Here is a 113,171-nt window from a genome sequence, read left to right on the forward strand (position 1 = left end):
GGTGTCGGCCGCCGCCATCGACGTGGTCTCGTCCTTCGTCTCGTCCGCCCCGCCCACGCCGCCCACGGACGCGGCGGCGATGCCCGCGACGCTCATGACGCAGGCGGAGGGCACGGCGACGGTGAGGAGCGCGGAGCGCTTCGCGGGAGTGCGACGGCGTCCCCGGCCGCCCCCGCGCGTCGCGGAGCGGGTCACGGGGCGCGCGGCGGCGGACCCGGCGCCGGCCGTCAGGCCGACGACGTCGGGGATCTGCTCGGCGGCCTCCGCGTGGAGATCCCCGTCGTGGTCGTCGGTGTGCACGGCTCCGGCGTCGTGGACGGCCGTCTGCGCGAGGTCGTCGGCATAGGCCGCGGGCACGTCGTAGGCGTCGGGCTCCGGGGCGTACGGGTCGTCCTGCCCGCCCTGCGCCGTCGCGGTCTCGTCGTGCGAGCCGGGCATGTCGTAGGAGACGGCGGTGTCGTGCGACCCGGTGAGGTCGTGCGCGGCGAACTCGCCCGTCTCGTAGGAGTCGTAGGGGGACGCCTGGTGTTCGTACGCGGCATACGACGTCTGTTCGGGAGCGTACGCGGTGCTCCCGGGCGTGGCGCCGGTGTTCCAGGCGGTGGCGTCGTACGTGCCGGTCTCGGGTGCCGTGTAGCTCTCGTACCCCGCGGTCTCGAAGGCGGGGGCGCTGTACGTCCCGGTCGTGTAGGCCGTGTTCTCGAAGGTCGTGGTGGCGAAGGCGCCGGTGTCTCCCGCGGCCCACTGGTCCGCCGCGCCGGTGTGGTCCCAACCGGCCGTGTCCCACGGGCCCGTCGCGTCGTCGGTGCCGTACTGGGCCGGGACCGACGCTTCGGGCGTCCAGGCCCCCGTGGTGTCGTAACCCTGCTGCGCCTGCGGATGGGCCTGCGCCTGCGGATGGGCCTGCGCCTGCGGATGGGCCTGGAGGCCGTAGGCGTCGTACGTGGCCTGCTGGTGTGCCCCGGTGTCCCAGGCGCCGGATTCGGTGGCGCCGTAGCCGTCGTAGGTGGGGTAACCGCCGCCGTACGTCTCGTGGCCGGCGTCGTGGGGGCCGGTCAGGTTCCCGAAGAGCGGGTCGGTGTCGAAGCTGCCGGTGTGGGTGTCGTAATCGACGTACCCGGCGTGGGGGTGCTGGTCGTTCACCAACTTCTCTCTCGCCTCGGCAGCAGGACCTGTTCCGGGGGCCGGTGAGGGGACCCCGGGGTGAGCAGTGGCCGCGACTGTACCCGGCGGTACGCGAGGACGACAATCTTCGGCGGTCTCCGGCCGCACAGGAAACGGGCAATCGGCCGCCTTTCGGCGGACCGGCGACGCATGTTTGGCCCTATGTTCGAAACTCGTTCTATTCGATGGGGGAGTTAGGACCCTTTCGTCGCACCCGGTCAGGCGGCGGAGGCCGTTGTGGGGGTGCTGATGACCGTTCCGTCGGACTCCAGCGCCTGGCGGATCGCGGACGCGACCGCCGGATGCACGGGCAGCGCCAGATGGCCGATGCCTGTGACGCGCACGTTCACGGCGTCCAGGTCCGGGTGGTCCACACAGGCCGTCTCCACCGGGAGGATCACCCTGTCGAGCTCGCTCCAGAAGCTGACGAACCGTGTGCGGCAGCCGGGAGCGGGGTGGCGCAGCTCCTCGATCAGATCCGATCCGCTGCGCATCTGCCGGACGATGGGGTGGGCGCCGGCCAGCGGTGCGACGGCGGTGCCGCCGTGCGGCGTGCCGAGAGTGACGAGGGTGCGCACCCGCCGGTCGCCGCCCAGCCGCTGCACGTAGTACCGCGCTATCAGACCGCCGAGACTGTGGCCGACGATGTCGACCTCGTGCTGCCCGGTGCGGGCGCAGATCTCCTCAACATGGCGGTCGAGGAGTTCGGCGGCCGTACGGATGTCGCAGGTCAGTGGCGAGTAGTTGAGTGATTCCAGATGGTGCCAGCCGTGCCGGGCCAGGGAGCGGCGGAGCAGCACGAACACCGAGCGGTTGTCGATGAAGCCGTGCAGCAGGACCACCGGAGGACGCTCACCGATCGTCGACGGGAGGGGCGTCGTACCCGCCGAACGGGTGATCCGGTCGGATGCGGGGCCGGGGCGATCCCGATCCGGTGCCTCGGGGCGCGGATCCGGAGCGGCGGCAAGGGCCTCCTGGTCCGTGTCCCCGTCCCGCATGGTCTGCGGGGGCGCCTCGATGCCGGGGCCGTCGTCGGAGCTGTCGGCGCCGTCGTCGGAACCCGGGGAGCCGGAGGGGGTGGGGGAGGGGGAGGGCGCGTGGCCGGCGCCCGCACGAGCGCGCGCCGGGGGCGTCCTGCGCTCCGGAGTGAGCCCCGAGGGGTAGATGAGCACATGACCGGCCAGGATCACCAGCTCCAGCGCCGTTGCTCTGACCAGGGCGGAGGAGAGCCAGGCAGGGCGCGGGCACAGCCTGGGTGACAGTTGGGGTAGGAAGGACAGGACCTTCATCGGCCGACCTCCTGCACTGGCATGCGGGGGAGGCGGCTCCGTGCCCCGCACGCCCTCACGGGGACCGCGGCCGAGTGACCCGGCGGCCGTGTGACGGGCCGGAGCCGGGGGCCGCACCACCGTGCCGTGCGGCTGACGGCGCGGTGGTGCGGCGACCTCGAAGCGGCTCCCCCGGCGCCGTGCCCCGCGCGGCCCGTGAGCCACTCGATGCGCGGAACGGCGCCTGGCGAACATGTCCCATGTGTGATTTCCCCCTCCCGGTCCACCGCGAAACGACGCCGTGCGGGATGCTGTGGATAACGTTCGTTCACATCCCCGGCCCTTCAGGCACGGGAGACGCATGTGGAGGCAGTGATGGGTGTGACCGGTCCGATCCGTGTGGTGGTTGCCAAGCCGGGCCTCGACGGCCATGACCGAGGCGCCAAGGTGATCGCGCGTGCCCTGCGGGACGCGGGCATGGAGGTCATCTACACGGGGCTCCACCAGACCCCCGAGCAGATCGTGGACACGGCGATCCAGGAGGACGCCGACGCCATCGGGCTCTCGATCCTCTCGGGTGCGCACAACACGCTCTTCGCCAAGGTCATCGAGCTGCTGAGGGAACGCGACGCCGAGGACATCAAGGTGTTCGGCGGCGGAATCATCCCCGAGGCGGACATCGCGCCGCTGAAGGAGCAGGGCGTCGCGGAGATCTTCACGCCCGGTGCGACGACGACCTCGATCGTCGACTGGGTGAACGCCCACGTCCGCCAGCCCGCGGAGGCCTGACCTCGGAGGGCGGCCCCGCGGGGGCGTGACCGGCGCGGCCGGGCCATGAGGGGCGGCGGCGCTTCGCGGGGACGGGGACGGGGGCGGGGTCATTCGCGGGGGCGGGGGCAGGTCTGCGGACGGCGTGCCGTGCGGACGGGGGCAGGTCTGCGGACGGTGTGTCGTGCGGACGGGAGAAGGTCGTGCGGACGGTGCGTCGTGGGATGGGGCGGCCCACGGGACCGGACCGCGGTGACCATGGCCGGATCGTGGTGACCGTGGCCGGCTCGTGCGAGGGAGTTCCGTGGTGTGCTGCGACTCCTGGAGCCTCCTGGGCGTGCCCGGTTCCGCTCCGGGCGTTCCGTTGGGCCCGGCCGGAGAGTTCAGTCCGCGCCCGGGGCGAGCTCGGCGTCCATGGCCGCGCGCAGGCGCAGCGTGGACACCAGGCGCTGGAACGCCTCCGACCAGTAGCCGCCCGCGCCCGGTGAAGCGCCCTCCGGTTCGGCCGGGGTCGTGGTGAGCACGTCGAGCCGGCCCGCCTCGGCAGGGTTCAGACAGCGCTCGGCGAGGCCCATCACCCCGCTGAAGCTCCACGGATAACTCCCCGCGTCCCGGGCGATGTCGAGCGCGTCGACCACCGAGCGGCCGAGCGGCCCCTCCCAGGGAACCGGGCAGACACCGAGCAGCTGGAACGCCTCGGACAGGCCGTGCGCGGCTATGAAGTCCGCCACCCAGAGGGAGCGTTCGGCCGGGGGAAGGGTGGAGAGCAGCGTCGAGCGCTGGGCCAGCGAGGCCGTCCCCGGGCCGTTCGCCGGAGGCGTCGAAGGGGTGCCGAGCAGTGCTCGTGCCCACTCCGGGTCCCGCTGCCTGACGGCCGCCCGGCACCAGGCCGCGTGCAGGTCCCCGCCCCAGCCGTCCGCGACTGGGAGCGCCACGAGCTCGCGCGCTCCACGGCCGCCGAACCTCTCGCACCAGACGCCCAACGGCGTCGCCTCCACCAACTGTCCCAGCCACCACGAGCGTTCGCCGTGCCCCGAGGGTGGCACCGCCACGACGCCGTCGCGTTCCATCCCCGTGTCGCACTCGTGGGGTGCCTCCACGGCTATCGCCAGCGCGTCCCCCGTGCGGTCGGGGTTCACACACGTCGTGGCACGGGCGGCCATCCGCCCGGCGAGCGCCGAACCGGGAAGTCCCGACAGCAGCTCGGCGGCCGTCGCGCGTACGTTGCGGCTGCGGTCCGTCAGGGCCGCCTCCAGGAACGCCTCGTCGGCATCCGACAGGCCGGCCCGCAAGGAGTCGACGAACATCAGCCGGTCCTCCGCCCGTTCCGTGGACCAGGTCCCCGCGAGCAGGGACCGGGCCGCACCGGGATCCCGCTCCCTGAGCGCCCCCAGCAGTGCCACCCGCTCCGCGAAGAGCCCGTCCGCCCAGAGGCGGCGCACCGCCTCCGGATCGGTGGTGTCCGGCCGGTGCGCACCCCGGGCCGTGGCGCGCAGGGCGAACCTCCACTCCGGGTTCAGGCCGGCCAGCCAGAGCCCGCGCGGTCCCGCGAACGCCAGGACGTGGGTGCGCAGATCGGTGCGCGCCCGTGCCGCGTCGAGCAGAGCGGGCAGCAGTTCCGCCGGTGCCCGGTAGCCGTGCGCCTCTGCCGAGGCCAGCCACTGGGGTATCAGCTCGGTGAGGTCGGGAGCCGTACCCCGCCGTCCACCGCCCGGCGGCGCCGACCGGTCCGCGAGCAGCTGGGCGAGACGGCGTCGGGCGGCGGCGGGCAGAGGCGGCCGGGGGTCGGCGGGTGCGGGAGCCGGCGGCGCGGCTCCAATGGCCGGACGGAGCGCGGCCCGCCGCCGCACGGTGTGCAGGGCCGCGAGGTCCAGCAGGGCGGCCGGTCCGGCGGGATCTCCGCTCTCCGCCGTCAGCGGCCGACGGTCGGTGCCGAGGAGCGCCGAGGTGACGAGGTCCTCCCAGGAAGCGTCCATCGGCGCTCGGGCCGTCGTCTGCGTGGTGGACATCGAGGTCTCCTCCAGTCCGGTTTCTCCGGGATCGCGGATGGTGGGCGTGCGGGGCGCCGTACGGGTACCGGGCGGCCCGGGGATCAGAGGAGTGCCACGGGCTCCCTCGCGCCGAGGCCGTCCGAGGTGCCCGGGGGCCAGGCCGCGAGCGGCTCGAAGCCCCGGTGTCCGCATGCTCCGAAGACCGTCAGTGGCAGGCCGCCGGAGAGGGCCACGAGTTTCCACAGGCCCGGCCGTGACAGTGCCGGGCCGGCGACCGGCAGTGCGGTCGAGTCCGCGCCGACCAGCCGCCAGCCCTCCGCGGCCGGGGCGGGAACGACCTCGCCCAGCACGGCGGGCCAGGCGTCCAGCCAGGGATCGTCCCGCAGCGCCCGCCCGTACGCGGCGAGTGCGTCGGCCGTCGTGCCGCCCGGGGGAGGGGACGGATCGGCGTACGGCTCCCCGAACCGTCGCCCGAGCTCGCCTCTCAGCCGGCCGCCGCCGGGGTAGGGCGTGACCTCCGCGTCGATCACGCTGCCCACCGGCAGCGCCAGGTCCGGGGTGCGTCCCGCGGCGCCGTAGGACAGCAGCAGTGCCGTGCGACCGGAGGCCCTGCCGTGCAGCCAGACGCGGCGGGTGACGATCCGGGCGTCCGGCACGTCGTACTGCGCGAGTACCAGCCAGTGGTCACGGACGGCCGGTCCCTCGGCGGAGGCCGTCAGCCCCACCCTCGTACGCACGGTCGCGGCCAGGGGCGCGGGCAGTCGGCCGAGGCCGAGCCAGGCGGTGTCCAGCAGGTGCAGCAGGGCGCACTCCTCCAGCATCCGCGCGGGCCAGCCGGCTCCCGACGCGGGCACCTCGCCCAACTCCCTCACCCGGTGCGCCAGTCCGGGGGCCTGGGCGTCGACCATGCGGGCTGCCGTCTCCTCCCACAGCGGGTTTCCGGGATCCTGCGCCGCCGCGAGTCCGCCGCGCAGCAGATCAGTGAGGCGCTGCTCCAGATCCTGGGCCCCGCCCGTGATGCGCCCGGCCCTGCGGTCGGCACGCCGCCGCGCGGCGCGCGCCCGGTCACCTGCTCCGTCGTCGACCTTCGCTCCCGGGCCCGCCGCGGCACCGGGGGCCCCGTCCGCCGCGATCCCCCCGCGGACACCCGTCAGCCACTCGGCGACCCACGCCGGCGGCTCCGCGCTCCGCCGCAGCACGGGCCGGTCCCCGGCATGGAGCGCGAGCAGCTCCAGCGCGTGCGGGCAGGGCGGCTGCGACGACGCACAACCGCAGGTGTACGCACCCTCGTCGAGGTCGGCCGCGGTGCGGTGCGGTGGGCCCTCGCCCGTCGCGCGCAGCCCCCACACGACCCCGGTGCCGACGGTGCCCGCGCCGGACCACAGGCGCTCCGAGCCCGCGACGCGCACCGCATCGCGCGACGCCTCGTCAGAAGCCGTAGCAGGCACCTCGTCCACGGTCCGGCGTGCACCGTGCCCCGCGGTGCGCGCTGGTTCCTCCCCCTGTGAAAGCAGCATGGCACCGACGGTAGGACGCCCCACTGACAATGGGCTCCGACCTGCGGTTCTCCCGCGGTGCGCAGCCGCTCGGGCGCGTCGGGGACCGGTCCGCGAGCTCACCGGTCCGCGATTCACCGGTTCCCGAACCCACCGGTCCGCGATTCACCGGTCGGAGCCGACGGGACACCGGCCACGACGACCGGTTCCGCCGCGGCGAACTCCCGGCGGCCGACGGGCCGGACCGAGTGCCGGTTCCGTTTCGGCCGACGGGCCGTACCGGTGGTGCGTGCCGCGCCGGCCGACTGACCGGGCCGATTGTCAGTGCCGTGGTGCACGGTGGAAACCGCATCGGTCCGACCGATCCGGAGGGGGAGCCATGACCGTGTCCGCGCAGTCCGGGACAGCCGCAGACCGAGTAGCCGGCCACGTACTGAGACCGCACGCCGAGCACGACTTCGCCGACGAGCTGAAGGCGCTCGCGGCGGCCGACGACCGCCCGAGGCCCGCCCGTTGGAAGCTCTCGCCCTGGGCCGTCTCGACCTATCTGCTGGGCGGAACGCTCCCCGGGGGCGTACTGATCACCCCGAAGTACGTGGGTCCGCGCCGTCTCGTCGAGGTCGCCGTGACCACGCTCGCCACCGACCGCGCCCTGCTGCTCCTCGGCGTGCCGGGCACCGCCAAGACCTGGGTCTCCGAGCATCTCGCGGCCGCCGTCAGCGGGGACTCGACCCTCCTCGTCCAGGGCACCGCCGGGACCCCCGAGGAGGCCGTCCGCTACGGGTGGAACTACGCACAGCTGCTCGCCGCCGGGCCGAGCCGCGAGGCCATGGTGCCGAGCCCGGTCATGCGGGCCATGGCCGAGGGCATGACCGCCAGGATCGAGGAGCTCACCCGCATACCGTCCGACGTGCAGGACGCGCTCATCACCATCCTGTCGGAGAAGACGCTCCCGGTGCCCGAGCTCGGACAGGAGGTCCAGGCCGTCCAGGGGTTCAACCTGATCGCCACGGCCAACGACCGCGACCGCGGGGTCAACGAGCTGTCCGGGGCGCTGCGCCGCCGGTTCAACACCGTCGTCCTGCCGCTGCCCGCGACCGCCGAGGCCGAGGTGGACATCGTGTCCCGGCGGGTGGCCCGGATCGGACGCTCCCTCGGACTTCCCGCCGCCCCGGACGGCATGGCCGAGATCCGGCGCGTCGTCACGGTCTTCCGTGAACTGCGCGACGGCATCACCACGGACGGCCGCACCAGGCTCAAATCCCCGTCCGGCACGCTGTCCACCGCCGAGGCCATCTCCGTCGTGACCGGCGGCCTCGCGCTGGCGGCCCACTTCGGCGACGGCGTGCTGCGCCCCCACGACGTGGCGGCAGGGATCCTCGGCGCCGTCGTCCGCGACCCCGCCGCCGACGGAGTGATCTGGCAGGAGTACGTGGAGACCGTGGTCCGGGAGCGGGACGGCTGGAAGGACTTCTACCGCGCCTGCCGGGAGGCCTCGGCATGACGCCCCGGGCGCCGGTTCCCGCCGCGCCCCGGGGGCCGCTGCTCCTGGGCGTGCGCCACCACGGCCCGGGCTCCGCCCGCGCGGTCCTCGCCGCCCTGGAGGAGGCCCGCCCGAGGGCGGTGCTCGTCGAGGGTCCCCCGGAGGGCGACGCGCTGCTGCCGCTCGCCGCCGACGACGGAATGCGCCCGCCCGTCGCGCTGCTCGCGCACGCCGTCGACGACCCGGGGCGTGCCGCGTTCTGGCCGCTGGCCGACTTCTCGCCCGAGTGGGTGGCGATCCGCTGGGCCCTGGCGCAGGGCGTCCCGGTGCGCTTCATGGACCTGCCGGCGGCCAACTCCCTGGCCATGAGCGGCCGTCCGGAGGACGGAGCCGACGCGCAGGGCGACGTGGACGGGGAGGGCCGGGGGATCGACCCCCTCGGGATCCTGGCCGCGACCGCGGGTCACGACGACCCCGAACGCTGGTGGGAGGACGTCGTCGAACACCGCGGGCAGGCCGGCCCGCAGGCCGACGCCCGCGCCCCGTTCGCCGCGCTCGCCGAGGCGATGACGGCGCTGCGCGAGGCGTACGGCGACGGGGGACATCCCCAGGACGCGGTCCGGGAGGCGTACATGCGCCTCCGGCTGCGGGCCGCCCGCAAGGAGTTCGGGGACGACATCGCCGTGGTGTGCGGCGCCTGGCACGTCCCCGCGCTCGCCGCGAGGACGACGGTCGCGGCCGACCGGTCACTCCTCAAGGGGATGGAGAAGGTCAGGACCGAGCTGACCTGGGTGCCGTGGACCCACCGCAGACTCGCCCGGCGCAGCGGATACGGCGCGGGCATCGAGTCCCCCGGCTGGTACGCGCACCTCTTCGGTTCCCCCGACCGGTCCGTCGAACGCTGGATGACGAAGGTGGCCGGACTCCTGCGCGAAGAGGACCGGCCGGTGTCGCCGGCCCATGTCATCGAGGCGGTGCGGCTCGCGGAGACCTTGGCCGCCCTGCGGGAGCGGCCCGCCGTGGGTCTCGCCGAAGCCACCGACGCGGTGCGGGCCGTCATGTGCGAGGGCTCCGACGTGCCGCTCGCCCTGGTGCGGGACAGGCTGGTCGTCGGCGAGGCCCTCGGCGAGGTGCCGGACGGCGCCCCCGCCGTCCCGCTCCAGCGGGACCTGGCCGGACAGCAGCGCTCGCTCCGCCTCCGGCCGGAGGCGGAGCCCCGCGACCTCGAACTCGACCTGCGCAAGGACAACGACGCGGCGCGCAGCCGGCTGCTGCACAGACTCCACCTCCTGGGAGTGGCCTGGGGCGAGCCCGTCGCCGGCCGGGGGAGTACGGGCACGTTCCGGGAGACCTGGCGGCTGCGCTGGGAGCCCGAGCTCTTCGTACGGGTCGCCGAGGCCGGGGTGTGGGGCACCACCGTGCTCGCCGCCGCGACGGCGAGGGCCGAGTCGGACGCCGTGTCCGCGCCCTCGCTCGCGGCGGTCACCGCGCTCGCCGAGCGGTGCCTGCGGGCCGGACTGCCCGCGGCGCTCTCCGTCGTGATGCGGGCGCTCGCCGACCGGGCCGCCCTCGACGCCGACGTCGGCCACCTCGCCGACGCCCTGCCCGCCCTGGCCCGTTCCCTGCGGTACGGAGACGTCCGGTCCACAGGCACCGCGGCTCTCGCGGCGGTTGCCGCCGGAATCGCCGAGCGCGTCTGCGTGGGCCTGCCGCCCACCTGCACCGGCCTCGCTCCGGAGGGCGCGGCGCAGGCGCAGGAGAGGCTGGACGCCGTGCACGGCGCGATCGGACTGCTCACCGACGCCTCCCGGACGGACGGGCTGAAGGACCGGTGGACGGTGACCCTGCGGAGGCTCTCGTCGAGGGACGCGGTCACCGGACGGGTCCGCGGCCGCGCCACCCGCTTGCTCCTGGACGAAGGACGGGCCACCGAGGAGGGGACGGCACGGCTGATGAGCCTGGCGCTGTCGCCCGGCACACCGCCTGCCGACGCGGCGGCGTGGATCGAGGGCTTCGCCGGGGGAGCCTCCGGCGGGGGCATGCTGCTCGTCCACGACGAACGGCTGCTCTCCCTGGTCGACGCCTGGCTGACGGGCATACCGGCGGAGACGTTCGTCGACGTACTCCCTCTGCTGCGACGCACGTTCGCGGCCTACGAGCCCGCCGTGCGGCGGTCGTTGGGCGAACTCGTCCGGCGCGGGCCGGACCGCGGCGGCGCGGGCGGGGAGAGCAGGGCGTTCACACCGGGCTTCGGCCACCCGCCCGACGGGGAACGGGCGGACGCCGTGGCGCCGGTGGTGCGACTGCTCCTCGGCCTGGACACCCCGGAGGGGCGGGTGGCGGCGGGATGACGGGGCACCGCGCTCACCCGGGACCGGCGGAGCACGTACGGGAACAGGAAGCGGAGCACGTACGGGAACAGGAGCCGGCCATGGCAGCCGCATCCCAGGAGCACGAGAGGCTTCGGCGCTGGCGCCTGGTGCTCGGCGCGGACGGCGCCGAGGGCACCGGACACCCGCTCACGGGCCGCGACGCGGCGATGGACGGCGCGCTGACCTCGCTCTACGGCGGTGGGCGGCCCGGCGGACGTGGCGGATCCGAGCGTTCCGCGGGCCTCGGGGCGTCGGCCCCGTCAGCGGCCCGGTGGCTCGGTGACATCCGGACGTACTTCCCGGTCCCCGTCGTGCAGGTCATGCAGCGTGACGCGATCGACCGGCTCGGGCTGTCCGCCCTGCTGCTGGAACCGGAGATGCTGGAGGCGGTCGAACCCGACGTCCACCTCGTCGGCACCCTCCTCTCCCTCGGCAAGGCCATGCCCGAGACGACCAGGGAGACCGCCCGGGCGGTCGTCCGCAAGGTCACCGAGGACCTGGAGCGTCGCCTCGCCGCCAGGACGAGGGCCGTGCTCACCGGCGCGCTGGACCGCTCGGCGCGGACCCGCCGGCCGCGGCGGCCGGACATCGACTGGGACCGCACGATCCGGGCCAACCTCAAGAACTACGTGCCGCTTCCCGGGCGGGGAGGGGCCGGCACGGTGATCCCCGAGCGCCTCATCGGATTCGGGCGCTCCGGCCGGTCGGTGGAGAAGGAGGTCATCCTCTGCGTCGACCAGTCGGGTTCGATGGCGTCCTCCGTCGTCCACGCGTCCGTCTTCGGCGCGGTCCTCGCCTCCATGCGCAGCCTGGCGACGAGGCTCGTCGTGTTCGACACGTCCGTCGTCGACCTCACCGACCAGCTCGACGACCCCGTCGACGTCCTGTTCGGGACGCGGCTCGGCGGCGGCACGGACATCAACCGCGCGCTGGCGTACTGCCAGTCGAGGATCACCCGTCCCGCGGACACCGTCGTCGTCCTGATCAGCGATCTCCACGAAGGGGGGATCAAGGACGAGATGGTCCGGCGTGCCGCCGCGATGAAGGCGTCGGGGGTGCAGTTCGTGGCCCTCCTCGCGCTCTCCGACGACGGCGCGCCCTCCTACGACCACGAGCACGCCGCGGCGATGGGCGCCCTGGGCGTTCCCGCCTTCGCCTGCACCCCCGACCTCTTTCCCGAGGTCATGGCCGCGGCGATCGCGAGGAGGCCGCTGCCGGTACCCGACGGCGGCGTGTGAGGCGGCCCGGTGCGGTCCGTCGCAGGTGTCCCGGCTCCGCCGGGCGCCGGGGCGCCGCGGGCGCGTCCGACCGGCGCTGCACCGCGCCGCGCTCCCTCGCGCGGGCCGGCCCGGAGGCCCCGCCGGACGAGGCGTTTTGTCCCCGGGACCCCGGTCACCAGCGCGATCTGTGACCGTTATCACCGCTCAGGTGTGATCTGCAATTTAGGGTCCGACGTGGCGCGGGGATAACCTGCCGGATGGACATGCCGCGTACCCGGTGACCGTGTGCGCCTCCCTTGTGACTGCGCAGTCACGTTGCCCTCGCGGCACGCCCACGCAGATAACGAACCGCGAGACCACTAAAAGGGACGGACGCGCGTGGACCTGTTCGAGTACCAGGCGAGGGACCTCTTCGCCAAGCACGGTGTACCGGTGCTGGCCGGTGAAGTGATCGACACGCCTGAGGCAGCCCGCGAGGCGACCGAGCGGCTGGGCGGCAAGTCCGTCGTCAAGGCGCAGGTGAAGGTCGGTGGCCGAGGTAAGGCCGGCGGCGTGAAGCTGGCCGCGAACCCGGACGAGGCGGTCGCTCGCGCGACCGACATCCTCGGCATGGACATCAAGGGCCACACGGTCCACAAGGTGATGATCGCCGAGCTGTCCCCGGAGATCGAGGCGGAGTACTACGTCTCGTACCTCCTCGACCGCACCAACCGCACCTTCCTCGCCATGGCGTCGGTGCAGGGCGGCATGGACATCGAGGAGGTCGCGGAGAAGACCCCCGAGGCCCTCGCGAAGGTCCCGGTCAACGCCGTCGACGGCGTCGACATCGAGAAGGCCCGCGAGATCGTGGCCCAGGCGAAGTTCCCGGCCGACGTGGCCGAGGGTGTCGCCGAGGCCATGGTGACCCTGTGGGACACCTTCGTCGCCGAGGACGCGCTCCTCGTCGAGGTCAACCCGCTGGTCAAGACGAAGGACGGCCGCATCCTGGCCCTGGACGGAAAGGTGTCTCTCGACGAGAACGCCGACTTCCGCCAGCCCGGCCACGAGGCGCTGGAGGACAAGGCCGCGGCCAACCCCCTCGAGGCCGCCGCCAAGGCCAAGAACCTCAACTACGTCAAGCTCGAGGGCGAGGTCGGCATCATCGGTAACGGTGCCGGTCTGGTCATGTCGACCCTGGACGTCGTCGCGTACGCCGGTGAGAACCACGGCAACGTGAAGCCCGCCAACTTCCTCGACATCGGTGGCGGCGCCTCCGCCGAGGTCATGGCGAACGGTCTCGAGATCATCCTCGGCGACCCGGACGTCAAGTCCGTCTTCGTCAACGTCTTCGGCGGCATCACCGCCTGCGACGAGGTCGCCAACGGCATCGTCCAGGCCCTGGAGCTGCTCAAGTCCAAGGGCGAGGACGTCACCAAGCCGCTCGTCGTGCGCCTCGACGGCAACAACGCGGAGCTGGGTCGCAAGATCCTCTCCGACGCCAACCACCCGCTGGTTCAGCGCGTGGACACCATGGACGGCGCGGCCGACAAGGCCGCCGAGCTCGCCGCGGCTGCGAAGTAAGGGACGAGGGACTCCAACACCATGGCTATCTTCCTCACCAAGGACAGCAAGGTCATCGTCCAGGGGATGACCGGCGCCACGGGCATGAAGCACACCAAGCTCATGCTGGCCGACGGCACCAACATCGTCGGTGGCGTGAACCCGCGCAAGGCGGGCACGACCGTCGACTTCGACGGCACCGAGGTACCCGTCTTCGGGTCCGTCGCCGAGGCGATGGAGAAGACCGGCGCCGACGTGTCGGTCCTCTTCGTGCCGCCGGCCTTCGCGAAGGCCGCGGTCGTCGAGGCGATCGACGCCGAGATCCCGCTCGCCGTCGTGATCACCGAGGGCATCGCCGTCCACGACTCGGCCGCCTTCTGGGCGTACGCCGGTTCGAAGGGCAACAAGACCCGGATCATCGGCCCGAACTGCCCCGGCCTGATCACCCCCGGCCAGTCCAACGCCGGCATCATCCCGGGCGACATCACCAAGCCCGGCCGCATCGGTCTCGTGTCCAAGTCCGGCACGCTGACCTACCAGATGATGTACGAGCTGCGTGACATCGGCTTCTCGTCCGCCGTCGGCATCGGTGGCGACCCGGTCATCGGCACCACGCACATCGACGCCCTCGCGGCGTTCGAGGCGGACCCCGACACCGACCTCATCGTGATGATCGGCGAGATCGGCGGCGACGCCGAGGAGCGTGCCGCCGACTACATCGCATCGAGCGTCACGAAGCCGGTCGTCGGCTACGTCGCGGGCTTCACCGCCCCGGAGGGCAAGACCATGGGCCACGCCGGCGCCATCGTCTCCGGCTCCTCCGGCACCGCCGCGGCCAAGAAGGAGGCCCTCGAGGCCGCCGGCGTCAAGGTCGGCAAGACGCCGACCGAGACCGCCAAGCTGGCTCGCGAGATCCTCGGCGGCTGACCGCCCGAGGCGGCGCCACCGTTTCACCGCGGAAACGGCGCGGGCCCGCACCCTGTCCTCCGACAGGGTGCGGGCCCGCGCCGTTCGTGTGTCCGGGGAACTCCCGCCGTCGGCGTGCCCTCCCGGCGTACGGTCAGGGGAGCAGCGGAACCAGACGTTCCGGCCCGTGCACGAGCTTCTCCCGCAGTGTCTTCTGCAGTTTCAGGTCCTGGGGTGTCAGCCGCTCCGGACCGCCTCTCGGAGGGACGCCGCCCACGCGCTGGGGAGGCGACAGCGGCTGCTCGTACTGCGTGGGGGCCGTGTGCAGCGTGAAGCCCGTCGCCCCGATGAGCACGACGCCGAAACAGATCGCCGCCCGCGTCCAGAGTTCCGCGACGCGCTCGCTGCCCCTGCGCACCGACGGGGCGCCGGGCGGCTGTGGCACGTCCTCGGCCAGCGCGAGAGCGCCGAGCCGCTCCTGGAACAGCGCCGTCCGCCCGCCGGGACCCGTGGGTGCGGCCAGTTCGGGGAGCGACACGGTGAGGGCGGCCCTGGCGTTCAGCAGACGGTTGGCCGCGGCGGGCGTGCTGGCCTCGGTCTCGGCCGCGGTCTCCGGAAGTCCCAGCCCGACACCGTCGTGGAGCAGCAGCGTCCGGCGGTACGAGGGCGGCAGTGCGAGCAGCGCGCCCAGCAGCGCCTTCCTCCCGGGCTCGTCGGGCAGTGCGTCGGGGCGGCGGTGGACGCGCCGCATGCGGTGCCAGGGCGACATCGCGTACTCGTACGCCGCCGCCCGCGCCCAGCCGGCGGGGTCACGGTCCCTGGCCACCTCGGGCCAGCGCTGCCAGGCGATCCGGAACGCGTGCTCGACGGCCTCCCGGGACAGCAGGCGGCGGCCCGTCAGGAGGTACATCTGGCGGGTCAGTCCGGGCGCCGCGAGCTCGTACAGGCTGTCGAAAGCGGCCTCGGGCGTGCGGACCGGCAGCACCGGTGCGGAGGAGCCGGCGTCGCCGTCGGGCGCCGGGGCGGCAGGGCCGGGGTGCCGGGGCGCCGGAGCGGCCCGCACCGAGGACGCGGGCAGGCCGCTTACGGCGGCCGGAGGTCCGGTGGCATCGGCTCCGGGGCCGTTCTCTCTTAGCGCGCGGTCCGGTGACGACGACTCAGGCGCCGCCGCGTCGGGCACCAGATCCGTGGCGGGATCGGCCGGGGCGCCCACGATGGCGCCGGTACCGGGCTCTGTCGGGGACATCGTGCTGCTCCCGGTGGCTTCGACGGCGGAGGGATGCGGCGTGGTGCGGGGGGTGCCGGAGCCGATCAGCCTGGCGTACGCCGTGCGGCGGCGGCCCCGAGGCGTGCTGCGCCCCGTCTCCCAGGCCCGGACGGTGGCGGGCGTGACGCCCATGGCCGCCGCGACCTGCTCCTCACTCAGTGACCTGGCCACGCGCAGCCGCCGGCGCTCCTTGGGGGAGGGCAACGGGGCCGCGCCGGAAGGGTCCGTGACGCTCCGTGTCATGCGCTGCCTCCGTCCCCGATGACACTGCACTGGGTGAAAAAGTACATAAGCGTATATTGAGCGACACAGCGGCTATTCGCCCGTTACACGGAATAAGCGCGTGTCGTTGGCAGCATGGCGGCGTGACCCAAGTGACCGAACGCAGCCCGATGTTGCCTGCCGAGCGGACCAGGTCCGCCGCGCTCGCGTCCGCATGCGCGCGCGGGGCCATCGCCGCAGGGCTCGGACTCGGCTCGCTGGCCGTCCTGGTCATGGCGCTGTGGATCAGCTCGCCGTACCCCGACAGCGGGCCGGACGGCGCCTTCCACGTCGCCACCGGCCTCTGGCTGCTCGCCCACGGCGCCGAACTCGTCAGGACCGACACGCTCGGCGGGCACCCCGCACCCGTGGGCACGGTGCCCCTGCTGCTCGTCGTGCTGCCCGGGTGGCTCGTGCACCGGGCGGCCCGGGACTCCGCGGAGACCGACGGGAAGGTCACGGACAGGCACTCGGCGGTCGGGGCATTCTTCGCGGTGAGCGCCGGCTACCTGCTGGTCGTCCTCGCGGCGGCGGCCTACGGACGGGGTGGAGGGCTGCCCGTCGACCGTGCCACGCTCGCGTTCCCCGTCGTGCCGGTGGTGGCGTGCTCCGCCGCCGCGGGGGTCTGGGCGGCACGGGGACGCCCCGTGACCTCCCTCCTCGTCTGGGCGCCGCTCCGGCTCCAGGAAGCCGCCGCCCGCACCGTCTTCCGGGCGGGCGCCGCAGCGGCACTGCGCTCGGCGGCCGCCGGGACGACGACGCTGCTCGCGGGCGGGGCGCTGCTGGTCGGCGCGGCCCTGGTGTGGAACGCGGGGGCCGCCCGGGCGTCGTTGCTGGGGCTGTCCGGCGACTGGGCCGGCAGGTCCGCCCTGCTCCTGCTGGCCCTCGCGCTCCTGCCGAACGCCGCGATGTGGGGCGCCGCGTACGGCATGGGACCGGGCTTCGCCCTCGGTACGGCGTCCACGGTCACTCCGCTGGCCTTCGCCGGACACCCCGCCCTGCCGGACTTCCCGCTGCTCGCGGCGATGCCGGTGCACGGCCCGGGGACGGCGGTGAACTGGGCGTCGGCCGCGGTCCCGGCCCTGGCCGCCCTGGCCGTCGCCCGCCGCGTCGCGCGCAGTGCGGCCCCCTCACCCGCGGGCGACGACGAGGAGCAGTGGGGCCAGGGGCGGACCGCCCTGGTCGCCGGGCTGGCCGCCGTGGGCTGCGGAGCGGGCGCGGCTGCTCTGGCCGCCGCGTCGGGCGGGCCCCTGGGTACCGGGGCCCTGGCCGAGTTCGGCCCGGTGTGGTGGCTGGTGGGCCCGGCCGCACTCGTGTGGACGGCCGTCATCGGCGTCCCCGGGGCGCTGCTGCTCAGGGCCTGGCGGCTGCGGGAGAACCGGTGGGGATGGCGGCGTGACGGCTCGGGCCGGGCGAAGGCAGCCGCCGAGTCGGCCACGCCGGAACAGAAGCCGGCGGAAGACGACCCGCAAGGACAGCAGCCGCTGGGGAAGGGGGCCGTGGAGGCCGGTGCGGCGAAGGCGGACGAGGACACGTACGACTTCCTGTCCGCCGCTTCCTGGCACGAGGACGGGGCGAGGAAGGCGCGCTGGGCCGCGCTCCGGAAGCGCTCCGGCGGGCTGATGGCGGACTTCCCGGCCGTCCCCGGCCCCGGAGCTGACGGTGCGAAGCCCACGCCCGGCGCGCCCGGGGAGCGTACGGCGGGGCCGGACGCGGCGCCGACCGGTCATGCGGTGCCCGCACACCCGGCGGGGGCGGAGGCGGATGCCGCCCCGGGTGCGGCATCGGGGAATGCACCCGTATCCGCACCCGCACCCGTATCCGCACCCGCACCCGTATCCGCACCCGCACCCGTGTCCGCACCCGGACCCGTGTCCGCACCCGTGGCGGTGCCCGCGGACGGTCTCCCCGTCGACGTCACCGTCGACGACGGCGCGCCGGACCCCTCCGCCGGGTCCACCGCCGAAGCCGGTGCCCCGTCCGCCCCCGCGCAGGCCCCGGCATCTGCGGAGCCGTCCGAGGAGCCGTCCGCGAAGACGCACGCGGAGCCGTCCGAGGAGCCGTCCGTCGCCGAGCCGGGGAAGCCGAGCGGCCCGGGTCCGGACGCCGATCGGCATCCGGACCCGGGCCGGGAGAACGCTCCGTAGCTCCGTGGTGGTTCTCGGAACGCGCGCTGCTACTTCTTGACGCCGAAGAAGGGCTCCAGCGGCTCGGGCAGCTTGTCGTTGCACGCCACGGCGCCCGACTTGGTGAGGGCGTCGTTCACGCAGGTGTAGTAGTCGCGGTAGACCAGCTGGACCGTGTAGCCGGTGGCGACGATCGCCAGTGCCAGCAGGGCTGTGACCAGGCCGCTCACGGCCGCCGTCGTCTGCTGGCGTCCGGTGCTCTGCGGGGCGGCCGGTGCGGCGGACGGTGCCGGCTGTGCCGTCGGCCGCTCCTGGCCCGCGCCGGTCACCGCGGCGGTCCGGGCGTCCGTCGCCGGGTGCTTGCGCGGGCCTCCGCGCAGGGCGCTGACCGACCAGTAGACGGCAAGCGCCCCGAGCAGCAGCGCGATCTCGGGCAGGTCGAAGAGAGCGAAGAAGAACGCCCACATGCCGCCGAGCACCGCATAGCGCGCTCGCCGCTGGACGGGGTCGGTCGGGTCCCAGCGCAGTCCGCCGGGGTTGCCCTCGGGCCCGCCGCCCTGGCCGCCCTGGGGGTTGCCGGGGCGGCCACCGAAGTTGCCGCTCTCCCGGCCGGGCTGGCGGTCGCTCCACTGGCTTCCCCAGACGGGGCGGTCGTCGGGCCTGTCCCCGCCGTTGCCGTCGGACCCGTCGTCACCGTGGTTCTGCGGACGCGGGTGGCGGGGCTGCCAGGGCTGGTCGGGCCTGTCCTCGGGCGGTGCGGCGAACGGATTGTCGTCCGAGGATCCGGACGGCGAACCCGCGCCCGTCCGCGAGCCCGGAGCGGAACCGGAGCCCGAACCCGCGGAGCCGGAGCCCGTCGAAGAACCAGAGCCCGTCGAAGACCCCGAGCCCGAGGAGCCGGAGCCCGTCGAAGACCCCGAGCCCGAAGAAGACCCCGAGCCCGTCGAAGAACCAGAGCCCGACGAGGAGTCCGGCGAAGAGGACTGGCGTTCCCGCATCAGCATGGAGACGGCCCGCTCGGGCAGCGGGTGGCCAAGGGCGGTGCGGAGGCGGTCCGGCATGTGGTGAACGTCTTCCCCATCTCGTCATTTCCGCCCGGGGGCGGTTCCCTGCCCCCTGACGCTACCTCCCGGGCACGCCCCCGTCCCGTGGGGGCCGCCGGGAGTGCCGGTATCGTTGCTGACGGTCGGACCGTTCGTAGAGTTCCCCGTATCGCGGGGCGAGCTTCTTTCGTACGACCATACAAACGCTCTCCCGCACATCGCGTATCCGCTCCACCACGCGAGAAAGGGCCCTGCTGTGGCCTCCCCGCCCCCCTCCGCCGCTCCGGCCCGTCTGGTCGTGCTCGTCTCCGGCTCAGGCACGAACCTGCAAGCGCTCCTCGACGCGATCGGTGACGATCCCGAGGCCTACGGCGCCCGGGTCGTCGCGGTCGGTGCGGACCGCCATGGCACCCTCGGTGCCGAGCGCGCCGAGCGCGCGGGGCTCCCCACCTTCGTCTGCAGGGTCGGTGACCACGCGAGCCGCGAGGAGTGGGACGCCGCGCTCACCGCGGCCGTGGCCGAGCACCGTCCGGACCTCGTGGTCTCCGCCGGGTTCATGAAGATCGTCGGCAAGGCGTTCCTCGCAGAGTTCGGCGGCCGCGTCGTCAACACCCACCCCGCCCTGCTCCCCAGCTTTCCCGGTGCCCACGGTGTGCGCGACGCGCTCGCGTACGGCGTGAAGGTCACCGGGTGCACCGTCCACTTCGTCGACGACGGCGTCGACACCGGTCCGATCATCGCGCAGGGCGTGGTCGAGGTGACCGAAGAGGAAACCGTGGAGGGCGAAGCGGCCCTCCACGAACGCATCAAGGAAGTCGAGCGCAAGCTGCTCGTCGAGGCCGTAGGGCGGCTCGCCCGCGACGGCTATCGCATTGAGGGACGAAAGGTTCATCTCGGTCATGTCGGTGAATAAGCCCATCCGCCGCGCCCTGGTCAGTGTCTACGACAAGACGGGGCTCGAAGACCTCGCCCGCGGTCTGCACGAGGCCGGTGTCGAGCTGGTCTCCACCGGCTCCACCGCCGGGAAGATCGCCGCGGCCGGAGTGCCCGTCACGAAGGTCGAGGAGCTCACCGGCTTCCCCGAGTGCCTCGACGGCCGCGTCAAGACGCTCCACCCCCGGGTGCACGCCGGCATCCTCGCCGACCTGCGTCTGGACGCCCACCGCGAGCAGCTCGCCGAGCTGGGCGTGGAGCCGTTCGACCTGGTGGTCGTGAACCTCTACCCGTTCAAGGCGACCGTCGCCTCCGGCGCCTCCGACGACGAGTGCGTCGAGCAGATCGACATCGGCGGCCCGTCGATGGTCCGCGCCGCCGCCAAGAACCACCCCTCCGTGGCCGTCGTCACCAGCCCGGAGCGCTACGCCGACGTCCTCGCGGCCGTCAAGGCGGGCGGGTTCGACCTGACGGCCCGCAAGCGGCTCGCCGCCGAGGCATTCCAGCACACCGCCGCGTACGACGTGGCCGTGGCGTCCTGGTTCGCCGACGGCTACGCCGCCGCCGACGACTCCGGCTTCCCGGACTTCTCCGGTGCCACCTACGCGCGCAAGAACGTCCTGCGCTACGGCGAGAACCCGCACCAGCCGGCGGCGCTCTACACCTCCGGCGAGGGCGGTCTCGCCGAGGCCGAGCAGCTGCACGGCAAGGAGATGTCCTACAACAACTACACGGACACCGACGCCGCGCGCCGTGCCGCGTACGACCACGCCGAGCCCTGCGTCGCGATCATCAAGCACGCCAACCCGTGCGGCATCGCGATCGCGGACGACGTCGCCGAGGCGCACCGCAACGCGCACGCCTGCGACCCGCTGTCCGCGTTCGGCGGCGTGATCGCCGTCAACCGCCCGGTGACCGTCGAGATGGCCGAGCAGGTCGCGGAGATCTTCACCGAGGTCATCGTCGCTCCGGCGTACGAGGACGGCGCGGTCGAGGTCCTGGCCCGCAAGAAGAACATCCGTGTGCTCCGCTGCCCCGACGCCCCGGCCTCCGAGGTCGAGGTCAAGCCGATCGACGGCGGCGCGCTGCTCCAGGTCACCGACCGGCTCCAGGCCGAGGGCGACGACCCGGCCAACTGGACCCTCGCCACCGGTGAGGCCCTCCCGGCCGAGGAGCTCAGGGAACTCGCCTTCGCCTGGAAGGCCTGCCGCGCGGTCAAGTCGAACGCGATCCTGCTCGCCAAGGACGGCGCCTCCGTCGGTGTCGGCATGGGTCAGGTCAACCGCGTCGACTCCGCCAAGCTCGCGGTCGAGCGGGCCGGCGAGGAGCGGGCACGTGGTGCGTACGCCGCGTCCGACGCCTTCTTCCCCTTCCCCGACGGCCTGGAGATCCTGACCGCCGCGGGCATCAAGGCCGTGGCGCAGCCGGGCGGCTCGGTCCGCGACGAGCTCGTCGTCGAGGCCGCGAAGAAGGCCGGTGTGACCATGTACTTCACGGGCACCCGCCACTTCTTCCACTGACGCCCCCGCGGTGACACCGCCGCACGGAGCAACGCACCGGACCGCCCCGCGGGCCCGGTGACGACGCCGCAGGCCGCACCCTCCCCGGGTGCGGCCTGCGGCGCGTCCCGGCCTACGGATTCCGGTCGCCCCTCTGTTCTAATGAATGGCTCGTCGGGCCGCGGCGGGCGGGACCGGTCCGGCCGGCAGTGACCACTGGGCAATTCCGTTGCGGGGGCACCGTGCTTGACCTGAAGAAGAGCGGGACCGGCGCGCCGGAGAAGGCGCCCGGGGAGGAAGCCGGCGCGGTCGCCGTCCCGCTCCACCCGGCACCGCTGCGCCCGTACCTGATCGCCGCCGTCCTGCTGGGCGCGGTCTACTTCCTGTACGCGTACATCCGGTTCACCCACTTCCAGTCGCCGTCCTGGGACCTCGGCATCTTCGAGCAGGAGGTGCGCGCGTACGCCGGGTTCGACGCCCCGGTCGTCGACATCAAGGGCCCCGGCTACCTGATACTCGGCGACCACTTCAGCCCCGTGGTCGCGCTCCTGGTGCCGCTCTACTGGATATGGCCGTCGGCGGCCGCCCTGCTGTTCGCCCAGGCCGCCCTGTTCGCCTTCTCCGCCGTCGTCGTCGGGCGTACCGTCCAGCAGATCCTGGGCGGCCGCACCGGTCTCTGCGCCACCGCCGCCTACGGGCTGTCCTGGGGCCTCCAGGAAGCGGTGAAGGCCGACTTCCACGAGATAGCCCTCGCGGTCCCGCTGATCGCACTCGTCTGCCGTGCCCTGCTCATGGGGCGCTGGCGCGCGGCGGTCCTCTGGGCGCTGCCGCTGGTCCTCGTCAAGGAGGACCTCGGGGTCACCGTCGCGGTCGTCGGCGGCCTCCTCGCCCTCTACGGGCGCAGGCTCCAGGGCTTCCTGCTGGCGGCCTTCGGCGTGTTCTCGTTCGCGCTGACCGTGCTCGTGCTCATACCGGCGGCCAGCAGCGCGGGGACGTACGACTACTGGAAGAAGATCGAGGAGAACGGCGGGCAGGAGGTGTCCCTGCTCGACTCCGTGCTCGGCGTCCTCGACTCCTCGGTCAAGCTGGAGATGCTCGTCTTCCTGGTCGGCATCACCGCCTTCATGGCGCTGCGCTCCCCGCTCGTCCTCCTCGTGCTGCCGACCCTCGGCTGGCGCCTGCTCTCACAGGACTCCAACCACTGGGGCATGGTCTGGCACTACAGCGCGATCCTGATGCCGGTCGTGTTCCTCGCCATGGCGGACGGCATCCGGCGCAGCCGGGACTCGAAGCGGCCCTGGCTCGTCTCGTACGCGAACGTCGCCGTGCCCGTCGCCGCCGCGATCGCCGTCGCGCTGACCCAGCACCTCCCGTTCCGCGAGCTGCTCCGCCCCGAGACGTACCGGGCGGACGCCCGCACCCACGCGGCCGAGGAGGCGCTGCGCGCCATTCCCGTCGGCGCGCGGGTGGAGACCGACATCACGCTGATGGCGCACCTGACCGCCGACCGCACGGTCTACTGGATCGGCGGAGCACCCGGCACCGCGCCCGACGTCGTCGCGATCAACCTGGACTTCGGCTGGTCGCAGCCGATCGAGGACCCGGTGAAGTACGCGCAGCAGCTCCACCCGGAGGCGCGGTACCGCATCACGCGGGAGGCCGGGCCGTTCGTGGTGATGGCGCGGACGACCAAGGCGCCCTGAAATGGCCGAAGGCCGCAAGACCCGGAGTGCGGGTGTCACGGCCTTCGTGCGCGCAGCGGAGTGCGTGAGGTCAGTACTGGGGCTGGCGTCCGCGGTTGAACCAGGCACCGCCGTCGGCCTTCGCCACGAAGACGATGATCAGGATGGCGAGCACCGTGTGCGCGAGACCGATCACGAGGAAGGGGTAGAGGCCGAGGATCGCCGTGATCACGCCGAAGACGATGGTCGTGATCCGCAGTCCGTTGCCGCCCTTGCCGAACTTGGCGGCGAGGACGACGGCGAAGACGCCCCACAGCACGGCGAAGACCACGAAGCCCCACAGCGCGCCGCCCGAGTAGTCGGCCAGCTGCTGGAACTGGACGTCGTCCTTGAGGGTCGCGTCGTTCTTGGCCGCGTTCACTGCGGCGGCGGCGATCGCAAAGATGATCGCGCCGATGACCTGGAGACCGGCTATGACGTAGAGCATCACGCGCGCGGACTTGACGCTGCCGGGCATCTCGGTCGGTGCGCCCGGGAAGCCGTACCCGCCCGGAACCGGCGGCGCCTGCGGGTAGCCGTAGCCCTGCTGCGGGACACCCTGCGGGGTCTGCTGCGGGTAGCCGTAGCCCTGCTGGCCGCCTTGCTGCTGCTGGCCGTAGGGGTTGTTCGGGTCGCCGAAACTCATGGCGGGTTTCCTCCGTTGCGGAAAGGTGGGGACGACCACGGCCGGGCGGAGGAACGCTGCGCAATCCGAACGGTGGTCCCCCCGACACTGTCCGCGGTGATGCGCCCCTCATCGTCGCCCTGACCATCGCTTTGTGTCCAGCCGATCGCCCGATGTGTTGTGCAAGTGCAACCTCGCGTCCACCTGACAGCCCGGATTGGTACGCGGGCGGGGTCATCCGGGAGGATGGGTGCCATGACTGCCCAGATTCTCGATGGCAAGGCCACCGCAGCTGCGATCAAGTCCGATCTGACCGTCCGCGTGGCGGCCCTCAAGGCGCAGGGCATCACACCCGGCCTGGGAACCCTGCTCGTCGGAGACGACCCGGGCAGCCGGTGGTACGTGAACGGCAAGCACCGCGACTGTGCCGAGGTCGGCATGGGATCCATCCAGCGCGAACTCCCCGACACGGCCACGCAGGAGGAGATCGAGGCCGTCGTACGGGAGCTCAACGACAATCCCGAGTGCACCGGTTACATCGTGCAGCTTCCCCTCCCCAAGGGCATCGACACCAACCGCATCCTCGAACTGATGGATCCGGCCAAGGACGCCGACGGGCTGCACCCCATGAGCCTGGGCAAGCTCGTCCTGAACGAGACCGGCCCGCTGCCCTGCACCCCGCAGGGCGTCGTCACGCTGCTGCGCCGCCACGGTGTGGAGATCGACGGCGCGCACGTGGTCGTCGTCGGGCGTGGCGTCACCATCGGCCGTCCGCTGCCGCTGCTGCTCACGCGCAAGTCCGAGAACGCGACCGTCACCCAGTGCCACACCGGCACCCGTGACCTCTCGGCGCACCTCAAGCAGGCCGACATCATCGTCGCCGCCGCCGGTGTGCCCCACCTGATCAAGCCCGAGGACGTCAAGCCCGGCGCGGCCGTGCTCGACGTCGGCGTGAGCCGCGACGAGAACGGCAAGATCGTCGGGGACGTCCACCCCGGTGTGGCCGAGGTCGCGGCCTGGGTCGCCCCGAACCCCGGCGGTGTGGGCCCCATGACCCGCGCCCAGTTGCTCGTCAACGTGGTCGAGGCGGCCGAACGCGCCGCCGCCGAGGCCTCCGCCGAATCCGCCGGCTGACCCGGGCCGGAGGAACTCCATGGGTGCTGGTACGAGTCCTGGTACGAGTCCGGTGGGTGGCACGCACACCGGCGGCCCGGCCGAGGAGGCAGTGATGTCCGAGCAGGGCGGGCCGGCCGGGGGCGCCGGGAAGGCGCGCGAGGCGGAAGCCGCGCCCGGTCAGGCCGCTGCGGCCGGCGTGCGGGCGCGGGCCGGTGAGGCCGCCGAGGGCGGGTCTGCCGCCGGCCCCGGCGCGCCGGAGCGTCCGGATGCCGAAGAGGTGTCCACGCGGGAAGGTCGCACCGGCGGGAGCGCGGCCGCGGACCGGACCGCCGACGGGGACACGAGCGCCGACGTCGATACGCCGGTCACTGCGGACGCGCCGTCAGGCGCGGACGCCTCGGCCGCTGTGCCCGCGCCCGGCGTGACGGACGGGTCCGAGGGAGTGGACGGGGCCGAGGGCACGGATGCGGCTGGCGACACCGACGGGACCGTCGTGGAGGGCGGGAGCAGTGGTTCGACGTGGGCGCCCCCGCGGCGCTTCTCGCTGACCCGGGACACCGCCCGTCCCGAGGGGGGCGGCAGGGCCGCGCCGGGAGACGCACCGGCCCCCGCCCGCCAGTGGCCCCTGCTGACCGTGCTCTGCACCGCCGGGGTCGGGCTCCTGATCGTGGGGACCGACCCGTTCGACGAGGCCTTCCGGTACGGCTCGATGCTGGTGGGTCTCGCGCTGCTCGCCGGCGCCGTGCTCCGCTGGGTGGTGCCGTCGGTCGGCATGCTGGCCGTGAGGTCCCGCTTCACCGACCTCGTCACGTACGGGCTGCTGGGCATCCTCATCGTGCTGATCGCGCTGATGGCGCAGCCCAGGCCCTGGCTGAGCGTCCCGTTCCTGCAGGACGTGGTCCACTTCACGATCCGCTAGCGGAGTCGTGCGCGCGGGGAGGACCTGCGCGGTGTCCGTCCCCACCCCCGAGAAGGGACGGACACCGGACCGGGTCCGCCGGCGCAAGACGCCCCGGAACGAGGCGACTTGACCGGCCTTGCCCTGTCCTGATCCAAGCGTCATGGACATGAGGTGCTGGTTCAAGGGACGCCCGGTCCCTGTGGCACGGAAGTGACCATTCCGCCACCCCGTGACGGTCACGCAACGGCAGCGGGCCGGTTCGACGAGTACTACGGCGCACAACGGATCCCGCGCTCATACCGAATGCCCCGGTGCGCCTCTTCACCCGCAACCGACAGCCCGGAGCCGGGCATCCTTCTCGATAGCCCGAGACGCGGTACCGGCCGTTCCGGCCTGCCCGCGACCGGCGCCGGCGGCACGGGCGCGCCGGGCGCGTCCGGGAAACCGACTGGGGGAAGCAATGCCGCGTTGGAAGCCGCTGCCGGAAGAACTCGATCCACAGGTACGGGAGTTCACCGGACAGCTGCGCAGACTCGTCGACCGCGGCGGGCTGAGCATCGCCGCGGTCGCCGACCGCACGGGCTACAGCAGGACGTCCTGGGAGCGCTATCTGAATGGCCGGCTGCTCGCCCCGCGCGGGGCGGTCGTCGCGCTCGCCGAGGTGACCGGCACCCAGCAGAACCATCTGACGACCATGTGGGAGCTGGCCGAGCGCGCCTGGAGCCGTTCCGAGATGCGCCACGACATGACGATGGAAGCCATCAGGATCTCCCAGGCGCGGGCGGCGCTCGGCGAGGCCGGTGTTGCCGCCGGCTCGACGGGAAGCGCACGCCGCGCGGCGCCCGGCGCCGGTGTGCCCACCGCCGCCGGGCCGGGAGGGCAGACCCGCGCCGTGCGGTGGCCGGTGTCCGTGCCCGTCCAGCGAGGCACCCTCCCGCGCATTCCGCGGCAACCGGGGGCGGGCGACGCCGCCGGTGCGCCGGCCCCCTCCGCGGGCGGACCGTACGCGGACGACGGCCCGCGGGACGCGGGCCCGTCCACCGGTGACCGGTCGGACGCGGTACCGGCCGACGCCGTCCCGGCGGCCGCGGCTGCGCCGGGCGCCGCCTCCTCGGCCGGGGTGCCGCCGGCCGCCGTCGCCTCGGGCACGGCCCCGTCGGCGGCGGCCCCGTCGGGCGGGGGGAAGGGGCGAGGTGGACGCCGCAGGCCGGCCGCGCTCGTCGCGGGGGCGGTCGGCGCGCTCCTGCTGACAGCAGCCGCCGTGCTGTTCATCGGCCGGGGCGGCGACCCGGGAGGGGAGAGCGGCGGCGACGGCGGCGTCGCCGCGGGACCGTCGACCGGCCCGGCCACCACCCGGGCGCGGCTGCCCGCGGGGGTGCAGTGCAGCGGCGCCGCGTGCACCGGTCAGGACCCCGAAGTGATGGGCTGTGGAGGCCGGTTCGCCGACACGGTCGCGAGGGCCAGGGTCGGCGCGGGTCTCGTCGAGGTCCGTTACAGCGAGACGTGCGGAGCGGCGTGGGCCCGCCTCACCCGGGCCGCCGCGGGCGACACCGTGACGATCACCGCCGGGCCCGCGAAGGAGACGGAGGCCGTCGACTCCGACGCCGCCGCTGACGCGTACACCCCGATGGTCGCCGTACGGAAGCCCTCCGAGGCCAAGGCCTGCGTGACGCCGGCGTCCGGGACGACCGGGTGCACCGCCCCGGAGTAGGCGGCTGCGGTACGTAACCGGCTGTGTGCGGTGCCACAGGGGGGCGGGCGGCCGGTGCGGCGCGGGTCGGATAGCCTGATCGCCGGATATCTCTTCACATCAAGATTCAGAGATGTCCCGCACCAGGGGCAGGGACCCCCACCGCCAGCTGTCTAACGGAGATCGCCATGACCCGCACTCCCGTGAATGTCACCGTCACCGGCGCGGCCGGCCAGATCGGCTACGCGCTGCTCTTCCGCATCGCCTCCGGCCACCTGCTCGGCCCGGACGTGCCGGTCAACCTGCGACTCCTCGAGATCCCCCAGGGTCTCAAGGCGGCCGAGGGCACTGCCATGGAGCTCGACGACTGCGCCTTCCCGCTCCTGCGCGGCATCGAGATCACGGACGACGCCAACGTCGGCTTCGCCGGCGCCAACGTCGCCCTCCTCGTCGGCGCCCGCCCGCGCACGAAGGGCATGGAGCGCGGCGACCTGCTGTCCGCCAACGGCGGCATCTTCAAGCCGCAGGGCAAGGCCATCAACGACAACGCCGCGGACGACATCAAGGTCCTCGTCGTCGGCAACCCGGCCAACACCAACGCGCTCATCGCGCAGGCCGCCGCCCCGGACGTACCGGCCGAGCGCTTCACCGCGATGACCCGCCTCGACCACAACCGCGCGATCTCGCAGCTGGCCGCCAAGACCGGTGCCGCCGTCTCCGACATCAAGCGGCTGACGATCTGGGGCAACCACTCGGCGACCCAGTACCCGGACATCTTCCACGCGGAGATCGCCGGCAAGAACGCCGCCGAGGTCGTCAACGACGAGGTCTGGCTGGCCGACACCTTCATCCCGACCGTCGCCAAGCGCGGCGCCGCGATCATCGAGGCCCGCGGCGCGTCCTCGGCCGCCTCGGCGGCCAACGCCGCGATCGACCACGTGCACACGTGGATCAACGGCACCGCCGAGGGCGACTGGACCTCGATGGGCATCCCGTCGGACGGCTCCTACGGCGTCCCCGAGGGCATCATCTCCTCCTTCCCGGTGACCACCAAGGACGGGAAGTACGAGATCGTCCAGGGCCTGGACATCAACGAGTTCTCCCGTGCGCGCATCGACGCGTCCGTGCAGGAGCTCACCGAGGAGCGCGACGCGGTCCGCGAGCTCGGCCTGATCTGACGGTCTCCCGGCCACCGGCCGGACCCGGGCACGGTACGGGGGCGCCCCCGGCAGCGACTGCTGCCGGGGGCGCCTTCGCGCGTACCCCTGGCGGCCCTGGAAGGCCGCACCCCCTCGAAGGCCAGGCCCGTCAGCGGCCGTTGAGCCGGTCGGCCGGGCCGCGCACGGCCGCCGCGGCCCGGCGCTGGAGCGGGGGCCCGAACGTGACGCGTGCCGCGCCCAGTTCGCCGGGCGGTCGGCCGTGATGCAGTGCGCGGAAGGCGGCGGCGGACTCGGTCATCGGTACTCCCGGGCGACGGACGAGGGGAGAGGGGCCAGGGACGGGTCAGGTGCGATGAGCCCCGGTGCGACGGGCGCGGTGCGCGGGGGAAGCGCGCGGCGGTGCGGCGGTAGCGGGCGCGCGGCCGACCGATGTGCGGCCGGCCGATGCGCGGCCGGCGGAGACGCGGGCGGGTGAGGGGCCGCACGCATGGGAGACGGCCGGGAGCGGGGCGAGGGCCCCGCCGCCGGCCGGTCGGCTCAGTGACTGCCGGGGGTGTAGTGCCCGGGCGTCAGCCGGCAGGTCACGCCGAAGCGGTTCCAGGCGTTGATCACCGTGATGGCCGCGATCAGCTGCGCCAGCTCGGCCTCCTCGAACTGCTTGGCCGCCTTCGCGTACACCTCGTCCGGGACGAACCCGTCGGTCAGGACCGTCACCGCCTCCGTCAGCTCGATCGCCGCCAGCTCCTTCTCCGTGTAGAAGTGCAGCGACTCCTGCCAGGCGCTGAGCTGGACGACACGCTCGACCGATTCGCCCGCCGCGAGGGCGTCCTTGGTGTGCATGTCCAGGCAGAACGCGCAGTGGTTGAGCTGCGAGGCGCGGATCTTGACCAGCTCGAGCAGCTTCGGCTCCAGTCCCTTACGGGAGGCGGCGTCCAGCCGGACCATGGCCTTGTAGACATCGGGGGCGAGCTGGGCCCACTGCAGGCGGGCGGGGTGCTCGGGGGCGTACTCGGAGGTCGCGAGGTGCTCTGCGTTCGTCGTCATGGATACGACGCTACGCGGCCGGTGGCGCAGCGGTATGGTCCATTTCCATGACGGAATCCTGGGCCGCTTTCGGTGCCGACCTGCACATCGAACCGCTCGGCGGGGGCCTGCGCAGTGGGCTGACGAACGCGCTGCGGGAGGCCGTCCGCACCGGCCGGCTGGCGCCCGGCACCCGGTTGCCCTCCTCGCGGACGCTCGCCCGCGACCTGGGCATCGCCCGCAACACCGTCGCCGACGCCTACGCCGACCTGGTCGCGGAGGGCTGGCTCACCGCGCGGCAGGGCTCGGGGACGAGCGTGGCGCAGCGGGCCGACGCGGCCGGGCCGAGAACGCCCCGCACCCCCTCCCGGCAGATGCGGCGGCGGCCCGTCCACAATCTGATGCCGGGATCACCGGACGTCTCGACCTTCCCCCGCGCCGAATGGCTCAAGGCGTCGAAGAGGGCCCTCGCGGCCGCACCCGACCAGGCGTTCGGGTACGACGATCCACAGGGCCGCGTCGAGCTGAGAACGGTCCTGGCGGACTATCTGGCGCGGGCACGCGGGGTGTACGCGGACCCCGGACGGATCGTCATCTGCTCCGGATTCGTCCACGGACTCGCCTTGATGGGGAAAGTGCTCAGGCAGCGCGGCGCGAGACAGGCGGCCGTCGAGTCGAGCGGGCTCGACATCCACCGGAACCTGCTGACCGCGGCCGGTCTGGCCACCCCGTGCCTTCCGGTGGACGAGCTGGGGGCCAGGACCGGTGACCTGCGCGGCATGCGCCGTGTGGGGGCGGCCCTGCTGACCCCGGCCCACCAGTTCCCCACGGGCGTCCCCCTCCATCCCGACCGGCGGGCGGCGGCGGTCGACTGGGCACGCTCCTCGGGCGGCCTGATCCTGGAGGACGACTACGACGGCGAGTTCCGCTACGACCGCCTGCCGGTGGGCGCCCTCCAGGGGCTCGACCCGGAACGGGTCGTCTACATGGGCACGGCCAGCAAGTCCCTCGCCCCGGCCCTGAGGCTGGCCTGGATGGTGCTGCCGGAGGGGCTCGTCCGGGAGGTGTGCGACGCCAAGGGCGGCCCCGAGTGGATGACCGGGTCGCTGGACCAGCTGACTCTCGCGGAGTTCATCGCGTCCGGTGCGTACGACCGGCATGTGCGGGCCATGCGTCTGCGCTACAGGCGCCGGCGGGACCAGCTCGTCGAGACGCTGGCCGAGCGGGCCCCGGACTTCCGGGTGAGCGGCATCGCGGCCGGGCTGCACGCCGTGCTCGAACTCCCCCCGGGAGCCGAGCACACGGTGGTCCAGGCGGCCACCTGGCAGGGGCTGGCGCTGGAGCGGCTCTCCCGCTTCGGGCACCCGGATGCGGAAGCGCGGCGCGACGGCCTCGTCATCGGCTACGGCACCCCGTCGGACAGCGGCTGGTCGGGGGCGCTGGACGCGCTCTGCCGTGTACTGCCCTAGGAAGCGCCCGTGCCGCCCCGGAGGGGGCGAAGGCACGCGCGCACCCGAGAAACGGGTGGAGCCGACGGGCCGGTTTCAGCCGCGCGGGTCGGCCATCTAATCTGACTGGCAGTTCTCGGGCGAGCCGGCGAACCTGCGAACCTGCGTAGCGATACGGGGTTCTGGCAGCGTGTCCCGGCTCGCGCCGCACGAGCGCCGGCGCGAACGGCGGCCGGCGGGAGAACGCGGGCTCGCGGATACGACGGGGGAGTGGAGACCATGGACAAGCGCACACTCAGGTCCAGCACGGTGGTGCTCGGAGGCATGGGGGTCCTCGCGGCCACGCTGACGGCCTGCAGTTCCGAACCGGACGAGCGGTGCGTCGACCGGGTGACCCAGGAGATCCTGCCGAGCTACGAATGCAAGGACAGCGACGGCCACGGCTCGTACTACTACGGCGGCAGTAGCCACAACAACCGTGTCTCGGGCGGCAGTTTCAACCGGTCGGCCGTCGAACGCGACGGATTCGGCTCCTCCCACTCCAGCGGCGGCTGACCCGGATGGAACGCCGCACCATCGAGCCGCGTCCCGGCTGGCAGCAGACCGTCGAGGAGCAGGGGCTGATCTACCCCCTCACGCGCTATCCGGACGGCTCGCTGCGCCCCTACTGGGACGAGAGCGCCTACTACGTCTTCTCCTTGCCCGAGGTCGAGGCGCTGGAGGAGGTCGTCGAGGAACTCCACGCCATGTGTCTGGCAGCCGCCGCGCACATCGTCGAGCACGACCGCTTCGGCGCTCTCGGCATCACCGATGCCCGCCTGGCCGGCCTGATAGCCGAGTCCTGGCGGCGCCGCGCCGAACTCCCGTCCATCTACGGCCGTTTCGACCTCCGGTACGACGGGACCGGCCCGGCGAAGATGCTGGAGTACAACGCCGACACCCCCACGTCCCTGGTCGAGGCCGCCAGCCCCCAGTGGTTCTGGATGGAGGACCGCTTCCCGGGCGCCGACCAGTGGAACTCCCTCCATGAACGCCTCGTCGAGGCGTGGAGGAAGCAGGCCCCGCTGCTGCCCCCGGGCCCCCTGCACTTCGCCCACTCCGACGGCGACGAACTGGGCGAGGACCTGATGACCGTCGCCTATCTTCGGGAGACCGCGGCCCAGGCCGGCATCGACACCCAGGCCCTGTCCGTCGAGCGGATCGGCTGGGACCGGCTGTCGGGCCGCTTCGTCGACGAACGGCTCCGCTTCATCCGCAGCTGCTTCAAGCTCTACCCCTGGGAGTGGCTGGCGACGGACCGCTTCGGGCCGCACGTGCTGGACACCCTCGACAACGGTGGTGGCACCGGACGCACCTGCTGGATCGAACCCGCCTGGAAGATGCTCCTCTCCAACAAGGCGCTCCTGGCCATCCTCTGGGAGCTGTACCCCGGTCATCCGAACCTGCTCCCCGCCTACCTCGACGGCCCGCGCGAACTGGCCGGTGCCGACGGTGCGGGATACGTCGCCAAGCCGTTGCTGGGCCGTGAGGGCGCCGGGGTCACGGTCCACGAGCCCGGCAGCGCCCCGGTGCGGCGGGACGAGCCCTGCTGCTACCAGGAACTGGCACCGCTGCCCGACTTCGCCGGCAACCGCGTGGTGCTCGGCGCATGGGTGGTGGGCGACGAGGCCGCGGGGCTCGGCATACGGGAGTCGGCGGGGCTGATCACCGACGAGTACGCCCGGTTCCTGCCCCACGTCATCCTCTGAGCCGGCCGCCCTCCGATCGAAACGTCGTCCGAGCCGCGGCCGCCCTCCGATCGGTACGTGACCCGCGCCGGCCGCCGTCCGAGAGGCGGAGCGACTGAGCGGCTGAGCGTCGCATCCTCCGGGTCGGCGGTCCTCCCGGGCCGGCCGTCCTCCGGAGCCGGCGGTCGCCCGCCGGCACGGGCACCGCCTCAGCCCGCCAGGACCGCGCGCAGCTGGTCCAGCCCCCAGTCCAGGTCCTCCTTACTGATGACCAGCGGCGGGGCGATGCGGATGGTCGATCCGTGGGTGTCCTTGACCAGAACGCCTCGGTCCATCAGCTTCTCGGAGATCTCCCGCCCCGTGCCGAGGGCGGGGGAGATGTCGACACCGGCCCAGAGGCCTCGGCCGCGCACGGCCTCGACGGCCCCGCCACCGGTCAGGAGCCCCAGCTCGCGATGGAGGTGGTCACCCAGCTCCGCCGCGCGCTGCTGGAACTCGCCGGTGCGCAACATCGCCACCACCTCCAGGGCCACCGCGCACGCCAGTGGGTTCCCCCCGAACGTCGAACCGTGCTCCCCGGGCTTGAACACCCCCAGGATCGCGGCGGACGAGACCACGGCCGACACGGGAACGACACCACCGCCCAGCGCCTTGCCCAGCACGTACATGTCGGGCACCACCCCCTCGTGCTCGCACGCGAAGGTCCTGCCCGTACGGCCGAGGCCCGACTGGATCTCGTCCGCGATGAACAGCACATTCCGCTCACGGGTCATCTCGCGCACGCCCGCCAGATAACCCGGTGGCGGGACCAGCACCCCCGCCTCGCCCTGGATCGGCTCCATCAGGACGGCCACGGTGTTGTCGGTCATGGCCTCGGACAGTGCGGTCAGATCCCCGTACGGCACGACCTCGAATCCCGGCGTGTACGGCCCGAAGTCCGCCCGCGCCTCATGATCGGTGGAGAAGCTGACGATGGTCGTCGTCCGGCCGTGGAAGTTGTCGGCGGCAACGATGATCTTCGCCGTCCCTTCCAGGAGCCCCTTGACGCGGTAGCCCCACTTGCGGGCCGTCTTCACCGCCGTCTCCACGGCCTCCGCGCCGGTGTTCATGGGCAGGACCATCTCCATCCCGCAGAGTTCGGCGAGCTGGGTGCAGAAGTCGGCGAAACGGTCGTGGTGGAAGGCCCGGGACGTCAGCGTCACGCGTTCGAGCTGGGCCTTGGCGGCATCGATCAAGCGGCGGTTGCCGTGACCGAAGTTGAGCGCCGAATAGCCGGCCAGCATGTCGAGGTAGCGGCGCCCCTCCACGTCGGTCATCCACGCGCCGTCCGCCGAGGCGACGACGACGGGCAACGGGTGGTAGTTGTGCGCGCTGTGCGCCTCGGCGGAGGCGATGGCGTTGTCCGTGGTCGACACGGGATCTCCGTTCGTCGTGCGGAGTGGGCGGGGGTGGTGCCCACTTTGTATCGTCGGTCGGATCGGAGGCGGGGAAACATTCGCTCTGCGGCGCGCCTCACGAGCGGTGCCGCGGTGACCATGGGGCCCGACACGGTCAGCCCGGGGAGCGAGCCCCGGCACGCGGGCTCCCTCGCGACGGCAGGATTGCGGCGACGGCCGCCGCCACCCTGCCCGCACGGCGGCAGATCCGGACGAGGGAGCGACCACCGGACCGGTCCCTGGGACGACGGCCGCTGTCCAGCAGACCGCGTGGACACGGACCCGAGGTCCGAGGGCCCGCAGCCCGCCCCCCGGGGCCCGAAACCTGGGGACCCACCTGCCGTCACGCCGGGGCTCGCCCTGCTCAACCGTCCGTCAGTTCCGGCGGTGCCCGGCGCTCCGAGGACCCGACCGCCGCGACCGCATCGCGACCCGGATGAGCGAAGTGCGCCTGCCGGACCGGCTCCGGCACGGGCCGGCCGGCCCGCGCAGGCACGGACGGGACGGCCCGGTCGGCCCCGCAGCCCGGTGCCTCGGCCGCCCGCCGGCTCTGCGGTTCGCCCGGAGAGCCCGGCGCATACCGCACCTGGACCCCGCCGGCACCGAACCATTCGGCGATGGCCGCCCGGACCGGCGGGGTGAGCGCGAGCACGACGAGCAGGCCGGCGAGCGCCGCCGCGACCATCCGCCCACGCTGCCGCAACCAGGCCCAGGCGCGCTCTTTGCGCCCCACGGCCCCGCCCACGGGCACGGGGACCGCCTCCGCGACGATCCGGGCAAGGACCCGCTCGGCCATGGTCGATCCGTCGGTATCCGGTACGTCGAGTCCGTCGCGCAGGGCCATCAGATCGGCCCGCAGCCGCTCCCTGCACCGGCCTTCGTCCGTCCCGGCCGCATTTGCCCTGCCCCTGCCCCCGCCCCTGCCGGCGCCCGGGTCCGGCGCGGGCGCTGCGCAGCCGTCCTTGTCCGAGCGGAACCGGGGCGGCGCCGAACGGTGGTCACCCCACCCGGCAGCATGACCTCCTTGCCGTCCTCCCCTCCGTCCTCCCCGCCACCCGTCGTCCGCCCCGGGCAGCTCCGCGTCACCCTCGTCCCTCGCCCTTTCCACGGCTAACTCCCACCCTCTTCCTCATCCGGGCCCAGCTGACCGCCGAGCCGCCGCTCCAGCTTCTTCAGCGCGCGGTTCAGGCGGGACTTCACCGTCCCCCGCGGCCAGCCGAGTGCCTGTGCCGTCTCCGCCTCGTCCATCTCCAGCAGATAGCGGTACGTGACCACCTGGCGCTGCACCTCGCTCAGCTCGTCCAGTGCTTCCGCAAGGAGCGCCTTCCGCTCCTCGGCCAGTGCGGCCACCGCCGGATCCGCCGACTCGGGTATCACCGGATCCGCACCCCGGCAGCGGGCTTCCTTCCCGGCCACCGCCCGCGCCCTGCCCGCCGAGCGCAGCGTGTTTCTCGTCTCATTCATCACGATGCGCAGGAGCCACGGGCGGAAGGACGCCTCGTCCCGGAACCGGCCCAGGGCCTGGTAGGCCTTGAAGAAGGCGGACTGCACCACGTCCTCGGCATCCGCACCGGCTCCGAAGGCCACCGCGGCGCGCAGCGCGACACCGGTGTGCGCCCGCACCAGCTGCGCGTACGCCTCCGCGTCCCCGGCGCGCACGCGCGCGATCACCGCGGACTCGCCGCCGGCGACGACCGCCGGCACCGCCGCGGCACGCCCGACAGCGCCACCGCCGCACCTGTCGACGGCGGCGCGGTCCCCCTCCAAGCCGGGCCCTGCGGCCCCTCCCCGCGTCCTCACATCTTTCCTACACCGGCTGCCGGAGATCGGTTCCACACCTGAGACAATGAAGACATGGCCTCTGATCGACCCCGCGTGCTTTCCGGAATCCAGCCCACCGCAGGCTCGTTCCACCTCGGCAACTACCTCGGTGCGGTCCGCCAGTGGGTGGCTCTGCAGGAGTCCCACGACGCCTTCTACATGGTGGTGGACCTGCACGCGATCACCGTCCCGCAGGACCCCAGCGAACTCCGCGCGAACACCCGGCTCGCCGCCGCCCAGTTGCTCGCGGCGGGGCTCGACCCCGAGCGCTGCACGCTGTTCGTCCAGAGCCACGTGCCCGAACACGCCCAGCTCGGCTGGATCATGAACTGCCTCACCGGTTTCGGCGAGGCGTCCCGCATGACGCAGTTCAAGGACAAGTCCGCCAAGCAGGGGGCGGACCGGGCGACCGTGGGCCTTTTCACCTACCCGGTGCTCCAGGTCGCGGACATCCTGCTCTACCAGGCGAACCAGGTCCCGGTGGGCGAGGACCAGCGTCAGCACATCGAGCTCACGCGCGACCTGGCGGAGCGTTTCAACGGCCGCTACGGCGAGACGTTCACCATCCCGGCCCCGTACATCCTCAAGGAGACGGCGAAGATCTTCGACCTGCAGGACCCCGCGGTCAAGATGAGCAAGTCCGCCTCGACGCCCAAGGGCCTGATCAATCTCCTGGACGACCCGAAGGTCACGGCCAAGAAGGTGAAGAGCGCGGTGACCGACACGGACACCGTGATCCGCTTCGACGCCGAGAAGAAGCCGGGCGTCAGCAACCTCCTCGGCATCTACTCCACCCTCACCGGCACCACGATCGCCGACCTGGAGCAGAAGTACGAGGGCAAGGGCTACGGCGCGCTCAAGACCGACCTCGCCGACGTCATGGTGGAGTTCGTCACCCCGTTCCGGACCCGGACCCAGGAATATCTGGACGACCCGGAGACGCTGGACTCGCTCCTGGCCAAGGGAGCGGAGAAGGCGCGGGCCGTCGCCGCCGAGACGCTCGCCCGGACCTACGACCGGATGGGTCTTCTGCCCGCGAAGCACTGAGTCCAACGACCCTGGCGAGATCGCGGCCGGAGGGGTCACACTGACGTCGGCACGACCGACGTACGACCGAGGCTCGACCGAGAACAGACGATCGACGATTGAGGAGAACGACGTGGGGACCGTAACGCTTGGCGTTTCGATCGCGGTCCCGGAGCCACACGGCAGCCTGCTCCAGGAGCGGCGCGCGAGCTTCGGGGACCCTGCCGCGTACGGCATTCCCACCCACGTCACCCTTCTCCCCCCGACCGAGGCAGAGGCGGCCGACCTCCCGGCGATCGAGACCCATCTCTCACAGATCGCCACGGCCGGCCGCCCCTTCCCGATGCGGCTGTCGGGCACGGGTACCTTCCGGCCGCTCTCACCGGTCGTCTTCGTGCAGGTCGTCGAGGGCGCCTCGGCCTGCTCCTGGCTCCAGAAGCGGGTCCGGGAGGCATCCGGACCGCTCGTACGGGAACTGCAGTTCCCCTATCACCCGCACGTGACCGTGGCGCACGGCATCGCGGAGGAGGCGATGGACCGCGCGTACGAGGAACTGTCCTCGTACGAGGCGGCCTGGACCTGCGGTTCCTTCGCGCTGTACGAGCAGGGCAGCGACGGCGTGTGGCGCAAGATCAACGAGTTCCCGTTCGGGGCGGGCGGCAGCGCGCCGGCCGTACCCGCCCAGGGCGGCAGCGCGGTCGACCAGCCGTCGCTGCGTCCCTGATCCGTTCCGGCCGGTACGGACGGCTCCGCAACGCTCCGCACCGATAACCCGTGCGGTCGCGCCACGCCGGGCCGGAGCCCCGCCCGGAGTGGCGCGGACCCGCGAGGCCGTCTAGCGGACGGGCAGCCGCCGGAACAGGGGCCGTGGGACGTGCCGCAGGGCCGACATGACGACCCGCAGCGCGCCGGGCACCCACACCGTCTCCGAACGCCGGCCCAGGCCCGTCACGATCGCGTCCGCGACCGCCCCGGGGGTGGTGGCGAGCGGAGCCTCCTCGCGCCCCGCCGTCATGCGTGATCGCACGAATCCCGGGCGTACGACCATCACGTGCACCCCGGTCCCGTGGAGCGCGTCGCCGAGGCCCTGGGCGAAGGCGTCCAGGCCCGCCTTGCTGGAGCCGTAGATGAAGTCCGCGCGGCGCGCGCGTTCGCCGGCCACCGAGGACAGCACCACCAGCGAGCCGTGCCCCTGCGCCTGGAGTGCGCCCGCGCACACCAGGCCGGCGGAAACCGCCCCCGTGTAGTTGGTCTGTGCCACCCGGACCGCGGAGAGCGGTTCCTCCTCGTCGCGCGCCTGGTCGCCCAGGACGCCGAAGGCCATCAGCACCATGTCGATGTCGCCCTCGGTGAAGAGCTTTCCGAGCACCTCCTCGTGGGAGGCGGAGTCGAGCGCGTCGAAGTCGACGGTGCGGACGTCGGCCCCCAGCCCGCGCAGATCGGCGGCGGCCCGCTCCAGGGCCGGAGAGGGGCGTCCGGCCAGCCGCACGGTCCGGGTGCGGCGGGCGATCAGCCGCCGTGCGGTGGCCAGACCGATCTCCGAGGTGCCGCCGAGTACGAGCAGGGACTGCGGGGCACCGAAGGCGTCCTTCAAAGCGAAACTCCTAGCGGGATGACGGGGTGGGGAGAGCGCGCCGGCGGACGGGAGACCCGGACAGGACCCCGCCGGGGCAGCCGGCCCGCCGGACCGCTCAGAGCGCGAGCCGGCGGGACAGGTCGGAGGTGAAGGCGCCGGAGGGGTCCAGCTCCCGGCGCAGGGCCCGGAACTCGGGCAGCCGCGGGTACATCGCCTCGGTCAGTTCCGGCCGCAGCCGCGCGTCCCTGGCCAGGAAGACACGCCCGCCCGCCGCGGCGACCTCGTCGTCCAGATCGTCGAGCAGCCGGCCGAGGCCCGGGAGGCCGGCGGGCAGCCCGAAGGAGAGCGTCCAGCCGGGGGCGGGGAAGGAGAGCCAGCCGGGACCGGCGTCGCCGAGGCGTTCGAGCGTGCCGTGGAAGGCCGGGCATCGGCGCCGGACGAGCCGTCGGACGATGCGGTGCAGGGTCTCCTCGTGGCCGTGCCCCAAGGCGAACTGGTACTGGACGAAGCCGCCCGCGCCGCGGAGGCGGCGCCAGTCCGGCAGGGCGTCCAGGGGGTGGAGGAAGGCGGAGACGCTGCGCAGGTCCCCGGTCCGCGACGGGAGGGTGCCGCGGTGGCGCAGCCCGTTCAGGAGGGTGTCGGCGGTCCGGCCGAGAAGTCCCTCCGGGACCAGGGCGTGCGCCGCGGGGCGCAGCCCGGTGCGGAGATCCAGGGGCGTGCGCCGGGCGCGCGCCGGTAGCGCATCGAGGGGTGCGTGCTCCCCGCGCGTGACGACGGCCCGGCCCGTCGCCCTGCCGCGTGCCAGGAGGTCGATGCGGGCCGTCGCGTACGGGGCCGCGTCGCCCGAGGTCGCCAGCCGGGCCATGGCCTCGTCCAGGTCCGCCGCCCTCACCGTGTCGACCCTCATCAGCGACGTGCCGACGGGTCGCAGGGCCAGCGTGGCGGAGAGGATCACCCCGGTCAGGCCGAGGCCGCCCGCCGTCGCGTCGAACAGATCGGTGCCCGGGAGGACCGTGCGCACCTGACCGTCGGCGGTGAGCAGTTCGAGTGCGCGCACATGCCGGGTGAAGGACCCCGCCGTCCGGTGGTTCCTGCCGTGGACGTCCGAGCCGATGGCTCCGCCGACCGTGATCCGCCGGGTCGCGGGGGTGACCGGGAGGAACCAGCCGAGCGGGAGGGCCGTCTCGATCAGACGGTGCAGGCTCACCCCGGCGTCGCAGACGACCGCGCCCGTCGCCGGGTCGAGCGAGCGGATCCGGTCCAGGGCGGTCATGTCGACGACCGAGCCGCCCGCGTTCTGCGCCGCGTCGCCGTGCGCCCGGCCGAGCCCGCGGGCCACGACCCCCCGGGGGCCTCGGCCCCGGACGGCGACCACGGCTTCTTCGTACGTGTCGGGGCGGAACCGCACAGCGGTCGTCGGGGCCGTGCGGCCCCAGCCGGTCAAGGACACCGTGTCGACGGACATGAACGTGACGGTATCGCCAGAGAAAACCCTTTTGAGGGATTTGTTACAGCACTCACCGAAATGGGTGATTGGCGGCACGGGGAGCCCCCCACGTCGGTTTTCCACGCCCGGAGGGGTACGCGTAGGGCATGGACTGGCTGAAAAGACTCCCCGTCGTCGGGCCGCTCGTCGCACGGCTCATGGAGACGCACGCCTGGCGTTCCTACGAGACGCTGGAACGGGTGCACTGGGCCAGGCTCGCAGCGGCGATCACCTTCCTCAGTTTCCTCGCCCTCTTCCCGCTGATCGCGGTCGGTGCCGCCGTCGGGGCCGCCCTGCTGTCGACCGAGCAGCTGGACAGGATCGAGGACAAGCTCGCCGAACAGGTGCCGGGCATCTCCGACCAGCTCGGCATCGACAACCTCGTGGCCCACGCGGGCACCATCGGCGTGGTCGCCGGTCTGCTGCTGCTCTTCACCGGCATCGGCTGGATCGGTTCGATGCGCGACTGCCTGCGCGCGGTGTGGGAGAAGGACGACGTCGACGAGGGCAATCCGGTCGTCCGCAAGCTCAAGGACGCCGGACTGCTGCTCGGTCTCGGCGGTGCGGCGATCGCGACCCTCGCCGTGTCCACCGTCGCCTCGACCGCCATCGGCTGGACGGCCGACCGGCTGGGCATCCCGGAGAACGGTGCGGGCGGGATTTTGCTCCAGGTGGCCGCCGTGGCGGTGGCGGTCTGCGCCGATTTCCTGCTGCTCCTCTACCTGCTCACCCTGCTGCCGGGCGTCGAACCCCCGCGGCGCCGGCTGATCGTCGCCGGCCTGGTCGGCGCCGTCGGCTTCGAACTCCTCAAGCTCCTGCTGGGCAGCTACATCCGGGACGTGGCGTCGAAGAGCATGTACGGCGCCTTCGGCGTGCCCATTGCACTGCTCCTGTGGATCAACTTCAGCGCCAAACTGCTCCTCGTCTGCGCCGCCTGGACGGCGACGCCGAGCAAGGGCGGTGACGCGCCGGCCCCCGATGAGGTCAGCGACGGGGAAGGCGGCGCACCAGGTCCGGCAGGGGCCAGCGCCGGTTGACCAGGAACACCCCGGCCGCCAGGACCACCAGCAGGCCGCCGACGATCGACAGGGCCGTCCAGACCCCGCTGGACCCCGACGCGGCGGCGGCCGTGGTGGCCGCGTGCTTCTTCTCCGCCTTGCCGGCGCCGGCCGCGGGGGCGGAGTCCTTCGCCGGGCCGGTCACCGCGGACTTCGGGGGGACGAGTTCGCCGACCGGGGTCACCTTGCCGTCCGCGGCGAAGCCCCAGTCGAGCAGGTGGGCGGCTTCCTTGTAGACGGCGTGGCTCTCGTCGGCCGACGGGTTCATGACGGTGACGAGCAGGACCTTGCCGTCGCGCTCGGCGATGCCCGTGAAGGTGTTGCCCGCGTGGGTGGTGTAGCCGTTCTTGACCCCCGCGATGCCCTTGTACGGCTCCACGCCGATGTCACCCGTGATCAGCCGGTTGGTGTTCTGGATCTCGAAGGTCTCGCGCTTCTTGCCCTTCTTCTGCGCGCCCGGGAAGTCCGCCGTCGCCGTCGCGGCGTACTCGCGGAAGTCCGCCTTCTGCATGCCGCTGCGGGCGAACAGCGTCAGGTCGTACGCGCTGGAGACCTGGTTCGGGGAGTCGTAGCCGTCGGGGGAGACGACCCGGGTGTCGAGGGCCTGCAGTTCCTCGGCGTGCCGCTGCATCGCGGCTACCGTGGCGGGCACGCCGCCGTACATCTCGGACAGCACGTGCACCGCGTCGTTGCCCGAACGCAGGAACACGCCGAGCCACAGGTCGTGCACCGTGTAGGCCTGGTCCTCCTTGACGCCGACCAGGCTGCTGCCCTCGCCGACCCCGGCCAGTTCGTCCTCGGTGACCATGTGGGTCAGGGACTTCGGCTGCAGGGCGGGCAGGACCGTGTCGGCGAAGAGCATCTTCAGCGTGGAGGCGGGCGGCAGCCGCCAGTGGGCGTTGTGCGCGGCGAGGACCTCCCCGCTCTCCGCGTCCGCGACGATCCAGGACCGCCCGGTGAGCTTCTTCGGCAGCAGCGGGGCGCCGGGGCCCAGCTGGACCTGGGTGCCCGCCTCGCCCAGCCTCTTGCCGCCCACGGTCGACATGGGACCGGTCGGCTTCGGCTGTTTGTCGTCGGTCTTGTCCTTGTCGGCCGCCCCTGCGGGACCGGCGACACATACGGACAGCAACGCGGCAGAGAGGACCGTCATTACGGTCTTTTTCAGAGCAGGCACGGTCGGAAACGTACATGGCGTTGCTGAGTATCGGGACCCGGATGCCCTGACCCGCCGTGCATTCCGCCGGGACAGCCCACCCCGGGCGACCGGCCCGGAGCGCTGCGGAGATACTGATCGTATGAAGCTCAGCCGCCCCGTCTCCTGGTTCCTGCTCGTGTTCGGGGTGTGGAGCTGGTTCATCTGGATCACCTTTGCAAAGAACCTGTGGAAGGACGGCAGCGGGCTCGCGTTCGACGACGCGGGCGGACCGACGGCCTACTTCTGGGTCCATCTCCTGCTCGCCATCACCTCGTTTCTTCTGGGGACGGCCGTCGGAGTCATCGGGTTCCGTGGTGTCAGGGCTTTGCGTCACGCAGACAGATGACGGGCCGGGCGCCCGACGGCGCCAGGACAGGATTTCGGCGGGGGAGCGTTCGTGGTTGTGGTCTTCGTGCTCGTGGCGGTGGCGGTCCTCGCCCTGCTCGTCCTTGTGCACCGCTACGTCTGGCGGCGGCTGATCGGTGACACGACACGACCGGGCGGCCTCGCGCGCCGCGCGGGCACCGTCGCGGCGTTCGTGCTGCCGCTGCTGTCCGTGGGCGCCCTCGTCTCCGGGCGGACCGGCTTCCCCTTCGTCGTGCAGCAGGTACTCGCCTGGCCGGGCTACCTGTGGCTGGCCGCCCTGCTCTACCTGACGCTGGCCCTGCTGGCCGGAGAGGCCGTGCGCCCCGTCCTGCGCCGTGTACTCGCGCGCCGGGCGGGCGACGCCGCCCCGCCCCCGGGGCCGACGGCGCCGACGGGCCGGACCGTCGAGGCGGTCTCCGGCACGCGACCGGCGGGCGGCTCCCGTACGGACGCCGCCGGCTCCCGTACGGACGCCGCCGACGGGCCCGAACCCCCGGCGGCGACGAAGGCCGAGGCGGCCACCCACGGGGCACCGGCGGAAGCGCCGGCCCTCCACGAGGCCGCCGCCACGACGGACGCCGCACCCGCTCCGGGCACCCCGGACGCAGCGACGGCCGCCGGCCCCTCCCGCCGGCTGTTCGTCGCCCGAGCCGTCGGCGGAGCCGCCGCCCTCGCCGGCCTCGGCACGGTCGGATACGGCACGTACGGGGTCATGCGCGGCCCCCGGGTCAAGCGGGTCACCGTGCCGCTGGCCGGTCTCCCGCGCTCCGCACACGGCTTCAGGATCGCCGTGGTCAGCGACATCCACCTCGGTCCGGTCCTGGGCCGCGCGCACACCCGGCGCATCGTCGACACGATCAACGCCACCAGCCCGGACCTCGTCGCCGTCGTCGGCGATCTCGTCGACGGCTCGGTCGCGGACCTCGGCTCCGCCGCCGAGCCGCTCGCCGGTCTGGATGCCCGCCACGGCAGCTATTTCGTGACCGGCAACCACGAGTACTTCTCGGGTGCCGCGCAGTGGGTCGACCACGTCCGCGAACTCGGCCTGCACCCGCTGGAGAACGCCCGCGTCGAGATCGCCGGCTTCGACCTCGCGGGGGTCAACGACATCGCCGGTGAAAGCGAGGGCCAGGGACCTGACTTCGCCCGCGCCCTCGGTGACCGGGACCGCAGCCGCGCCTCCGTCCTCCTCGCGCACCAGCCCGTCGTCATCGACGACGCCGTCGAGTACGGGGTGGGGCTGCAGCTCTCGGGCCACACCCACGGGGGCCAGCTCTGGCCCGGCAACCTGGTGGCCGAACTCGCGAACCCCACGGTCGCGGGCCTCGAACGCTACGGCGACACGCAGTTGTACGTCTCCCGGGGCGCGGGCGCGTGGGGGCCGCCGGTGCGCGTCGGCGCGCCGTCCGACATCACCGTGGTGGAACTGGCCTCCCGCCAGGCCTGAGCGGCCGGATCCGGGCCCCGGCCAGGCCCGGGAGGACGCCGGGGAATCCCGCACACGGAAAGCACGGAAAGCACACACGTACATCACGATCCAGCGACGACATCGCTGTGTGAAAGCTGTGTGCGGCCCGATTCGACGCCTGTGCAGCGCTTTTGGTGAACGCCTCACGGCCCGCATCCCTCTCCGACTTCCAGATGTGAATATCGTGTGATTGGGTGAGTGCGAACATGCGGCGATGTGCGCGATTCCCGCACATGAGCCGAGGTGGGGCTGGTAAGGGAGTGCACGGCACATGCGGTCGATCCGGATACGGATTCTCGCGATAATCGCGGTACTGGCCATCGTCGGATTCGGCGGCTGGCAACTGCTCCCCTCGGACGAGGTGAACGCGGACGCCATCAAGATCGGCACGTCCGACGAGGTGACCTCGCTCGACCCGGCCGGCGCCTACGACGCCGGTTCCTGGGCGATCTACAGCAACCTGTACCAGTCGCTGCTGACCTTCAAGTCCGGGGCCATCGTGCCGGAGCCGGACGCGGCCGAGACGTGCGGGTTCGTCGGGCAGAAGCTCCAGACCTACCAGTGCACGCTCCGGGACGACCTGACGTTCTCCAGCGGCCGCAAGATCACCGCCGCGGACGTGAAGTACTCCTTCGACCGCATGCTCAAGATCAAGGCGGATGTCGGCCCCTCGGTCCTCTTCCCCAACCTCGCCTCGGTCGTGGCCGAGGGACGCACCGTCACGTTCAACCTCTCGGCGCGCGACGCGACCTTCCCGCAGAAGCTCGCGACGGGCGCCGGGTCGATCGTGGACCCCAGCGCCTACCCGAAGGACAAGCTCCGCATCGGGAGCGAGGTCGACGGCTCGGGGCCGTACATCCTGAAGGCGTACGAGCCCGGGGTGCAGGCCGAGCTGCGGCCCAACCCGTCCTACAAGGGCGCGCTGGCGAAGACCGGCGTGGCGGTCGACATCCGCTACTTCGAGGGGTCCGACCAGCTCCAGGCCGCCTGGCAGGCCGGCGACGTCGACGTGACGCACCGCCAGCTGCCCGCCGACAAGCTGGCGGAGCTCGACCCCGGTGCCACCGAGCAGCGCGTGACCGAGGCGGACAGCGCCGAGATCCGCAACCTGGTCTTCAACGTCCGCGACGACTCGCCGCTCGCGGACAAGCGGGTCCGCCAGGCCCTCGCCTGGCTCATCGACCGGGGCCCGCTGGTCGGCGACGTCTACCACAGCACCGTCGAGCCGCTCTACTCGCTGATCCCGCAGGGGTACATCGGGCACAGCACCCCCTTCTTCGACGCCTACCCGCAGCCCGACGCGAAGCGCGCCAGGGCCCTCATGCAGGAGGCGGGCGCGAAGATCCCGCTGCCGATCGTCTTCGCCCACCGCGACGACGACGCGAACAAGGCGGAGAGCGCGGAGCTGGTCCGCCAGATGGAGAAGGACGGGCTGTTCAAGGTCACCGAGAAGGCCGTGGAGTGGCAGGCCTTCCAGAAGGGGTACGCGGCGGGCGACTACGACGCCTACACCGTCGGCTGGCTCCCCGACTTCCCCGACTCCGACACCTTCAGTCAGCCGCTCGTCGGCCGCGACAGCAGCCTCCACAACGGCTACGTCAGCGAGAAGATGGACCGGCTGATCACGTCCACGCAGCAGTACAGCGACCGCAGCCGCACGTCGGCCGACTTCAAGGAGCTCCAGCAACTGGTCGGCGAGGACGTGCCGCTGATCCCGCTGTGGCAGAAGAAGGACTACGTCGTCGCCACCCCGGACGTGTCGGGCTCCCAGTACCTCTCGGACGGCACCGGGATCTGGCGGCTCTGGGAACTCAGCTGGATCTGACGTCCCGGGGGTTCCCGGCCCCGGGCATGAACTCCACCAGCACGTCGTGGACCTGCCGCACGAGCGGTCGCAGCACCCGGAAGCGGGAGAGTGCGATCGCCCGTGCGGCGAGCGGCGCGGTGCGCTCGACCAGCCGGCGGCTGCGCTCGGTGTTCTCGGTCCGGTCGTAGACCCAGAACAGCACCAGTCCCATCTGCATCAGCCACATGAGCTGGGGCAGCAACTGGTCCAGCTCGGGGTCGCGCTTGACGTCCGACCCGGCCAGGCAGTTCCGGTGGATCGAGATCGCGGCCTCGCGGGCCGCGACGGAATCCTCCGAGAACGGTGAGAGCGGGCTCTCCGGGTCGGCGGCGTTCTTGAAGAACTGGGCCGCGAACCGGTGGTACTGCTGGGCCACGTCCAGCCAGCCCAGGAGTACGCCCCGGATGCGGACGGCGAGATCGGCGTCGCCGTCGAGGACCGGCCGGACGGCCGCCGCGTGCTCGGCGGCGATCCGGTCGTAGAAGCCCTGGACCAGGTGTTCCTTCGAGGAGAAGTAGTAGTAGGCGTTCCCCACGGAGACGCCCGCCTCCTGGGCGATGGCCCGCATCGTGGTCCTGTCGTACCCGCGCTCCTCGAACAGCCGGAGCGCGGTCTCCAGGATCAGCGTGCGGGTCTGCTCGCTCTTGGAGGCACTGGATGCCTTGGGGACCCTGCCGGTCCCTGACGGCTTCGCCGCGTTCGCGTCAGCCACGTTCTCCTCTTCCTTCACCACGGGGCCAAGGCTATCCGGGAGATCCGCCCGCGGGATCCGGCAGCCGGCAGGCCGCCCCGGCGGAGCCGCACGGCTCCGTGGTGACGGACCGGATCGCCGCCGCGGCGTGTACGGTCGCCCTCGCGAAGGGCCGTCCGGCCGCAGTGGTGAGCCAGTGGGCCTTGGGCCGGTGCTCGGCGAGAGCCCAGAGGCAGACGATCCAGGCCGAGGTCCCCCGGTAGACCTGACCCCCGTCACCGACGACGGTGATCTCGTCGAGCGTGGCCGCGTGGTCGAGTCCGGGGAAGCGGCGCCGCGCCTCCGGGGAATCGGCCGGGACGAGGTCGAGGGGGACGAGCTGCCGCTGTCCCTCCAGCCACCGCCGCAGATGGAGGCAGAGGGGGCAGCGGCTGTCGTAGAGGACCGTGATGCGGCCGACGGGCGGTCCGCCGGGGCGTGTGCGGGCCATGCCGCTCACTTCCCGGCGGCGGGTGCGGCCCAGGGGCCCTGGCTGCCCGGGCCGGCCCAGCCCTGCGGCGGTACCGGCGGCGTCTGGTCGCGCTCCATCAGGCTCCGGCGGCGGATCCTGTTGAGGACGTAGACGTTGCCCAGGTGCATCGCGCCCAGGACGAGCAGGACGACGCCCGTCTTCACCGACAGCGCCTCGAACAGCTGCCTGGCGTCGGTGACCCCGTCCGCGTTCTTCAGGTAGAGGGTCACGAAGCCCAGGTTCAGCAGGTAGAAGCCGACCACCAGCAGGTGGTTCACCGCGTCGGCGAGCTTCTCGTCGCCCCGGAGCACGTCGGCGAGGAAGACCTTGCCGTTGCGGCTCAGTGTGCGGGCGACCCATACGGTGAGCGCCACGCTGACGAGCAGGTAGATGACGTACGCGAGCACAGTGAGGTCCATGCCCCACCCTCCCTTGAACGCGTTCAAAATGTTGTCGCACCGACTGTAGGCCTATTCTTGAACGCGTTCAAGTATTGAGAGCGAGGTGCCCGGACCGGCGTACGGCACGTCGGGCGCCGCGAGATGATCGGCCGTCAGATCCGGCGCTCGCGCGGCGCGGAAGAGCACGGGAACAGGAAAACCGGGGACCGGTGGAACGGTCCCCGGCGTGAACCAGGTGTCATCGGGCTCCGCGGCGGTTGCCCGCGCGACCCGGCTGCGGGGCCGCCCGGACCTCGGGGCTCCGACCTCAGGCGCTCATGGAACGCGCGGTGTTGACCTGCGACATGACCATCTGGAAGGTCTCGGGACCCGTCGCCGGGATCATCGTCGAGTGGTGGCGGCCGGCGCTGGTGACGGTGACCTGGATGAAGCCGGTCGTGCGCTTCTCCTTCATCAGGAGGAACAGCAGGCCGATCAGGCAGAACAGCGCGAAGACGATCGCCAGCACGATGCCGACGGTGGGGATCTTCTCCTCCGTGCGCGACATGTCCGTCGCCGTCCACACCGCGCCCTTCAGCGGCATGGTGCCGGACGGCGTCACGATCCCGTCGTTCATCACGGTGATGTCCCCGAACGAGAGCATGGGCACCCCGCCGGTCCCCCCGTGCTGCGCCGGCAGGTTGAAGCCGGGCTGCGTCGGCTGGCCCGGCCCCGGATAGCCGTACCCGGGGCCGGGCTGCGCCGCGGACTCCGGCAGCGGCTGCGGGTAGCCGTACGCGGGGGCGCCCGGCGCCGGATAGCCGTAGCCCTGGCCGTCCGGCATCGTGGGCGGATTGCCCGGCGGCTGCGGCGGGCCCCACTTGTATGAGTCGTCCGCGTACGGATTCGGATCGCTCACAGCGTTCCCCGTTCTCCCTCAAGGCATCTGCTCCCGCGCTGTGCTGCACCGGGAGAGGCGAGCCGGTCAGGCTCCGCACGACCGTACCGCCCCGGCGCGCCCCGACGCACGAAGAGGCCCCGTTCCCCGCACGGACGGTGCGGGGAACGGGGCCTCCTGGCAGTGACGCGTGAGTCAGAAGCGACGCGTGATCAGAGCACGCTTGACTTCCTGGATCGCCTTGGTGACCTCGATGCCACGCGGGCAGGCGTCCGTGCAGTTGAACGTCGTGCGGCAACGCCACACGCCGTCACGGTCGTTGAGGATCTCGAGCCGCTGCTCGCCGCCCTCGTCGCGCGAGTCGAAGATGAAGCGGTGCGCGTTGACGATGGCCGCCGGGCCGAAGTACTGGCCGTCGTTCCAGAACACCGGGCACGAGGATGTGCACGCGGCGCACAGGATGCACTTGGTGGTGTCGTCGAAGCGCTCGCGGTCCTCGGCGGACTGCAGGCGCTCGCGCGTCGGCTCGTTGCCCTTGGTGATGAGGAAGGGCATGACGTCGCGGTACGCCTGGAAGAACGGGTCCATGTCGACCACGAGGTCCTTGAGGACCGTGAGGCCCTTGATGGCCTCGACCGTGATCGGCTTGTCCGGGTTGATGTCCTTGATCAGCGTCTTGCAGGCGAGCCTGTTCTTGCCGTTGATCCGCATCGCGTCGGAACCGCAGATGCCGTGCGCGCAGGAACGGCGGAAGGTCAGGGTGCCGTCCAGCTCCCACTTGATCTTGTGAAGGGCGTCGAGGACACGCTCCTTCGGGTCGATCGAGATCTGGAAGTCCTGCCACTGGACCTCGTCCGAGACCTCCGGGTTGAACCGGCGGATCCGGAAGGTGGCCGTGATGTAGGGGGAGTTGCCGAAGCCGGCCTCGGCCTTGTCGGTCTTCTCCAGAGTCGGGGTAGCCATCAGTACTTACGCTCCATCGGCTGGTAGCGGGTCGTGACGACCGGCTTGTAGTCGAGCCGGATCGACTCGGTGCCGTCGTCCGCGACCTCGCGGTACGCCATGGTGTGGCGCATGAAGTTGACGTCGTCGCGGTTCGGGTAGTCCTCGCGGTAGTGACCGCCGCGGGACTCCTTGCGGGCCAGCGCGGAGGCGGCCATGACCTCGGCCAGGTCGAGCAGGTTGCCCAGCTCGATGGCCTCCAGCAGGTCCGTGTTGAACCGCCTGCCCTTGTCCTGGATGGACACGTTCAGGTACCGCGCCCGCAGCTCCGCGATCTTGTCGACCGCGGTCTTGATCGTCTGCTCGGTGCGGAACACCATCACGTTGGCGTCCATGCACTCCTGCAGCTCCGTGCGGAGCGCGGCCACCCGCTCGGTGCCCGTCGAGTTGCGGAGCCGCTCGACCTGCTCCTCCACCAGCTTCGCCGGGTTCTCCGGAAGCTCGACGAAGTCGTTCTTCGCGGAGTACTCGGCGGCCGCGATGCCCGACCGGCGTCCGAAGACGTTGATGTCGAGCAGGGAGTTGGTGCCGAGGCGGTTGGCGCCGTGCACGGACACGCAGGCGACCTCGCCGGCGGCGTACAGGCCCGGGACGACGGTGGTGTTGTCGGCCAGCACCTCGCCCTCGACGTTGGTCGGGATGCCGCCCATGGCGTAGTGCGCGGTCGGCTGGATCGGGATCGGGTCCGTGTAGGGCTCGATGCCGAGGTAGGTGCGCGCGAACTCCGTGATGTCCGGGAGCTTCGCGTCGAGCTGCTCCGGCGGGAGGTGCGTGAGGTCGAGGTAGACGTGGTCGCCCTCGGGACCGCAGCCGCGGCCCTCACGGATCTCCGTGTAGATGGAGCGGGACACGACGTCACGGGACGCGAGGTCCTTCATGACCGGCGCGTACTTCTCCATGAAGCGCTCGCCGTCCTTGTTGCGGAGGATGCCGCCCTCACCACGGGCGCCCTCCGTCAGCAGGATGCCCATGCGCCAGATGCCCGTCGGGTGGAACTGGAAGAACTCCATGTCCTCCAGCGGCAGGCCGCGGCGGTACGCGGCGGCCTGGCCGTCACCGGTCAGGGTGTGCGCGTTGGAGGTCACCTTGAAGAACTTGCCGGTGCCGCCGGAGGCGAAGATGATCGACTTCGCCTGGAAGACGTGGATCTCGCCGGTCGCCAGTTCGTAGGCGACGACGCCCGCGGACTTCTTGACCCCGTCGACGTCCTGGAGCAGGAGGTCGAGCACGTAGAACTCGTTGAAGAACTCCACGCCCTCCTTGACGCAGTTCTGGTACAGCGTCTGGAGGATCATGTGGCCCGTGCGGTCCGAGGCGTAGCAGGACCGGCGGACCGGGGCCTCGCCGTGGCTACGGGTGTGACCGCCGAAGCGGCGCTGGTCGATGCGGCCCTCGGGCGTCCGGTTGAACGGAAGGCCCATCTTCTCCAGGTCGAGGACGGCGTCGATGGCCTCCTTCGCCAGGATCTCGGCGGCGTCCTGGTCGACCAGGTAGTCGCCGCCCTTGATCGTGTCGAAGGTGTGCCACTCCCAGTTGTCCTCCTCCACGTTCGCCAGCGCGGCGGCCATGCCGCCCTGCGCGGCGCCCGTGTGGGAGCGGGTGGGGTAGAGCTTCGTCAGCACGGCGGTGCGGCTGCGCTTGGTCGACTCGATGGCCGCGCGCATGCCGGCGCCGCCGGCGCCGACGATGACGGTGTCGTACTTGTGGATCTGCATGGTTTTCCTCTGGTCCCTCTGTCCCGGCGCCTAGCGGATGTTCGGGTCGAAGGTGAAGATCACCAGCGTGCCCAGCAGGACGGTGAACACCGTGGCGGTGTACAGGAGCATCTTCAGCCAGAAACGGGTGGTGTCCCGTTCGGCGTAGTCGTTGATGACCGTACGGAGGCCGTTGGCGCCGTGGAGCATGGCGAGCCACAGCATCCCCAGGTCCCAGAGCTGCCAGAACGGCGAGGCCCAGCGGCCCGCGACGAACGCGAAGCCGATCTTGGACACGCCGCCGTCGAGCACCAGCTGGATCAGCAGGTGGCCGATGACCAGGACGACCAGCACGATGCCCGACAGGCGCATGAAGAGCCAGGCGTACATCTCGAAGTTGGTGCGCGAGGCCTTGGGGGTCTTGCCCGTGCGCTGGCGCGGGGGCTCGATCACGGGTGCCGGGTTGTCGACGTCGAACAGGCTCACGGCCTCGACGTCGCCGATCGCCGACGAAGGAGTCTCGGTGGACATTGGCCTCAGCTCCCGAAGACTTCGCGTACGGCGTGGCCGAGGACGGGGTACAGGGCCCCGACCATCAGCACGATCCAGATGCCGAGGACGGTCCAGAGCATCTGCTTCTGGTAGCGCGGGCCCTTGGCCCAGAAGTCCACGGCGACGATCCGGAGACCGTTCAGCGCGTGGAACAGGATGGCGGCCACCAGGCCGTACTCGAGCAGCGCGACGAGCGGGGTCTTGTAGGTGGCCACGACCTCGTCGTACGCCTCGGGGGAGACACGCACGAGAGCGGTGTCCAGGACGTGTACGAACAGGAAGAAGAAAATGAGGACACCGGTGACTCGATGAGCCACCCAGGACCACATGCCTTCCCGGCCGCGGTACAGCGTTCCAGCCGGCACGGAAGAACCCTCCGGGAGCGGGGATTGGGGTCGGCCGGCTTGACTGTCGGTCTGACCCGGCCGGGTACGGTCCACCGGCCCCGGCCATCGTAGCGACGCTTTGTCGGTTCCATGGCGGCGGGGCCCGTCGGTGTGATCAAAGTGGCAATCAAACAGGCACGGACGGGCTATCGGGGGTCGTACGGCAGCGGGGAGGCCGGGCCGGCCGGACATCCCGCCTCCGTCACCAGCTCGATGATGCGGCCCCGGGCGAGTCGTCGCATCTCCTCCGCGGTCAGTGCCCGCTCCTCGTCCGGCTCGTGGGCCAGTCGGGTGCGGATGGCCGCGAGCACTTGGTCGACGTGCTGGGAGGGACGCAGCCCGTCGAGGCAGATCACGAAGACGTGCCCGAAGCGGCTCTCGTAGGCGGCGTGGGCCGCCCGCAGCGCCAGGTGGGCCGCGCGGGGCGCGGCGTGGTGCAGACAGGGCGCGCTCTCCGTCGCGAGCGCTTCGGCGATGTCGGAGGGCGCGAGGTCGTAACCCGCCTCGTCGGAGGCGGCGAGCAGGGTGTCCAGGTCGGGGTAGGGCCGGTGGGCGGCCATGCGCAGGGCCCAGCGCCGGCTGCCGCAGCACTCCAGCAGGGCGGCCTCGGCGAGTTCGCGCGGCCAGGCGTTGAAGTGACGGATCCCGTTCGAGTGGGCATTCTTGCGAGCGCTCCCCGAGACTGGTTCCGGAACAGGAGCCTCCGCCGGTACGTCGCACACGGCCGGAGCGGGGCCCTGACCCTGGACGGGTACGGCGGCCCGCCCTGCCTGCCGAGGTTGTTCAGGCAGGCCGGCGTGGGACTCGCTGGACCTGGACAGCGGGACTCCTCGGACGAAAGGCATCTGTGACCCTGCAGACGGGTCTGGGAGCGGCGAGGTTGCTCAGGGGGCGGAAGTGAGGACTGGGATGTATGTGCCCTAACGCTAGCGAGACCGAGCGACCACCAACCGAAGGATGCGAGAAATTCACCCGCACGGGAGAGTTTCGGAACGCTTGATGGACGAATTGAGCAGGGGAATTGTCCGGCTTCCTCGTCTTCTTTGAACTGTTTTTCCCCCGATCCGGAGGATTCTGACCGATGTCGCCCTCACGCGGAACCATGGTGGCCGGCGCGGCCGTCGCCGTCGCAGCCGCCGTCACCCTGACCTTCGCGGTCTGGCCCGACGACTCCGGCTCCGGGACCCGGAACGGCGGTGCCGCCTCGGCGCGCACCTCGCCGTCCCCGTCCCGGAGCTATCCGCTCTCCACGGCGCCGCGGACGATACCCGCGGTGCGCGAGCACACCCCCGCGCGCGGGCCCGGCTGGAAGCCGGGCGCCGACAGCTCGGTCGTCGTGGACGACCCCGGACTCGCGGACGAGGCGAAGCTGCTCGCCGAGGAGCTGAAGATCGACTACCGCGGTGAGAAGTCCGCCCGTGCGGGTGACGTCGAACTCGCGCTCTCCAGCGGCGGCAAGGGCGGCCCCGAGTCGTACACCCTGAAGACCGCGGACGGCCGGGTCACCATCAGCGGCCCCGGGCAGGCGGGCGTCTTCTACGGAACCCGCACGCTCAAGCAGTCGCTGAGCGCCGACGGCACCGTGCCCGAGGGCGTCGTGCGCGACACGCCGGACCGGCCCCAGCGCGGGTTCAACCTCGACATCGCGCGCAAGTACTACTCCGTGGACTGGATAGAGGCCCGGCTGCGCGAGATGGCCGACCTCAAACTCAACCAGTTCGGCCTGCACTTCTCCGACGACCAGGCCTTCCGGATCGAGTCCGACACGCACCCCGAGGTCGTCTCCGACGAACACCTGAGCAAGGCCGACGTACGCCGGATCGTGAAACTCGCGCAGAGCCTGCACATCACGGTGGTCGGCGAGATCGACTCCCCCGGACATCTCGGTGCCGTTTTGCGCGCCCACCCGGATCTCCAGCTCCGCAACACGCAGGGCGTGGCCAGGCAGGGCGCCATCGACATCTCCCGGCCCGGGTCGGCGAAGATCGTCGACGATCTCCTGAGCGAGTACGCCGAGCTCTTCCCCGGCGACTGGTTCCACGTCGGGGCGGACGAGTACCAGGCCCTCACGGTGAGCGACCCGCAGGCCTCCTACCCGCAGCTCGCCGCCGCCGCGCGGGACACGTACGGCTCCGACGCCACCGTCCAGGACCTGGCGGAGGGCTGGCTGAACGACCGCGCCGCGGTCATCCGCAAGGCCGAGAAGATCCCCAAGGCGTGGAACGACGGCTTCTTCAGCGGAGGTACGGTCACCGCGGACAAGGGCATCGAGGTCGAGTACTGGACGGGCAAGGAGATCGGCGCCCGGCCGCCCCAGGACTACCTGGCCGAGGGCCGCAAGGTCGTCAACCTCAACGACGAGTTCCTCTACTACGTGCTCGGCGAGCCCAACGACTTCACGTACCCGACGGGCAAGCGGATCTACGAGCGGTGGACCCCGTTCGTCCTCCGCGGCACCGAGCCGGTGTCCGAGCGCTACTCGAAGCAGATCCTCGGCGGCCGGTTCGCGGTCTGGGGCGACTTCCCGGACGCGCAGACGCAGGCACAGGTCGCCGCCGGCATCCGGATGCCGCTGAACGCCGTCTCGCAGAAGCTGTGGGACCCGGGCACGCCCGAGCTGACCTGGGCCGACTTCACCTCGCTCGCCGACGAGGTCGACGCGTCGAACTGACCGTCAACTCCGTGGACATCGGGTCGGAGAAGGGTTAGGTTCCGCTGGCCGCGCGCTCCTTGGGGAGGGACGCGCGGCCGACATCCGAGAACCGGAACCCTGGGGGGGTCCCTTCATGCTGTGCACGACCTGCGGTACGAGACCTGCGGCATCCGCGGACGGGCGGTGCTCCGTCTGCGCGGCCACCCGTTTCGCGCCGCCGAACGGGCTGATGCAGCCCGGTCCGGCCCCGATGGCGGAGGGGCTGCACCGGCTGCGCTCGCCGGCCGGGCTCGCGAAGGCCGTCGTGGTACTGCTGGGAGTGGTCATCGCGGTCGACGTGGTCGCCCTCGTGGCCGAGCTCAGCCTCCGGGGCGAGTACGCGAACCTCACGACCATCCCTGGCACGGTGCTGTACGACGCCGGCTCGACCACCCACTCCCAGCTCGTCTACCAGCGGGTCACCTCGGCACAGGCGCTCGCGTTGCTGGTCACCGCCATCGTCTTCATCATCTGGTTCCGCCGGGTGCGGCTCAACGCCGAGGTGTTCGACGCGAGTCTGCAGCCCATGCGGCCGGGCTGGGCGATCGGTGCGTGGTTCATCCCCATCGGCAACATCTGGCTGCCGCGACGGATCGCGGCGGGCATCTGGACCGCGAGCGCGCAGACCAACCCGGACGGCAGCTGGCGCGATGCCTCGAAGGCGCCGCTCAACCTCTGGTGGACGCTCTACCTCGGGTCGACGCTGGTCGCCCAGGTCGCGACCAGGAACTACGAGGCGACCGACTTCTCGCCCGCTCTCGCGGACTCCGTGACCCTGATCATGGCCGCCGACGTGCTCGACATCGCCGCGGCCGTCGCGGCGATCGTCTTCGTGCGCAGGCTGACCCGGATGCAGGGGGAGCGTGCGGCCCTCGGGATGCCCCCGTCGTCCGTGCCCGTGCCCGCGCCCGCCGGGGTGCCGCAGGCCTGAGTCGGACCGTTTCGCGCTCCCACCGCCCGTCCGGCGGGCAGAATGGCAGCCCGGACCGCGGGGGGAGCGCGACGTGGGGTTCTGGGGCGTCTACCTGGTGGGCCGCAGCGGTGAACCGCTCCCGGAACACCCCGCGCTGAGGGAGGCGCGCGGCCTGCTGACGCTGCGTGAGTACCGCGCCGACGGCTGGCAGGTCTGGTGCCACCCCGGCGATCCGCCGCTCCGCCCCATGGCCGCGCTCGCCGACGCCGCGCGGGCGCCCGTGCTGCTCGGCTACGTCATGGACGGGGTCTGCGTGGCCGTGGAGGCCGCGGGCCCGTACAGCGGATCCTGGTACGCCTGCCTCGGGCGCGCGCCCATGGCGGCACATCTCGTCCGGGACGGCACGACGCTGGAGGACCTCTTCCTGCCGCCCGAGGACGCGGCGGCACGGGCGGTGCGGTGGGCGGCCGAATCAGGCCGCGGCGTGGCGGAGGGACCCCTGCTCGAACTCCTGCGCGTCGAGGAACCGGAGTGGTCCGCCGATGAACTTTTCTCCGCATTCCTGGACCGTCTGGGCGTCGAGGGCCTCCGCGGCTGAGCCCTGGCACCCGATTTCCCGTGGGCCGAGTGACGCTTTTCGGCCACCTGGCGCTGTACGCGGTAACAGGCAGCACAGCCCTCGTCACTGAGCGGCGGAGCAGCCGCGATACGAGGGGAGGCGTCGTCGATGACTCTGATGGAGCAGATCGCCCGTGCCGACGAGCGGAGCCTGGCGGCGAGTGCACTCGCCTGTCTGGACCGCTGTCTCACACCGCCGGACGACGGGGGTGATCCCGAGCCGCTGCGCCCGCTCTGGGTGAGCTGCGATACCGGCGAGCAGTGGGCGGAACGCCTCGACGCCGTGCACGCGGCGATGGAGCGTTCCGCGCCCGTGGCCGACGACGGCACTGCCTCGCGGGTGCGCGCGATGCTCGGTGCCGCGCCGCGGGAGTTCACGGCCGGGCCGCTGAGGGCCTGGGCGGACGCGTGCTCGCTCCTCGCGCTGGACGTGCACCGGGAGTTCGACTTCCCGGCGGGGGGCGCGGACGCGCTGGAGCGGTGCCGCACGGGCGGGGCGGCCGACGGCGGACCGCTGGTCAGCGGCGAGGTGCTGCGCCAGAGCGAGATCCTGGACGTGCTCGCCGAGAACGCCGGCACGGCCGGCGGAGGGGCGGGCCTGCGACAGGTGCTGGACCTGTCGGCCGAGGGGCGGCGCGTCCTGCGCGCGGTGATGTCGAGGCGGGCCCGCGGCCGCGCGCGGTGACGTCGGGCGGGCCGGCCGGCGCACCCCGTCCCGGCGGGCAGGCCGAAACGGCCCCGTCCGGGGCGGTACGCCGGAACGGGATCACGCCAGCAGGCCGCCGTCGACCCGGATCGTGGCGCCGGTGACGAAGGACGAGTCCTCACCGGCCAGGAAGGCGACGACCCCGGCCACCTCGTGCGGCTGACCGTAGCGTCCGAGGGGCAGAAGGCCGGCCATGGTCCGCGCGCCCTCGGTCGTCTCGGGGTTCATGTCGGTGTTGATGGTGCCGAGTTGGACGATGTTCGAAGTGATGCCGCGGCGCCCGAGGTCACGGGCCCACCCCCGGGCGTAGGCCTCCAGTGCGGCCTTCGACGCGGCGTAGTCGCTCCCGGCCGCGGCCATCGACTGGATCGCGGCCACGCTGGAGATCACCACGATGCGCGCGCCGTCGGACAGGACGGGCGCTGCGCCTCGCGTGGTGGCGGCGACGCCCACGACGTTCACGGCGAGCTGACGGGCGAGCGCCTCCGCGTCGTGGCCGGGGTCGTCGACGGTTCCGGTCACGTAGACGGCCGCGTTGTGCACGAGGATGTCGAGACGCCCGAGGTCCTCGATCACCCGGCCGGGGAGTGAGGACGCCTCACCGGTGTCGGCCTGGTCGACGCGGTAGGCGACGGCCCGCCCGCCCGCCGCGACGACGTCGGCCACGACGCTCTCGGCCTTGTCCGCCGAGCTGGTGTAGGTGAAGGCCACGGCCGCCCCCTCCGCCGCCAGACGCCGGACCACGGCGGCGCCCACTCCTCGCGATCCGCCCGTGACGAGAGCGGTCCTGCCGTCGAGTCGTGTCATGTCCCAACCTCCGAAGTGCGAACCGCGTCGTGGCGGGCCCGCACAGGTCGTCGCCGCTGCTTCGCCGTGAGGGGCGGGCCGGGACCGACCTCAGGAAAATGTGCTTGTACGGTCAATTATGTGGATGAGGTTCTGCCGCCCCGGGTGTCCGTGGAAGCGGGGGCGTGGGAGGCGGGCGCCGACTCACCGGCCGGACCGTGCGGGCACCCGCACGGGAAGCAGTGCGTCGCGGAACGCGCGGGCCGAGTCAGGACGTCCGGCCGCACGGATCGGAGCAGCGAGGGCGAAGTGGCCTGCTGGGAGCGGCGGAAGGCGGTGTACCGCACCTGCCCGTACCGGGCCGGGGTGGCCTCCCGCACCTGCCCGGACCGGGCCGCGGGACGACGGAAGGACGACCGGGGCCGCCACCCCCCACAGGAGAGGCCCCGGCCGTCTTTCACGGGACCGCAGTGCGGCCCCGTACTCATCTCTGCGCCATGAGTGCGTTTTCTGTCACACCGCAGCGCGTCAGGAGACAGTTGCGGGTTGTACAAGTCATGGACGGGGCACTGTCCGAGCACGTAGCGTGCTGATTCGCGCAGGGCTGCGCGGCAGTGGTGACCAGCTGCGATCGAGATCAGCGGGGCGGGTTGAGGTGCTGGGGGACGACGCGGAGCTGACCGCCGCGGTGCTCGCGGCACAGGACGGGGACGAGGACGCCTTCCGTACTGTGTACCGCGCCGTGCACCCGCGGCTGCTCGGCTACATACGGACGCTGGTCGGTGAACCGGACGCAGAGGACGTGGCGTCCGAGGCCTGGCTGCAGATAGCGCGGGACCTCGGCAGCTTCAGCGGCGACGCCGACCGTTTCCGGGGCTGGGCCGCCCGCATAGCGCGCAACCGCTCGCTCGACCACATCAGGATGCGGGGCAGGCGCCCCGCGATCGGTGGCGACGAGAGCGAACTGGCCGGAGAGGCCGCCGAGTCCGACACGGCGGGGGAGGCGCTGGAGTCCCTCGGTACCGGGCGTGCCATGTCACTCATCGCGCAACTGCCGCAGGACCAGGCCGAGGCCGTCGTACTGCGCGTGGTGATCGGCCTCGACGCCAAGAGTGCCGCCCGGACACTGGGCAAGCGTCCCGGTGCGGTCCGCACCGCGGCCCACCGCGGTCTGAAGAGGCTCGCCGAGCTGGTGGGGGGCGACAGCGGCCAGGAGGGCGAGATTCCGGCGGCCGGGCCGGGACTCGGCGCGGTGCCCGCGCAGCGCCCCTCCCGCAAGGGCGGGGCGGCGCCCGCCGGTGTGACGCATTCGCGTCCGTGGACGCAGAGGGACATGTGATGGCCGACGAGCAACACGGGTGGCTTGACGCGGACGCCGCGGAGGAACTCCTCCGCGGCGCGTGCGTCGGGTCCGTCGACGATCACGGCGGGACCGCACTGCCGCAGCTGGAGGAAGCGCTGCGGGCGATACGGACCCCCGCCCCGGCCGGCGGTGAACTTCCCGGCGAGGCCGCGGCGATGGCCGCCTTCCGCAAGGCATCCGGCAGCGGCGAGCGGGCCGCCGCGCGTTCCGCCGGCGCCCCGCACACCGTACGGATCGGGGCGGCGCCCGCGGCGTCACCCCGGCGTCCGCGCTGGACGCGCCCGGTGCGCTTCTGCCTGGCCGTCTCGCTCGCGGGATGCGCGCTCGGCGGGGTGGCCTTCGCCGGAGGCGCGGGCATGCTGCCCGCGCCGTTCGGCAGCCACGGCGCACCGGTTCCCGCGGTCTCCGTGTCCGCCGCCGCGTCCCCGGAGGAGATGGGCGAAGAGGCGCCCGAGGCGGAGCGCTCCGTCCCCCCGCCGTCCGCGGTGCCGGAGGCGCCCGGCACTCCGCCGCCCTCGAAGAAGCCCGGCGGTGCCGAGGAGAGGCCGGCCGACGGTGTGCCGCCGAGCCCGTCGGGCGGCGGCGCCCCGCCCGCCCCGCAGGACGGCGGCCGGGACAGGAGCAGGGACGACGACGGTGCGCGGGAGCCCGCGGACGGGCGCGACGCACCCGGAGGGGCGGCGGGCGGGGTGTTCGCGAAGTCCGTCCGGGCGTGCCGCGAGTACCGCGCCGACGCCCTGAGCAAGGACCAGGAGCGCCGGCTCCTCGAACTCGCCGACGGGGAGCGCAACCTGGACCGCTTCTGCGACCGCGTCCTCGCGGCGGACGGCCGCACAGGCGGCAAGGCGGGCGGCGGCCAAGGGCTCGGCGACGATGCCGGAGGGCCCTTCCCGCCCGTCAGCTTCCCCACACGGGACGCGCCGGGTGAGGGGCCCGGGGCGCGGCCGACGGCCTTCCCCCGCTTGCTGTCCACCCTGCCCGTGCGCCGCTGACCCTACCTGCGGGTACGCCTGTGACCTGCGCGAACGTGTCAGCTGTAACGTTCTTCGGCGCTGCGGCGCAGTAGTGAGTGCCGACTGGTCATCGGCCGCGCAACGAGCCGGGGTTCCCCCCGTACCTTCGGCTCGGCGCATCCGGCGCGGGCGGGACACGTTCCCCCGGTCCCGCCCGCGCCCCCGATCGCCCCGCCGGTCCCGGCTACCGGTAGACGACGACCTTGTCGCCGTTCTTCACCTGGGCGAACAGCGACGCGATCTTCCCCTCGTCCCGCACGTTCACGCATCCGTGCGACGCGCCGCCGTAGCCACGGGCCGCGAAGTCGGGTGAGTAGTGCACGGCCTGGCCGCCGCTGAAGAACATCGCGTACGGCATGGGGGTGTCGTAGAGCGTCGAGACGTGGTGCCGGGACTTCCAGTACACCGAGAAGGCGCCCTCGCGGGTGGGCGTGTACTGCGAGCCGAACCGGACGTCCATCGCGGAGACCACCCGGCCGTCGATCATCCAGGCCAGTGTGCGGCTGTTCTTGCTGATGCACAGCACCCGGCCCGTCATGCACCGCGCGTCGGGCCGGGCGACCGGCCTGTCGGTCGGCGGGTCCAGTTCCCGGGCCGTCGGCTTCCTCGTCATCGCCAGCAGTCGCCGCCACGTCACCGGGTCGGTCCCGCCCGTACGGGGGAGGTCCCGCTTGCCCTGGAAGGAGCGCACCGCCGCGGCCGTCAGGGTGCCGTAGTAGCCGGTGGGGCTGCGGTCGAAGTGGCCGATCTGCCGCAGCCTCGCCTGGAGTTCCCGTACCCGCTCGCTCCGGTCGCCGACCGACATCAGTGTCCGGGGCGGTGCCGAGGGGCGGGCGGTCGGTGTCGCCGGCGCCGTCGCGGACGCCGACGGGGTGGCCGGGCCGCCGCTCGGCTTGGCGTCGTCCGGGGACGACGCGGCCGTCCCCGGCGGGGTGGCGGGGCCCGCCGGCCCGGCGGACGTGTCCGTGCAACCCGCCGTGAGGGCGGCCAGCACGACCGCACACGCGGCCGCCGCGCGCACCCCGCCTGTCCGGCTGCCGGCCCGTACACGTCCCATCATCGGCCCCCCTGGCTGTCCTGCCGCCGCCCGCGTGACGCGGATGTCCCAGGAGACGGATTCCCGCCCTGCCCGGTTGCCGAATCCTGCGCATGATGGGAGTGGTCCGTCCGGGGCGGGGGCGCGCGCTGTGAGCAAGCTCCCAGCGGAGGGCTCCCGACAGACCGGGGCGTCGCCGCTAGAGTCCGTCGCGAGATTTGTTACCGGTAAGTAGCTTGAGCGGGAGGCACAGCACATGACGCGTGAGTCCGAGTCGGGACTGCCCATCGAGCCGGTGTACGGGCCGGACGCCCTCGACGGCTGGCGGGCCGACGAGAAACTGGGCGAGCCCGGGGCGTACCCCTTCACACGCGGTGTCTACCCCACCATGTACACGGGCCGGCCGTGGACCATGCGGCAGTACGCGGGATTCGGCACCGCCACGGAGTCCAACGCCCGCTACAAGCAGCTGATCGCCAACGGCACCGCCGGCCTGTCCGTCGCGTTCGACCTGCCGACCCAGATGGGGCACGACTCGGACGCCCCCATCGCCTCCGGCGAGGTCGGCAAGGTCGGGGTCGCCATCGACTCGCTCGACGACATGCGCGTCCTCTTCGACGGCATCCCGCTGGGCGAGGTCTCCACCTCGATGACCATCAACGCCCCCGCGTCGCTCCTGCTGCTGCTCTACCAACTGGTCGCCGAGGAGCAGGGCGTGCCCGCGGACCGGCTCACGGGCACCATCCAGAACGACGTGCTCAAGGAGTACATCGCCCGGGGCACGTACATCTTCCCGCCGAAGCCGTCGCTGCGGCTGATCGCCGACATCTTCAAGTACTGCCGGGCCGAGATCCCGAAGTGGAACACCATCTCGATCTCCGGTTACCACATGGCCGAGGCGGGCGCCTCGCCCGCGCAGGAGATCGCGTTCACGCTCGCGGACGGCATCGAGTACGTCCGCACCGCCGTCGCCGCGGGCATGGACGTGGACGACTTCGCGCCCCGGCTCTCCTTCTTCTTCGTCGCCCGTACGACGATCCTGGAGGAGGTCGCCAAGTTCCGTGCCGCGCGCCGGATCTGGGCGCGGGTGATGAAGGAGGAGTTCGGCGCGAGGAACCCCAAGTCCCTGATGCTGCGCTTCCACACCCAGACCGCGGGCGTCCAGCTCACCGCCCAGCAGCCCGAGGTCAACCTGGTCCGGGTCGCGGTCCAGGGCCTGGGCGCCGTGCTCGGCGGCACGCAGTCGCTGCACACCAACTCCTTCGACGAGGCGATCGCGCTGCCGACCGACAAGTCGGCCCGCCTCGCGCTGCGCACCCAGCAGGTACTGGCGTACGAGACGGACGTGACGGCCACGGTGGACCCGTTCGCCGGCAGCTACGTCGTCGAGAGGATGACCGACGACGTCGAGGCCGCGGCCCTGGAACTGATGCTCAAGGTCGAGGACATGGGCGGCGCGGTCGAGGCCATCGAACGCGGCTTCCAGAAGGGCGAGATCGAGCGCAGCGCCTACCGGGTCGCGCAGGAGACGGACAGCGGCGAGCGGGTCGTCGTCGGCGTCAACCGCTTCCGGCTGGACGAGGAGGAGCCGTACGAGCCCCTCCGTGTCGACCCGGCGATCGAGGCCCAGCAGGCGGCCCGCCTGGCGAAGCTCCGCGCCGGACGCGACCAGGGTGCGGTGGACGCGGCGCTGGCGGAACTCAGGAAGGCGGCCGAGGGGACGGACAACGTCCTCTACCCGATGAAGGACGCCCTCAAGGCGCGGGCCACCGTGGGCGAGGTCTGCAACGCGCTGCGGGAGATCTGGGGCGCGTACGTGCCGACCGACGCGTTCTGAGCGGCCTGGGCCGGGGAGCCGCGACCTGCTGCCGGTCGTCACCGCGCGAGTGATCCCGCGCTGGCCCCCCGGGCCCGTGGACCGGTCCCGGGCAGCGACGGGCGGTGGATTTCCGCCATGTGAACCGTCTGGACGGAGTGCCGTACCCGCGTGCGACACTCCGTCCATGCTGGGTGTCACCGATCTTCCGACCTATCTCGCCGGCCTGGTGCTGATCATTCTGCTGCCGGGGCCGAACTCGCTGTACGTGCTGTCCGTCGCCGCCCGGCGCGGCGTGCGCACCGGCTATGTGGCCGCTGCCGGTGTGTGGACCGGGGACACGGTCCTGATGACCTTGTCGGCGCTGGGCGCCGCCTCGCTGCTGCAGACGACGCCGCTGCTGTTCGCCGTCGTCAAGTACGCGGGCGCCGGTTATCTGACGTGGCTGGCGATCGGGATGATGCGGGCCGCCGCGTCGATGTGGCGCGAGCGGCACCGGCGGGCAGCCGAGCTGACGGAGGAGAGCGCCGCACCGTCGGCAGCCGCGGAAGACCCCTACCGGCGGGCGCTCGTGGTCAGCATCTTCAACCCGAAGGCCATCCTGTTCCTCATCTCCTTCTTCGTGCAGTTCGTCGACCCGGGGTACGCCTATCCGGCGCTGTCCTTCCTCCTGCTCGGCACCCTCCTGCAGATCGGCAGCTTCCTCTACCTCTCGACGCTGATCTTCGGCGGCGCCCGGCTGGCCGCCCTCTTCCACCGCCGCAAGCGGCTGTCGGCGGGGGCCACCACGGCGGCGGGTGTGCTGTTCCTCGGGTTCGCGGCGAAGCTGTCGCTCAGCGGGGTCTGAACCGGGCCGGACCCGTCCGACCGGGTCCGGTGGCAGGGCTCAGTGGTGCCAGGCCTTGCCGCCCACGTTGTGGATCATCCGCTGGAGCACCTTCAGGGCAGCGACGAACTCCTCGTCCGGGATGCCGGCGTGGATCTCCGCGCTCGCCCTGCCGACCCGTTCGAACGCCTCGGCGCGCAGGGCGTGTCCTTCGGGGGTGAGCCGGAGGCGGGTGGCGGGGTCCTCCGTGACCAGGCCCTTGGCGATGAGGGCGTCGATCTCCGGTTCCAGCGCGTCGCCGACGTTCAGGTAGCCGCGGAGCAGCGCGACCACCTCGGCGCGCGGACGGCCGTGCTCGTCCGCCTCGGTGAGCTGGTTGAGGACCCACCAGGGAGGCTGGGTCAGTCCGTGTTCGGCCAGTGCGGCCCTGATGTAGGTCACGGTCGCCTCGTGGGCCGCCCAGCTCCAGTAGCCGATCGGCTGCCGGGCCAGCCCCGCGTCGTCATGTGAGTAGTCCATGTCCTGGACCGTAGGAGCTCAAGCGGACTTGAGGTCAAGGCCCAGTGGTCCGGCGTACTCCGCGAGACCCCGGAGGTCCTCGCCCGCCCAGCCGATGTAGCCGTCGGGCCGGCGCTGCTCCGCTACCGCGACGGCGCCAAGGTCTACAGCGGAGCCCGGTTCACCGGCACCGACCACGCCGACGGCCTGGAGGCACACCTCCGCACGATGGTCGACGCAGGGTTCGAGCTGTGGCAGGCGGTGCGCGCGGGGACGACCGTGAACGCGTACACGATGGGCTTCGTCACCGAGGAGCAGGGCGTCCAGCCCATGCCGGACGAGCGGCGGGACGGGTACGACGTCGACGAGCGGGCCGGACGACTGAAGCGCTATCCCCTCGCGGCGGCGGCCGGGGCCGAGATGTTCACCCACTACGACGAACGCTTCGAGGACGGCCTGTGGATCGTCGTCGCGGGCATCGAAGCCCGGTACGGGGTGGCGTAGGGGCGCCCGGCTCGCCCCGGCCCCGGCTCGCCCCGGCCCCGGCCCCGGCTCGCCTCGGCCCCGGGTCACCCCGGGGACGCCCAGAGTTCACCGTTCGTCGGGCCGTGCGACACCCTCCCCTTCACCCGCGTCACTAGCGTGGGCGGACCAAGATCGAAGGCGAGGGTCCGCGTGCCGAAACTGTCCGTTGTCGTGCCGTTCCACAATGTCGGCGCCTTCGCCGACACGACGCTGGGCAGTCTCGCCCGCAACACCGGCCCGGACATCGAGTTCCTGCTGGTGGACGACTGCTCCACGGACGACACACCGGCCGTCATCGACCGCTGGGCCGACAGACTCCCGAACGCCGAGGTCATCCGGCACGAGAAGAACCAGGGCATCGCCGCGGCCCGCAACAGCGGCATCGACGCGGCCCGCGGCGACTTCGTCACCTTCCTCGACGGCGACGACTGGTACGCCCCCGGCCATCTCGGCCGGCTGCTGCACGCCGCCGCCGGGCTGGACTGCGACTTCGCCCGCACCGACCACGTCCAGGCCACCGGCACCGCCCGGATCGTGAAGCGGGCACCCGCCCCGCTCCGTGAGACCGTGCTGGACCCGCGGGAGGGCATCGCCTCGCCCGGGTTCGAGACGATGGTCGACTACCCCTTCGTCTGGGCGGGCGTCTACCACCGGCGGCTCTTCGACGACGGCGGCCACCGCTTCACCACCCGGCTGCGCACCGCGGAGGACCGGCTGTGGATCTGGCAGCTGCACCTGCGGGCACGCAGCTACGCGGCGCTGAACCTGTACGGCGTCTTCTACCGGCGCGGGGTCACCACCTCCCTGACCCAGATCAAGGACTCCCGCCAGCTGGACTTCTTCCCCGCCTACGACACGCTGCTGGACGAGATCCGCGAGGACCGGGACGCGGAGATCCTCCTTCCCAAGGCGGTCCGCACCTACTGCGCGATGATCGCCTTCCACAACGAGAAGGCGGACGCGTACGAGCCCGCGACCTTCCGGCGGCTGCGCCACGAGTCGGCCGCCGCGCTGCACCGCATGCCGCAGCAGGTGCTCGACCACACCCTGACGATGATGGACGCCAAGCGCAGCACCCTGCTCAACCGCCTGCGTGACAAGCAGAAGGCCGCCTGACCCATGCCCACGCGACGCACCCAGATCTTCCAGGTCTCGACCCTCTACGGGGCGGCCACGCTTGCCGCGGCGCTCGACGCCGGACAGTTCGGGCCCGGGCAGGACAGCCATCGCGTCCTGCTCGTCTCCAACAACGCCGCGATCCCCGAAACCGCCCTCCGGCTGGAGGACATGCGGGGTTACGGCGACATCGCGGCCCGCTTCGACGCCGTCGTCGACTGGAACGAGGCCATCAGCCCGCACCATCCGAGCGGCTGGGGTCCGCGGCCCGAGGAGACCGAGCTCTGGCAGCGCGCCTTCCGGCTCGCCTGGGGCATCGATCCCACCGGGCCCGTCGACCTCGCCGTCGAATCCATCCAGGTCAACCCCGCCCGCGCACTCGCCGCGATCTTCGCCGAGAGCGCCGTACACGTCTACGCCGACGGCCTGATGAGCTACGGCCCGACGCGCAACAAGGTGCCGCGGTCCATCGCCTGCCGCATCCAGCGCGTGCTGCACCTGGACCTCGTACCGGGACTGCGGCCCCTCCTCCTGGCCGAGTCGGGGGTCGAGCCCGAGCTCGTCCCGAACGACTCCTTCCGCAAGGTGCTCGGCGAGATCGCAGGATCGGCGGACGGCGACCGGCAGCTCGCGGCGGCCGTGGAGGCGGCGCCCACGGCCATGCTCCTCGGGCAGTACCTCGCGGCCCTGAACATCCTCACCGCCGAGGAGGAGGAGGACCTGCACATCCGCATGCTGCGCGGCGCGGCGCGGGCGGGCCACACCTCCGTCCTGTTCAAACCGCACCCCACCGCGCCGGCCCGCTACTCGCGGGCGCTGGACGACACCGCCGCCGAGCTGGGGGTGCGGCTGACGACGCTGGACGGCCCGCTGCTCGCCGAGACCCTCTACGAACGCTGCGCGCCCACACTCGTCGTCGGCTGCTTCTCGACCGCGATGTTCACCGCCGCCGCCTACTACGGCATCCCCGTCGCCCGCGTCGGGACCCGTCTCGTGCTGGACCGCATCACCCCGTACGAGAACAGCAACCGCGTCCCGCTGACGATCGTCGACCACCTCGTGCCCGACCTGGACGCGCACAGCGGTGAGCCCGTGGCCGAACTGCCGTCCACCGCACCGGAGACCCTGGCGCCGCTGGTCAGGACCGTCGGCTACTGCATGCAGTCCGGCCTCCACCCCACGCTGCGCGCCGAGGCCGAGTCCTGGCTGCGGGACCACCTCGACGCCACCACGCAGCACTACTTCAAGCGGCGGCGCCTCCAGAAGCTCACGCTTCCCGGCGGCGGCCCGCGAGGAGCGGCGATCCGGCTGCGCCGCACCGTACGCCGCACCCGCACCAGCCTGGGCCTCTGACCCCGGAACCGGGGAGCGCGCCCCGGCCGGCCACTGATGACAGAACGGCGGAACGAGCATGGGCCAGACCGTCACCGGGCTGCTCAAGGCAGTACGGGCCAGAACCGGACAGGACGCCACGGCGACGGTGCCCGCCGTCCTGCGGCTGTGCGGCGTCTACCTCACGGGCCTCGCCGCGGGCGGCCCCGTGGACGACGCCCGGCAGACCCGGCTGGTCGCCGCCATCGGCGGCCTCACGGCGGCCTGCGGCAGCGACACGGGCGGCATGTTCGACGCGCTGCTGCGGACCGGGCGGCTCGCCCTGGAGGCGGGCGGTGACACCGAGGCCCGCCTCGCCCTGGACATCGCCGTCGAGGCCACCGCGCTGCGGCCCAGGTCCAAGGGTGCCTGGCGGCTGCGGGGGAGCGCCCTGGACGCGCTCGGCCGGAGCGACGAGGCCGTCGTGGCGTACGAGCGCCACCTGACGCTCCAGCAGAACCCGTCGGCCGCCCAGGACATCGTGCGGCGGATCGCCACCCTGAACGAACTGCGCGCCCTCCTGGACGAGGCCGCCGCGCTGCTCCCCGGCGAGAGCGGTGGCCGTCTGCGCGAGACCCCCGCGGGTGAGGCCCGTACCGCCTTCGCCGGCCTCGTACGACAGCGGACCGCCGAGGGCGGCGGCATGGCGGACCCGGGCGTCCGCCGTCTCGCCGCGCTGTACGCCGCCTACAGGCGGCTGCTGGACCGGGACAGGATGGCCGACCCCCTGCTCGGCGGCGCCGAGCCCGTCGGAGTGCCCGCGCTGCGCCGCCTCGTCGCGGGACGCTCGGTGTGCCTGGTCGCGGGGGCGCCCCGGATCGCCGAGGAGGAGCGGGCCCCGGCCAGCGCGCTCGGCGGGCTGATCGAGGGATACGACCTGGTGGTGCGCTGCGACACCCTCCCCGAGGGCGCCCCGCGCACCGACCTGCACGCGGTCACGCTGCGCGGCGACAGCCCGTGGACCGGTCCGGCCTGGGACCGCAGGACCGGAACCCGGCTGGTCTTCGGCGACCCCCTCGCGCACTGGCGCAGGGCCCTGCGCGCCCGTCTCGCCGCGGGCGCCCAGGACCGCGTCGGCGACGCCTCGCTGAGGCACCCCCTGGACGACCCGGCGCTGCTCGGCGAGGACGGCTGGTCCACGCGGACCAGCACCGCCTTCACGGTGCTCCGGCTGCTGGACTTCCTGGACGCCGGCCGGCTGGACCTCATCGGCTTCGGGCTGCCGGGGCAGCTGCTGCCGGGGCAGCTGCTGCCGGGCGAGCGGGAGTGGGTCACGGCACGCACGGCACACGAGGACGAGACCGGGATGAGGATCGCGCTCCGATGAACACCACCCCCGCGGACGGACGCACCGGCCGCGCCGACGGCGGTCCGGCCGCCGGGCCCGACGACAGGCGCGCCGTCACCGGCAAGCGCAGGATCGCCTTCGCCGCGTACGCCGACGAGGGCCGGATGCCCGGCCTGCTGGTGCTGCTGCGCAGCCTCGCCCTGACCGGTCCGGCCGTCTGCGAGGACTTCCTCGTCCTGCACCCCGGGCTGCCCGACTCCGCGTTCGACGCGGCACGCCGGCTGCACCCCCGGCTCGTCCCGCGCGCCGCTCGCAGCCGCCTCGACGTGTTCCGGCTGACCGGCTACGACACCGTCGTCGCCCTCGGCGCCGGCACGGTCGTCCTCGGCTCCCTCGCGCCGCTGCTGGCCCTGCGCACCGGGGTCGCGGCGGTCCCCGGGCCCGGCGGCGAAGGGCCCGTGCAGGGCGGCGGCCTGTCGGTGATCCAGCTCCAGGACGTCTCGGACACCGTGCTCGAGGCCCTGGCCCGGGGCGAGGAGGCGGCCGACCGGGCACTGGCGGACGAGGGGCTCCTCGTGCCGCTCCCCTCCCGCTACGACGTCCCGGCGGGACCGCCGCACGACGACACCCCCGTGTCCGACAGCACCGTCGTCCTGAGGTTCCCGGAAGGGCGGTCCGCGGAGGACGGCGGCGCGTCCGCCTTCTCCGCTCCGGCGCGCGCGGCGCGTGAGCGGTACGAACTGGACGACGAGGCGTTCCGCGCCGCTTACTGCGCCCTCCCCGGCTCCAAACACCCCGAGCTGCTCCTGCATTGCGCCCTGCCGTTCCCCGGAGGGGGGCGTGCGCCGGTCGACCTGGTGCGACAGGTCGCCGAGGTGCACCGCCGGCAGGGCCGCTACGACGAGGCCGTCGCTCTGCTCACCCCCGCCGTGGCGGACCGGCCGGACCTCCCGCGCTGCCACGAGACGCTGGGCACGAGCCTGATGGCCCTGTCCCGCTACGAGGAGGCCGAGGCGCACCTGCTCCTGGCCACCGTGTCACCGGACTTCGCCGCCCGGGCGTACGGGCAGCTCGCCCGGCTCGCCTGGCTGCTGGGCCGGACCGAGGACGCACACGCCTACGCCCGAGAGGGGCTCGACGCGGACCCGGCCGACGGCAACTGCCATGCCTGGTACGTCCGTACACGCTCCGCCGAAGCCGGGGCCGAGGGCCGCTCGGAGGAACAGCTCGCCCATGTGGCCCTGTTCGCCGACGGCCAGGAGAACGCGGGCGACAAGGTACTGCCCGAAGCCGTACGCATGTGCTTCGGCCCGGAAACCGGCCCCGCCCGCTGGCACGAGCGGTCCGTGCACCGCCTGGTCGACGAGCCCGGCCTGGAGGAGCTCAACGCCAGGCGCGGCATCGTCGTCGGCGGTGGCGGCCTCTTCCTCCCCGACACCGCGCCCAACGGCAACAGCGGCTGGCAGTGGAACATCCCCGACGCGGTCCTGGCCCGGATCACCGCGCCGCTCGCCGTCTTCGCGGTCGGCTACAACGTCTTCGACGGCCAGCGCTACCGCCGCGAGCGCTTCGCGGAGAGCCTGCGCACCCTCGTGGAGCGGTCGGTGTTCTTCGGGCTGCGCAACCAGGGCTCCGTGGAGCGGGTCCGCGAACTCCTGCCGGAGGAACTCCGCGACCACGTGCGCTACCAGCCCTGCCCCACCACCGTCGCCCGCCACCTCGAACCCGGCACGGCCGACGCGGATCACCGGGACGACACCGTGCTGGTCAACTGCGCCTACGACCGGGCCGGTCTGCGCTTCGGCCACGACTACGGCCACTTCCTCGCCGAGACGGCCGCCGCCGTGCGCGCCGTCGGGAAGCGCGCCGAGGTCCGCTACGCCGCCCACATGCCCGCCGACGAGAAGTTCGTCCACGACCTGCGCAGGGAACACGGCATCACCCTGCCGGTGGAGCCGCTCTACCTCTTCACCAACGACCGGATCCGCGAGCTCTACCGGCACACGCGCCTGGTCATCGGCATGCGCGGGCACGCGGGAATGATCCCCTTCGGCTGCGGTACGCCGATCATCAGCCTGGTCTCGCACCCCAAACTCGCCTACTTCCTCTCCGACATCGACCGCCCCGAGTGGGGTGTGTCCGTCCACGACAGGGCGCTCGGAGCCCGCCTCGCCGAGCGGGCGGCCGATGTGCTGGACCACCACGCGGCCGCCGTGGCCGACGTGCACGGCAGGCAGGAACGCCTCTGGTCGGTCACCCGCGCCAACCTCGGGGAACTCCGGAAGGTGTTCGGCCTTTCCGACCCCTTCCCCGGTGCCCCCGGCACGCACGTTCCCGGGCCCCGCGCCGCCGGGGGCGCACGGGCCCTTCACCTGCCCGACACCCGGACGAAGTGACTGTTCACCCGGCCGGAGTTCACCCCGGCCACGCGCGTTCATAGCCTTCGATGACCATGTCTTCCTCCCTCTCCTCGCCGGCCGGCGCCTCCCCGCCCGGCGCGCCCGCCCCCGCCGGGTCCCCGCAGCCCGCCGCCGGGTCCGGGCCGCGCCGTGAACACCGGTACGACATCGACCTGGTGCGGCTGCTCTGCTCCGTCGGCGTGATCCTCTGCCACACCGGCTCGGCGTTCGTGAACACGGCGGGCCGCGAGGCCTCGAACGGGCCCGGCACCTACTGGGCCGGGCTGGTCGCCGACTCGGCGGGCCGCTTCGCGGTGCCGCTGTTCTTCGCGATCGCCGGCTGGGTCGTCCTGGTCGGCGCCCCGGTCCGCGACGGACGCCAGCTGTGGCAGCGGATCGTCCGGATCGTGGTGCCGCTCGGCGTCTGGACCGCGCTCTATCTGGCCTGGGGCAGGCTGCGCGGCACCAACGACGCCCCGGTCGGCGAGCTGGCGCTCGACTCGCTCCTCGCCTCGGTCCGCCCGGCGTACCACCTCTGGTACCTGTACGCCTACATCCCCGTGATCATGCTCCTGGCCTTCGCCGCCCTGGTGAAGTCCGGCAAGCGCCCCTGGGGCCTGGGTGCCGCCCTCCTCGTGCTGGGTGCCGCCCCGACGCTGGCCGGCGACCTGTCCCGGATCCCGGGCCTGGACGTGCCGCGCTTCGGCTGGGGCTTCGGCCCGTACCAGCTGATCTACGCCGTGCTGGGCGCCCTGCTCCTCTCGCTGCCCGCCGGTACGTTCGGCAGGCGCGGCCTGTGGTGGCTGCTGCCCGCGGGCGGGGCCCTGGCCGCGATCGTCGCGTACCAGCACGGGGTCCACTACGCGATCCCGTACGCGAGCGTCCTGGTCGCCGTGTTCAGCGCCGGTGTGCTGCTCTCGCTGCACCGCGTGCGGGTCCCCGAGCGGCTGCGCCCGGCCCTGACCCGGCTGGCGGGCGCCTCGTTCGGGGCGTACATGATCCACGTCCTGGTCCTGGGCGTCCTCACCGACCTGCTCGTCGGCAGCGACCTCTCCCTGCCGGTGGCGGCGGTGCTGGCTCTCGCCGTCACCGCCGCCACCACGGCTCTCTCGTTCGGCGCCGCGCTCCTGTGGACCCGCCTCGGCCTGACCCGCCTGCTGGGCTGAGTGACGCCCGGTCAGCGGCGGGCCAGCGCGCGGGCGCGACGGGCCATCCGGCGCAGCGTCGCGTTGCGGCGGACGAACGCCAGACGGTTGGGGACGACGCCGGGAAGGGCGAGCGAGGCCAGCCGGCGGCGCTTGAAGTAGCGCCAGGTCCCGGCGTTCAGCCGGGTGGAGAGGTAGAGCTCGGCGGCCGGGCGGAGGTCGGGACGTACCCGCGGCCGCATGGCGAAGGCGACGGCGTCCAGCAGACCAGCGAGGGCCTCGGCCACCTCGGCCTCCGTCGGCGGCGACTGTCCCTTCACGGCCTCGGGGTCGTCCAGACCGGGCAGCAGCGCGTCGGCGATCGTCGCCGGAATCCTGGCGGGGTTCTCGTACGGTGCGAGGCGCTCCAGGAGTGTGCCCGTACCGGTGACCGCCACGGGCAGGCCGTACGTCACCGACGCCGTGAGCAGCGCCGGCGAGGAGCAGCCGGCGACCAGTGCGGGGCGCAGCCGCTCGAACAGGACCTCGGCGGGGACACCGGGCAGTTCCGCGGCCGGGACGGCCAGTTCGGCACCGAGCCGGGAGGCCTCCGCCCGCAGCGCGTCGAGCCCGGGCGCGGGCGTGCCGGGGTGCGGCTGGACGACGAGCCGCGTGTGACCCAGCGCCACCGTGCCACGGACCATCCGCAGGGCCAGTTCCGACTCCTCGGCGGCGGACAGCACCCCCGGCTCGGGGAGCAGCAGGACCGCGGCGCCCCCGAGGGCGTCCGGCACCGGTGCGGCGTCGGCCATCTCGCCGTAGACCTTCCGCAGGGCTCCGGGCGGCAACGTGACGACGGGCACGCCGAACTCCGCCAGCAGCAGAGGTTTCAGGCCCGGCAGGAGACCGGGGTGGAGCAGCCGCCGGACCCGGGTGCCGATCAGCGGGCCGACCTTCCCGCCGGTGGGGCCGTATCCGGCAGGCCCGTCCGCGTACACGGTGACCGGAGCGTCGGTGAAGATCTGGGCGAGCGCCAGGGCGGGGGAGGCGTGCGGGGACTCCAGCACCAGCTCGACCGGCTCGTCCCCGAGGTCCCAGAGGCGGCGCAGATGGCGCTCCCACAGGGGTACGTCGTCGGGGCGGGGCGTCCACACGCCGGGATGCAGGGGGAGCACGGCGTCGTTCCACGAGAGCACCTCGTCGAACCGGGCGCGCAGCCGGCCGTACCCGGGCAGCGCGTCCGGGGACGGTGACGCTTCCGGGACGGCCGAGGTGTCGCAGAGCAGCAGGACGCGGCGCGGGGGGCGCTCGAGGCCGCCTGTTCCGGAGCCGGCGCTGCCCGGGGCGAAGAAGCCCGAGTCGATGGCCGCGGCAAGCGTGGCCGTTCCGTGCGGCCCTGTGGCGGCGAAGATCTGGACGGTCACGCGGCGCTCGTCTCCTTGATGCCTGCGGGACGGCGGCGCAGCCTTCGGAGCACGGTCGCGCGTTCCGGGTCCATGGAGGCCAGGACATTGTCCAGAATCGGCTGGGGCATGCTTTTCAGCGCCGCCGCGCAGAGTGATTTCAGGGTGCGGGCCACCGATGGTTCGAATTCATCGACGGCTCCGATGTGATGGGCGATGACGGCGCAGTAGGTGCGCACCGCTTTCGGCAGGAGTTCGTCGGCCGCTGGGTCCGAAGCGGTGTCGGACAGCACCTGGCCGTAAGCGCGAATGAAATCCAGCCTGCGTTCGTCGCCGATCCGGGTGAGGGAGGACGCGACTCCCCGCCGGTAGAAATGGGTCAGAGTTCCCAGGACCGCGAAGGACGGGGCGTGCCGGTGCAGCCGCCAGATCCACGGCCGGTCCTCGGCGGTGCGCAGCCCGTCCGTGAAACGCAGCAGCCCCTGGTCCAGCAGGTCACGGTGGTAGAGCCCGGCCCAGGCGTACGCGTAGTCCACCGAGGTGGTCCGGTCCGCGGGCAGGATCGCGTCCCTGGGGTCGCCCACCACCCCGCGCGGACCGTGCGGGACGCGGCGCAGCGTGCGGGACGTGCCCGTGACCTGGACATGGTCCGTGCGCACGAACGAGCAGCCCAGGGCCTCGGTCCGGGCGAGAAGGCGGGCGTAGTGGCCGGGGGCGACCCAGTCGTCGCCGTCCAGGAAGGCGATGTACTCGCCGCGGGCCGCGTCCAGACCGGTGTTGCGGGCCGTGGCCAGACCGGCGTTGCGTTCGTGGGAGCGGACCACCACACCCTCGATGTCCTCGCCGGCCCGGCGCAGGAGATCCGCCGTGCCGTCGGTCGAACAGTCGTCGACGAGGATGAACTCGAAGTCCTCCCGGGCATTGGCCCGCAGACTTCTCAGGGTGTCGGACGCGTAGGCCTGAACGTTGAAGAACGGCACGATGACGGAGAGCTTGACCACCCGCGTCACGTTAGGGGCGGCCCCGGCATTTGCTTTGTCGCCCGCGCATACGAGACGTGAACGACGCGCGGCGGAAAAGTGAACCGGCCCGTTTCCGGGGCCGATTCACCCGGCTGCCATGGTGAATCCCTCATCGTCGACCGGCTGTTAACCATCTGTTGCCACCGCGTTGGGCCGCGGATCGGAATGGCTTCCTAGCTTTTACGACGTGCCCCCACGTACCGAAGACTCGGCCGCTCCGGCCGTCACCCCAGCAGCCGGAAGCGCGGCCCTGCGTATAGCCGTGCTCGCCGACTCCGACACCCGCTGGAAATGGGGTGCGCTCACCGCGCGCCGCCTCTCCGGGGCCCCGGAGTCCGGTGCGGCGGGACGCCCCGTCGAGATCAGCGGGCTGCTCCTGCGCGGCCGGGCCACCCCGACGCCCCGGCAGCTCGCCGAAGTGGGCGAGGTCGGGGTCGATACGGACCGGGTGCGCGAGGTGACGGCCGTCGAGTTCCTGCACACGGTGCGCGACGAGGCGTACGACGTCGTGGTCCTCGCCCTCGTCGGCGGCGCCGTACAGGCGATGCTGCACGGACTGGCCGCACTGGAGCTGCCCCGCAGGCCGGTCGTCGTCACGGGCTACGTCGGCGTCGTCTACGAGAAGCTCGCCGACGGCCTCCTGCTGCGCCACGGGGCCGACATCGTGCTCGCCAACTCCCGCCACGACGCGGAACGCTTCCGCGCCGTCTACGAAGGGGTAGGCGCCGACGCCTCGTCCGTCACCGAGGCCGCCCTGCCGTTCCTCGGCGGAGAGCCCCACCGGACGCGGGAGGGCCGCGGCACCGTCGTGTTCGCCGCCCAGCCCTCCGTACCCGCGTCCCGCGCCGAGCGCACCTACCTGCTGCGCCGGCTCGTCGAGCACGCCCGGCTGCACCCCGGCCGCGACGTCCTGCTGAAGCTGCGTTCCAAGCCGGGCGAGCACACCACGCACATCGAGGAACTGCCCTACCAGCGCCTCGCGGAACGGATCCCCGGCGGCCTGCCGCCCAACTTCAGCCTCGTGTACGGGCACATGGGGGAGGTCCTGGACCGCACCGACCTGCTGGTCACCGTGTCCTCGACGGCCGCCCTGGAGTCCCTGCACCGGCGCATCCCGACGGCGATCCTCTCCGACCTCGGTGTGCGCGAGGCACTCGGCAACCACCACTTCATCGGCTCCGGGCTGATCACGTCCTGGGACCACCTCGACGGCGGACTGAGCCCGGAGCCCGACGAACAGTGGCTCGCCGGCCAGGGCGTCGCGGCCGACGGCACGTACCCGGCGGCCTACGACACCGCCCGCGCCCGGGTCGGCGAACTGCTCGCGGCCGGCCCGCTTCCCCGCCTCACGCCCTACTACACGCCCGCCACCGCCCCCGGTTACCTCCCCGGCATCCTCGCCCGCCACCACCTGGGCCCGGACGGACACCCGCTGCCCGGCGCCGTCGCGCCGAAGGACACCGGACGCGTCCGGGGCGCGGTGCGCGAGACCGTGCGCAACGCGGCGCGCGGCGCCTACCGCCACGGCGTCCAGCGGGTCGCCCCCGTGATCCGCCGGATGGGCGAGCTGTGACCACCGATTCAGGAGCCTCCATGACCCCGCCCCCCACCGTGCTCGCCGTGATCCCCGCCCGCGGCGGATCCAAGGGCGTACCGGCCAAGAACCTCGCCCAGGTCGGCGGTGTGCCGCTCGTCGCCCGGGCCGTCCGCGCCTGCCTCGCCTCACCCGAGGTCACGGACGTCGTCGTCACCACCGACGCCCCGGCCATCGCCGACGCCGCCCGGTCCGCCGCCGAGGCGCTGGGCGAGGCTTCCCGGCTGCACTGCGTGCAGCGCCCCGCGGCCATCTCGGGCGACACCGCGACCAGCGAGGCGGCGGTCCTGCACGCCCTGGACGCGTACGAGGCGATGGGCCACGGCCGGACGGCCGACGCGGTGCTCCTGGTCCAGTGCACGAGCCCCTTCCTCACGCGTGAGGACATCGACGGCGTCGCCACGGCGGTCACCCGCGGCGGCGCGGACACCGCGCTGACGGTCGCCGCCTTCCACGGGTTCGTGTGGCGCGACGGCAGCGCGGTGGAGGACGGCACCAACGGCGTCAACCACGACAAGGCCGTACGCCCCCGGCGTCAGGACCGGCCCCAGGACCACCTGGAGACCGGCGCCGCGTACGCCATGGACGCCGCCGGCTTCCGCACCCACCGCCACCGCTTCTTCGGCCGCACCGCGCTCGTGCCGACCGACCCGGCCCGGGCCCTGGAGATCGACGACCCGCACGACCTGGCGCGGGCCCGCGCCCTCGCACCGCTCCTGGACCCCTCGCCGCTGCCCACCCGGGCGGACGTCGACGCGGTCGTCCTGGACTTCGACGGCACGCAGACCGACGACCGCGTCCTCGTCGACTCCGACGGCCGCGAGACCGTGGCCGTGCACCGCGGCGACGGCCTCGGTATCGCGGCCCTGCGCAAGTCCGGCCTGCCGCTCCTGATCCTGTCCACGGAACAGAACCCGGTCGTCGCCGCCCGGGCCCGCAAGCTCCAGGTCCCCGTCCTGCACGGCATCGACCGCAAGGACCTGGCACTCAAGCAGTGGTGCGAGGAGCAGTCCATCGCTCCCGACCGCGTGCTCTACGTCGGCAACGACGTCAACGACCTGGCCTGCTTCGGACTGGCGGGCTGGCCCGTCGCCGTGGCGAGCGCCCACGACTCGGTGCGTGCCGCCGCGCGCGCCGTGACCACCAACCCCGGTGGTTTTGGGGCCATCCGCGAGATCGCGGCCTGGCTCCTCGGCCCCACCCTCACGACCGAATCCCCCAACGCCCCCGCCAAGTAAGGAAGCACCACCATGACCAGCACCTCCCGCCTCCGCTCCTTCGGCTCCCGCACCGCCGGTCCCGGCCGCCCCGTCTACATCACGGGCGAGATCGGCATCAACCACAACGGCGACCTCGACAACGCCCTCGCGCTGATCGACGTGGCCGCCGAAGCCGGCTGCGACGCCGTCAAGTTCCAGAAGCGCACGCCCGAGATCTGCACCCCCCGCGACCAGTGGGACATCGAGCGCGACACCCCCTGGGGCCGGATGACCTACATCGACTACCGCCACCGCGTCGAGTTCGGCGAGGCCGAGTACACGACCATCGCCGAGCACTGCGCCAAGCGCGGCATCGACTGGTTCGCCTCCCCGTGGGACACCGAGGCCGTCGCCTTCCTGGAGAAGTTCGACGTCCCGGCCCACAAGGTCGCCTCGGCCTCCCTCACGGACGACGAGCTGCTGCGCGCGCTGCGTGCCACCGGCCGCACCGTGATCCTCTCCACCGGCATGTCGACGCCGAAGCAGATCCGCCACGCGGTCGAGGTCCTCGGCAGCGACAACATCCTGCTCTGCCACGCCACTTCGACGTACCCGGCGAAGGCCGAGGAGCTCAACCTGCGGGTCATCAACACTCTCCAGCAGGAGTACCCGAACGTGCCGATCGGCTACAGCGGCCACGAGACCGGTCTCCAGACCACCCTCGCCGCCGTCGCGCTCGGCGCCACCTTCGTCGAGCGCCACATCACCCTGGACCGCGCGATGTGGGGCTCCGACCAGGCCGCCTCCGTCGAGCCGCAGGGCCTCACGCGCCTGGTCCGCGACATCCGCACCATCGAGGCGTCCCTCGGTGACGGCGTGAAGAAGGTGTACGAGTCCGAGCTCGGCCCGATGAAGAAGCTCCGCCGGGTCGCGGGCGTCGTCTCCGAGACCGAGAGCGCGCCGGCCGCCGAGCCGGTCGCGGTCTGACGGGCCGACCGGTGAACCTCGCCTTCGTCGAGAGCCCGGTCCAGCTCCTGAACGTCCTGGAGTGGACCCACACCCGGGGAGGAACCGACGCCACCACGGTCGTCGTCCTCCCCCCGGTCGACCCGATGTCGCGCGGACAGCTGCGCAGGATGGCGGAGCTGGCCCGCGACGAGGGCGTCACCGTCCGCTGGCAGGAGGCGCGCGGGGAGACCGGCGCGCCTCTCAGGGCCCTGCGGGCGCTGACCGGCCTGATCCGCAGGGCCGAGCGCATCGTCATCGGGGACCCGTTCTCCCGGTACGTGCAACTGCTCCTGGGTCTGGCCCGCGCCCGCCGGATCACGGTGGTCGACGACGGCACGGCCACCATGGAGTTCGTCGCCCAGCTGGCCCGCGGCGAGCGCCTGGTGCGCTGGCACCGCCGGGGGACCGGGGGCCCGCGCGAACTGCTGCTGGCGCCGGTCGCCTCCGCGGCCCGCCGCAGCTTCACGCCGTCCGCGTCCCGCACCGTCGAGGTGTTCACCGCCATGCCCGTCCAGGCGCCCGAAGGCGTCGAGGTCACGGCGAACACGTTCACCTGGACCCGGGAGCGGTTCGGCCCGCCCCGCATCACCAAGGGCGCCGACCTGGTCGGCACCTCCCTGGTCGAGACGGGCGTGGTCGACCCCGTCCCGTACCAGGAGGCGGTGAGCACGCTGGCCCGCGCCCACGGCGCGACCCGCTACTTCGCGCACCGTCGCGAGTCCGCCGAGAAGCTCCACGCCCTGGAGGCCGCGACCGGTCTGGAGATCGTCCGTCCCGACCTCCCCCTGGAACTCATCGCCCGCCGCGGCCCCATCGGCCACACGGTGCTGAGCTTCCCGTCCACGGTGGTGCACACGCTGCCGCTGGCCCTCGCCGGCACGGGCGTGAAGGTCGCGGTGTGCGACATAGCGCCGGAGTGGCTGCGCGACACGGCCTCCCCCCGCGCGCAGGGGTTCCTGAGCGGGGTCACGGAGACCGCCCGGGACGTGCAGCGGCTGGCGCCCTGGCGGGCCACGGCGGTCGCCGAGGGCTGAGGAGGACCCGGCACCGGCGGGCGGGCACGCGGGCCGGATGGCCCGCATGACCGCCGCCGGTCCGTTCCCGGGTCCGGTTCGGCAGACTGTGGGGCGGGATGCCCGCCGCGCTCTCCCGGATCGCGCCGTCCGGGACCGCCCGCTCACCCTTTCCGGACCGCGTCGCGCGGCGGCGCCCGCCCGACGCCCCGGACCGACTCGGCTCACCCGTTCGGGTGTACCCGGCCGAGCAGGCGCAGGGGACCGCCGCCCGCGCCACGCGCGAGGTACGGCTCCGTCTCGCGCCGAACTCGCCCCGCGGTGGAAAATCGGGCGAGTTTACCCATCGCCCCGGTCCATCACACCCTCCGAGGCGCTTTTTGTTCCCCTGAGCGGCTGAACTTTTCGTGATCTCCAGCCAGTTGAGTGCCCTGGGGGCCTACCCTTGACTGGGTGAACCAGTTGAAGACGCGTGTGCCCCAGGCCGAAGTCCAGCCGACAGACGGAGCCGCCCTCCCCGGCTCCCTGTCCGACGAGCTGCGCGCCGAGCTGATCGCCTTCCGGCGTGACCTGCACATGCACCCCGAGCTCGGCAACCAGGAGTTCCGCACGACGGCGGCCGTCAAGGCGCGCCTGGAGCGTGCCGGACTCGCGCCCAGGGTGCTCGCCTCGGGGACGGGGCTCGTCTGCGACGTGGGCGAGTGGGACGGCGTGACGCCCATGCTGGCGTTGCGCGGGGACATCGACGCCCTGCCGATCCCCGACACGAAGACGGGCGTCTCCTACCGGTCCACCGTCCCCGACCGCGCGCACGCCTGCGGGCACGACGTGCACACGACGACGGTCCTCGGCGCCGGCCTCGTGCTCACCGCCCTCGACCGGCAGGGACTGCTGCCCCGTCCCGTGCGGCTGCTCTTCCAGCCCGCCGAGGAGGTGCTGCCCGGCGGTGCGGCCGACGCCATCGAGGCGGGGGTGCTCGACGGGGTCGGGCGCATCCTCGCCGTGCACTGCGACCCGAAGGTGGACGTGGGGAAGATCGGGCTGCGGATCGGGCCGATCACCTCGGCCTGCGACCGCCTGGAGGTCACGCTCGACGGACCCGGCGGGCACACCGCCCGGCCGCACCTGACCACCGACCTGGTCACCGCGGCGGCCAGGGTGGCCACCGACGTCCCGGCGCTGCTCGCCCGGCGGGTCGACGCCCGGTCCGGGCTCGCCCTCACGTGGGGCCGCCTGGAGACCGGGCACGCGCCCAACGTCATCCCGCAACACGCCGAGCTGTCCGGCACGGTCCGCTGCCTCGATCTGGACACCTGGCGGCAGGCTCCCGACATGGTGCACGCCGCGGTCGACGAGGTGGCCGGAATGCACCGGGCGAAGACGGTGATCAACTACATCCGCGGGGTCCCGCCGGTGGTGAACGACGCGGAATCCATCGGCCTGCTCGACGCCGCGATGACGATCCGCCGCGGATCGTACGCGATCGAGGACACCGAACAGAGCCTGGGCGGAGAGGATTTCTCCTGGTACCTGGAACGGGTCCCGGGGGCCATGGCCAGGCTCGGCGTGCGCACGCCGGGGGACACCCGCGGTCTGGACCTGCACCGCGGGAACTTCGACGTGGACGAGGAAGCGATCACGGTCGGGGTGGAGCTCTTCACCGCCGCAGCGTTGCTCGACGGCAACGGGTCGTAACCGGTCAGGACACCTCCTGTTCGCGACGATCCGATAACGGCTTCCGTACAGGTCATTATCTGACATCTACGCGCGTTACGATCGCGGCGAAACCAGCGCCGGAAGAGGCGCTTCGGTCAGGTTTGAAGGAGCCTTCCCTTGCGCCGGATCACCAGGATTGCCACCGTGGGCGTCATGTCCGCGGCACTTGCGCTCAGCGTCAGTGCGTGTGGCGACTCGTCGTCGGACAGCGCGTCCGACTCCAAGGACAACAAGACGGCACTCGCGTACGACATCGGTGGCCGCGGCGACCAGTCGTTCAACGACGCCGCCTACGCCGGCCTGGCCAAGGCCGAGAAGGACCTGGGTGTCAAGGGCACCGAGGCCGAGCCCTCCGAGGGCGAGTCGGACGCGGACAAGGTCCAGCGCCTCACCTCGCTGGCCCGTGCCGGCAACAACCCGGTGATCGGTGTCGGGTTCGCCTACGCCCCGGCCATCAAGAAGGTCGCGCCGAAGTTCCCGAAGACCACCTTCGGCATCATCGACGACGCCTCGGTCACCGGCAAGAACATCGCCAACATCGTCTTCAACGAGGAGCAGGGCTCCTACCTCGCCGGTGTCGCCGCCGCCAAGGTCACGAAGACGAAGAAGGTCGGCTTCATCGGTGGCGTCGAGACCCCGCTGATCAAGAAGTTCGAGGCCGGCTTCATCCAGGGCGTCAAGGACACCGACTCCTCGGTGAACGTGCTCCCGCAGTACCTGACCCAGCCGCCGGACTTCTCGGGCTTCTCCAAGCCGGACCTCGGCAAGGCCGCTGCCCAGGGCCAGCTCGACAAGGGCGCCGACGTGGTCTACTCGGCCGCCGGTCTGGCCGGTTCCGGTGCCATCGAGGCCGTCTCCAAGGCGGGCAAGTGGAACATCGGCGTCGACTCCGACCAGTACAGCCAGGAAGGCCTCGCGGCCTACAAGGAGTCGATCCTGACCTCCGTCACCAAGGACGTCGAGGACTCGGTCTTCAACCTGATCAAGTCGGTCAAGGACGGCAAGCCCCAGTCCGGTGAGGTCCGCTACGGCCTCGACAAGGACGGCGTCGGCCTGGCCATGTCCAACCCGGCCTTCACCAAGATGACCGACGTCATCGCGGCCGTGGACAAGGCGAAGAAGGACATCATCGACGGCAAGATCACCGTCAAGACCACCCCGTAACGACCCCGGTCGTCACGCTGGTTTCCCGTGGGCCCGGAGCGCGTACCGCCGCTCCGGGCCCGTGGGGTGCTTCTCGAAGAAGTTGTGCCCGTCGCAGTGCCCTGCTCGCACAGGCTCCGGACCCCGCGTTCGGGCCGTGCCGTGCGCCTACGCTTTACGATTCGGCAGCGCTACGCGTGTAGACAGCTCTCAGGCGCGATAACTTCACCCCGCCCCCCTGCCCCTGTGCTCCCGCTCCTGTCCGGTCAAGGAGAGTGCGTCATCAACGCGTCCAGCAGTCCCCCTGCCGTAGAACTGCACGGCATCACCAAGCGCTTCCCCGGCGTCGTGGCCAACCACGACATCGGCATCACCGTTCGCAAGGGCACGGTCCACGCCCTCGTCGGCGAGAACGGCGCCGGGAAGTCCACCCTGATGAAGATCCTCTACGGCATGCAGAAGCCGGACGAGGGCACCATCGCGGTGGACGGCGAGCAGGTCTCGTTCGGCAACCCCGGTGACGCCATCGCGCGTGGCATCGGCATGGTCCACCAGCACTTCATGCTCGCCGACAACTTCACCGTCCTGGAGAACGTCGTCCTCGGCGGCGAGAAGCTGCACGGCATCGGATCCGCCGCGCGCAAGAAGATCAAGGAGATCTCCGACGCGTACGGGCTCGGGGTCAGGCCCGACGTGCTCGTCGAGAACCTCGGTGTCGCCGACCGGCAGCGCGTGGAGATCCTCAAGGTCCTCTACCGCGGTGCCCGCATCCTCATCCTCGACGAGCCCACCGCGGTGCTGGTCCCGCAGGAGGTGGACGCGCTCTTCGCGAACCTCCGCGAGCTGAAGGCCGAAGGCCTCACCGTCATCTTCATCTCGCACAAGCTCGGCGAGGTCCTCTCCGTCGCCGACGACATCACGGTGATCCGGCGGGGCACGACGGTGGGCACGGCCGACCCGGCGAACACCACGACCAAGCAGCTCGCCGAGCTGATGGTCGGCAGTGAGCTGCCGTCGCCCGAGACCCGCGAGTCCACGGTGACGGACGTCCCGATGCTCCAGGTCCGGGACCTCTCCCTGAGCGTGACGGACCCGGACGGCGTCGTGCGCGACGTGCTGTCCGACGTCGCCTTCACGATCCACAAGGGCGAGGTCCTCGGGATCGCCGGCGTCGAGGGCAACGGCCAGACCGAGCTGATCGAGGCGCTCATGGGCATGCGCGCCCCGGACGGCGGCGTCATCACGCTGGACGCGGACGACGTCTCCCACGCGCCCACGCGCAAGCGGCGCGAGGCCGGCATCGGCTACATCCCTGAGGACCGCCACCGCCACGGCGTCCTGCTGGACGCCCCGCTGTGGGAGAACCGCATCCTCGGCCACGTCACCGAGAAGCCCAACAGCAAGGGCTGGCTGCTCGACCCGAAGGCCGCCCGCACGGACACCGAGCGGATCGTGCGCGAGTACGACGTGCGGACCCCGGGCATCGAGGTCACGGCCGCGTCCCTCTCCGGCGGCAACCAGCAGAAGCTGATCGTCGGCCGCGAGATGAGCCACGCCCCGAAGCTGCTGATCGCCGCCCACCCCACCCGGGGTGTGGACGTCGGCGCCCAGGCGCAGATCTGGGACCAGATCCGTGCGGCGCGCCGTGAAGGACTCGCCGTCCTGCTCATCTCGGCGGACCTGGACGAGCTCATCGGGCTCTCCGACACCCTGCGCGTCATGTACCGCGGACAGCTCGTCGCGGACGCAGACCCCGCGACCATCACACCCGAGGAACTGGGCTCGGCCATGACCGGCGCCGCCGCCGGTCACCTCGAAGCAGCACCGGAGGACGAGGCCCGATGAAGAAATTCGACAAGGATCGGCTGATCCTGGGCTTCGCCGGCCCGGCGCTCGCCCTCGTCGTCGCGTTCGTGCTCAGCACCCTGGTGCTGCTCATCTCGAACCGCGACCCGTTCGAGCTGTACCGTCTGCTCTTCGAGCAGGTCTCGTACAGCGACGTCCAGGTCCTGATCATCAACCAGGCCGGTACGTACTACCTCGCCGCCCTCGCGGTCGCGGTCGGCTTCCGGATGAACCTCTTCAACATCGGCGTCGACGGGCAGTACCGCCTCGCGGCGATGATGGCCGCACTGGTCGGCGCCAGCGTGAGCCTTCCCGGGCCGATCCAGATCGCCCTGATCGTGATCGTGGCGATGCTGGTCGGCGCCTTCTGGGCCGGTATCGCGGGCATCCTCAAGGTCACCCGCGGAGTGAGCGAGGTCGTCGCGACGATCATGCTCAACTCGATCTCGACCGCGCTGATCGCCTGGCTGATCCTGCCGAAGAACTTCGGCGAGCAGGCCGCGGGTTCGAACAACCTCACCACCGGCGACATCCCGGAGGCCGGCTGGTTCCCCGGCGTGTCCCTGAGCCCCGACGCGGGTGAGATCTACGGCTTCACCTTCGTCGCCGCGTTCTGCGGTCTCGTCTACTGGCTCGTCCTGAACCGCACCCGGTTCGGCTTCGACCTGCGCGCCACGGGCGCGAGCGAGAGCGCCGCACAGGCGTCCGGTGTCGACGCCAAGAAGATGATCCTGACCTCGATGCTGATCTCCGGCGCGATCGCGGGCCTCGTCGGCATGCCGACGCTGCTGGGCGACACGCACACCTACAGCCTCGACTTCCCCGTCGGCCTCGGCTTCACCGGCATCACCATCGCCCTGCTCGGCCGCAACCACCCGGTGGGCATCGCCCTCAGCGCCCTGCTGATCGCGTTCCTCGACAAGGCGTCGTCCCCGCTCGACCAGTTCGGCTTCGAGAAGGAGATCGCCACGATCATCCAGGGCCTGATCGTGATCTCCGTCGTCGTCAGCTACGAACTCGTCCGGCGCTACGGGACCCGTCGCCAGCAGCAGAAGGTCGGCGAGGAACTCGCCGCCGGCCACGCTCTCACCACCGAGAAGGAGGCGGCCCTGTGAGCACCGATGCCATCGCCGCACGCGTCGCCCCTCTGAAGGGCGGCGGCCGCCGCAGGCTCTCCCTGCCCGTCGTCCTGCTGATCATCGCCGGTGGGCTGGCCCTCGTGTCGCTGGTCCGCCTGATCAGTGGTGCGGACGACGTGACGTCCGTGGGGCAGGTGAGCGGCGCACTGGAGCTCGCCGTCCCGATCGGCCTCGCCGGGCTCGGCGGCCTGTGGGCCGAGCGGGCGGGCGTCGTCAACATCGGCCTCGAGGGCATGATGATCCTCGGCACCTGGTTCGGCGCCTGGGCCGGCTTCCAGTGGGGCCCCTGGGTGGGTGTCCTGTTCGGCATCCTCGGCGGTGCGCTCGGCGGTCTGCTGCACGCCGTCATCACCGTCACGTTCGGCGTGAACCACATCGTGTCCGGTGTGGCCGTCAACATCCTCGCCGTCGGTGTCACCCGCTACCTGTCGAACTTCACCTTCGCCCAGGAGCCGGGCGGTTCCAGCAAGCAGTCACCGCGGCTGGAGGAGATCGACAAGATCACCATTCCAGGGCTGTCGGACTGGATGCAGGACCTCCAGCAACACCACTGGTTCTTCGTCTCCGACCTCGCGGGCGTCATCGGCGGCCTGGTCACCGGACTGTCGCTGCTGACCGTCGTCGCCCTGCTGCTCATCCCCGTCACGTGGTTCGTGCTGTGGCGCACGGCCTTCGGTCTGCGGCTCCGCTCCTGCGGTGAGAGCCCGGTGGCGGCCGAGACCCTCGGCGTCAACGTCTACAAGTACAAGTACATCGCCGTGACGATCTCGGGCGGTCTGGCCGGACTCGGCGGCGCCTTCCTGGCCCTCGTCGCCACCAGCATCTACCAGGAGGGCCAGACCGGCGGCCGCGGTTACATCGGTCTCGCCGCCATGATCTTCGGTAACTGGATGCCGGGCGGCATGGCCCTGGGCGCCGGACTGTTCGGCTTCACCGACAGCCTCAAGCTGCGCGGCGGCGCCGAGAACGTCCATGCGATGCTGCTGCTCCTGGCCATCCTGCTGGTGATCGTCGTGTTCTGGCAGCTGTACCGGAAGAAGTACCTGCCGGCGCTGATCTCCGCGGTCGTCTCGGGCCTGCTGTTCACCTGGTACGGCCTGACCGACCAGGTCCCGAGCCAGTTCGTCGACGCCGCTCCGTACGTCACCACGCTCCTGGTGCTCGCCCTGTCGGCGCAGCGGCTGCGGCCGCCCAAGGCGGACGGCGTGCCGTACCGCAAGGGCGAGGGCAAGTGACCGCCCACGCCCCGGTGGACTGGGACGTGCTGCGGGAGGCCGCCCGGGACGCCATGTCCCGGGCGTACGCCCCGTACTCGCGCTACCCGGTCGGTGCCGCGGCCCTCGTCGACGACGGCCGCGTGCTGACGGGGTGCAACGTCGAGAACGCCTCGTACGGCATCAGCCTGTGCGCCGAGTGCGGCCTGGTGTCCCAGCTCGCCTCCACGGGCGGCGGCCGGCTGACCCACTTCACCTGTGTGGACGGGTCCGGCGCGGTGCTCGTGCCGTGCGGGCGCTGCCGTCAGCTGCTCTACGAGTTCGGCGGCCCCGAGCTCGTCCTGGAGACCCCTGACGGGCTCCGTACGCTCGACGAGATGCTGCCGCAGTCGTTCGGGCCGCAGCACCTGGGGTAGTCCCCCACACCGCTCCGTTCCCCCGGCGTGCCGCACCGGCGCACCGCACCGGCGCACCGCACCGGCCCGCCGGGGGAACGGAGCGGCGGAACGTTTTCTCTCTATGCGCGTAGAGTCAACGGGACTCGCGCCCACCCCTCCGCCGGAAGGACTCCCCTCCCATGGACGCCATCTCCGTCATCCGCACCAAGCGGGACCGGGGCGAGCTCAGCCCCGAGCAGATCGACTGGGTCATCGACGCGTACACGCGCGGCGAGGTCGCCGACGAGCAGATGTCCGCGCTGGCCATGGCGATCCTGCTCAACGGCATGAACCGCACCGAGATCGCCCGCTGGACCGCCGCGATGATCGCCTCCGGCGAGCGCATGGACTTCGGGGCGCTCTCCCGCCCCACCACCGACAAGCACTCCACGGGCGGCGTCGGCGACAAGATCACCCTGCCCCTCGCCCCGCTGGTGGCCGCCTGCGGCGCGGCCGTGCCCCAGCTCAGCGGCCGGGGCCTCGGTCACACCGGCGGCACGCTGGACAAGCTGGAGTCCATCCCCGGCTGGCGCGCCCACATCTCCAACGCCGAGATGCTCGACGTCCTGGACACCACCGGCGCCGTCATCTGCGCGGCCGGAGACGGTCTCGCCCCCGCCGACAAGAAGCTGTACGCGCTGCGCGACGTCACCGGCACCGTCGAGGCCATCCCGCTCATCGCCAGCTCGATCATGTCCAAGAAGATCGCCGAGGGCACCGGCGCCCTGGTGCTGGACGTCAAGGTCGGCTCCGGCGCCTTCATGAAGACGATCGAGGACGCCCGCGAACTGGCCTCCACCATGGTCGCGCTGGGCACCGACAGCGGTGTGCGCACCGTCGCGCTGCTCACGGACATGGCGACCCCGCTCGGCCTGACCGCGGGCAACGCCCTGGAGGTCCGCGAGTCCGTCGAGGTCCTGGCCGGCGGCGGCCCCAAGGACGTCATCGACCTGACCCTGGCGCTCGCCCGCGAGATGCTCGACGCGGCCGGCCTCAAGGACGCCGACCCGGAGAAGGCCCTCGCCGACGGTTCCGCCATGGACGTGTGGCGCCGCATGATCTCCGCCCAGGGCGGCGACCCGGACGCCGAACTCCCCGTCGCGCGCGAGCAGCACGTGATCACCGCCCCGTCCTCGGGCGTGCTGACCCGGCTGGACGCCTACGACGTCGGCGTCGCCGCCTGGCGGCTCGGCGCGGGCCGCGCGCGCAAGGAGGACCCGGTGCAGGCGGGCGCGGGCGTCGAGATGCACGCCAAGCCCGGCGACACCGTGACCGAGGGCCAGCCGCTGATGACCCTGCACACGGACACCCCGGAGAAGTTCGAGTACGCCCTGAAGGCGCTGCCCGGCTCGTACGACATCGCACCGGCCGGCACCCCCTTCACCGCCACGCCGGTGGTGCGGGAACGTATCGCCTGACCTGCTGCTTTCCCTTTCGGGTGAACGGGACCGGTGGACCACCACCGGTCCCGTTCGGCATGCTGGACTCGGTGACGCACCGATAAGAGGAGACCGCCATGAGCGCACTCACCGTCGATCCCGGGCCGGGCCACGGCCAGGACTGGGACGACCTCGTCCGGATCTGGGAGGAGACGGACGCGCCCGAGGGCTGCAAGGTGGAGATCATCGAGGGGATCGTCACCGTGTCGCCACCGCCGTCCAAGGACCACAACACCACCGCGGCCCTGCTGCAGCGCAGGCTGTACGCGGTCATCCCCGAGGAATGGGAGATCTACCAGACGCTCGGGGTCTCGGTGCCGGGACGCGCGGGTGTCTACATCCCCGACCTCCTCGTGGTGCCGCGCACGGTGGCGACGGGGCCGGGGAATCGTGTGCCCGCGGAGGAGGCCCTGCTGGTCGTCGAGATCACCTCCCAGGCGAACGCCAACCACGACCGCGTCAAGAAGGCGCACGGATACGCGAAGGCAGGCGTCGGACTCTTCCTGCTGCTCGATCCGTGGCATTCGGGCCGCCCGACCGCCACGCTCCACGGCGACCCCGACAGCGGCACCTACCGCGTCCTCGACGTGGTCGAGTACGGGGGGACGCTCACCCTTCCCGAGCCGTTCAAGCTGGATCTGGACACGGGGATCTTCCCGGTCAGCTGAGGCGCGAGCCCGCCCGCCGATGAGTTTCCGGCATCCCGCCGGTCTCTGTGGTGTGGATGCCATGACTCCGAGCGCCCTCGTCGTCACCGGCCGCGTCACCCGCGCCGATGTGCCGGGCCTGTGCGCCGAACTGGAGGCCCTCCTGACCTCCCGTCCCGACGCCGCCGTGATCGACTGTGACGTCGGCGGGGTGACGCACGCGGACCTCGCCCTGGTGGAGGCCATAGCCCGGCTGGGACTCGTCGCCCGCCGGACCGGTCGGGCCCGGCTGCGCCTGCGCCGCCCCTCCGCCGAACTCGGGGCGCTGCTCGACCTGGTCGGGCTGGCCGACGTGGTGGCGCTCCTGGGGCCGGACGAGGAGTGACCCGGCCCCGAGCCGCTACCGGGACTCGCTGTAGCTGCAGAGGACCAGCAGAGCGTGCCCGTCGGCGTACTCCGCGGGTATCTCCTCACCCGGCGGGAGTGAGGCGACGGCCGAAGGGGACGGCATCGCGCACGGGCCCTCCGGCTGGGGCCCGGGAGACGTGTCGTCGGCCGGGGCGCCGGAGACGGCGGCGGGGCCGGGGCCCGCGGTGGCGGACGGCTCGCCCAGCCACAGCGTCGCCGCCCAGCCGCCCGCCACCAGGAGGGCCCAGCCGGTCACCACGGGCCGTGTGAACCTCACGACCGGTCCGCGTCCAGGTGGTCGGGAAGCCCGAACAGCGGGAACCAGCGCGGGGTGTCCAGGAAGCAGTGCATCCCGGTGATGGCACCGTCCGAGATGTCGATGACCTGCACGGCCCACGGCACGAACCCCGGGCCGTCCGGATTCGGCTTGTAGTGCGCGAAGGCCGGGGTCCCGTTGGCCTCGATCGCCACCAGACGGGAACCCGCGCAGCTCGCGCCGATGCTGAGCATGAATCCCGTGATGTCGTCGTGCCCCCGCAGCCAGAGGTCGAACGGCGGCATGGTCATCACGGCGTCCTCGTGGAGCAGGGCCGTCAGCGCCGCCATGTCGTATCCCTCGAACGCGGCGACGTACCGGTCGAGGAGCTTGCGCTGCTCCTCGTCCAGCGGGTTCGCCGTGTCGGGCGCGGTGCCCTCCGTGTCCGACAGGGTCGCCCGGGCGCGCTGCAGGGCGCTGTTGACCGAGGCGACCGAGGTGTCGAGCAGCTCCGCGACCTCGCTCGCCTTCCAGGCCAGCACCTCACGGAGGATCAGCACCGCTCGCTGCTTGGGCGGCAGGTGCTGGAGCGCCGCGACGAACGCCAGGCGGACCGACTCGCGGGCCACGGCGGCCTCGGCCGGGTCGGCCACCGACGGGAGGATGCGCCCGTCGGGCATCGGCTCCAGCCAGGTGTTCTCGGGGAGGGGGTTGAGCGCCGCCTGGGCGAGCGGGGTGGGTCCGGTCAGATCCACCGGTCTCGCCCGCTTGTTGCCGGCGTTCAGCATGTCCAGGCAGACGTTGGTCGCGATCCGGTAGAGCCAGGAGCGCAACGAGGAACGGCCCTCGAACTTGTCGAAGTTCCGCCAGGCGCGCACCAGCGTGTCCTGGACGGCGTCCTCCGCCTCGAAGGCCGAGCCGAGCATCCGGTAGCAGTAGCCGGTCAGCTCGACCCGGTGTCCCTCAAGACGGCTGTCCACGTCGGCCGTCGCCGTCAGATCACTCATCGCTCCACCCCTGTTGCGCTGTGACACCGATCACCCAGCACTGTGGAAGCTACCGCAGGGCACCGACAACAGGGGCGGGAAGCGGGGAAAGCGCTGCTCAGGTGCCGGGCTTGCGCCCGTAGACGAAGACGTCGTCGTTGTTCTTCAGCAGCTTCCAGTACGCCTTCGCGTCCGCCGGGCGCATGTTGACGCAGCCGGCCGAGCCCGGGTTGTTGTACATGGACTTGGTGACCGAGTGGAACGCCTGCCCGCCGTCGAAGAACTGGGCGTACGGCATGCTGACGTCGTAGAGCGTCGACCAGTGGTCGATGTTGCGCCAGTAGATCTTCTTCGAGCCGGTCCGCGTCTCGGCGCCGTTGCGTCCCGTGCGCACCGGCACGGGACCGTACTTCAGCTTCGCCCCGTCCTGGATCCAGCTCAGCTGCCTGGTCAGGTCGACGCAGGCGATCCGGCCCTTGTTCGTCGGGCAGTTCTTCGCCGCGTTGGGGTTCTTCCCCGCAGCCTTCTGCGCGGTGATCGTCTTCATCGTGCGCCAGGTGACCGGGCCCGCGTAGCCGGCCGCCGGGGTGATGCCCTTGGACGCCTGGAACGACCGGATGGCGGTGCAGTCCGCCGTGGACTGCCGCCCGTCGACGGGCCGCTTCAGGTACTTCTCGACCTGCTTCTGGTACGGACCGGTCCCCGCCGAGCAGGACGCGGCCTGCGCGGACGTCCCGGTGCCCAGGACCAGGGCGGGCGCCGCCACCAGTCCCGCGACCGACAGGACGGCTCCGCGCCGTGTCCGTATGCCGCCCGTCTTCTTCAAGATTCCCATGTACGCCTGCTCCCCTTCACGCCGTCCGCGGTAAGTGACTCCGTCTGTTGGACGTGTGCCGGGGCGCTGCGGTTGTGGCCGGAAGGTCTCAGTTGTGCATAGCCGGTACGGTTCCCGCCCTCATGCGCTCGCTCCGCGCCGCCCTGGTGCCGAACAGGGTGATCGACAGCACGCCGAGGACCGCCAGGAGACCCAGCGCGACCGTGCCGGCCCAGCCGCCGGCGTGGAAGGCGACCGCGCCGAGCGTGCCGCCCGCGCTGGAGCCGAGGTAGTAGGCGGACTGGTACAGCGCCGATGCCTGCGCCCGGCCCGTCGTCGCCGTACGGCTGACCGACGACGAGGCGACGGCGTGTCCGGCGAAGAACCCGGCCGTGATCAGGACGAGGCCCGCCAGGACCGCGGCGAGCTGGCCGGCGAGCGTGAGCAGCAGACCCGCGGCCGTCGTCGACACGGCGAGGTAGAGCGCCCCGCGGCGGCCCAGCCGGGCGACCAGCCTGCCGGCGCCGGCGGAGGAGAGCGTACCGACGAGGTAGACCAGGAAGATCGACCCGACGACGCCCTGCGGAAGGCTGAAGGGCTCCTCGGTGAGCCGGTAGCCGATCACGGTGTAGACCGCGCCGAAGACCGTCATGAACAGCGCGCCGATCGCGTACAGCCGCCGCAGCAGCGGATCGGAGAGGTGGCCGGTGACCGTCTTCGCCAGGGCCCTCGGGTTGAGCGAGGACGGGGTGAAGTGCCGGGCGGCGGGGATCATGAAGTGGAAGGCGACCGCACAGGCCAGGGCGAGCAGACCGATGGCGCCGACCGCCACGCGCCAGCCCCACAGCTGGGTGAGCCATCCGGACAGCACGCGGCCGCTCATGCCGCCGATGCTGTTGCCCGCGACGAAGAGTCCGATGGCCGCCACCAGAGCCTTGGGCCGCACCTCCTCGGCCAGATACGCCATGGCCGACGCGGGCAGTCCCGCCAGCGCCGCGCCCTGGACCGCGCGCAGCGCGATCAGCCAGCCGAGCGACGGGGCGAAGGGCACGAGGAGCCCGATCACCACGGCGACCGCCAGCGAGGCGGTCATCATCTGCCGCCGCCCGAAGCGCTCGGACAGCGCGCTCAGCGGGAGGACGCACAGGGCCAGCCCGCCGGTGGCCGCGGAGACCGTCCAGCTCGCCTGCTCGGCCGTGGCGTGGAAGGACGCCGACACGGCGGGCAGCAGGGCCTGGGTGGAGTAGAGGAGGGCGAACGTGGCGATCCCCGCCACGAAGAGGGCGAAACTCATGCGCCGGTAGCCGTGGCCACCGGGTGCGAGGCGGTCCGGAGCGGTGGGCGAGACGGCTGCGGCGGAATACGGAACGGCGGCGTCCACCCTGACGGTGGACGCCCCGGTACTGGCAGGAGGCATACGTCGAACGTAGGACTCAGGACTTCATGCGTCCAATGCATGAAACCCTCATAATCGTTCCCATGGCGCATCAACACAGCTCACAGCCCAGGCTGTCACCGGGTAGTAACGAAGAAGACATCCGCGCCGTGCTCGCGCCCCGCCTGGCGTACTTCGAGGCGGTGGCCCGGCACGAGCACGTCACGCGGGCCGCGCAGGAGCTCGGCGTCCCCCAGTCCACGCTGTCGCGCGCCATCGTGCGGCTCGAGGAGGACCTGGGCGTCGCCCTGTTCGCCCGGAGCGGCCGCACCGTCTCCCTCACGCCCGCGGGGCGCACCTTCCTCACCTCCGCCGAACGCGCCCTGGCGGAGGTGGAGAAGGCGGCCGACTCCGTGCGCGCCGACGCCGACCCCACGGCGGGCAAGGTCGCCTTCGGCTTCCTGCACACGCTGGGTTCCGAGACCGTGCCCGCCCTGATCCGGGCCTTCCGCGCCGACCACCCCAACGTCCGGTTCCAACTCGTGCAGAACTACGGCGAGGCGATGATCGAGCGACTGCGGGCGGGCGGGCTCGACCTCTGCCTGACCTCACCCGTACCGGACGCCCCCGACCTCGTCACCCGGCGCCTGGACGAACAGCGGCTGCGCCTCGTCGTGCCCGACGACCACCGGCTCGCGAGTCGTCGCAGGGTCCGCCTCGCCGAGGCCGCGGACGAGACGTTCGTCACCCTCGAACCCGGCTACGGGCTCCGGCGGATCACCGACGACCTCTGCGCCGAGGCCGGCTTCACCCCGCGGATCGCCTTCGAGGGCGAGGAGGCCGAGACCCTGCGCGGCCTGGTCGCGGCCGGGCTCGGCGTCGCCCTGCTCCCGCCGCCCGCCGTCCCCAGGCCGTCGGTGGTGGAGCTGGCGGTGACCTCGCCCCGCGCGGCCAGGGAGATCGGGGTCGCCTGGCTGGACGGACACCCCGACACTCCGCCGGTGGCCGCCTTCAAGCAGTTCCTGCTGTCGCGGAGGGGAAGCCTGCTGCCGGACTGATCCGCGCGCCGGGTCGCCCGACCCCGGCGCCGCGCCCCCTCGCGCCCTCAGTGCCGCAGCGACCGCCCGAACCCCGCCGCGAGGGGCATCCGCAGGCCCAGCGGAGGGGGAGCGGCGAAGGCGTCGGCGACGGGGCGGGCGTACGACCGGGCGAACAGTGAACCCCGTATGAAGTCCGCGGCCAGCGCCATCACCTCGGACCGGTGCTGACGCAGGGCGTGGCCGTCGGAGTGGACCTCGAACCGGCAGGTGTCCCGGTTGGCCTTCTTGGCCCGCTCGGCCAGCCGGTAGGAGAGCTCAGGGCTCGACCGGGCGTCGTTCGTTCCGTGCACGATCAGCACCCGGCGCCCGGCCAGGTGCTTCACCGGTTCGGGCTCGGCGGGTCCGTCGGGAAGCCAGGGTGCCATCGCCAGCACGGAGTTGACGGCGGTGTGCCCCGCGCCGCGCAGGGCGGCCCGGCCTCCCATCCCGTGCCCGACGAGGCAGACGGGGACGTCGCCGTAGCGGCGCACGACCTCGTCCGCCGCCCACTGCGCGTCGGCCACCGGGTCGGCACCGGTGTTCCAGCCGCGGCTGCGGTAGCGCACGACGTGCACGGCGAGCCCGTCCTCGCGGCCCGCCCCGGCCAGGGTCCGGGCAAGGGGCAGCTGGGCCGCGTACGACAGGGCGGAAGGGCGGCGGCGGGAGTCGGTCTCGCCGTCGGGGAGCAGCAGGACCACTCCGCTGACCTCGGGTGTTGCTCCGGCCGTGTGAACGGCCCGTCCCAGCCTGGCGGCAGGCAGGGGAAGTGCGCGCTGTGCCATGACAGAACAGTGTCAGAAGGGCAGGTGTATGCCACCCGGCTTCGCGGTCACTGTTACGCATCGGCACTCGGCATCTACGCGCGTAGGCGTTAGAGTGCCCGAATGACGAGCCAGACCCGGAATGTCCCCGGCCCCGAACAGATCCGCCGCGCACCCAAGGTGCTGCTCCACGACCACCTCGACGGCGGCCTCCGCCCCGGCACGATCGTCGAACTGGCTCTGGCGCAGGGTTACGACGCGCTCCCCGAGACCGAGCCCGACAAGCTGGGCGTCTGGTTCCGTGAGGCGGCCGACTCCGGTTCCCTGGAGCGCTACCTGGAGACCTTCGCCCACACCTGTGCCGTCATGCAGACCCGCGACGCGCTGTTCCGGGTGGCCGCGGAGTGCGCGGAGGACCTCGCGGAGGACGGAGTCGTCTACGCCGAGGTGAGGTACGCCCCCGAGCAGCACCTCACGGACGGTCTGACCCTGGAAGAGGTCGTCGAGGCGGTCAACGACGGCTTCCGCGAAGGTGAGCGCAGGGCCCGGGAGAACGGCCACCGCATCCGTGTGGGCGCCCTCCTGACCGCCATGCGGCACGCCGCGCGCTCCCTGGAGATCGCCGAACTCGCCAACCGCTACCGCGACATGGGCGTCGTCGGCTTCGACATCGCGGGCGCGGAGGCGGGCTTCCCTCCCACGCGGCACCTGGACGCGTTCGAGTACCTCAAGCGCGAGAACAACCACTTCACGATCCACGCGGGCGAGGCCTTCGGGCTGCCGTCCATCTGGCAGGCCCTGCAGTGGTGCGGAGCGGACCGGCTCGGCCACGGTGTGCGGATCATCGACGACATCGAGATCGCCGACGACGGCAGCGTGACCCTGGGCCGTCTCGCCTCCTACGTACGCGACAAGCGCATCCCGCTGGAGCTCTGCCCGACGTCGAACCTGCAGACGGGCGCGGCCGCCTCGTACGCCGAGCACCCGATCGGGCTGCTGCGGAAGCTGCATTTCCGCGCCACGGTGAATACGGACAACCGGCTGATGAGCGGTACGAGCATGAGCCAGGAATTCGAGCGGCTGACCGAGACATTCGGATACACGCTCGACGACATGCAGTGGTTCACAGTCAATGCGATGAAATCAGCGTTCATTCCTTTCGATGAACGTCTGGCGATGATCAACGACGTCGTCAAGCCCGGTTACGCGGAGCTGAAATCCGAGTGGCTCTTCCGGCAGACGGCTGTCACCAGCGGTTCTTCCTCCTTCGCCGGCTGAGTGAGCCGTACGGAAAAGGCCGGGATCCTCGCGATCCCGGCCTTTTTCCGTGTCCCGGCATGTTTGCTGGAGGGGTATCGGCCCGACTACCTTGCAGAGCCGCTCACATCCCCTTCCCCAAGGATGCATTCCACATGAAGAAGTCTGCTGTCAGGACCCTCGGTGTCGCCGCTCTCGGTGCCGCTTTCGCCGCCGCCGGTGCGGGCAGTGCCTCCGCCGTCGCCGTGCCGCTGGACGCGGCGGCCGGCGCGCTGCCGGCCGACATCGCGCTGGACTCCGTGACCGACGCCCTGCCCGCCGTCCAGAAGGCGGCCGGCGGACTTCTCGACCACCAGCAGCAGCAGCGGGGCAGCAGCAACGACCTCTCGGCCCCGGGCACGAACCTGCTCGGCGGCCTGCCCGCCGGCGGCCTGACCGGCGTCCTGCCGATCGGCCGCTGAACCACCCGTACACGCATGTGGGGCGCGCACCAGGTCACGGTGCGCGCCCCACAGGTCGTGCCCCCGTGGTCTCCGGGGTCACCAGGCCGTCGTGGCCGGGGACTTCTCCGAGGGGAGCAGGATCCACAGGGCGAGGTAGAGCAGGAACTGGGGCCCCGGGAGCAGGCACGAGACCAGGAAGATGACGCGCATCGTCCCTGCGGAGGTGCCGAAGCGCCGTGCCAGCGCTGCGCACACACCACCGATCATGCGTCCCTCGACAGGGCGGGCAAGTGCGGCCATGGTGGGCTCCTTCGTCAACCGTTCGGGGAGCTGCGCCGTCGCGCTCCCGGTACCTCCATGGTGACTCCGTCCAGGGGTACGAAGCGTCGCTCTACGGGGCGATCCCGACCCCGGTAATCGTCGGGGTCGATCCCTGAGGGGCCTCGCTCCGGAAGGTCCGGGTGCCGTTCCCGATCCGGGACAGGTCCCCGGCGCCCGCCCGGTTGCCCCGGCGCAGCCGCGCCCGGCACAGCGGGACGACGAGCAGGTGGGCCAGCGCGACCCCGGCGGTGTTCAGCAGCAGCGAGTCGACGTCGACGACCTGTCCCGGCACCCCCGTCTGCCCCAGCTCGATCGCCATGGAGATCAGCGCGCCGGCGGCGACGGTACGGGCCAGCGACGCCCACGGGGACACCAGCAGCCGCCCGCCCGCCATCGGCAGCAGGACGCCCAGCGGCGCGAGCAGCAGGAGTCCCTTGCCGATGCGGCGCGCGGCCTCGGCAGGTCCCATGGCCAGGTCCGCCCTGATCCCGGCGAAGGGATGGAGGTTCGCCGCCGTCACCCAGGGCACGTCCAGCGGGCGCAGCGTCAGCCAGCCGACGAACAGAAGGTGCGCGAGGAGGAGGAAGACCCCCGCCGCGCGGAAGCGGATGACGGCCCGGCCGTCCGAACTGTGACGCACGTACACCGAGACGCCACGAGCGGCAGGATCGGTTCCGCCTCCGTCCGTGAAGGCCCTGTGACGGGCACCACGGGCATCCCGTCCGGCGGGGCGGCGCGGGTTCCACGGCCGGTCCGGCGGGCCCGGCACCACCGGCGGGGCGGGCTCAGGGCCGCCCGGCCGCGCCCAGCGTGGGTACCTCGGCGGGGCGGGCCTTCGTGTCCGAGGTGCACAGATAGCCGCGCGGGGCGTAGTTCCCCGGTCCGCCGAGCAGCACGGAGCCGCCCGATCCGATGCCGTCGCTCTCCGTGAACGTGCAGACCACCTGGGCGAGGGCCTCGGACGGCAGGTCCTCCGGCTGCTCACTGAGGCGCAGCGTGCCCTCCGGGTCGCCCTTGCGGGCCCCGGCGGCGCGCAGTCCCACCGGGACGTCGCTGGAGAACCCCGCCCGACGCTCGTCCGCCGAGGGCTCGCGCTCCAGCTCGCCGAGCAGGGCCTGGGCGATCTGGAGCCGGTCGGACCGTGACTCGTCGAGCGCGACCGTGCGCTCGACCGTCGCGAGCTGCGAGGCGCAGAGCAGGTGGATCCGCAGCGAGACGCTTCCCGGCGGCGGCGCGGAGGCACCGGACGCGGCGGTGCGGCACGGCATCCGCGACGGAGCCGCGCCCGCGTCGACCGGCACCGAGGTGGCGCGGATCCCGCAGCCCGAGGCCAGGGCCGCGCACGCCACGGCGACGGCCAGGGCGGCCGCGGCCCGGCGCCGGCCGCCCGTCGGACGGCCCCTCCGCGGCGCATGCGCCCGCTCGCTGCACGTCACTTGGCGTCGCCCTTCTCGTCCCGGTCGTCGTCGCCCGGCAGGCCCGTCAGTCCTTCGGCGTCGCGCGGGAGACGCAGCACGAACATCGCTCCCTCACCGTCCGGGAGGTTCGAGGCCGTGATGTCGCCACCGTGGATGTGCGCGTTCTCCACCGCGATGGACAGACCGAGACCGCTGCCCTCGGAGCGCGGCCGGGAGGCACTCGCCTTGTAGAAACGGTCGAACACGTGGGGCAGCACGTCTTCCGGGATGCCCGGGCCGTGGTCGCGCACCTCGATGACCAGCTCGTCGTCGTCGGTCCGCACCGACACCCGCACCGGCGAGCCGCCGTGCTTGAGCGCGTTGCCGACCAGGTTCGCCAGGATCACGTCGAGCCGCCGCGGATCCAGCCGCACCATGATGCCGCGCTCCGCGTCCAGATCGACCGCGTCCAGCCAGGCGCGGGCGTCGATGCACGCGGTCACCTGGTCGGCGACGTCGACGGTGTCGAGGACGAGGCGGGCCGTGCCCGCGTCGAAGCGCGTGACCTCCATGAGGTTCTCGACCAGGTCGTTCAGCCGCCGGGTCTCGCTCACCACCAGGTGCACGGCCGGGGCGATCATCGGGTCGAGGCTGTCCGCCTCGTCCTCCAGCACCTCGGCGACCGCGGTGATCGCCGTGAGGGGCGTACGCAGCTCGTGCGACATGTCGGCGACGAACCTGCGGCTCGACTCCTCCCGCGCGCTCATGTCGGCGACCTTCTTCTCCAGGGAGCTCGCCGCCTTGTTGAACGTGTGGGAGAGATCGGCGAGTTCGTCGGTTCCGGAGACCACGAGACGGGTGTCGAGCTTCCCCTCGCCGAGCTTGCGGGCCGCGTCGCCGAGCCGCTGCACCGGCCGCAGCACGGTCGTCGCGGACGCCTGCGCGAGGAGGGCCGATCCCACGAGGGCCAAAGCCGTGGCGATGCCCAGCGACCAGGCGAGCGAGCTGAGGTCCTCGCGCTCCTGGTCGAGGGACTTCAGCATGTAACCGGCCGGTCCACCACCGATGATCTTCGTCCCGGCCACCAGGTAGGGAGTGCCGCCCATCGTCGTACGCTGCCAGAACAGGTGGTACTCGTAGGTGTTGCTCGACGTCAGCGGCTGCTTCTTGTTGACCTGCTTCTGCAGCGACGCGGGCACGTCGACCTTGGTGAAGGAGTCGATGTCGGACGACCCGGTCACCGGCTTGCCGTCGCGCGTGCCGACGAGCAGCACGTGGTAGCCCGGGCCGCTGCTCGCCATCTGCTCTGCGGCGTCGCGGAGGTCCTCCGCCGGCGGCTCCAGCGGCAGCGACGCGGCCTGGTTCTGCATCTGGCGGCGGAAGTCGCCCAGCGCCGAGTCCTGGGTGCGGGTCAGCACGGCCTCGCGGTTGAGCCAGTACGCGATGCCGGAAGCGGACACCGCGGCCGTCAGGGCCACCAGCGCGAACACGATCAGCAGCCGCAGCCTCAGGCTGGTCCAGCGAAGACCCGCGAGTACGGAACGTTTCGCGGAATCGCTCACTGAGGCGAGTCCAGCCGGTAGCCGACGCCGCGCACCGTGCGGATCAGGGTGGGCGACGAGGGCACGTCCTCCACCTTCGCCCGCAGCCGCTGCACGCAGGCGTCCACCAGCCGCGAGTCACCGAGGTAGTCGTGCTCCCACACCAGGCGCAGCAACTGCTGCCGAGACAGGGCCTGTCCGGGCCTGCGGCTCAGTTCGAGCAGGAGACGCAGCTCGGTCGGCGTGAGCTGCAGGTCCTCCCCGTTCTTGGTGACCGTCATCGCCGAACGGTCGATGACGACGCTGCCGAACGTCGCCGAGTCCGTCGACTCGCGCTCGCCGCGCCGCAGGACCGCGCGGATACGGGCGTCGAGCACCCGGCCCTGCACGGGCTTCACCACGTAGTCGTCCGCGCCGGACTCCAGTCCCACCACGACGTCGATGTCGTCGCTGCGCGCGGTCAGCAGGATGATCGGCAGCTGGTCGGTGCGCCGGATGCGCCGGCACACCTCGAAACCGTCGATCCCGGGCAGCATCACGTCCAGCACGACCAGGTCCGGCCGCTGCTCCCGGAGCAGCTCCAGGCCGTCCTCTCCCGTCGCCGCGGTGGCCACACGGTGGCCCTGGCGAGACAGCGAGAGTTCGAGGGCCGTGCGGATGGCGTCGTCGTCCTCGATCAGCAACAGGAAAGGCACGGGGGCCATTCTGGCCCATGGTGCTGCCACCTTTCGACAATCCCCCCGACTTGATCCCCGGCCCGCTCCCCGCCGTGAGGGGCACGGGAGCCCTGTGACAGCCCTGTGACAGTCGGGGGACAGCGCCATGAAACTGCCCCGGCAAGCTCGATGACACACGGAACGAACGGACTCCACCGATGGGGGGCGCCAGATGAACGCACTGCACAGCACCACCTCAAGCGCAGTTGTCACGCGCCTCCACGACGTCGGCAAGAGCCCGGAGAAGTCCGGCACCGGAGCACGGGGGTGTTACCGGAACGCCGGTCGTCAGCACTCGTCGTACCTGACGATGGTTGACGCGTCCACGGGGGAAAACGGGGGAAGGGCGTACGGGGAGGGCTCGGGGGAGCGGAAGGTCCCGGCGCAGGCCGAGAGCGCCGAAGCGGCGTTCACGGCCTACGTCCAGGAGCGCCGCGCCTCCCTGTACGCGACCGCCTACCACCTGACCGGCGACCGGTTCGAGGCCGAGGACCTGCTGCAGAGCGCCCTCTTCTCGACGTACCGCGCCTGGGACAGGATCAGCGACAAGGCCGCGGTCGGCGGATACCTGCGCCGGACCATGACCAACCTGCACATCAGCGCATGGCGCAGGCGCAAGCTCAACGAGTACCCGACCGAGGAGCTGCCGGAGACGGTGGGCGACACGGACGCGATGCGGGGCACGGAACTGCGCGCCGTGCTCTGGCAGGCGCTGGCGCGGCTGCCCGAACTCCAGCGCACGATGCTGGTCCTCCGCTACTACGAGGGCCGCACGGACCCGGAGATCGCGTCGATACTCGACATCAGTGTCGGCACGGTGAAGTCGAGCATCTGGCGGTCGCTCCGCCGGCTGCGCGAGGACGACGTCCTCAGCTTCGGCCGTGACGAGGAGGAGTCCTTCGGCGAGCTGGTGGCCTGAGGTCTACGGGGGGAACGGGGGAGGAACGCCGCGGCTCCGGGGGGAGCGGCGGTACGGGGGTGGAACACAGCGGGGGCGGACGGGCCGGGGGGTCCTGTCCGCCCCCGCCGTCGTGTTCCGCGACTGCCCGGCGGCACCGCTCAGTTCGGTACCCGGCTCCGGGGAGCGAGGCAGCGGCCCGCCGCCGCGGCGGCCAGCCGGCCCAGCGCCTCCTGCTTGGCACAGGGGTACGCGCCCAGCGCGGTCTGGCGGGCCACGATGCGCCGCTCGGCCCGCATCAGCCGCCACCCGCGCCGCAGCAGGAACGGCACGGACTTGCGCCCCTCCCGCAGGTCCCTGAGCAGCCTCCGGCGGAACGTCGTGGACGGACGGCCGCGCAGGCACAGGGCGTCGGCCAGCAGGCCGAGCTCCTGGCAGCGCCCGACTATGTCGGCGGCGAAGATCCCCTCGGCGACGAACAGGGGCGTGCGTTCGATGTCGAGCGTCTCCCGGCCGACCCGCGAACTCGTGGCGATGTCGTACAGCGGCACGTCCGTGCGCCCCGTCCGGCACAGCTCGGCGACGGCCGCGACCGCCGCGTCCGCGTCCCAGGACAGCGCCGAGTCCCAGTCGATGTCGGTGCTGCCGGTGACCCGGGGCAGTGTCGGGTCGTTTCCCTCCTTGTAGAAGTCGTCCAGGCGCAGCACGGGCAGACCGCTGCGGGCGGCCAGGGACGACTTGCCGGAGCCGGAAGGACCGGCGAGCAGCACGACGCGAGTGGGGATCGGTTGGGAACTCACAGAACAGAAGTGTGAGGCATTGACCCGCGTAGGGGATCCCCCGGAGGTCCTGTTGGTATCGAGCATCACACCTCAACTACTCTGCGCGCACGGATGATTACTCAACACGTCCCGATCAGGTGGGAAAACATGGCACGTCACGCACTGTCCAAGCCCCGGCACCGCGCTCTGCTGCGGGCCGGTCTGACCCTCACCGCACTGGGTGCGGCGCTCGGCGCGGGAGGCACGGCGGCCCAGGCCGCCGTGCTGCCCGCCGCGCCCGCCACCGGCGCGGACTCCGCGGACAGCACCCTGGGGGCGATCGGTGAGGCGGCGTCGCCCGCGGTGACCAGCGCTCTCGGCTACGGGCTCGCGGGGGCCGTCAAGCCCATCACCGACCTGCAGCTGGATCCGCTCGCCGGGACGGGGGTGGATCCGCTGGACAACGCGGTGGGTACCCAGATCGCCGACTTCAAGCCGGTGACCACGGCCCTCGTCACCGACCCGCTGACCAGCGGGGCGGCGCTGGGCGACCTGCCCGTGATCGGCCAGGTGACCGGTCTGATCACCGGCTGACACGGCCGTGGACGCGTGTGCGGGACCGCTCGGGGGCGGCCCCGCACACGCGTCCGGACGGGTCAGTACGAGGAGCCGGAGGTCCCCAGGGCGCCCGTCGGGTGCCAGACCGTCTTGGTCTCCAGGAACGCCGTGAGGCGGTGGGTGCCGGGATCGGCCGACCAGTCCGCCCCGTCCACAGCCTGTGGACGCACGACGCGCTTCAGGTTGTCCGCCGCGGCGATCTCCAGCTCCGTCGCCAGCTCGGCGCCGGCGCCGGTGAGGTCGATGGCGTTGACGTCCTGGTGGGACGCCAGCGGAGCCGCGAGCTCGGCCGTCCGCCCGGACAGGATGTTCACCACGCCGCCCGGCACGTCGGAGGTGGCCAGCACCTCGCCGAGGGAGAGCGCGGGCAGGGGGGCGTCCGCCGAGGCGACGACGACCGCGGTGTTCCCGGTGGCGATCACCGGGGCGATCACCGACACCAGGCCGAGGAAGGACGACTCCTGCGGTGCCAGGACGGCGACCACGCCCGTCGGCTCCGGGGTGGAGAGGTTGAAGAACGGGCCCGCCACCGGGTTCGCCCCGCCCACGATCTGGCCGATCTTGTCGGTCCAGCCCGCGTACCAGACCCAGCGGTCGACCGCAGCGTCGACGACGGCAGCGGCCTTGGACTTCGACAGCCCCTCCGCGTCGGCGACCTCGCGCACGAACTGGTCCCGGCGCCCCTCCAGCATCTCCGCGACGCGGTAGAGGACCTGGCCGCGGTTGTACGCCGTCGCGCCCGACCAGCCGCCGAACGCCTTGCGCGCGGCGACGACCGCGTCACGGGCGTCCTTGCGGGAGGACAGCGGCGCGTTCGCGAGCCACTTGCCCCGGTCCGCCGCGGCACTGGCTGATTTCTTCGCCGTCACCTCGTACACCCGGCCGCTCTCGGAGCGGGGGAACTTGCCCCCGACGTACAGCTTGTAGGTCTTGAAGACGCTCAGTCGCCCGTCAGACATCGAGGTAGGCCTCCAGACCGTGACGGCCGCCCTCGCGGCCGAAGCCCGACTCCTTGTATCCGCCGAACGGCGAGGTCGGGTCGAACTTGTTGAACGTGTTGGCCCAGACGACGCCCGCGCGGAGCTTGTTCGCCACCGCGAGGATGCGGGAGCCCTTCTCCGTCCAGAGGCCGGCCGACAGGCCGTACTGGCTGTTGTTCGCCTTGGCGACCGCCTCGTCCGGGGTGCGGAACGACAGGACGGACAGCACCGGGCCGAAGATCTCGTCACGGGCCACGGTGTGCGCCTGGGTGACGTTGGTGAAGAGCGTCGGGGCGAACCAGTAGCCCGACGACGGGAGCTCACAGGGAGCCGACCAGCGCTCCGCGCCCTCCGCCTCGCCGGTCTCCACCAGGGCGGTGATCCGCGCGAGCTGCTCGGCGGAGTTGATCGCGCCGATGTCGGTGTTCTTGTCCAGCGGGTCGCCGAGCCGCAGCGTGGACAGCCTGCGCTTCAGGGCGTCCAGCACCTCGTCCTGGACCGACTCCTGGACCAGCAGCCGCGAGCCCGCGCAGCAGACCTGGCCCTGGTTGAAGAAGATCCCGGTGACGATGCCCTCGACGGCCTGGTCGACCGGAGCGTCGTCGAAGACGATGTTCGCGCCCTTGCCGCCCAGTTCGAGCGTGGCCTTCTTGCCGGTTCCGGCGATCTGCCGGGCGATGGCCTTGCCGACCGCGGTGGAGCCGGTGAAGGCGATCTTGTTCACGTCGGGGTGCGAGACGAGTGCCTCGCCCGCGTCGCCGTAACCCGTCAGGATGTTGACGACGCCCTTGGGCAGGCCCGCCTGGCGGCAGATGTCCGCGAAGAACAGGGCGGACAGCGGGGTCGTCTCGGCGGGCTTGAGCACCACGGTGTTGCCGGTGGCGAGCGCCGGGGCGATCTTCCAGGCCAGCATCAGCAGCGGGAAGTTCCACGGGATGATCTGGCCGGCCACCCCGAGCGGCCGGGGGTTCGCCCCGTAGCCCGCGTGGTCCAGCTTGTCGGCCCAGCCCGCGTAGTAGAAGAAGTGCGCGGCGACGAGCGGGAGGTCCGCGTCGCGGGTCTCCTTGATCGGCTTGCCGTTGTCCAGGGTCTCCAGGACGGCGAGCTCCCGGGAGCGCTCCTGGATGATCCTGGCGATCCGGAACAGGTACTTGGCGCGCTCGGAGCCGGGCAGCGCCGACCACTTCTCGAACGCCTTGCGGGCGGCCTTCACGGCCCGGTCGACGTCCTCGGAGCCGGCCCGCGCGACCTCGGACAGCACCTCCTCGGACGACGGGCTGACCGTCTTGAAGACCTTGCCGTCGGCGGCCTCGGTGAACTCACCGTCGATGAACAGGCCGTACGAGGGGGCAATGTCGACGACGGAGCGGGACTCCGGAGCCGGGGCGTACTCGAATGCAGATGCCATGGGGATCAGTCCACCGTCACGTAATCGGGGCCGGAGTAACGGCCGGTGCTGAGCTTCTGGCGCTGCATCAGCAGGTCGTTCAGCAGGCTGGAGGCGCCGAAGCGGAACCAGTGGTTGTCCAGCCAGTCCTCGCCCACGGTCTCGTTGACCAGGACCAGGAACTTGACGGCGTCCTTCGTGGTGCGGATGCCGCCCGCGGGCTTCACGCCGATCTGCACGCCCGTCTGCTGCCGGAAGTCGCGCACGGCCTCCAGCATCAGCAGGGTGTTCGCCGGCGTCGCGTTCGTGCCGACCTTGCCCGTCGACGTCTTGATGAAGTCCGCACCCGCCAGCATCCCGAGCCAGGAGGCCCGCCGGATGTTGTCGTACGTCGACAGCTCGCCGGTCTCGAAGATCACCTTGAGCCGCGCCTGGCCGCACTCGGCCTTCACGGCGACGATCTCCTCGTACACCTTGAGGTACCGGCCGGAGAGGAACGCGCCCCGGTCGATCACCATGTCGATCTCGTCGGCCCCCGCCGCCACGGCGTCGCGGACGTCCGCGAGCTTGACGTCGAGCGCGGCGCGGCCGGCGGGGAAGGCGGTCGCCACGGACGCCACCTTCACCCCGGAACCCGCCAGCGCGGCGACGGCGGTCGCCGCCATGTCGGGGTAGACGCAGACCGCCGCGGTGCGCGGGGTCGTGCGGTCGGTCGGGTCGGGGTTGACGGCCTTGGCGGCGAGCGCCCGGACCTTGCCCGGGGTGTCCGCGCCTTCCAGCGTCGTCAGGTCGATCATCGAGATGGCGAGATCGATCGCGTACGCCTTGGCGGTCGTCTTGATCGATCGGGTGCCGAGGGACGCGGCGCGCGCTTCGAGGCCGACGGTGTCGACGCCGGGCAGCCCGTGCAGGAAGCGGCGCAGCGCACTGTCGGACGCCGTCGCGTCGGCGAATGCTGGAGCAGTGGTGGGCATGGTCACCACACCAGCATATCTACGCGCGTAGCGACATGTACAGGGCCGTCCCCGTTCCGCTCCTCACGCGACCCCTCCCGCGAACCCCGCGAGGCCGGGCCGCACCTGCCCCGCCGCTTCAGGCAGAATCGGAAGCATGACGAGCCCCACACCCTCCACCGAGCCCGCCCACGCCGACCGGACCTACCGGTCGGGCGCCGGCATCGTCGGCGGCGTGCTGCTGATCCTGCTGGCCGGCTGGATCGGCGGGGACGCGGTGGCCCAGGGCAAGGGGTGGGTGCCCTGGCTGGCACTGGCCGCCCTGCTGACCGTGGTCCCGCTGATCATCGCGTTCACCCTGAGGCCCGCGGTGTTCGCCGACGTCGAGCGGATCCACATCCGCAACCCGTTCCGCACGATCGTGGTGCCGTGGACCGACGTCTCCACGCTACGCGCCACCTACTCCAGCGAGATCTTCACCCACGACGGGGCGAAGTATCAGCTGTGGGCCGTGCCGGTCTCGCTGCGCGAGCGCAAGCGGGCCGCCAGGAAGGCCTCCCAGCGGGCGCACGACGACCCCTACGGCCGCACGTCCGTGCACGCCGACGTCCGCGACTCCCAGGCGCGCACCGCCGCGGCGGACCAGACGGTGGGCGACCTGCGGGAGCTCGCCGAGCGTGCCGCCGCCCGCCCGGAGAAGCCCACGACGACCGCGTCGGTGCGCTGGGCGTACGAGGTGATCGCCCCGGCCGCGGTCGGCCTGGTGCTGCTCGTGGTCCTGTTCGCGGTCGGCTGACGGGGAGCGGGCGTCGCGCCCGCCGGCCGTCGTCCACGCGAGGCGGCCCCTGTGCCGGGGCCGCCTCCCGCACACGTCCGCTCAGATGCCGGCCGCGGCCGCCAGGTCGCGCTTGACGGCGGCCAGGAGTCCCGCGGCCTTCGCACCGGCCGAGGGGAGTTCACCGGCGGAGCCGACCGGGACGACGACCTCCAGGTAGCACTTGAGCTTGGGCTCGGTGCCGCTCGGGCGGACGATGACCCGGGCGCCCGTCAGGCGGTAGCGCAGGCCGTCGGTGGGCGGCAGAGCCTCGGTGCCGAGAGACAGGTCCTCGGCCGAGACGACGGGCAGGCCCGCCAGTTCGGCCGGGGGGTTCTCCCGCAGCCGCCGCATGGCGTCCGCGATGACCGACAGGTCCTCGACCCGGACCGACAGCTGGTCCGTGGCGTGCAGCCCGTGCTCCAGGGCCAGGTCGTCCAGCAGGTCGAGGAGGGTGCGGCCCTTCTCCTTGAGCGCGGAGGCCAGTTCGGTGATCAGCAGGGCGGCCGTGATGCCGTCCTTGTCGCGCACCCCGTCAGGGTCCACGCAGTAACCGAGCGCCTCCTCGTAGCCGTACCGCAGGCCGTCGACCCGGGCGATCCACTTGAAGCCCGTCAGGGTCTCCTCGTAGCCGAGCCCGGCCTTCTCGGCGATGCGGCCCAGCAGCGACGAGGACACGATCGACTCGGCGAACACACCCGTGACGCCCCGGTCCACCAGGTGTGCGGCGAGCAGCGCTCCCACCTCGTCGCCCCGCAGCATCCGCCAGCCGCCCCCGACGGAGGCGTCCGGCACGGCGACGGCGCAGCGGTCGGCGTCCGGGTCGTTGGCGATGACGATGTCCGGCCCGGCCGTGCGGGCGGTGGCGAAGGCCAGGTCCATCGCGCCGGGCTCTTCCGGGTTGGGGAAGGCGACGGTGGGGAACGCCGGATCGGGCTCGGCCTGCTCGGCGACCAGCACCGGCTCGGGGAACCCGGCCCGTGCGAAGGCCGCGGTCAGGACGGACGCGCCGACGCCGTGCATCGCGGTGTAGACGGTCCGGGCGGTCCGCGGTGATCCCGGGCTGAGGACCGCGTCCGTGCGGGCGAGGTAGGCCGCGAGGACCTCGTCGCCGAGGATCTCCCAGCCGGACTCCGGGCGCGGCACGCCGTCGAGCGGGCCGACCGCCTCGATCGCGGCGGCGATCTCCACGTCGGCCGGGGGCACGATCTGCGAGCCGTCGCCCAGGTAGACCTTGTAGCCGTTGTCGCGGGGCGGGTTGTGGCTGGCCGTGACCTCCACACCCGCGACGGCCCCCAGGTGCCGTATGGCGTACGCGAGGACCGGGGTGGGCAGCGGGCGGGGGAGCACCGCCGCGCGCAGGCCCGCTCCGGTCATCACGGCGGCGGTGTCCCGCGCGAAGTCGGCGGACTTGTAGCGGGCGTCGTACCCGATGACCACGAGTCCGCCGGACTGCCCCTGCGCCTTCAGATAGGCGGCGAGGCCCGCGGCGGCGCGGATGACGACGGAGCGGTTCATGCGCATCGGGCCCGCGCCGATCTCGCCCCGCAGGCCCGCCGTGCCGAACTGGAGCGTGCCCGCGAAGCGGTCGGCGAGCGCGGGGAGGTCACCGGCCTCGATCAGCCCGGCGAGCTCCGCGCGGGTCTCGGGGTCCGGGTCCTCGGCGAGCCAGGTCCTGGCCCGCGCGATGAGGTCCTGCTGCACGGTGTCCGCCTTTCTGCGGTGCGGTGGTGTGGGGGCGGGACCGGGGCCGGGCTCCGGCCCGGCCCGTGCCCCGGTCGCCGGAGGGCTGATTCTGCCGGGCCGCGGGGCGGTCAGATGCGGTCGAGCACCCGCGCCAGCAGGGCGCCCATCCGGGTGGCGGAGTCGCGGCCGGCCTGGAGGACCTCCTCGTGGTTGAGGGGTTCGCCGCTCAGGCCCGCCGCCAGGTTGGTGACCAGGGAGATGCCCAGCACCTCGGCACCGGCCTCACGTGCGGCGATGGCCTCCAGGACCGTGGACATGCCGACGAGGTCGCCGCCCATGACCCGGACCATGCCGATCTCGGCCGGGGTCTCGTAGTGCGGGCCGGGGAACTGCACGTACACGCCCTCCTCGAGCGTGTCGTCGATCTCCTTGCACAGGGCGCGCAGCCGCGGCGAGTACAGGTCGGTCAGGTCGACGAAGTTCGCGCCCACGATCGGCGAGGCCGCCGTGAGGTTGATGTGGTCGCTGATGAGGACCGGCTGGCCGGGGCGCATGCCCTCGCGGAGCCCTCCGCAGCCGTTGGTCAGGACGACGGTCCCGCAGCCCGCCGCGACGGCCGTGCGCACGCCGTGCGCGACGGCCGCGACGCCGCGGCCCTCGTAGTAGTGCGTGCGGCCGAGGAAGACCAGGACGCGCTTCTCGCCGATCCGGTACGAGCGGATCGTGCCGCCGTGCCCCTCCACGGCCGGGGCCGGGAAGCCCGGCAGCGCGGTGACGGGGAACTCGGCCTCCGGGGCGCCGAGCGCCTCGCCGGCGGGGGCCCACCCGGAGCCCATCACGAGGGCGACGTCGTGGGTCTCGACGCCGGTCAGCTCGCGCAGGCGGGCGGCGGCGTCGGCGGCGGCGGCGAGTGGGTCGCCCTGGATGTGGTCCGGAATAACAGATGCGTTCACGCGGATGAGGGTAACCGCTCATTCCCTACGCGCGTAGATGCGCCCGTGGAGAGTCTGGCCGGACCTCTTCGTATCTTCGTACAGAAGCCGTGCGGGGCCTGGGTTCAGCAGGGGTGCTTGCGCAGGTTCATCACGTAGTCGTGGGGTGCGCCGGCGGATTCTGCGGCGTCCGCCACCTCGCCCAGGTACCGGGCGGAGGGCAACCCGCCCTCGTAGCCGTTGAGCACGTACATCCAGGCGGGCTCGTCGCCGTCCAGCGTGTGGACGCGCACCCGCATGCGCCGGTAGACGTCGAGGCCGACGCCCTCCCAGCGGTCCATGGAGTCCTCGTCCATGGGCGCCAGGTCGTACAGCGCGACGAAGACCTGCGACCGGGGCGCCTCCACCACCGTGGCCAGCGCGCCCTCCCAGCCCATCTGCTCGCCACCGAACGTCAGCCGCCAGCCGTTGAGCCAGCCCGTGCCGCGCAGCGGGGAGTGCGGTGCGCGGCGCGTCATCAGCCGCGCGTCGAGGTTGCCGGCGTACGCGGCGTAGAGCGACATGGGGTCGAGGGTACGGGAGGCGACGCGCGTTGCGCCGGTCCCGGGGCGCGGGACCGTCCGTGGTGGGCGTCCCGCGACGACCGGCGAACCGTGCCCCGACCGGGCGCGCGCCCGTATGGAGGGCCCCGGGGCGAAGCAGCTTGGCGCGTGCGGGACAATGAATTACGTACTGCAGACGCCGGGGCGGCCCCCCGGACCCCCGGCCGGGGCGGCAGACGGCCGTGGGATGACACCACGCGAGGCGGACTTTTCGTGACCCGGATCGTGATCATCGGCGGCGGCCCCGGCGGCTACGAGGCTGCACTGGTGGGCGCCCAGCTCGGCGCGGAGGTGACCGTCGTCGACTGCGACGGCCTCGGCGGCGCTTCGGTTCTCACCGACTGCGTGCCCTCGAAGACCCTGATCGCGACGGCCGAGGTGATGACCACCTTCGACTCCTCCTACGAGGAACTCGGCATCATCGTCGCGGACGACACCCCGCACATCGAGCAGGCGGCCCGGGTGGTCGGTGTCGACCTCGGGAAGGTCAACCGGCGGGTGAAGCGCCTCGCGCTCGCACAGTCCCACGACATCACCGCCTCCGTCACCCGTGCCGGTGCCAGGGTCATGCGCGGCCGCGGCAGGCTCGAAGGGCTCCAGGCGTCCGACGGCTCCCGGCAGGTCGTGGTGACCGCGGCCGACGGGACCGAGGAGCGGCTCACCGCCGACGCCGTCCTGATCGCCACGGGCGGCCACCCCCGGGAGATCCCGGACGCCCAGCCCGACGGCGAGCGCATCCTGAACTGGACCCAGGTCTACGACCTCGACGAGCTCCCCGAGGAGCTCATCGTGGTCGGATCCGGTGTCACCGGCGCCGAGTTCGCCGGCGCCTACCAGGCGCTCGGCTCGCGCGTGACCCTGGTCTCCTCCCGCGACCGGGTGCTCCCGGGCGAGGATCCCGACGCCGCGGCCGTCCTGGAGGACGTCTTCCGGCGCCGCGGCATGAACGTCATGGCCCGCTCGCGCGCCCAGTCCGCCAAGCGCGTCGGCGACCGGGTCGAGGTCACGCTCGCCGACGGCCGCGTCATCTCCGGCACCCACTGCCTCATGGCCGTCGGCGCGATCCCGAACACCGCGGGCATGGGCCTGGAGGAGTCCGGGGTGCAGCTGAAGGACTCCGGGCACATCCGCACCGACCGGGTCTCCCGCACCAGCGCCCCGGGCGTCTACGCGGCCGGTGACGTCACCGGGATCTTCGCGCTCGCCTCGGTGGCCGCCATGCAGGGCCGGATCGCGATGTACCACTTCCTCGGCGACGCCGTGGCGCCGCTGAACCTCAAGACGGTGTCCGCGAACGTCTTCACCGACCCCGAGATCGCCACGGTCGGTTACAGCCAGGCGGACGTCGACGCGGGCAGGATCGACGCCCGTGTCGTGAAGCTGCCGCTGCTGCGCAACCCGCGCGCCAAGATGCAGGGGATCAGGGACGGCTTCGTCAAGATCTTCTGCCGCCCGGGCACCGGCATCGTCGTCGGCGGCTGCGTGGTCGCGCCGAGGGCCAGCGAGCTGATCCACCCGATCTCGCTCGCGGTCGACAACAACCTGACGGTGGAGCAGATCGCGAACGCCTTCACCGTCTACCCGTCCCTGTCGGGCTCGATCGCCGAGGTCGCGCGCCAGTTGCACACCCGCAAGGCCGCCGGCGAGGCGTAGTACGGACCGTTCCGCGCGAGACGAGGCCCCCTATATCACCAGGGGGCCTCGTCCATGCACAACTTCTCTTATTCGGCGCAAACTGCTGAAAAGCAACGTACGGCCAGGTTACTGTCAGTTTCGTGTTCGCTGCAGAACGTCGTCAATTGATCCTCGAAATGGTGCGTGCCAACGGGGCGGTATCGCTCCGTGAGCTCGCCCGCGTCGTCCAGACCTCCGAAGTGACCGTACGGCGGGACGTGCGGGCACTGGAGGCAGAAGGACTCCTCGACCGCCGGCACGGCGGTGCGGTCTTGCCGGGCGGTTTTACGCGGGAGTCCGGCTTTCCGCAGAAATCCCATCTCTCCACCGCGGAGAAGACGGCCATCGCCGATCTGGCGGCCGGCCTGGTCGGTGAGGGCGAGGCCATCGTGGTCGGCGCCGGAACGACCACCCAGGAGCTGGCCCGCCGGCTCGCACGCGTGCCCGGCCTGACCGTGGTCACCAACTCGCTGCTCGTCGCCCAGGCGCTGGCCCATGCCAACCGGGTGGAGGTGGTGATGACCGGCGGCACGCTGCGGGGGAGCAACTACGCCCTCGTCGGCAGCGGGGCCGAACAGTCCCTGCAGGGACTGCGGGTCTCGCGGGCCTTCCTGTCCGGGAGCGGGCTGACCGCGGAGCGCGGACTGTCCACGTCCAACATGCTCTCGGCCAGCGTGGACCGGGCGCTGGTGCAGGCCGCCGCCGAAGTGGTGGTCCTCGCGGACCACACGAAGCTCGGCTCCGACACCATGTTCCAGACGGTGCCCACGGAGCTGATCACCCGTCTGGTGACGGACGAGCCACCGGTGCACGACGAGCGTGCGGCCACCGAACTCCAGGCCCTGGCCGATCAGGGCGTGGAGATCACGGTGGCGGGACCCGACGCGGAATCCGCGGCCGGTGACGCCCTGCCGCCGGGCCGGCAGCCCCGGCAGGAGATGCCGCTGCCCGGCCAGCGGCGTACCCAGGGCGGGCACGGAGGCCCGGGAGGCCTCGGGCCGCAGCTGCGGAGCGCGGCGTCGCTGGGGGACGGGCCGGTGGGCCGGGTCGCGGACATGCGGCGCCGGTAGCGACCGGGCGCGGGGCGCCGGAAGGCGCCCTCAGCCGCCCGAAGGGGGCGACGGCCGCGGATCGGCCGGGTCCGCCTTCAGGCCGTGCAGCGTCAGCCGGAGCAGGCGGCAGGCCAGGTCCGGATCGGCCGGGGTCTGCTCCGTGGCCAGCGCGATCGCGTTGGTGAGCCGCAGCAGGTCGTCGATCGACACGTCCGCCCGCACCGAGCCGTCCGCCCGGGCGCGCGCGAGCAGCCTCTCGCCCGCCTGGCGCAACGGCACATGACACGACGTCAGGGCGGAGGTCTCGTCACCGGACGCGGACATGAGGGCCCGCGCCAGGCCCCTGTATTCACCCGCATGGGTGACGATCGCACCCAGCCACTCGACGAGCGCGCTGCACGGCTGTTCCGCG

General features: G+C 72.3%; 105 protein-coding genes and 1 pseudogene (2 of these 106 cut by a window edge). 58 read left to right on the forward strand and 48 right to left on the reverse strand.

Features of this window, described 5'->3' with window-relative positions:
• Positions 1-1,143, reverse strand: the 5' portion of a protein-coding gene (locus OHT61_RS19805; RefSeq protein ID WP_329040105.1) for a M23 family metallopeptidase. Its footprint begins 579 nt before the window's first position; 1,143 of the gene's 1,722 nt are visible here — the first part of the coding sequence; its start codon is at positions 1,141-1,143; its stop codon lies off the left edge, out of view.
• A gap of 239 nt (positions 1,144-1,382) precedes the next feature.
• Positions 1,383-2,453, reverse strand: a complete 1,071-nt coding sequence (locus OHT61_RS19810; RefSeq protein ID WP_329040106.1) for an esterase/lipase family protein — start codon at positions 2,451-2,453, stop codon at positions 1,383-1,385.
• 354 nt (positions 2,454-2,807) lie between these two features.
• Between OHT61_RS19810 and OHT61_RS19815 the strand changes: the two genes are divergently transcribed.
• Positions 2,808-3,221: a cobalamin B12-binding domain-containing protein gene (locus tag OHT61_RS19815; protein ID WP_329040107.1), complete on the forward strand. Its 414-nt coding sequence runs from the start codon at positions 2,808-2,810 to the stop codon at positions 3,219-3,221.
• A 362-nt stretch (positions 3,222-3,583) separates the two neighbouring features.
• Here the strand turns inward: OHT61_RS19815 and OHT61_RS19820 are convergent, their stop codons facing one another.
• Both OHT61_RS19820 and OHT61_RS19825 read right to left on the reverse strand, forming a co-directional pair.
• The gene (locus OHT61_RS19820) at positions 3,584-5,209 is read right to left on the reverse strand and encodes a DUF5691 domain-containing protein (RefSeq protein ID WP_329040108.1); all 1,626 of its coding nucleotides are present in this window, start codon (positions 5,207-5,209) and stop codon (positions 3,584-3,586) included.
• A gap of 83 nt (positions 5,210-5,292) precedes the next feature.
• Positions 5,293-6,708: an SWIM zinc finger family protein gene (locus OHT61_RS19825; RefSeq protein WP_329040109.1), complete on the reverse strand. Its 1,416-nt coding sequence runs from the start codon at positions 6,706-6,708 to the stop codon at positions 5,293-5,295.
• Positions 6,709-7,066: 358 nt separating this feature from the next.
• Here OHT61_RS19825 and OHT61_RS19830 point away from each other — a divergent pair, with 358 nt between their 5' ends.
• The 5 genes from OHT61_RS19830 to sucD all read left to right on the forward strand — a co-directional run bounded on the left by OHT61_RS19830 (position 7,067) and on the right by sucD (position 14,228).
• Positions 7,067-8,191, forward strand: coding sequence for an ATP-binding protein (locus OHT61_RS19830; protein WP_329040110.1), 1,125 nt, complete (start codon positions 7,067-7,069; stop codon positions 8,189-8,191).
• The gene (locus tag OHT61_RS19835) at positions 8,188-10,521 is read left to right on the forward strand and encodes a DUF5682 family protein (protein WP_329040111.1); all 2,334 of its coding nucleotides are present in this window, start codon (positions 8,188-8,190) and stop codon (positions 10,519-10,521) included. Before OHT61_RS19830 ends, OHT61_RS19835 begins: the two co-directional genes overlap by 4 nt.
• Positions 10,522-10,601: 80 nt before the next feature.
• On the forward strand, positions 10,602-11,780 hold the full coding sequence (locus OHT61_RS19840) for a VWA domain-containing protein (RefSeq protein WP_329040112.1): 1,179 nt from the start codon (positions 10,602-10,604) through the stop codon (positions 11,778-11,780).
• A 360-nt stretch (positions 11,781-12,140) separates the two neighbouring features.
• Positions 12,141-13,322, forward strand: a complete 1,182-nt coding sequence (gene sucC / locus OHT61_RS19845) for an ADP-forming succinate--CoA ligase subunit beta (RefSeq protein ID WP_329040113.1) — start codon at positions 12,141-12,143, stop codon at positions 13,320-13,322.
• A gap of 21 nt (positions 13,323-13,343) precedes the next feature.
• Positions 13,344-14,228, forward strand: a complete 885-nt coding sequence (sucD, locus tag OHT61_RS19850) for a succinate--CoA ligase subunit alpha (RefSeq protein ID WP_329040114.1) — start codon at positions 13,344-13,346, stop codon at positions 14,226-14,228.
• A gap of 133 nt (positions 14,229-14,361) precedes the next feature.
• Here sucD and OHT61_RS19855 read toward each other — a convergent pair whose 3' ends face one another.
• Positions 14,362-15,717 carry a sigma factor-like helix-turn-helix DNA-binding protein gene (locus OHT61_RS19855; RefSeq protein ID WP_329040115.1) on the reverse strand — a complete coding sequence of 452 codons (1,356 nt, stop codon included), beginning with the start codon at positions 15,715-15,717 and terminating at the stop codon, positions 14,362-14,364.
• A gap of 131 nt (positions 15,718-15,848) precedes the next feature.
• Between OHT61_RS19855 and OHT61_RS19860 the strand changes: the two genes are divergently transcribed.
• Positions 15,849-17,882 carry a cell division protein PerM gene (locus OHT61_RS19860; RefSeq protein ID WP_443049621.1) on the forward strand — a complete coding sequence of 678 codons (2,034 nt, stop codon included), beginning with the start codon at positions 15,849-15,851 and terminating at the stop codon, positions 17,880-17,882.
• Positions 17,883-17,911: 29 nt separating this feature from the next.
• On the opposite strand, the gene OHT61_RS19865 is transcribed toward OHT61_RS19860, so the two are convergent.
• Complete coding sequence (locus tag OHT61_RS19865; protein ID WP_329040116.1) at positions 17,912-18,922, reverse strand: hypothetical protein; 1,011 nt, start codon at positions 18,920-18,922, stop codon at positions 17,912-17,914.
• 238 nt (positions 18,923-19,160) lie between these two features.
• Between OHT61_RS19865 and purN the strand changes: the two genes are divergently transcribed.
• From purN to OHT61_RS19880, 3 genes are all read left to right on the forward strand, one after another.
• The gene (gene purN / locus OHT61_RS19870; RefSeq protein ID WP_329040117.1) at positions 19,161-19,817 is read left to right on the forward strand and encodes a phosphoribosylglycinamide formyltransferase; all 657 of its coding nucleotides are present in this window, start codon (positions 19,161-19,163) and stop codon (positions 19,815-19,817) included.
• Positions 19,804-21,357 (forward strand): bifunctional phosphoribosylaminoimidazolecarboxamide formyltransferase/IMP cyclohydrolase, encoded by a 1,554-nt coding sequence (gene purH / locus OHT61_RS19875; protein WP_329040118.1) that lies wholly within the window; start codon positions 19,804-19,806, stop codon positions 21,355-21,357. Before purN ends, purH begins: the two co-directional genes overlap by 14 nt.
• A gap of 221 nt (positions 21,358-21,578) precedes the next feature.
• Entirely contained in the window at positions 21,579-23,039 is a 1,461-nt protein-coding gene (locus OHT61_RS19880) for a DUF2079 domain-containing protein (RefSeq protein WP_329040119.1), read from the forward strand.
• Positions 23,040-23,109: 70 nt separating this feature from the next.
• Here the strand turns inward: OHT61_RS19880 and OHT61_RS19885 are convergent, their stop codons facing one another.
• The gene (locus tag OHT61_RS19885; RefSeq protein ID WP_329040120.1) at positions 23,110-23,703 is read right to left on the reverse strand and encodes a hypothetical protein; all 594 of its coding nucleotides are present in this window, start codon (positions 23,701-23,703) and stop codon (positions 23,110-23,112) included.
• A 234-nt stretch (positions 23,704-23,937) separates the two neighbouring features.
• Between OHT61_RS19885 and OHT61_RS19890 the strand changes: the two genes are divergently transcribed.
• From OHT61_RS19890 to OHT61_RS19905, 4 genes are all read left to right on the forward strand, one after another.
• Positions 23,938-24,816, forward strand: coding sequence for a bifunctional methylenetetrahydrofolate dehydrogenase/methenyltetrahydrofolate cyclohydrolase (locus OHT61_RS19890; protein ID WP_329040121.1), 879 nt, complete (start codon positions 23,938-23,940; stop codon positions 24,814-24,816).
• A gap of 19 nt (positions 24,817-24,835) precedes the next feature.
• A complete protein-coding gene (locus OHT61_RS19895) occupies positions 24,836-25,717 on the forward strand; it encodes a DUF3017 domain-containing protein (protein WP_443049484.1) in 882 nt (293 codons plus the stop codon).
• Between the two features lie 442 nt (positions 25,718-26,159).
• Positions 26,160-27,410: a helix-turn-helix domain-containing protein gene (locus OHT61_RS19900; protein WP_329040123.1), complete on the forward strand. Its 1,251-nt coding sequence runs from the start codon at positions 26,160-26,162 to the stop codon at positions 27,408-27,410.
• Between the two features lie 167 nt (positions 27,411-27,577).
• On the forward strand, positions 27,578-28,567 hold the full coding sequence (locus OHT61_RS19905) for a malate dehydrogenase (RefSeq protein ID WP_329040124.1): 990 nt from the start codon (positions 27,578-27,580) through the stop codon (positions 28,565-28,567).
• 130 nt (positions 28,568-28,697) lie between these two features.
• On the opposite strand, the gene OHT61_RS19910 is transcribed toward OHT61_RS19905, so the two are convergent.
• Positions 28,698-28,847: a hypothetical protein gene (locus OHT61_RS19910; RefSeq protein ID WP_443049485.1), complete on the reverse strand. Its 150-nt coding sequence runs from the start codon at positions 28,845-28,847 to the stop codon at positions 28,698-28,700.
• A 239-nt stretch (positions 28,848-29,086) separates the two neighbouring features.
• Positions 29,087-29,593 carry a carboxymuconolactone decarboxylase family protein gene (locus OHT61_RS19915; RefSeq protein ID WP_329040125.1) on the reverse strand — a complete coding sequence of 169 codons (507 nt, stop codon included), beginning with the start codon at positions 29,591-29,593 and terminating at the stop codon, positions 29,087-29,089.
• 47 nt (positions 29,594-29,640) lie between these two features.
• Here OHT61_RS19915 and pdxR point away from each other — a divergent pair, with 47 nt between their 5' ends.
• From pdxR to OHT61_RS19930, 3 genes are all read left to right on the forward strand, one after another.
• Positions 29,641-31,041, forward strand: a complete 1,401-nt coding sequence (gene pdxR, locus OHT61_RS19920; RefSeq protein WP_329040126.1) for a MocR-like pyridoxine biosynthesis transcription factor PdxR — start codon at positions 29,641-29,643, stop codon at positions 31,039-31,041.
• 258 nt (positions 31,042-31,299) lie between these two features.
• A complete protein-coding gene (locus OHT61_RS19925; RefSeq protein WP_329040127.1) occupies positions 31,300-31,575 on the forward strand; it encodes a hypothetical protein in 276 nt (91 codons plus the stop codon).
• Positions 31,576-31,580: 5 nt separating this feature from the next.
• On the forward strand, positions 31,581-32,768 hold the full coding sequence (locus tag OHT61_RS19930; protein ID WP_329040128.1) for a glutathionylspermidine synthase family protein: 1,188 nt from the start codon (positions 31,581-31,583) through the stop codon (positions 32,766-32,768).
• 188 nt (positions 32,769-32,956) lie between these two features.
• Here the strand turns inward: OHT61_RS19930 and rocD are convergent, their stop codons facing one another.
• The 3 genes from rocD to OHT61_RS19945 all read right to left on the reverse strand — a co-directional run bounded on the left by rocD (position 32,957) and on the right by OHT61_RS19945 (position 35,950).
• Positions 32,957-34,162, reverse strand: coding sequence for an ornithine--oxo-acid transaminase (gene rocD, locus OHT61_RS19935; RefSeq protein WP_329040129.1), 1,206 nt, complete (start codon positions 34,160-34,162; stop codon positions 32,957-32,959).
• Positions 34,163-34,547: 385 nt separating this feature from the next.
• Complete coding sequence (locus OHT61_RS19940) at positions 34,548-35,027, reverse strand: hypothetical protein (RefSeq protein WP_329040130.1); 480 nt, start codon at positions 35,025-35,027, stop codon at positions 34,548-34,550.
• A gap of 266 nt (positions 35,028-35,293) precedes the next feature.
• Complete coding sequence (locus OHT61_RS19945) at positions 35,294-35,950, reverse strand: RNA polymerase sigma factor (protein ID WP_443049488.1); 657 nt, start codon at positions 35,948-35,950, stop codon at positions 35,294-35,296.
• 87 nt (positions 35,951-36,037) lie between these two features.
• Here OHT61_RS19945 and trpS point away from each other — a divergent pair, with 87 nt between their 5' ends.
• Both trpS and OHT61_RS19955 read left to right on the forward strand, forming a co-directional pair.
• Positions 36,038-37,051, forward strand: coding sequence for a tryptophan--tRNA ligase (trpS, locus tag OHT61_RS19950; protein WP_329040131.1), 1,014 nt, complete (start codon positions 36,038-36,040; stop codon positions 37,049-37,051).
• Positions 37,052-37,163: 112 nt separating this feature from the next.
• Positions 37,164-37,754, forward strand: coding sequence for a 2'-5' RNA ligase family protein (locus OHT61_RS19955; RefSeq protein WP_329040132.1), 591 nt, complete (start codon positions 37,164-37,166; stop codon positions 37,752-37,754).
• A 111-nt stretch (positions 37,755-37,865) separates the two neighbouring features.
• Here OHT61_RS19955 and OHT61_RS19960 read toward each other — a convergent pair whose 3' ends face one another.
• Positions 37,866-38,624 carry a decaprenylphospho-beta-D-erythro-pentofuranosid-2-ulose 2-reductase gene (locus OHT61_RS19960; RefSeq protein WP_329040133.1) on the reverse strand — a complete coding sequence of 253 codons (759 nt, stop codon included), beginning with the start codon at positions 38,622-38,624 and terminating at the stop codon, positions 37,866-37,868.
• 97 nt (positions 38,625-38,721) lie between these two features.
• A complete protein-coding gene (locus OHT61_RS19965) occupies positions 38,722-40,071 on the reverse strand; it encodes an FAD-binding oxidoreductase (RefSeq protein WP_329040134.1) in 1,350 nt (449 codons plus the stop codon).
• 128 nt (positions 40,072-40,199) lie between these two features.
• On the opposite strand from OHT61_RS19965, the gene OHT61_RS19970 reads away from it, so the two are divergent.
• Entirely contained in the window at positions 40,200-41,129 is a 930-nt protein-coding gene (locus OHT61_RS19970; protein WP_329040135.1) for a YihY/virulence factor BrkB family protein, read from the forward strand.
• Here the strand turns inward: OHT61_RS19970 and OHT61_RS19975 are convergent.
• Positions 41,077-42,324, reverse strand: coding sequence for a D-alanyl-D-alanine carboxypeptidase family protein (locus tag OHT61_RS19975; protein WP_329040136.1), 1,248 nt, complete (start codon positions 42,322-42,324; stop codon positions 41,077-41,079). The genes OHT61_RS19970 and OHT61_RS19975 overlap by 53 nt on opposite strands.
• A gap of 121 nt (positions 42,325-42,445) precedes the next feature.
• Here OHT61_RS19975 and OHT61_RS19980 point away from each other — a divergent pair, with 121 nt between their 5' ends.
• The 3 genes from OHT61_RS19980 to OHT61_RS19990 all read left to right on the forward strand — a co-directional run bounded on the left by OHT61_RS19980 (position 42,446) and on the right by OHT61_RS19990 (position 46,004).
• A complete protein-coding gene (locus OHT61_RS19980) occupies positions 42,446-42,691 on the forward strand; it encodes an SCO4848 family membrane protein (protein ID WP_329040137.1) in 246 nt (81 codons plus the stop codon).
• Positions 42,692-42,742: 51 nt separating this feature from the next.
• On the forward strand, positions 42,743-44,158 hold the full coding sequence (locus OHT61_RS19985) for a metallophosphoesterase (RefSeq protein ID WP_443049489.1): 1,416 nt from the start codon (positions 42,743-42,745) through the stop codon (positions 44,156-44,158).
• 292 nt (positions 44,159-44,450) lie between these two features.
• The gene (locus OHT61_RS19990; protein WP_329040138.1) at positions 44,451-46,004 is read left to right on the forward strand and encodes an ABC transporter substrate-binding protein; all 1,554 of its coding nucleotides are present in this window, start codon (positions 44,451-44,453) and stop codon (positions 46,002-46,004) included.
• Here OHT61_RS19990 and OHT61_RS19995 read toward each other — a convergent pair.
• The 9 genes from OHT61_RS19995 to OHT61_RS20035 all read right to left on the reverse strand — a co-directional run bounded on the left by OHT61_RS19995 (position 45,991) and on the right by OHT61_RS20035 (position 52,861).
• The gene (locus OHT61_RS19995) at positions 45,991-46,758 is read right to left on the reverse strand and encodes a TetR family transcriptional regulator (protein WP_443049490.1); all 768 of its coding nucleotides are present in this window, start codon (positions 46,756-46,758) and stop codon (positions 45,991-45,993) included. The genes OHT61_RS19990 and OHT61_RS19995 overlap by 14 nt on opposite strands.
• A gap of 10 nt (positions 46,759-46,768) precedes the next feature.
• Positions 46,769-47,206 carry a thiol-disulfide oxidoreductase DCC family protein gene (locus OHT61_RS20000; protein WP_329040139.1) on the reverse strand — a complete coding sequence of 146 codons (438 nt, stop codon included), beginning with the start codon at positions 47,204-47,206 and terminating at the stop codon, positions 46,769-46,771.
• A gap of 5 nt (positions 47,207-47,211) precedes the next feature.
• Complete coding sequence (locus tag OHT61_RS20005; protein WP_329040140.1) at positions 47,212-47,646, reverse strand: hypothetical protein; 435 nt, start codon at positions 47,644-47,646, stop codon at positions 47,212-47,214.
• 289 nt (positions 47,647-47,935) lie between these two features.
• On the reverse strand, positions 47,936-48,526 hold the full coding sequence (locus OHT61_RS20010; RefSeq protein ID WP_329040141.1) for a hypothetical protein: 591 nt from the start codon (positions 48,524-48,526) through the stop codon (positions 47,936-47,938).
• Positions 48,527-48,700: 174 nt separating this feature from the next.
• Positions 48,701-49,468: a succinate dehydrogenase iron-sulfur subunit gene (locus OHT61_RS20015; RefSeq protein WP_329040142.1), complete on the reverse strand. Its 768-nt coding sequence runs from the start codon at positions 49,466-49,468 to the stop codon at positions 48,701-48,703.
• Positions 49,468-51,222 (reverse strand): succinate dehydrogenase flavoprotein subunit, encoded by a 1,755-nt coding sequence (gene sdhA, locus OHT61_RS20020; protein WP_329040143.1) that lies wholly within the window; start codon positions 51,220-51,222, stop codon positions 49,468-49,470. Before sdhA ends, OHT61_RS20015 begins: the two co-directional genes overlap by 1 nt.
• A 30-nt stretch (positions 51,223-51,252) precedes the next feature.
• Positions 51,253-51,732: a succinate dehydrogenase hydrophobic membrane anchor subunit gene (locus tag OHT61_RS20025; protein ID WP_329040144.1), complete on the reverse strand. Its 480-nt coding sequence runs from the start codon at positions 51,730-51,732 to the stop codon at positions 51,253-51,255.
• A gap of 5 nt (positions 51,733-51,737) precedes the next feature.
• Positions 51,738-52,118: a succinate dehydrogenase, cytochrome b556 subunit gene (sdhC, locus tag OHT61_RS20030; RefSeq protein WP_073744455.1), complete on the reverse strand. Its 381-nt coding sequence runs from the start codon at positions 52,116-52,118 to the stop codon at positions 51,738-51,740.
• Positions 52,119-52,285: 167 nt separating this feature from the next.
• Positions 52,286-52,861 carry a 2-oxo-4-hydroxy-4-carboxy-5-ureidoimidazoline decarboxylase gene (locus OHT61_RS20035; RefSeq protein ID WP_329040145.1) on the reverse strand — a complete coding sequence of 192 codons (576 nt, stop codon included), beginning with the start codon at positions 52,859-52,861 and terminating at the stop codon, positions 52,286-52,288.
• 359 nt (positions 52,862-53,220) lie between these two features.
• Here OHT61_RS20035 and OHT61_RS20040 point away from each other — a divergent pair, with 359 nt between their 5' ends.
• The 4 genes from OHT61_RS20040 to OHT61_RS20055 all read left to right on the forward strand — a co-directional run bounded on the left by OHT61_RS20040 (position 53,221) and on the right by OHT61_RS20055 (position 57,047).
• Positions 53,221-54,810: a family 20 glycosylhydrolase gene (locus OHT61_RS20040; protein ID WP_329040146.1), complete on the forward strand. Its 1,590-nt coding sequence runs from the start codon at positions 53,221-53,223 to the stop codon at positions 54,808-54,810.
• A 115-nt stretch (positions 54,811-54,925) separates the two neighbouring features.
• Positions 54,926-55,762, forward strand: coding sequence for a DUF4328 domain-containing protein (locus OHT61_RS20045; protein WP_329040147.1), 837 nt, complete (start codon positions 54,926-54,928; stop codon positions 55,760-55,762).
• A 73-nt stretch (positions 55,763-55,835) separates the two neighbouring features.
• Complete coding sequence (locus tag OHT61_RS20050; RefSeq protein WP_329040148.1) at positions 55,836-56,342, forward strand: hypothetical protein; 507 nt, start codon at positions 55,836-55,838, stop codon at positions 56,340-56,342.
• Positions 56,343-56,471: 129 nt separating this feature from the next.
• Positions 56,472-57,047, forward strand: coding sequence for a hypothetical protein (locus tag OHT61_RS20055; RefSeq protein WP_329040149.1), 576 nt, complete (start codon positions 56,472-56,474; stop codon positions 57,045-57,047).
• Between the two features lie 81 nt (positions 57,048-57,128).
• Here the strand turns inward: OHT61_RS20055 and OHT61_RS20060 are convergent, their stop codons facing one another.
• Positions 57,129-57,875 carry an SDR family NAD(P)-dependent oxidoreductase gene (locus OHT61_RS20060; RefSeq protein ID WP_329040150.1) on the reverse strand — a complete coding sequence of 249 codons (747 nt, stop codon included), beginning with the start codon at positions 57,873-57,875 and terminating at the stop codon, positions 57,129-57,131.
• A gap of 634 nt (positions 57,876-58,509) precedes the next feature.
• Here OHT61_RS20060 and OHT61_RS20065 point away from each other — a divergent pair.
• Together OHT61_RS20065 and OHT61_RS20070 are read left to right on the forward strand one after the other, a co-directional pair.
• Positions 58,510-59,193: an RNA polymerase sigma factor gene (locus OHT61_RS20065; RefSeq protein WP_329043331.1), complete on the forward strand. Its 684-nt coding sequence runs from the start codon at positions 58,510-58,512 to the stop codon at positions 59,191-59,193.
• Entirely contained in the window at positions 59,193-60,209 is a 1,017-nt protein-coding gene (locus OHT61_RS20070; protein WP_329040151.1) for a hypothetical protein, read from the forward strand. The genes OHT61_RS20065 and OHT61_RS20070 overlap by 1 nt, the downstream gene beginning before the upstream one ends.
• Positions 60,210-60,414: 205 nt before the next feature.
• On the opposite strand, the gene OHT61_RS20075 is transcribed toward OHT61_RS20070, so the two are convergent.
• Entirely contained in the window at positions 60,415-61,287 is an 873-nt protein-coding gene (locus tag OHT61_RS20075; RefSeq protein ID WP_329043332.1) for a L,D-transpeptidase family protein, read from the reverse strand.
• A gap of 235 nt (positions 61,288-61,522) precedes the next feature.
• Between OHT61_RS20075 and OHT61_RS20080 the strand changes: the two genes are divergently transcribed.
• Complete coding sequence (locus tag OHT61_RS20080) at positions 61,523-63,103, forward strand: acyl-CoA mutase large subunit family protein (RefSeq protein ID WP_329040152.1); 1,581 nt, start codon at positions 61,523-61,525, stop codon at positions 63,101-63,103.
• Positions 63,104-63,269: 166 nt separating this feature from the next.
• Entirely contained in the window at positions 63,270-63,929 is a 660-nt protein-coding gene (gene leuE / locus OHT61_RS20085; RefSeq protein WP_329040153.1) for a leucine efflux protein LeuE, read from the forward strand.
• Positions 63,930-63,968: 39 nt separating this feature from the next.
• Here leuE and OHT61_RS20090 read toward each other — a convergent pair whose 3' ends face one another.
• Positions 63,969-64,427 (reverse strand): MarR family winged helix-turn-helix transcriptional regulator, encoded by a 459-nt coding sequence (locus OHT61_RS20090; RefSeq protein ID WP_329040154.1) that lies wholly within the window; start codon positions 64,425-64,427, stop codon positions 63,969-63,971.
• Positions 64,428-64,445: 18 nt separating this feature from the next.
• A complete protein-coding gene (locus tag OHT61_RS20095) occupies positions 64,446-64,625 on the reverse strand; it encodes a hypothetical protein (protein WP_329040155.1) in 180 nt (59 codons plus the stop codon).
• On the opposite strand from OHT61_RS20095, the pseudogene OHT61_RS20100 reads away from it, so the two are divergent.
• The 6 genes and pseudogenes from OHT61_RS20100 to OHT61_RS20125 all read left to right on the forward strand — a co-directional run.
• Positions 64,539-64,910 (forward strand): annotated as a pseudogene (locus tag OHT61_RS20100) (TetR/AcrR family transcriptional regulator C-terminal domain-containing protein); the annotation flags it as partial. The gene OHT61_RS20095 and the pseudogene OHT61_RS20100 overlap by 87 nt on opposite strands.
• 171 nt (positions 64,911-65,081) lie before the next feature.
• Positions 65,082-66,047, forward strand: a complete 966-nt coding sequence (locus tag OHT61_RS20105) for a glycosyltransferase family 2 protein (protein ID WP_329040156.1) — start codon at positions 65,082-65,084, stop codon at positions 66,045-66,047.
• A gap of 3 nt (positions 66,048-66,050) precedes the next feature.
• On the forward strand, positions 66,051-67,400 hold the full coding sequence (locus OHT61_RS20110; protein ID WP_329040157.1) for a polysialyltransferase family glycosyltransferase: 1,350 nt from the start codon (positions 66,051-66,053) through the stop codon (positions 67,398-67,400).
• Between the two features lie 58 nt (positions 67,401-67,458).
• Positions 67,459-68,745, forward strand: coding sequence for a hypothetical protein (locus OHT61_RS20115; RefSeq protein WP_329040158.1), 1,287 nt, complete (start codon positions 67,459-67,461; stop codon positions 68,743-68,745).
• On the forward strand, positions 68,742-71,102 hold the full coding sequence (locus OHT61_RS20120; RefSeq protein WP_329040159.1) for a tetratricopeptide repeat-containing glycosyltransferase family protein: 2,361 nt from the start codon (positions 68,742-68,744) through the stop codon (positions 71,100-71,102). The genes OHT61_RS20115 and OHT61_RS20120 overlap by 4 nt, the downstream gene beginning before the upstream one ends.
• A 56-nt stretch (positions 71,103-71,158) precedes the next feature.
• Positions 71,159-72,271 carry an acyltransferase gene (locus OHT61_RS20125; RefSeq protein ID WP_329040160.1) on the forward strand — a complete coding sequence of 371 codons (1,113 nt, stop codon included), beginning with the start codon at positions 71,159-71,161 and terminating at the stop codon, positions 72,269-72,271.
• A gap of 11 nt (positions 72,272-72,282) precedes the next feature.
• On the opposite strand, the gene OHT61_RS20130 is transcribed toward OHT61_RS20125, so the two are convergent.
• Together OHT61_RS20130 and OHT61_RS20135 are read right to left on the reverse strand one after the other, a co-directional pair.
• Positions 72,283-73,653 carry a hypothetical protein gene (locus OHT61_RS20130; protein WP_329040161.1) on the reverse strand — a complete coding sequence of 457 codons (1,371 nt, stop codon included), beginning with the start codon at positions 73,651-73,653 and terminating at the stop codon, positions 72,283-72,285.
• Complete coding sequence (locus OHT61_RS20135; protein ID WP_329040162.1) at positions 73,650-74,633, reverse strand: glycosyltransferase family 2 protein; 984 nt, start codon at positions 74,631-74,633, stop codon at positions 73,650-73,652. Before OHT61_RS20135 ends, OHT61_RS20130 begins: the two co-directional genes overlap by 4 nt.
• Before the next feature lie 208 nt (positions 74,634-74,841).
• Between OHT61_RS20135 and OHT61_RS20140 the strand changes: the two genes are divergently transcribed.
• From OHT61_RS20140 to OHT61_RS20200, 13 genes are all read left to right on the forward strand, one after another.
• Entirely contained in the window at positions 74,842-76,227 is a 1,386-nt protein-coding gene (locus tag OHT61_RS20140) for a DUF6716 putative glycosyltransferase (RefSeq protein ID WP_329040163.1), read from the forward strand.
• Positions 76,228-76,247: 20 nt separating this feature from the next.
• Positions 76,248-77,486, forward strand: coding sequence for an acylneuraminate cytidylyltransferase (locus OHT61_RS20145; RefSeq protein ID WP_329040164.1), 1,239 nt, complete (start codon positions 76,248-76,250; stop codon positions 77,484-77,486).
• Positions 77,487-77,498: 12 nt separating this feature from the next.
• Complete coding sequence (locus tag OHT61_RS20150; RefSeq protein WP_329040165.1) at positions 77,499-78,434, forward strand: N-acetylneuraminate synthase family protein; 936 nt, start codon at positions 77,499-77,501, stop codon at positions 78,432-78,434.
• A gap of 11 nt (positions 78,435-78,445) precedes the next feature.
• Complete coding sequence (locus OHT61_RS20155; RefSeq protein ID WP_329040166.1) at positions 78,446-79,489, forward strand: hypothetical protein; 1,044 nt, start codon at positions 78,446-78,448, stop codon at positions 79,487-79,489.
• Positions 79,490-79,921: 432 nt separating this feature from the next.
• Positions 79,922-81,163, forward strand: coding sequence for an amidohydrolase (locus OHT61_RS20160; protein WP_329040167.1), 1,242 nt, complete (start codon positions 79,922-79,924; stop codon positions 81,161-81,163).
• Between the two features lie 138 nt (positions 81,164-81,301).
• Positions 81,302-82,348 (forward strand): BMP family lipoprotein, encoded by a 1,047-nt coding sequence (locus tag OHT61_RS20165; RefSeq protein ID WP_329040168.1) that lies wholly within the window; start codon positions 81,302-81,304, stop codon positions 82,346-82,348.
• A gap of 237 nt (positions 82,349-82,585) precedes the next feature.
• Positions 82,586-84,172 (forward strand): ABC transporter ATP-binding protein, encoded by a 1,587-nt coding sequence (locus OHT61_RS20170; protein ID WP_329043333.1) that lies wholly within the window; start codon positions 82,586-82,588, stop codon positions 84,170-84,172.
• Positions 84,169-85,287: an ABC transporter permease gene (locus OHT61_RS20175; protein ID WP_329040169.1), complete on the forward strand. Its 1,119-nt coding sequence runs from the start codon at positions 84,169-84,171 to the stop codon at positions 85,285-85,287. Before OHT61_RS20170 ends, OHT61_RS20175 begins: the two co-directional genes overlap by 4 nt.
• A complete protein-coding gene (locus tag OHT61_RS20180) occupies positions 85,284-86,546 on the forward strand; it encodes an ABC transporter permease (RefSeq protein ID WP_329040170.1) in 1,263 nt (420 codons plus the stop codon). Before OHT61_RS20175 ends, OHT61_RS20180 begins: the two co-directional genes overlap by 4 nt.
• Before the next feature lie 53 nt (positions 86,547-86,599).
• The gene (locus tag OHT61_RS20185) at positions 86,600-86,941 is read left to right on the forward strand and encodes a cytidine deaminase (protein ID WP_443049622.1); all 342 of its coding nucleotides are present in this window, start codon (positions 86,600-86,602) and stop codon (positions 86,939-86,941) included.
• 161 nt (positions 86,942-87,102) lie between these two features.
• Positions 87,103-88,380: a thymidine phosphorylase gene (locus tag OHT61_RS20190; RefSeq protein WP_329040172.1), complete on the forward strand. Its 1,278-nt coding sequence runs from the start codon at positions 87,103-87,105 to the stop codon at positions 88,378-88,380.
• Between the two features lie 98 nt (positions 88,381-88,478).
• Entirely contained in the window at positions 88,479-89,069 is a 591-nt protein-coding gene (locus OHT61_RS20195) for a Uma2 family endonuclease (protein WP_329040173.1), read from the forward strand.
• A gap of 61 nt (positions 89,070-89,130) precedes the next feature.
• Positions 89,131-89,433: an STAS domain-containing protein gene (locus OHT61_RS20200; RefSeq protein ID WP_329040174.1), complete on the forward strand. Its 303-nt coding sequence runs from the start codon at positions 89,131-89,133 to the stop codon at positions 89,431-89,433.
• A 15-nt stretch (positions 89,434-89,448) separates the two neighbouring features.
• Here OHT61_RS20200 and OHT61_RS20205 read toward each other — a convergent pair whose 3' ends face one another.
• The 4 genes from OHT61_RS20205 to OHT61_RS20220 form a co-directional block, all read right to left on the reverse strand.
• On the reverse strand, positions 89,449-89,733 hold the full coding sequence (locus OHT61_RS20205) for a hypothetical protein (RefSeq protein ID WP_329040175.1): 285 nt from the start codon (positions 89,731-89,733) through the stop codon (positions 89,449-89,451).
• Positions 89,730-90,719 carry a sigma-70 family RNA polymerase sigma factor gene (locus OHT61_RS20210; protein WP_329040176.1) on the reverse strand — a complete coding sequence of 330 codons (990 nt, stop codon included), beginning with the start codon at positions 90,717-90,719 and terminating at the stop codon, positions 89,730-89,732. The genes OHT61_RS20205 and OHT61_RS20210 overlap by 4 nt, the downstream gene beginning before the upstream one ends.
• Positions 90,720-90,816: 97 nt before the next feature.
• Complete coding sequence (locus OHT61_RS20215) at positions 90,817-91,533, reverse strand: L,D-transpeptidase family protein (protein ID WP_329040177.1); 717 nt, start codon at positions 91,531-91,533, stop codon at positions 90,817-90,819.
• Positions 91,534-91,621: 88 nt separating this feature from the next.
• Positions 91,622-92,929: an MFS transporter gene (locus OHT61_RS20220; RefSeq protein ID WP_329040178.1), complete on the reverse strand. Its 1,308-nt coding sequence runs from the start codon at positions 92,927-92,929 to the stop codon at positions 91,622-91,624.
• 62 nt (positions 92,930-92,991) lie between these two features.
• On the opposite strand from OHT61_RS20220, the gene OHT61_RS20225 reads away from it, so the two are divergent.
• Entirely contained in the window at positions 92,992-93,945 is a 954-nt protein-coding gene (locus tag OHT61_RS20225; protein WP_329040179.1) for a LysR family transcriptional regulator, read from the forward strand.
• Between the two features lie 47 nt (positions 93,946-93,992).
• Here OHT61_RS20225 and OHT61_RS20230 read toward each other — a convergent pair whose 3' ends face one another.
• Positions 93,993-94,748, reverse strand: a complete 756-nt coding sequence (locus OHT61_RS20230; RefSeq protein ID WP_329040180.1) for a dienelactone hydrolase family protein — start codon at positions 94,746-94,748, stop codon at positions 93,993-93,995.
• Positions 94,749-94,850: 102 nt separating this feature from the next.
• Between OHT61_RS20230 and OHT61_RS20235 the strand changes: the two genes are divergently transcribed.
• Together OHT61_RS20235 and OHT61_RS20240 are read left to right on the forward strand one after the other, a co-directional pair.
• Entirely contained in the window at positions 94,851-96,005 is a 1,155-nt protein-coding gene (locus tag OHT61_RS20235; protein WP_329040181.1) for an adenosine deaminase, read from the forward strand.
• A 134-nt stretch (positions 96,006-96,139) separates the two neighbouring features.
• Positions 96,140-96,445, forward strand: coding sequence for a hypothetical protein (locus OHT61_RS20240; RefSeq protein WP_329040182.1), 306 nt, complete (start codon positions 96,140-96,142; stop codon positions 96,443-96,445).
• Between the two features lie 78 nt (positions 96,446-96,523).
• Here the strand turns inward: OHT61_RS20240 and OHT61_RS20245 are convergent, their stop codons facing one another.
• From OHT61_RS20245 to afsQ1, 5 genes are all read right to left on the reverse strand, one after another.
• A complete protein-coding gene (locus OHT61_RS20245; RefSeq protein ID WP_329040183.1) occupies positions 96,524-96,727 on the reverse strand; it encodes a PspC domain-containing protein in 204 nt (67 codons plus the stop codon).
• A 91-nt stretch (positions 96,728-96,818) separates the two neighbouring features.
• Positions 96,819-97,394: a VanZ family protein gene (locus OHT61_RS20250; protein ID WP_329040184.1), complete on the reverse strand. Its 576-nt coding sequence runs from the start codon at positions 97,392-97,394 to the stop codon at positions 96,819-96,821.
• 139 nt (positions 97,395-97,533) lie between these two features.
• Entirely contained in the window at positions 97,534-98,184 is a 651-nt protein-coding gene (locus OHT61_RS20255) for a hypothetical protein (protein WP_329040185.1), read from the reverse strand.
• Entirely contained in the window at positions 98,181-99,707 is a 1,527-nt protein-coding gene (locus OHT61_RS20260; RefSeq protein WP_329040186.1) for a HAMP domain-containing sensor histidine kinase, read from the reverse strand. The genes OHT61_RS20255 and OHT61_RS20260 overlap by 4 nt, the downstream gene beginning before the upstream one ends.
• Entirely contained in the window at positions 99,704-100,381 is a 678-nt protein-coding gene (gene afsQ1 / locus OHT61_RS20265) for a two-component system response regulator AfsQ1 (protein WP_015578482.1), read from the reverse strand. Before afsQ1 ends, OHT61_RS20260 begins: the two co-directional genes overlap by 4 nt.
• Before the next feature lie 193 nt (positions 100,382-100,574).
• Here afsQ1 and OHT61_RS20270 point away from each other — a divergent pair, with 193 nt between their 5' ends.
• Positions 100,575-101,321 carry a SigE family RNA polymerase sigma factor gene (locus OHT61_RS20270; RefSeq protein ID WP_329040187.1) on the forward strand — a complete coding sequence of 249 codons (747 nt, stop codon included), beginning with the start codon at positions 100,575-100,577 and terminating at the stop codon, positions 101,319-101,321.
• Between the two features lie 140 nt (positions 101,322-101,461).
• On the opposite strand, the gene OHT61_RS20275 is transcribed toward OHT61_RS20270, so the two are convergent.
• On the reverse strand, positions 101,462-102,166 hold the full coding sequence (locus OHT61_RS20275) for a uridine kinase (protein WP_329040188.1): 705 nt from the start codon (positions 102,164-102,166) through the stop codon (positions 101,462-101,464).
• Positions 102,167-102,229: 63 nt separating this feature from the next.
• On the opposite strand from OHT61_RS20275, the gene OHT61_RS20280 reads away from it, so the two are divergent.
• Positions 102,230-102,655, forward strand: a complete 426-nt coding sequence (locus tag OHT61_RS20280; RefSeq protein WP_329040189.1) for a hypothetical protein — start codon at positions 102,230-102,232, stop codon at positions 102,653-102,655.
• Between the two features lie 62 nt (positions 102,656-102,717).
• Here the strand turns inward: OHT61_RS20280 and OHT61_RS20285 are convergent, their stop codons facing one another.
• Genes OHT61_RS20285 through deoC form a run of 3 tightly spaced genes read right to left on the reverse strand, consistent with a single transcriptional unit; the run spans position 102,718 to position 106,020 of the window.
• The gene (locus tag OHT61_RS20285; RefSeq protein WP_329040190.1) at positions 102,718-103,638 is read right to left on the reverse strand and encodes an aldehyde dehydrogenase family protein; all 921 of its coding nucleotides are present in this window, start codon (positions 103,636-103,638) and stop codon (positions 102,718-102,720) included.
• Positions 103,631-105,067, reverse strand: a complete 1,437-nt coding sequence (locus tag OHT61_RS20290) for an aldehyde dehydrogenase family protein (protein ID WP_329040191.1) — start codon at positions 105,065-105,067, stop codon at positions 103,631-103,633. Before OHT61_RS20290 ends, OHT61_RS20285 begins: the two co-directional genes overlap by 8 nt.
• A gap of 5 nt (positions 105,068-105,072) precedes the next feature.
• A complete protein-coding gene (gene deoC / locus OHT61_RS20295; RefSeq protein ID WP_329043335.1) occupies positions 105,073-106,020 on the reverse strand; it encodes a deoxyribose-phosphate aldolase in 948 nt (315 codons plus the stop codon).
• Between the two features lie 136 nt (positions 106,021-106,156).
• On the opposite strand from deoC, the gene OHT61_RS20300 reads away from it, so the two are divergent.
• A complete protein-coding gene (locus OHT61_RS20300) occupies positions 106,157-106,795 on the forward strand; it encodes a PH domain-containing protein (protein WP_329040192.1) in 639 nt (212 codons plus the stop codon).
• 81 nt (positions 106,796-106,876) lie between these two features.
• Here OHT61_RS20300 and OHT61_RS20305 read toward each other — a convergent pair whose 3' ends face one another.
• From OHT61_RS20305 to OHT61_RS20315, 3 genes are all read right to left on the reverse strand, one after another.
• Positions 106,877-108,517 carry a phospho-sugar mutase gene (locus OHT61_RS20305; protein WP_329040193.1) on the reverse strand — a complete coding sequence of 547 codons (1,641 nt, stop codon included), beginning with the start codon at positions 108,515-108,517 and terminating at the stop codon, positions 106,877-106,879.
• A gap of 110 nt (positions 108,518-108,627) precedes the next feature.
• Entirely contained in the window at positions 108,628-109,452 is an 825-nt protein-coding gene (locus tag OHT61_RS20310; RefSeq protein WP_327115340.1) for a purine-nucleoside phosphorylase, read from the reverse strand.
• A gap of 104 nt (positions 109,453-109,556) precedes the next feature.
• The gene (locus OHT61_RS20315) at positions 109,557-109,994 is read right to left on the reverse strand and encodes a gamma-glutamylcyclotransferase (RefSeq protein ID WP_329040194.1); all 438 of its coding nucleotides are present in this window, start codon (positions 109,992-109,994) and stop codon (positions 109,557-109,559) included.
• A gap of 252 nt (positions 109,995-110,246) precedes the next feature.
• On the opposite strand from OHT61_RS20315, the gene OHT61_RS20320 reads away from it, so the two are divergent.
• Positions 110,247-111,686 (forward strand): NAD(P)H-quinone dehydrogenase, encoded by a 1,440-nt coding sequence (locus OHT61_RS20320; RefSeq protein ID WP_329040195.1) that lies wholly within the window; start codon positions 110,247-110,249, stop codon positions 111,684-111,686.
• Between the two features lie 122 nt (positions 111,687-111,808).
• Entirely contained in the window at positions 111,809-112,777 is a 969-nt protein-coding gene (locus tag OHT61_RS20325) for a DeoR/GlpR family DNA-binding transcription regulator (RefSeq protein ID WP_329040196.1), read from the forward strand.
• Positions 112,778-112,807: 30 nt separating this feature from the next.
• Here the strand turns inward: OHT61_RS20325 and OHT61_RS20330 are convergent, their stop codons facing one another.
• Positions 112,808-113,171 carry the 3' portion of a TetR/AcrR family transcriptional regulator gene (locus tag OHT61_RS20330; protein ID WP_443049491.1) on the reverse strand. Its footprint extends 251 nt past the window's final position, so 364 of the gene's 615 nt are visible here — the last part of the coding sequence; its start codon lies off the right edge, out of view — the gene reads right to left on this strand; its stop codon occupies positions 112,808-112,810.

This window comes from Streptomyces sp. NBC_00178 (assembly GCF_036206005.1).
GTDB lineage: Bacteria > Actinomycetota > Actinomycetes > Streptomycetales > Streptomycetaceae > Streptomyces.

What these genes read in the sequence shown, in the direction of transcription:
- OHT61_RS19905 (WP_329040124.1), top strand. Translation starts at nt 27,578, where the DNA reads ATGACCCGCACTCCCGTGAATGTCACCGTCACCGGCGCGGCCGGCCAG.
- OHT61_RS20285 (WP_329040190.1), bottom strand. Translation starts at nt 103,638, where the DNA reads ATGTCTGACGGGCGACTGAGCGTCTTCAAGACCTACAAGCTGTACGTC.
- deoC (WP_329043335.1), bottom strand. Translation starts at nt 106,020, where the DNA reads ATGCCCACCACTGCTCCAGCATTCGCCGACGCGACGGCGTCCGACAGT.
- pdxR (WP_329040126.1), top strand. Translation starts at nt 29,641, where the DNA reads ATGACGGAATCCTGGGCCGCTTTCGGTGCCGACCTGCACATCGAACCG.
- sucD (WP_329040114.1), top strand. Translation starts at nt 13,344, where the DNA reads ATGGCTATCTTCCTCACCAAGGACAGCAAGGTCATCGTCCAGGGGATG.
- OHT61_RS20055 (WP_329040149.1), top strand. Translation starts at nt 56,472, where the DNA reads ATGACTCTGATGGAGCAGATCGCCCGTGCCGACGAGCGGAGCCTGGCG.
- OHT61_RS19915 (WP_329040125.1), bottom strand. Translation starts at nt 29,593, where the DNA reads ATGACGACGAACGCAGAGCACCTCGCGACCTCCGAGTACGCCCCCGAG.
- OHT61_RS20240 (WP_329040182.1), top strand. Translation starts at nt 96,140, where the DNA reads ATGAAGAAGTCTGCTGTCAGGACCCTCGGTGTCGCCGCTCTCGGTGCC.
- OHT61_RS19820 (WP_329040108.1), bottom strand. Translation starts at nt 5,209, where the DNA reads ATGTCCACCACGCAGACGACGGCCCGAGCGCCGATGGACGCTTCCTGG.
- OHT61_RS20230 (WP_329040180.1), bottom strand. Translation starts at nt 94,748, where the DNA reads ATGGCACAGCGCGCACTTCCCCTGCCTGCCGCCAGGCTGGGACGGGCC.
- OHT61_RS20195 (WP_329040173.1), top strand. Translation starts at nt 88,479, where the DNA reads ATGAGCGCACTCACCGTCGATCCCGGGCCGGGCCACGGCCAGGACTGG.
- OHT61_RS19940 (WP_329040130.1), bottom strand. Translation starts at nt 35,027, where the DNA reads ATGGCCCTGCGCGACGGACTCGACGTACCGGATACCGACGGATCGACC.
- OHT61_RS20275 (WP_329040188.1), bottom strand. Translation starts at nt 102,166, where the DNA reads ATGCTCGATACCAACAGGACCTCCGGGGGATCCCCTACGCGGGTCAAT.
- OHT61_RS20210 (WP_329040176.1), bottom strand. Translation starts at nt 90,719, where the DNA reads ATGAGTGATCTGACGGCGACGGCCGACGTGGACAGCCGTCTTGAGGGA.
- OHT61_RS19825 (WP_329040109.1), bottom strand. Translation starts at nt 6,708, where the DNA reads ATGCTGCTTTCACAGGGGGAGGAACCAGCGCGCACCGCGGGGCACGGT.
- OHT61_RS20235 (WP_329040181.1), top strand. Translation starts at nt 94,851, where the DNA reads ATGACGAGCCAGACCCGGAATGTCCCCGGCCCCGAACAGATCCGCCGC.
- OHT61_RS19885 (WP_329040120.1), bottom strand. Translation starts at nt 23,703, where the DNA reads ATGAGTTTCGGCGACCCGAACAACCCCTACGGCCAGCAGCAGCAAGGC.
- OHT61_RS20215 (WP_329040177.1), bottom strand. Translation starts at nt 91,533, where the DNA reads ATGGGAATCTTGAAGAAGACGGGCGGCATACGGACACGGCGCGGAGCC.
- OHT61_RS20000 (WP_329040139.1), bottom strand. Translation starts at nt 47,206, where the DNA reads ATGGCCCGCACACGCCCCGGCGGACCGCCCGTCGGCCGCATCACGGTC.
- OHT61_RS20190 (WP_329040172.1), top strand. Translation starts at nt 87,103, where the DNA reads ATGGACGCCATCTCCGTCATCCGCACCAAGCGGGACCGGGGCGAGCTC.
- OHT61_RS20150 (WP_329040165.1), top strand. Translation starts at nt 77,499, where the DNA reads ATGACCAGCACCTCCCGCCTCCGCTCCTTCGGCTCCCGCACCGCCGGT.
- OHT61_RS19980 (WP_329040137.1), top strand. Translation starts at nt 42,446, where the DNA reads ATGAAGCTCAGCCGCCCCGTCTCCTGGTTCCTGCTCGTGTTCGGGGTG.
- OHT61_RS19900 (WP_329040123.1), top strand. Translation starts at nt 26,160, where the DNA reads ATGCCGCGTTGGAAGCCGCTGCCGGAAGAACTCGATCCACAGGTACGG.
- OHT61_RS20070 (WP_329040151.1), top strand. Translation starts at nt 59,193, where the DNA reads ATGGCCGACGAGCAACACGGGTGGCTTGACGCGGACGCCGCGGAGGAA.
- OHT61_RS19815 (WP_329040107.1), top strand. Translation starts at nt 2,808, where the DNA reads ATGGGTGTGACCGGTCCGATCCGTGTGGTGGTTGCCAAGCCGGGCCTC.
- OHT61_RS19840 (WP_329040112.1), top strand. Translation starts at nt 10,602, where the DNA reads ATGGCAGCCGCATCCCAGGAGCACGAGAGGCTTCGGCGCTGGCGCCTG.
- OHT61_RS20220 (WP_329040178.1), bottom strand. Translation starts at nt 92,929, where the DNA reads ATGCCTCCTGCCAGTACCGGGGCGTCCACCGTCAGGGTGGACGCCGCC.
- OHT61_RS19930 (WP_329040128.1), top strand. Translation starts at nt 31,581, where the DNA reads ATGGAACGCCGCACCATCGAGCCGCGTCCCGGCTGGCAGCAGACCGTC.
- OHT61_RS20115 (WP_329040158.1), top strand. Translation starts at nt 67,459, where the DNA reads ATGGGCCAGACCGTCACCGGGCTGCTCAAGGCAGTACGGGCCAGAACC.
- OHT61_RS19835 (WP_329040111.1), top strand. Translation starts at nt 8,188, where the DNA reads ATGACGCCCCGGGCGCCGGTTCCCGCCGCGCCCCGGGGGCCGCTGCTC.
- OHT61_RS20145 (WP_329040164.1), top strand. Translation starts at nt 76,248, where the DNA reads ATGACCCCGCCCCCCACCGTGCTCGCCGTGATCCCCGCCCGCGGCGGA.
- sdhA (WP_329040143.1), bottom strand. Translation starts at nt 51,222, where the DNA reads ATGCAGATCCACAAGTACGACACCGTCATCGTCGGCGCCGGCGGCGCC.
- OHT61_RS20125 (WP_329040160.1), top strand. Translation starts at nt 71,159, where the DNA reads ATGTCTTCCTCCCTCTCCTCGCCGGCCGGCGCCTCCCCGCCCGGCGCG.
- OHT61_RS19965 (WP_329040134.1), bottom strand. Translation starts at nt 40,071, where the DNA reads ATGTCCGTCGACACGGTGTCCTTGACCGGCTGGGGCCGCACGGCCCCG.
- OHT61_RS19925 (WP_329040127.1), top strand. Translation starts at nt 31,300, where the DNA reads ATGGACAAGCGCACACTCAGGTCCAGCACGGTGGTGCTCGGAGGCATG.
- OHT61_RS20315 (WP_329040194.1), bottom strand. Translation starts at nt 109,994, where the DNA reads ATGTCGCTCTACGCCGCGTACGCCGGCAACCTCGACGCGCGGCTGATG.
- OHT61_RS20060 (WP_329040150.1), bottom strand. Translation starts at nt 57,875, where the DNA reads ATGACACGACTCGACGGCAGGACCGCTCTCGTCACGGGCGGATCGCGA.
- OHT61_RS19890 (WP_329040121.1), top strand. Translation starts at nt 23,938, where the DNA reads ATGACTGCCCAGATTCTCGATGGCAAGGCCACCGCAGCTGCGATCAAG.
- OHT61_RS19810 (WP_329040106.1), bottom strand. Translation starts at nt 2,453, where the DNA reads ATGAAGGTCCTGTCCTTCCTACCCCAACTGTCACCCAGGCTGTGCCCG.
- OHT61_RS20245 (WP_329040183.1), bottom strand. Translation starts at nt 96,727, where the DNA reads ATGGCCGCACTTGCCCGCCCTGTCGAGGGACGCATGATCGGTGGTGTG.
- OHT61_RS20290 (WP_329040191.1), bottom strand. Translation starts at nt 105,067, where the DNA reads ATGGCATCTGCATTCGAGTACGCCCCGGCTCCGGAGTCCCGCTCCGTC.
- OHT61_RS19895 (WP_443049484.1), top strand. Translation starts at nt 24,836, where the DNA reads ATGGGTGCTGGTACGAGTCCTGGTACGAGTCCGGTGGGTGGCACGCAC.
- OHT61_RS20090 (WP_329040154.1), bottom strand. Translation starts at nt 64,427, where the DNA reads ATGGACTACTCACATGACGACGCGGGGCTGGCCCGGCAGCCGATCGGC.
- OHT61_RS20185 (WP_443049622.1), top strand. Translation starts at nt 86,600, where the DNA reads ATGTCCCGGGCGTACGCCCCGTACTCGCGCTACCCGGTCGGTGCCGCG.
- leuE (WP_329040153.1), top strand. Translation starts at nt 63,270, where the DNA reads ATGCTGGGTGTCACCGATCTTCCGACCTATCTCGCCGGCCTGGTGCTG.
- purH (WP_329040118.1), top strand. Translation starts at nt 19,804, where the DNA reads ATGTCGGTGAATAAGCCCATCCGCCGCGCCCTGGTCAGTGTCTACGAC.
- OHT61_RS20225 (WP_329040179.1), top strand. Translation starts at nt 92,992, where the DNA reads ATGGCGCATCAACACAGCTCACAGCCCAGGCTGTCACCGGGTAGTAAC.
- OHT61_RS20200 (WP_329040174.1), top strand. Translation starts at nt 89,131, where the DNA reads ATGACTCCGAGCGCCCTCGTCGTCACCGGCCGCGTCACCCGCGCCGAT.
- OHT61_RS20120 (WP_329040159.1), top strand. Translation starts at nt 68,742, where the DNA reads ATGAACACCACCCCCGCGGACGGACGCACCGGCCGCGCCGACGGCGGT.
- OHT61_RS20280 (WP_329040189.1), top strand. Translation starts at nt 102,230, where the DNA reads ATGGCACGTCACGCACTGTCCAAGCCCCGGCACCGCGCTCTGCTGCGG.
- OHT61_RS20045 (WP_329040147.1), top strand. Translation starts at nt 54,926, where the DNA reads ATGCTGTGCACGACCTGCGGTACGAGACCTGCGGCATCCGCGGACGGG.
- OHT61_RS20270 (WP_329040187.1), top strand. Translation starts at nt 100,575, where the DNA reads ATGAACGCACTGCACAGCACCACCTCAAGCGCAGTTGTCACGCGCCTC.
- OHT61_RS20040 (WP_329040146.1), top strand. Translation starts at nt 53,221, where the DNA reads ATGTCGCCCTCACGCGGAACCATGGTGGCCGGCGCGGCCGTCGCCGTC.
- OHT61_RS20075 (WP_329043332.1), bottom strand. Translation starts at nt 61,287, where the DNA reads ATGGGACGTGTACGGGCCGGCAGCCGGACAGGCGGGGTGCGCGCGGCG.
- OHT61_RS20005 (WP_329040140.1), bottom strand. Translation starts at nt 47,646, where the DNA reads ATGGACCTCACTGTGCTCGCGTACGTCATCTACCTGCTCGTCAGCGTG.
- OHT61_RS20300 (WP_329040192.1), top strand. Translation starts at nt 106,157, where the DNA reads ATGACGAGCCCCACACCCTCCACCGAGCCCGCCCACGCCGACCGGACC.
- OHT61_RS19970 (WP_329040135.1), top strand. Translation starts at nt 40,200, where the DNA reads ATGGACTGGCTGAAAAGACTCCCCGTCGTCGGGCCGCTCGTCGCACGG.
- OHT61_RS20015 (WP_329040142.1), bottom strand. Translation starts at nt 49,468, where the DNA reads ATGGCTACCCCGACTCTGGAGAAGACCGACAAGGCCGAGGCCGGCTTC.
- OHT61_RS19855 (WP_329040115.1), bottom strand. Translation starts at nt 15,717, where the DNA reads ATGACACGGAGCGTCACGGACCCTTCCGGCGCGGCCCCGTTGCCCTCC.
- OHT61_RS19910 (WP_443049485.1), bottom strand. Translation starts at nt 28,847, where the DNA reads ATGACCGAGTCCGCCGCCGCCTTCCGCGCACTGCATCACGGCCGACCG.
- trpS (WP_329040131.1), top strand. Translation starts at nt 36,038, where the DNA reads ATGGCCTCTGATCGACCCCGCGTGCTTTCCGGAATCCAGCCCACCGCA.
- OHT61_RS20175 (WP_329040169.1), top strand. Translation starts at nt 84,169, where the DNA reads ATGAAGAAATTCGACAAGGATCGGCTGATCCTGGGCTTCGCCGGCCCG.
- OHT61_RS19865 (WP_329040116.1), bottom strand. Translation starts at nt 18,922, where the DNA reads ATGCCGGACCGCCTCCGCACCGCCCTTGGCCACCCGCTGCCCGAGCGG.
- OHT61_RS19830 (WP_329040110.1), top strand. Translation starts at nt 7,067, where the DNA reads ATGACCGTGTCCGCGCAGTCCGGGACAGCCGCAGACCGAGTAGCCGGC.
- OHT61_RS20025 (WP_329040144.1), bottom strand. Translation starts at nt 51,732, where the DNA reads ATGTCCACCGAGACTCCTTCGTCGGCGATCGGCGACGTCGAGGCCGTG.
- OHT61_RS19990 (WP_329040138.1), top strand. Translation starts at nt 44,451, where the DNA reads ATGCGGTCGATCCGGATACGGATTCTCGCGATAATCGCGGTACTGGCC.
- OHT61_RS20080 (WP_329040152.1), top strand. Translation starts at nt 61,523, where the DNA reads ATGACGCGTGAGTCCGAGTCGGGACTGCCCATCGAGCCGGTGTACGGG.
- OHT61_RS20110 (WP_329040157.1), top strand. Translation starts at nt 66,051, where the DNA reads ATGCCCACGCGACGCACCCAGATCTTCCAGGTCTCGACCCTCTACGGG.